General features: G+C 35.5%; 103 protein-coding genes, 2 tRNA genes, 3 pseudogenes and 1 other annotated feature (1 of these 109 running past the window's edge). Of the genes and pseudogenes, 15 read left to right on the top strand and 93 right to left on the bottom strand.

The window, feature by feature from the left end; translation table 11 throughout:
- Positions 1-304: 304 nt before the first annotated feature.
- The 8 genes from K8P03_RS00450 to K8P03_RS00480 all read right to left on the bottom strand — a co-directional run bounded on the left by K8P03_RS00450 (position 305) and on the right by K8P03_RS00480 (position 7,451).
- A complete protein-coding gene (locus tag K8P03_RS00450; protein ID WP_002416385.1) occupies positions 305-679 on the bottom strand; it encodes a hypothetical protein in 375 nt (124 codons plus the stop codon).
- Between the two features lie 120 nt (positions 680-799).
- A complete protein-coding gene (locus K8P03_RS11325) occupies positions 800-958 on the bottom strand; it encodes a hypothetical protein (RefSeq protein WP_449657920.1) in 159 nt (52 codons plus the stop codon).
- Positions 959-1,562: 604 nt separating this feature from the next.
- Positions 1,563-1,697 carry a hypothetical protein gene (locus tag K8P03_RS11185; RefSeq protein WP_263285007.1) on the bottom strand — a complete coding sequence of 45 codons (135 nt, stop codon included), beginning with the start codon at positions 1,695-1,697 and terminating at the stop codon, positions 1,563-1,565.
- Between the two features lie 87 nt (positions 1,698-1,784).
- Entirely contained in the window at positions 1,785-2,144 is a 360-nt protein-coding gene (locus tag K8P03_RS00460) for a nucleoside recognition domain-containing protein (RefSeq protein WP_223417556.1), read from the bottom strand.
- On the bottom strand, positions 2,128-3,729 hold the full coding sequence (feoB, locus tag K8P03_RS00465; protein WP_223417557.1) for a ferrous iron transport protein B: 1,602 nt from the start codon (positions 3,727-3,729) through the stop codon (positions 2,128-2,130). Before feoB ends, K8P03_RS00460 begins: the two co-directional genes overlap by 17 nt.
- A 3-nt stretch (positions 3,730-3,732) precedes the next feature.
- Positions 3,733-3,957 carry a FeoA family protein gene (locus K8P03_RS00470; RefSeq protein ID WP_002416391.1) on the bottom strand — a complete coding sequence of 75 codons (225 nt, stop codon included), beginning with the start codon at positions 3,955-3,957 and terminating at the stop codon, positions 3,733-3,735.
- A complete protein-coding gene (locus K8P03_RS00475) occupies positions 3,944-5,692 on the bottom strand; it encodes an ABC transporter ATP-binding protein (RefSeq protein WP_002416392.1) in 1,749 nt (582 codons plus the stop codon). The genes K8P03_RS00470 and K8P03_RS00475 overlap by 14 nt, the downstream gene beginning before the upstream one ends.
- Positions 5,685-7,451, bottom strand: a complete 1,767-nt coding sequence (locus K8P03_RS00480; RefSeq protein WP_002841661.1) for an ABC transporter ATP-binding protein — start codon at positions 7,449-7,451, stop codon at positions 5,685-5,687. The genes K8P03_RS00475 and K8P03_RS00480 overlap by 8 nt, the downstream gene beginning before the upstream one ends.
- A 216-nt stretch (positions 7,452-7,667) precedes the next feature.
- Here K8P03_RS00480 and K8P03_RS00485 point away from each other — a divergent pair, with 216 nt between their 5' ends.
- The gene (locus tag K8P03_RS00485; protein WP_002416394.1) at positions 7,668-8,639 is read left to right on the top strand and encodes a helix-turn-helix transcriptional regulator; all 972 of its coding nucleotides are present in this window, start codon (positions 7,668-7,670) and stop codon (positions 8,637-8,639) included.
- Between the two features lie 48 nt (positions 8,640-8,687).
- On the opposite strand, the gene K8P03_RS00490 is transcribed toward K8P03_RS00485, so the two are convergent.
- The 32 genes and pseudogenes from K8P03_RS00490 to K8P03_RS00645 form a co-directional block, all read right to left on the bottom strand.
- Positions 8,688-10,541, bottom strand: coding sequence for a recombinase family protein (locus tag K8P03_RS00490; protein WP_002841647.1), 1,854 nt, complete (start codon positions 10,539-10,541; stop codon positions 8,688-8,690).
- Between the two features lie 96 nt (positions 10,542-10,637).
- Positions 10,638-11,075: pseudogene (locus K8P03_RS00495) on the bottom strand (type IV secretory system conjugative DNA transfer family protein); the annotation flags it as partial.
- A 41-nt stretch (positions 11,076-11,116) separates the two neighbouring features.
- The gene (locus K8P03_RS00500) at positions 11,117-11,281 is read right to left on the bottom strand and encodes a transposon-encoded TnpW family protein (protein WP_223417560.1); all 165 of its coding nucleotides are present in this window, start codon (positions 11,279-11,281) and stop codon (positions 11,117-11,119) included.
- A 105-nt stretch (positions 11,282-11,386) separates the two neighbouring features.
- Positions 11,387-11,872, bottom strand: coding sequence for a GNAT family N-acetyltransferase (locus tag K8P03_RS00505; RefSeq protein WP_084230741.1), 486 nt, complete (start codon positions 11,870-11,872; stop codon positions 11,387-11,389).
- A 121-nt stretch (positions 11,873-11,993) separates the two neighbouring features.
- On the bottom strand, positions 11,994-13,634 hold the full coding sequence (gene mobQ, locus K8P03_RS00510; RefSeq protein ID WP_223417562.1) for a MobQ family relaxase: 1,641 nt from the start codon (positions 13,632-13,634) through the stop codon (positions 11,994-11,996).
- Positions 13,635-14,014: 380 nt separating this feature from the next.
- Positions 14,015-14,410 carry a hypothetical protein gene (locus tag K8P03_RS00515; RefSeq protein ID WP_223417563.1) on the bottom strand — a complete coding sequence of 132 codons (396 nt, stop codon included), beginning with the start codon at positions 14,408-14,410 and terminating at the stop codon, positions 14,015-14,017.
- Positions 14,411-14,492: 82 nt separating this feature from the next.
- Positions 14,493-14,906: a sigma factor-like helix-turn-helix DNA-binding protein gene (locus K8P03_RS00520; protein WP_223417564.1), complete on the bottom strand. Its 414-nt coding sequence runs from the start codon at positions 14,904-14,906 to the stop codon at positions 14,493-14,495.
- Between the two features lie 289 nt (positions 14,907-15,195).
- On the bottom strand, positions 15,196-16,548 hold the full coding sequence (locus K8P03_RS00525; protein WP_223417565.1) for an MATE family efflux transporter: 1,353 nt from the start codon (positions 16,546-16,548) through the stop codon (positions 15,196-15,198).
- A 500-nt stretch (positions 16,549-17,048) separates the two neighbouring features.
- Positions 17,049-18,707 carry a recombinase family protein gene (locus K8P03_RS00530; protein WP_000069113.1) on the bottom strand — a complete coding sequence of 553 codons (1,659 nt, stop codon included), beginning with the start codon at positions 18,705-18,707 and terminating at the stop codon, positions 17,049-17,051.
- 54 nt (positions 18,708-18,761) lie between these two features.
- Positions 18,762-19,001, bottom strand: a pseudogene (locus K8P03_RS00535) (type IV secretory system conjugative DNA transfer family protein); the annotation flags it as partial.
- A 115-nt stretch (positions 19,002-19,116) separates the two neighbouring features.
- Positions 19,117-19,560 (bottom strand): hypothetical protein, encoded by a 444-nt coding sequence (locus tag K8P03_RS00540; protein WP_223417566.1) that lies wholly within the window; start codon positions 19,558-19,560, stop codon positions 19,117-19,119.
- A gap of 1 nt (position 19,561) precedes the next feature.
- Positions 19,562-19,759, bottom strand: coding sequence for a helix-turn-helix transcriptional regulator (locus K8P03_RS00545; protein ID WP_223420668.1), 198 nt, complete (start codon positions 19,757-19,759; stop codon positions 19,562-19,564).
- 87 nt (positions 19,760-19,846) lie between these two features.
- Positions 19,847-21,307 carry a MobQ family relaxase gene (gene mobQ / locus K8P03_RS00550; RefSeq protein WP_223417567.1) on the bottom strand — a complete coding sequence of 487 codons (1,461 nt, stop codon included), beginning with the start codon at positions 21,305-21,307 and terminating at the stop codon, positions 19,847-19,849.
- 240 nt (positions 21,308-21,547) lie between these two features.
- The gene (locus K8P03_RS00555) at positions 21,548-21,868 is read right to left on the bottom strand and encodes a DUF3847 domain-containing protein (RefSeq protein WP_019107270.1); all 321 of its coding nucleotides are present in this window, start codon (positions 21,866-21,868) and stop codon (positions 21,548-21,550) included.
- A gap of 113 nt (positions 21,869-21,981) precedes the next feature.
- The gene (locus K8P03_RS00560) at positions 21,982-22,557 is read right to left on the bottom strand and encodes a hypothetical protein (protein ID WP_223417568.1); all 576 of its coding nucleotides are present in this window, start codon (positions 22,555-22,557) and stop codon (positions 21,982-21,984) included.
- A gap of 91 nt (positions 22,558-22,648) precedes the next feature.
- A complete protein-coding gene (locus K8P03_RS00565; protein WP_223417569.1) occupies positions 22,649-22,849 on the bottom strand; it encodes a transposon-encoded TnpW family protein in 201 nt (66 codons plus the stop codon).
- Positions 22,850-22,929: 80 nt separating this feature from the next.
- A complete protein-coding gene (locus tag K8P03_RS00570; RefSeq protein WP_223417570.1) occupies positions 22,930-24,771 on the bottom strand; it encodes a recombinase family protein in 1,842 nt (613 codons plus the stop codon).
- 60 nt (positions 24,772-24,831) lie between these two features.
- Positions 24,832-25,170 (bottom strand): annotated as a pseudogene (locus tag K8P03_RS00575) (VirD4-like conjugal transfer protein, CD1115 family); the annotation flags it as partial.
- A complete protein-coding gene (locus K8P03_RS00580; RefSeq protein WP_017644371.1) occupies positions 25,163-25,897 on the bottom strand; it encodes a phage antirepressor Ant in 735 nt (244 codons plus the stop codon). The pseudogene K8P03_RS00575 and the gene K8P03_RS00580, both read right to left, overlap by 8 nt.
- Complete coding sequence (locus K8P03_RS00585; protein WP_000606600.1) at positions 25,894-26,379, bottom strand: PcfB family protein; 486 nt, start codon at positions 26,377-26,379, stop codon at positions 25,894-25,896. The genes K8P03_RS00580 and K8P03_RS00585 overlap by 4 nt, the downstream gene beginning before the upstream one ends.
- On the bottom strand, positions 26,372-27,199 hold the full coding sequence (locus K8P03_RS00590; protein WP_223417571.1) for an ATP-binding protein: 828 nt from the start codon (positions 27,197-27,199) through the stop codon (positions 26,372-26,374). Before K8P03_RS00590 ends, K8P03_RS00585 begins: the two co-directional genes overlap by 8 nt.
- Positions 27,196-27,969: a replication initiator protein A gene (locus K8P03_RS00595; RefSeq protein ID WP_223417573.1), complete on the bottom strand. Its 774-nt coding sequence runs from the start codon at positions 27,967-27,969 to the stop codon at positions 27,196-27,198. The genes K8P03_RS00590 and K8P03_RS00595 overlap by 4 nt, the downstream gene beginning before the upstream one ends.
- An 83-nt stretch (positions 27,970-28,052) precedes the next feature.
- A complete protein-coding gene (locus K8P03_RS00600) occupies positions 28,053-28,334 on the bottom strand; it encodes a CD1845 family protein (RefSeq protein ID WP_072537753.1) in 282 nt (93 codons plus the stop codon).
- 63 nt (positions 28,335-28,397) lie between these two features.
- On the bottom strand, positions 28,398-30,311 hold the full coding sequence (lysS, locus tag K8P03_RS00605; RefSeq protein WP_223417574.1) for a lysine--tRNA ligase: 1,914 nt from the start codon (positions 30,309-30,311) through the stop codon (positions 28,398-28,400).
- A gap of 9 nt (positions 30,312-30,320) precedes the next feature.
- Positions 30,321-30,794, bottom strand: coding sequence for a transcription elongation factor GreA (gene greA, locus K8P03_RS00610; protein ID WP_223417575.1), 474 nt, complete (start codon positions 30,792-30,794; stop codon positions 30,321-30,323).
- Positions 30,787-31,761: a tRNA dihydrouridine synthase DusB gene (gene dusB / locus K8P03_RS00615; protein WP_223417576.1), complete on the bottom strand. Its 975-nt coding sequence runs from the start codon at positions 31,759-31,761 to the stop codon at positions 30,787-30,789. Before dusB ends, greA begins: the two co-directional genes overlap by 8 nt.
- The gene (locus K8P03_RS00620) at positions 31,739-32,530 is read right to left on the bottom strand and encodes a type III pantothenate kinase (RefSeq protein WP_223417577.1); all 792 of its coding nucleotides are present in this window, start codon (positions 32,528-32,530) and stop codon (positions 31,739-31,741) included. The genes dusB and K8P03_RS00620 overlap by 23 nt, the downstream gene beginning before the upstream one ends.
- Positions 32,531-32,592: 62 nt before the next feature.
- Positions 32,593-33,084: a DUF986 family protein gene (locus K8P03_RS00625; RefSeq protein ID WP_223417579.1), complete on the bottom strand. Its 492-nt coding sequence runs from the start codon at positions 33,082-33,084 to the stop codon at positions 32,593-32,595.
- 44 nt (positions 33,085-33,128) lie between these two features.
- Positions 33,129-33,698, bottom strand: coding sequence for a hypoxanthine phosphoribosyltransferase (gene hpt, locus K8P03_RS00630; RefSeq protein ID WP_223417580.1), 570 nt, complete (start codon positions 33,696-33,698; stop codon positions 33,129-33,131).
- Complete coding sequence (gene tilS / locus K8P03_RS00635) at positions 33,688-35,052, bottom strand: tRNA lysidine(34) synthetase TilS (RefSeq protein WP_223417581.1); 1,365 nt, start codon at positions 35,050-35,052, stop codon at positions 33,688-33,690. Before tilS ends, hpt begins: the two co-directional genes overlap by 11 nt.
- Positions 35,036-35,566: an FtsB family cell division protein gene (locus K8P03_RS00640; protein WP_223417582.1), complete on the bottom strand. Its 531-nt coding sequence runs from the start codon at positions 35,564-35,566 to the stop codon at positions 35,036-35,038. The genes tilS and K8P03_RS00640 overlap by 17 nt, the downstream gene beginning before the upstream one ends.
- The gene (locus tag K8P03_RS00645; RefSeq protein ID WP_223417583.1) at positions 35,559-35,804 is read right to left on the bottom strand and encodes an RNA-binding S4 domain-containing protein; all 246 of its coding nucleotides are present in this window, start codon (positions 35,802-35,804) and stop codon (positions 35,559-35,561) included. The genes K8P03_RS00640 and K8P03_RS00645 overlap by 8 nt, the downstream gene beginning before the upstream one ends.
- Positions 35,805-35,874: 70 nt before the next feature.
- Here K8P03_RS00645 and K8P03_RS00650 point away from each other — a divergent pair, with 70 nt between their 5' ends.
- Positions 35,875-36,909: a DNA polymerase IV gene (locus tag K8P03_RS00650; RefSeq protein ID WP_223417585.1), complete on the top strand. Its 1,035-nt coding sequence runs from the start codon at positions 35,875-35,877 to the stop codon at positions 36,907-36,909.
- Positions 36,910-36,957: 48 nt separating this feature from the next.
- Here K8P03_RS00650 and recA read toward each other — a convergent pair whose 3' ends face one another.
- The 15 genes from recA to K8P03_RS00725 form a co-directional block, all read right to left on the bottom strand.
- Positions 36,958-38,010 (bottom strand): recombinase RecA, encoded by a 1,053-nt coding sequence (gene recA / locus K8P03_RS00655; protein WP_223417586.1) that lies wholly within the window; start codon positions 38,008-38,010, stop codon positions 36,958-36,960.
- 58 nt (positions 38,011-38,068) lie between these two features.
- Entirely contained in the window at positions 38,069-38,482 is a 414-nt protein-coding gene (locus tag K8P03_RS00660; protein WP_223417588.1) for a hypothetical protein, read from the bottom strand.
- 18 nt (positions 38,483-38,500) lie between these two features.
- Positions 38,501-39,031 carry a CDP-diacylglycerol--glycerol-3-phosphate 3-phosphatidyltransferase gene (gene pgsA, locus K8P03_RS00665; RefSeq protein WP_223417589.1) on the bottom strand — a complete coding sequence of 177 codons (531 nt, stop codon included), beginning with the start codon at positions 39,029-39,031 and terminating at the stop codon, positions 38,501-38,503.
- A 9-nt stretch (positions 39,032-39,040) separates the two neighbouring features.
- On the bottom strand, positions 39,041-41,335 hold the full coding sequence (locus K8P03_RS00670) for a DNA translocase FtsK (protein ID WP_223417590.1): 2,295 nt from the start codon (positions 41,333-41,335) through the stop codon (positions 39,041-39,043).
- Positions 41,336-41,465: 130 nt separating this feature from the next.
- Entirely contained in the window at positions 41,466-42,833 is a 1,368-nt protein-coding gene (locus K8P03_RS00675; RefSeq protein ID WP_223417591.1) for a YjiH family protein, read from the bottom strand.
- A gap of 439 nt (positions 42,834-43,272) precedes the next feature.
- Positions 43,273-45,426, bottom strand: a complete 2,154-nt coding sequence (locus K8P03_RS00680; protein ID WP_223417593.1) for a polyribonucleotide nucleotidyltransferase — start codon at positions 45,424-45,426, stop codon at positions 43,273-43,275.
- A gap of 47 nt (positions 45,427-45,473) precedes the next feature.
- Entirely contained in the window at positions 45,474-45,740 is a 267-nt protein-coding gene (rpsO, locus tag K8P03_RS00685; RefSeq protein WP_308748808.1) for a 30S ribosomal protein S15, read from the bottom strand.
- A 106-nt stretch (positions 45,741-45,846) separates the two neighbouring features.
- On the bottom strand, positions 45,847-46,791 hold the full coding sequence (locus K8P03_RS00690) for a bifunctional riboflavin kinase/FAD synthetase (protein WP_223417596.1): 945 nt from the start codon (positions 46,789-46,791) through the stop codon (positions 45,847-45,849).
- Positions 46,766-47,662 carry a tRNA pseudouridine(55) synthase TruB gene (gene truB / locus K8P03_RS00695; RefSeq protein ID WP_223417597.1) on the bottom strand — a complete coding sequence of 299 codons (897 nt, stop codon included), beginning with the start codon at positions 47,660-47,662 and terminating at the stop codon, positions 46,766-46,768. Before truB ends, K8P03_RS00690 begins: the two co-directional genes overlap by 26 nt.
- Positions 47,655-48,626 carry a DHH family phosphoesterase gene (locus K8P03_RS00700; RefSeq protein WP_223417598.1) on the bottom strand — a complete coding sequence of 324 codons (972 nt, stop codon included), beginning with the start codon at positions 48,624-48,626 and terminating at the stop codon, positions 47,655-47,657. The genes truB and K8P03_RS00700 overlap by 8 nt, the downstream gene beginning before the upstream one ends.
- Positions 48,604-48,990 carry a 30S ribosome-binding factor RbfA gene (gene rbfA / locus K8P03_RS00705; RefSeq protein WP_223417599.1) on the bottom strand — a complete coding sequence of 129 codons (387 nt, stop codon included), beginning with the start codon at positions 48,988-48,990 and terminating at the stop codon, positions 48,604-48,606. Before rbfA ends, K8P03_RS00700 begins: the two co-directional genes overlap by 23 nt.
- Positions 48,990-51,131, bottom strand: coding sequence for a translation initiation factor IF-2 (gene infB / locus K8P03_RS00710; protein WP_223417602.1), 2,142 nt, complete (start codon positions 51,129-51,131; stop codon positions 48,990-48,992). The genes rbfA and infB overlap by 1 nt, the downstream gene beginning before the upstream one ends.
- Positions 51,132-51,140: 9 nt before the next feature.
- Complete coding sequence (gene rnpM, locus K8P03_RS00715) at positions 51,141-51,407, bottom strand: RNase P modulator RnpM (RefSeq protein ID WP_223417603.1); 267 nt, start codon at positions 51,405-51,407, stop codon at positions 51,141-51,143.
- 27 nt (positions 51,408-51,434) lie between these two features.
- Positions 51,435-52,646, bottom strand: a complete 1,212-nt coding sequence (nusA, locus tag K8P03_RS00720; RefSeq protein ID WP_223417604.1) for a transcription termination factor NusA — start codon at positions 52,644-52,646, stop codon at positions 51,435-51,437.
- An 11-nt stretch (positions 52,647-52,657) separates the two neighbouring features.
- Positions 52,658-53,101, bottom strand: a complete 444-nt coding sequence (locus K8P03_RS00725; protein ID WP_223417605.1) for a ribosome maturation factor RimP — start codon at positions 53,099-53,101, stop codon at positions 52,658-52,660.
- Positions 53,102-53,369: 268 nt separating this feature from the next.
- Here K8P03_RS00725 and K8P03_RS00730 point away from each other — a divergent pair, with 268 nt between their 5' ends.
- From K8P03_RS00730 to K8P03_RS00755, 6 genes are all read left to right on the top strand, one after another.
- Entirely contained in the window at positions 53,370-54,824 is a 1,455-nt protein-coding gene (locus K8P03_RS00730) for a carbon starvation CstA family protein (protein ID WP_223417606.1), read from the top strand.
- A 61-nt stretch (positions 54,825-54,885) separates the two neighbouring features.
- A complete protein-coding gene (locus K8P03_RS00735) occupies positions 54,886-55,200 on the top strand; it encodes a hypothetical protein (RefSeq protein WP_223417608.1) in 315 nt (104 codons plus the stop codon).
- A gap of 1 nt (position 55,201) precedes the next feature.
- On the top strand, positions 55,202-56,086 hold the full coding sequence (locus tag K8P03_RS00740; protein WP_223417610.1) for an AAA family ATPase: 885 nt from the start codon (positions 55,202-55,204) through the stop codon (positions 56,084-56,086).
- On the top strand, positions 56,079-57,770 hold the full coding sequence (locus K8P03_RS00745) for a vWA domain-containing protein (RefSeq protein WP_223417611.1): 1,692 nt from the start codon (positions 56,079-56,081) through the stop codon (positions 57,768-57,770). The genes K8P03_RS00740 and K8P03_RS00745 overlap by 8 nt, the downstream gene beginning before the upstream one ends.
- Positions 57,771-57,941: 171 nt before the next feature.
- Complete coding sequence (locus K8P03_RS00750) at positions 57,942-58,637, top strand: ABC transporter ATP-binding protein (RefSeq protein ID WP_223417612.1); 696 nt, start codon at positions 57,942-57,944, stop codon at positions 58,635-58,637.
- Entirely contained in the window at positions 58,637-60,874 is a 2,238-nt protein-coding gene (locus tag K8P03_RS00755) for an ABC transporter permease (protein ID WP_223417613.1), read from the top strand. Before K8P03_RS00750 ends, K8P03_RS00755 begins: the two co-directional genes overlap by 1 nt.
- A 47-nt stretch (positions 60,875-60,921) precedes the next feature.
- Here the strand turns inward: K8P03_RS00755 and K8P03_RS00760 are convergent, their stop codons facing one another.
- The 9 genes from K8P03_RS00760 to hpf form a co-directional block, all read right to left on the bottom strand.
- Complete coding sequence (locus K8P03_RS00760) at positions 60,922-65,364, bottom strand: PolC-type DNA polymerase III (protein ID WP_223417615.1); 4,443 nt, start codon at positions 65,362-65,364, stop codon at positions 60,922-60,924.
- Complete coding sequence (ispG, locus tag K8P03_RS00765; RefSeq protein ID WP_223417616.1) at positions 65,354-66,412, bottom strand: flavodoxin-dependent (E)-4-hydroxy-3-methylbut-2-enyl-diphosphate synthase; 1,059 nt, start codon at positions 66,410-66,412, stop codon at positions 65,354-65,356. Before ispG ends, K8P03_RS00760 begins: the two co-directional genes overlap by 11 nt.
- 10 nt (positions 66,413-66,422) lie before the next feature.
- Positions 66,423-67,436: an RIP metalloprotease RseP gene (rseP, locus tag K8P03_RS00770; RefSeq protein ID WP_223417617.1), complete on the bottom strand. Its 1,014-nt coding sequence runs from the start codon at positions 67,434-67,436 to the stop codon at positions 66,423-66,425.
- 9 nt (positions 67,437-67,445) lie between these two features.
- On the bottom strand, positions 67,446-68,225 hold the full coding sequence (locus K8P03_RS00775; RefSeq protein ID WP_223417618.1) for a phosphatidate cytidylyltransferase: 780 nt from the start codon (positions 68,223-68,225) through the stop codon (positions 67,446-67,448).
- A complete protein-coding gene (locus tag K8P03_RS00780) occupies positions 68,222-68,917 on the bottom strand; it encodes an isoprenyl transferase (protein WP_223417620.1) in 696 nt (231 codons plus the stop codon). Before K8P03_RS00780 ends, K8P03_RS00775 begins: the two co-directional genes overlap by 4 nt.
- 162 nt (positions 68,918-69,079) lie before the next feature.
- Positions 69,080-70,378, bottom strand: a complete 1,299-nt coding sequence (locus K8P03_RS00785; RefSeq protein WP_223417622.1) for a S41 family peptidase — start codon at positions 70,376-70,378, stop codon at positions 69,080-69,082.
- 9 nt (positions 70,379-70,387) lie between these two features.
- Positions 70,388-71,563, bottom strand: coding sequence for a GspE/PulE family protein (locus K8P03_RS00790; RefSeq protein WP_223417623.1), 1,176 nt, complete (start codon positions 71,561-71,563; stop codon positions 70,388-70,390).
- Entirely contained in the window at positions 71,563-73,092 is a 1,530-nt protein-coding gene (locus K8P03_RS00795; protein WP_223417624.1) for a YifB family Mg chelatase-like AAA ATPase, read from the bottom strand. The genes K8P03_RS00790 and K8P03_RS00795 overlap by 1 nt, the downstream gene beginning before the upstream one ends.
- 135 nt (positions 73,093-73,227) lie before the next feature.
- A complete protein-coding gene (gene hpf / locus K8P03_RS00800; RefSeq protein WP_223417625.1) occupies positions 73,228-73,767 on the bottom strand; it encodes a ribosome hibernation-promoting factor, HPF/YfiA family in 540 nt (179 codons plus the stop codon).
- A 467-nt stretch (positions 73,768-74,234) separates the two neighbouring features.
- Here hpf and K8P03_RS00805 point away from each other — a divergent pair, with 467 nt between their 5' ends.
- From K8P03_RS00805 to K8P03_RS00820, 4 genes are all read left to right on the top strand, one after another.
- Positions 74,235-76,154 carry an alpha/beta hydrolase family protein gene (locus K8P03_RS00805; protein WP_223417626.1) on the top strand — a complete coding sequence of 640 codons (1,920 nt, stop codon included), beginning with the start codon at positions 74,235-74,237 and terminating at the stop codon, positions 76,152-76,154.
- Positions 76,135-77,112, top strand: coding sequence for a YihY/virulence factor BrkB family protein (locus K8P03_RS00810; RefSeq protein ID WP_223417628.1), 978 nt, complete (start codon positions 76,135-76,137; stop codon positions 77,110-77,112). The genes K8P03_RS00805 and K8P03_RS00810 overlap by 20 nt, the downstream gene beginning before the upstream one ends.
- Positions 77,102-77,635, top strand: a complete 534-nt coding sequence (locus K8P03_RS00815; RefSeq protein WP_223417629.1) for a 5-formyltetrahydrofolate cyclo-ligase — start codon at positions 77,102-77,104, stop codon at positions 77,633-77,635. The genes K8P03_RS00810 and K8P03_RS00815 overlap by 11 nt, the downstream gene beginning before the upstream one ends.
- Before the next feature lie 101 nt (positions 77,636-77,736).
- Positions 77,737-77,971 (top strand) — a binding site (T-box leader).
- Between the two features lie 98 nt (positions 77,972-78,069).
- Complete coding sequence (locus K8P03_RS00820; protein ID WP_223417630.1) at positions 78,070-79,224, top strand: cobalamin-independent methionine synthase II family protein; 1,155 nt, start codon at positions 78,070-78,072, stop codon at positions 79,222-79,224.
- 510 nt (positions 79,225-79,734) lie between these two features.
- On the opposite strand, the gene K8P03_RS00825 is transcribed toward K8P03_RS00820, so the two are convergent.
- The 4 genes from K8P03_RS00825 to serS form a co-directional block, all read right to left on the bottom strand.
- Positions 79,735-80,025, bottom strand: a complete 291-nt coding sequence (locus tag K8P03_RS00825) for a GIY-YIG nuclease family protein (RefSeq protein WP_223417631.1) — start codon at positions 80,023-80,025, stop codon at positions 79,735-79,737.
- A 906-nt stretch (positions 80,026-80,931) separates the two neighbouring features.
- A complete protein-coding gene (locus K8P03_RS00830) occupies positions 80,932-81,222 on the bottom strand; it encodes a GIY-YIG nuclease family protein (protein WP_223417633.1) in 291 nt (96 codons plus the stop codon).
- A 512-nt stretch (positions 81,223-81,734) separates the two neighbouring features.
- Positions 81,735-86,177, bottom strand: coding sequence for an InlB B-repeat-containing protein (locus K8P03_RS00835; RefSeq protein ID WP_223417635.1), 4,443 nt, complete (start codon positions 86,175-86,177; stop codon positions 81,735-81,737).
- A gap of 560 nt (positions 86,178-86,737) precedes the next feature.
- Positions 86,738-88,027: a serine--tRNA ligase gene (gene serS, locus K8P03_RS00840; RefSeq protein ID WP_223417637.1), complete on the bottom strand. Its 1,290-nt coding sequence runs from the start codon at positions 88,025-88,027 to the stop codon at positions 86,738-86,740.
- A gap of 355 nt (positions 88,028-88,382) precedes the next feature.
- Here serS and K8P03_RS00845 point away from each other — a divergent pair, with 355 nt between their 5' ends.
- Positions 88,383-90,263 (top strand): acyltransferase family protein, encoded by a 1,881-nt coding sequence (locus K8P03_RS00845; RefSeq protein WP_223417640.1) that lies wholly within the window; start codon positions 88,383-88,385, stop codon positions 90,261-90,263.
- Between the two features lie 167 nt (positions 90,264-90,430).
- Here the strand turns inward: K8P03_RS00845 and K8P03_RS00850 are convergent.
- From K8P03_RS00850 to K8P03_RS00915, 14 genes are all read right to left on the bottom strand, one after another.
- Positions 90,431-90,506: transfer RNA gene (locus tag K8P03_RS00850), tRNA-Val, on the bottom strand.
- Positions 90,507-90,706: 200 nt separating this feature from the next.
- Positions 90,707-91,594, bottom strand: a complete 888-nt coding sequence (locus K8P03_RS00855; RefSeq protein WP_223417641.1) for a DUF4349 domain-containing protein — start codon at positions 91,592-91,594, stop codon at positions 90,707-90,709.
- A gap of 61 nt (positions 91,595-91,655) precedes the next feature.
- Entirely contained in the window at positions 91,656-92,327 is a 672-nt protein-coding gene (locus K8P03_RS00860; RefSeq protein WP_223417642.1) for an NAD(P)H-hydrate epimerase, read from the bottom strand.
- Complete coding sequence (locus tag K8P03_RS00865) at positions 92,314-93,294, bottom strand: ATP-binding protein (RefSeq protein WP_223417643.1); 981 nt, start codon at positions 93,292-93,294, stop codon at positions 92,314-92,316. The genes K8P03_RS00860 and K8P03_RS00865 overlap by 14 nt, the downstream gene beginning before the upstream one ends.
- Position 93,295: 1 nt before the next feature.
- Complete coding sequence (locus K8P03_RS00870; protein WP_223417644.1) at positions 93,296-94,036, bottom strand: DnaD domain-containing protein; 741 nt, start codon at positions 94,034-94,036, stop codon at positions 93,296-93,298.
- Positions 94,017-94,571 (bottom strand): GNAT family N-acetyltransferase, encoded by a 555-nt coding sequence (locus K8P03_RS00875; RefSeq protein WP_223417646.1) that lies wholly within the window; start codon positions 94,569-94,571, stop codon positions 94,017-94,019. The genes K8P03_RS00870 and K8P03_RS00875 overlap by 20 nt, the downstream gene beginning before the upstream one ends.
- Positions 94,564-95,895, bottom strand: coding sequence for a replicative DNA helicase (gene dnaB / locus K8P03_RS00880; RefSeq protein WP_223417648.1), 1,332 nt, complete (start codon positions 95,893-95,895; stop codon positions 94,564-94,566). Before dnaB ends, K8P03_RS00875 begins: the two co-directional genes overlap by 8 nt.
- Positions 95,895-96,344 carry a 50S ribosomal protein L9 gene (gene rplI, locus K8P03_RS00885; protein WP_223417650.1) on the bottom strand — a complete coding sequence of 150 codons (450 nt, stop codon included), beginning with the start codon at positions 96,342-96,344 and terminating at the stop codon, positions 95,895-95,897. The genes dnaB and rplI overlap by 1 nt, the downstream gene beginning before the upstream one ends.
- On the bottom strand, positions 96,322-98,331 hold the full coding sequence (locus tag K8P03_RS00890) for a DHH family phosphoesterase (RefSeq protein ID WP_223417652.1): 2,010 nt from the start codon (positions 98,329-98,331) through the stop codon (positions 96,322-96,324). The genes rplI and K8P03_RS00890 overlap by 23 nt, the downstream gene beginning before the upstream one ends.
- Entirely contained in the window at positions 98,321-99,220 is a 900-nt protein-coding gene (locus tag K8P03_RS00895) for a YybS family protein (protein ID WP_223417654.1), read from the bottom strand. The genes K8P03_RS00890 and K8P03_RS00895 overlap by 11 nt, the downstream gene beginning before the upstream one ends.
- 91 nt (positions 99,221-99,311) lie before the next feature.
- Complete coding sequence (locus tag K8P03_RS00900) at positions 99,312-99,863, bottom strand: hypothetical protein (RefSeq protein WP_223417656.1); 552 nt, start codon at positions 99,861-99,863, stop codon at positions 99,312-99,314.
- A 4-nt stretch (positions 99,864-99,867) separates the two neighbouring features.
- The gene (ccsB, locus tag K8P03_RS00905) at positions 99,868-100,689 is read right to left on the bottom strand and encodes a c-type cytochrome biogenesis protein CcsB (RefSeq protein WP_223417658.1); all 822 of its coding nucleotides are present in this window, start codon (positions 100,687-100,689) and stop codon (positions 99,868-99,870) included.
- Positions 100,689-101,957, bottom strand: coding sequence for a cytochrome c biogenesis protein ResB (locus tag K8P03_RS00910; protein ID WP_223417660.1), 1,269 nt, complete (start codon positions 101,955-101,957; stop codon positions 100,689-100,691). Before K8P03_RS00910 ends, ccsB begins: the two co-directional genes overlap by 1 nt.
- A gap of 48 nt (positions 101,958-102,005) precedes the next feature.
- On the bottom strand, positions 102,006-103,214 hold the full coding sequence (locus K8P03_RS00915) for an ammonia-forming cytochrome c nitrite reductase subunit c552 (protein WP_223417661.1): 1,209 nt from the start codon (positions 103,212-103,214) through the stop codon (positions 102,006-102,008).
- A 170-nt stretch (positions 103,215-103,384) separates the two neighbouring features.
- On the opposite strand from K8P03_RS00915, the gene K8P03_RS00920 reads away from it, so the two are divergent.
- Positions 103,385-105,511 (top strand): metallophosphoesterase family protein, encoded by a 2,127-nt coding sequence (locus tag K8P03_RS00920; protein WP_223417662.1) that lies wholly within the window; start codon positions 103,385-103,387, stop codon positions 105,509-105,511.
- A gap of 48 nt (positions 105,512-105,559) precedes the next feature.
- Here the strand turns inward: K8P03_RS00920 and K8P03_RS00925 are convergent, their stop codons facing one another.
- The 7 genes from K8P03_RS00925 to K8P03_RS00955 form a co-directional block, all read right to left on the bottom strand.
- Positions 105,560-107,032: a DUF1846 domain-containing protein gene (locus tag K8P03_RS00925; protein ID WP_317847221.1), complete on the bottom strand. Its 1,473-nt coding sequence runs from the start codon at positions 107,030-107,032 to the stop codon at positions 105,560-105,562.
- 75 nt (positions 107,033-107,107) lie between these two features.
- On the bottom strand, positions 107,108-107,761 hold the full coding sequence (locus tag K8P03_RS00930) for a sugar transferase (RefSeq protein WP_223417663.1): 654 nt from the start codon (positions 107,759-107,761) through the stop codon (positions 107,108-107,110).
- Positions 107,762-107,828: 67 nt separating this feature from the next.
- Positions 107,829-108,983, bottom strand: a complete 1,155-nt coding sequence (locus tag K8P03_RS00935; RefSeq protein WP_223417665.1) for an FAD:protein FMN transferase — start codon at positions 108,981-108,983, stop codon at positions 107,829-107,831.
- On the bottom strand, positions 108,980-109,447 hold the full coding sequence (locus K8P03_RS00940; protein ID WP_223417668.1) for an acyl carrier protein: 468 nt from the start codon (positions 109,445-109,447) through the stop codon (positions 108,980-108,982). The genes K8P03_RS00935 and K8P03_RS00940 overlap by 4 nt, the downstream gene beginning before the upstream one ends.
- Positions 109,444-111,249, bottom strand: coding sequence for a 1,4-alpha-glucan branching protein GlgB (gene glgB, locus K8P03_RS00945; protein ID WP_223417670.1), 1,806 nt, complete (start codon positions 111,247-111,249; stop codon positions 109,444-109,446). The genes K8P03_RS00940 and glgB overlap by 4 nt, the downstream gene beginning before the upstream one ends.
- A complete protein-coding gene (gene udk, locus K8P03_RS00950) occupies positions 111,239-111,868 on the bottom strand; it encodes a uridine kinase (RefSeq protein ID WP_223417671.1) in 630 nt (209 codons plus the stop codon). The genes glgB and udk overlap by 11 nt, the downstream gene beginning before the upstream one ends.
- Positions 111,865-112,812, bottom strand: a complete 948-nt coding sequence (locus tag K8P03_RS00955) for an NAD(P)-dependent oxidoreductase (protein ID WP_223417672.1) — start codon at positions 112,810-112,812, stop codon at positions 111,865-111,867. Before K8P03_RS00955 ends, udk begins: the two co-directional genes overlap by 4 nt.
- Before the next feature lie 148 nt (positions 112,813-112,960).
- On the opposite strand from K8P03_RS00955, the gene K8P03_RS00960 reads away from it, so the two are divergent.
- Positions 112,961-113,365, top strand: a complete 405-nt coding sequence (locus K8P03_RS00960) for a VOC family protein (protein WP_223417673.1) — start codon at positions 112,961-112,963, stop codon at positions 113,363-113,365.
- Positions 113,366-113,403: 38 nt separating this feature from the next.
- Here the strand turns inward: K8P03_RS00960 and K8P03_RS00965 are convergent, their stop codons facing one another.
- From K8P03_RS00965 to K8P03_RS00980, 4 genes are all read right to left on the bottom strand, one after another.
- Entirely contained in the window at positions 113,404-113,880 is a 477-nt protein-coding gene (locus tag K8P03_RS00965; RefSeq protein ID WP_223417676.1) for a nucleoside deaminase, read from the bottom strand.
- A gap of 12 nt (positions 113,881-113,892) precedes the next feature.
- Positions 113,893-113,969 (bottom strand) — tRNA-Arg (locus K8P03_RS00970).
- A gap of 22 nt (positions 113,970-113,991) precedes the next feature.
- Entirely contained in the window at positions 113,992-115,200 is a 1,209-nt protein-coding gene (locus K8P03_RS00975; RefSeq protein WP_223417678.1) for a D-alanyl-D-alanine carboxypeptidase family protein, read from the bottom strand.
- An 8-nt stretch (positions 115,201-115,208) separates the two neighbouring features.
- Positions 115,209-115,343: the end of an aminoglycoside 6-adenylyltransferase gene (locus K8P03_RS00980; protein ID WP_223417680.1), read on the bottom strand. It continues 696 nt past the right edge of the window; the window shows 135 of its 831 coding nt (coding positions 697-831); its start codon lies beyond the right edge, outside the window; it ends in the stop codon at positions 115,209-115,211.

Consider the following 115,343-nt stretch of genomic DNA (forward strand, 5'->3'; position numbering starts at 1 on the left):
CCTTTATCTGTTTTCAATTTTGGGATTTTACTATCCTAATGTTCAGGGTCGTATCTTCGCTCCCTTTTTCAAAGGGCGCAAGATACACCGTTTGACTACGTTGCTTTGCGTTCCTGCGGAAAGCTTATAGCTCCGCTAAGGAAACGAAAACGCTAAAGCATTTTTATTTGTTCAAGGGGGCTACTCCCCCTTAGACCCCTGTGAACTTTGTTTTTTGTAGATTTTTCAAATCCACAAAAAAGCAAAGTGTTAAAATGTTCTCCACTTTGCTCCATCTCAGTTTCTAATACATTTTCTGTTTTCCTTATTCTTCCTCTGTCAGTTCTTCAAAATCATCATTTGCATTTTCCTCTTTAAGATTTGGATTTTCTTCTAAAGAGATTTCTTTTTCTTTTAAATGAATTTCTGTAAGTTCTTTTAGCTTTTCTCTATTTCGATTATCGGAAAGTACATAATCTAAAAAGGCATAGATTAAATCATTGTCGGTACTTTCTTCTGCTCCGGTTATCTGTTTTTCAAATTTCTCAAACACGCCTCCTTTTTCTACTTTTCGTTTCGTGTCCGCCTTTCTTTTTAGCTGTGATTTCTTTTGTCTTAGTTGCTTAATTTTGTTTTCTACCTGTTCTTTTTTCTTAGTTTCTTTTTCCAACTGGCTCATTACATTTTCTAACTCTTTCATTTTTCATTCCTCCATTTCAATATTGTTGTGTTCCAAACAAAGAAAGGCTAAGCACCTTTCTTTGATACTTAACCTTTCATCATTTTTTAGATTTTATCTTCTAAAATCTTTCTTAGTTTTCTAAATTTGATCCCTCCTTTGTCCGATTGCCTGATGTGTAACTTTCTCTTTTCTGCTGATTGACCTAAGACTTTCTTCTCTGTAGAAGATGGCTTCCATTAACTCTCTTTCTTCTTTTGTCAGTGTAGCTAATGCCTTATGCAGTTCTTCAATTTGCATTTTGACTTCTACAATTTTTTCTAAGTCTATTTTTTCATCTATGATGTTATCTACAAAGTGTCCATCATGATCTAATGATGAAAATGGAATAACTCCATACTTGCAATCCTTTTTCTGAAGATATTTTTCATGCTCTGTTATCTTCCAATAGGCTTTGTAGACTTCTTCACTTATGGTATAGCTTCCCCTTTGACATAAAGGTAATATTCCTTATTAGGCATTGTGTTATCCTCCTTTTTAAGTTCTCTGTTTTGCTTTTTGAGAATAAAAAAGGAGGACTTCTACACTTTGACGTAAAAGTCCTCTCGGCTTAAAAACTAATATTTTATATGATTTTCTATTTTGTTGTTTCTGGTAAAGTGTTATTGCTACGTGTAAGCAATTCCAAGCATAAAAAATGATAAATATATCTTATGTGAATAACAAAATTTAGTGTTTTCATTATTTATCCCTCCATTGCTTAGCTACATTTTAACCTCCATTCTTTGATTCTGTACTTAACCAAACTACTCTTTTACAATCCAAATATCATCTTGATTAACAACACAATTCGAGCATCCCGAACATTGACTTTGGCATTTACTTGTTGCAGACCTTTTAGTTTTTACCAAATATCCATTATTTTCGAGATATTCAATTTCATTTTTACACTATCTAAATCCTCACCTGTCAGTTCAGCAAGTTCTTGCAAAGTGCAAGTCTTTTTCTTTTTCAATACTTCTAATAGTTGTATAAGCATACTTATCACACCTTAAAAAATCAGTAGTCCAATATGATATGCAACACAAGATATAATTAGAGCCGATAATATAATACAGTGCTATTTTTATCGTCCATTTTTTGAATGTGTTTCTTGTGCGGTAGCTGCAAGAGCCATCAAACAAGGCATATTGAAGAAAAAGGCAAAAGTAAATGCTAAGGCTTCCGGCTTTGAAATCATTGTCAACATATTATTGCTTAGAATAGCGGTATCTACTGTCCCTTTAACCTCAACTGCATGCCATATTCCTGAAGAAGTAAATAATGATGCCATTACTCCTAATGCCGATTCTTTTCCCATTGCAGAAGCAACAAAAGCCATAAATAATTGCCATGGTAACCCAAACAATTTTGTTACAGGCTCTATAAATGTTCCTACTTTATAAATAAGGCTGTTAGCTATATTTCCATCAGGGCGTATAGGCAAGAATCCAAAATATAACAGAAATAAGGATAATGATACTCAATGCCCTTTTCAGTACATTTCCCATCCTATTCATTACAGAAGAAAGTAAATTTTTCCAATGTGGCTTGTGATATGGTGGAAGTTCCATAATCATTCCAAAATGTTCACTTCCCTCATAAAGCGATTTTCTGAAAATCCTATATGTGATTAGTAAATGTAGAAAAGCAACTGCAAATAGGCTTAATATCACAAATACTGCCTGTTTTCCGAAGAATGTTCCTGTAACAAGCCCGACTACTCCCCATGTTGACCCGCAAGGGACTACCCAAGATAATGCAATCGTCATAACCCTCTGTCCCCATGAATCAATTACTCTCGTTCCTGTGATTCCACCTATATTACAGCCGAAACTTAACAAGAACGGCATAATTGCTTTTCCTTGCAATCCTAATTTCGACATAGTGTTGTCAAAGACATAGGAAACTCTTGCCATATATCCTACATCTTCCAAGAATCCAAATACTAAGCTAATTCCCAATACATAACTTGCCATTTGCAATGCAAAAGTAATTGCAGTCATTACGGCTCCACACAAAAGTGAAATCAGCCAATTTGATACTCCAATGGCGACAAGCCCCTTTGCCAACAATGTTGATATTTTAGGTATAACAAACCCAAATAACCCCATTAGCGGAAATCCGATGAGCATAGAAGCAACTAATCCTAAAATGATAACTCCGATAGCCATAGGTTTTCCGAAAGCTTTACTTGTGGCTATACGATCAAATTTGCTTCTCTTAAATACTCTCTTTTTCTGAATAACATTTGCATTGATAAGTTTATCTATCCATTCAAATTTACAATTACCGGTTATTAAATTGCCATTTTTTATGCTTTTTAATACGTTCTCTATTTCTTCAAATTCGACTTTTTCAACATTATCTTTTACTAACGCAATTACTTTTGCATCCTGATCTAATAATTTTCCGATAATCCACGACTTTGAAAATACACCTATACCTTTATCAGGGATATGTTTTTTTAATAGCTTATAGTTATCTCCAACAATATTTTCATATGCCCTTTCTAAATTTTCGTCAGATAAAATTTTTCCTCTATCTGAATGCTCCAGAAAAGCATAAAACTCTTTGTATTCCTTTTTATCTGCCGCAACGATAGGAATGACAGGTATATTCAAGGATTTTTGTAACCCCTTTATATTTATATTTTTCCCTTGACTTGTAGCAACATCCATCATGTTCATGATTAAGACAACCGGAATATTTATTCCAATGTAGTCAGAGAGCATAAATAGACTTCGATTTAATTGTGAAGCATCTGCCATAATAGCAATTAGGTCTGCGTTCCCGGTTTCTATATATTCTCTTGTTATAACTTCTTCCTCTGAATTTGCTGATAATCCGTAAGTTCCTGGTAAATCCACAATCGTATAATTGGTATCTTTATACGAAAATTCGCCTTCTTTTTTCTCAACGGTTTTACCCGGCCAATTTCCAACATGTTGATTTGAGCCTGTCAACCCATTAAACAAAGTCGATTTTCCAGAATTAGGCTGCCCCAGCAAAGCAATCGTTATTTTCTTCATATCTCAAAGTACCTCCATCATTATTTTCTCTGCCTCTATCTTATTGACAGCTATCATCGTATCTCTACAATAAATGAGAATAGGTTGCTTTTTATAATTCTGGATAACTTCAACATCGCTTCCGACAGTTATTCCGATAGATATTATTCTGCTTTGAAAATGTGTATCACCAATAATTTCAACAACTTTACCTTTTGTCTTTTCTTTCAAAGTACTAAGCCTCTCCATAACTATTCTCCTTTATCATCCACTTTTTCGCTCTTTCCTGTGTATTTACCATTTCATAGTAATGTCCTTTTTTTCCATAAAGTTCATTATGATTTCCTTGTTCTTCAATTCTTCCGTTATTTATCAAAATAATTTGATTAGCGTTTTTAATGGTATTCAATCTGTGAGCAATAACAAAAACTGTCTTTCCTTGCATTAAATGCTCCAAAGCATTATTGATTTTAGCTTCATTATCAGGATCAAGAGAAGCTGTAGATTCATCCAACAAAAGAATTGGTGCATCCTTCAGAATCGCTCTTGCAATAGCAATCCTTTGTCGTTCACCGCCGGATAATGTACTTCCTCCATCTTTTATTTCCGTTTCATATCCATCCTTCATTTTCAAAATAAATTCATGGCAACAAGCTAATTTTGCAGCTTGATAAACTTCTTCCTTTGTTGCATTAGGTTTTCCAACCCTGATATTGTTATAAACAGTATCGGTTAACAGTACATTATCTTGAAAAACCTGACTAACATATTTAAGCAACACATCAGGTTTTATGGATTTTATATTTTTTCCACCAATTATAATTTCTCCACTATTTACATCCCAAAATCTTGCAATCAAATTAGCGATTGTAGTTTTTCCTCCACCGGAAGGACCAATTAAAGCTGTAGAAGTTCCTTCTTTTGCTTCAAAAGAAATATTGTTCAGAATCGTTTTATTTCTATCATAAGAAAAATTTACATTCTTAAATTGAATATCAAAATTTTCTAATTCAACTTCATTTTCAGAATAAGGCAATGGCTTCGTTTCATAAGCTTTCTCAAGATTACTTGCAGCTAATTTCAAATCTTTCAATAGTCCATAGGAATGTTGAAAGGCAATAAGAAGTGCAGATAATGCTAAACTCATAAGCATAAAAGCCACAAACTGTTCAGTTCTAACACTACCATTTATAAGCAAATATCCTCCTATAAGAAGAACTATCGGAAGCAAAAAGTTAACTGTGATAAAGTACATACTTGTAGGTAACGCCATTTTCTTTTCTGCGTTTACGCTTGTCTTTCTAACATTTTCAAGTGTATTTATCATTCTTTCAAAATGTTCACTTGTCATATTAGCTGACTTAAACGCTTTCATACCTTGAATGTACTCTAAAATAATAGAAATCATCTTAGAATTTAAATTTCTTTTTCTTGCCCCGTATTTTTCTATCAATTTGTTGCCCCATATCAACATAGGATATGCGATAAGCAATACTAAACACTCTAATAATGCGAGCTTCCAATCGATAAAAAATGTGCCTAATAAAATCAATATTGCTGTAACTGCCGTTTTAATAACCGATGGTAAAGTGTGCGTTATGATCAGTTCAAAACTACTCAAATCCTTTGTAAGAGTTGATAATAGATAACCACTACTATTTTTTTGGAAATGACCAAGGCTCAAACTCCTATAATGATTTGCTAAATCCAAACGCATATCTCCACACATTTCAGCTCCTCTTGAAAAGCTCAAATAGTATGCATGCCTATAAATCAGTATCCTTGCAATCATACTGATGAAACATATTACCGTATATTCTATGATTAAGGTTTTAGTTAATGTATTTTGCAATATATTAACAACGGTAAAATAGAGCATTAAATACAAAACAATGCTTCCTATCGAATCAATAACCATTAGAAAAATCGGTAAATACAATTTTTCTTTTTTATCTTTCAGAAGTGTTCTAATAATCTTAAGCATTTGCACTTACCCCCTCTCCAAAGTAATCTTTTGTGTATGTGTTCCACATACTTTCATAGACCCCTTTTCTTTCTAAAAGAGTTTTATGTGTTCCAACCTCTACGACTTCCCCTTCATCAAATACAACAATTTGATCTGCATTCTTAATAGTATGCAAACGATGAGCAATCATAATGATTGTTTTATTTTTCAACAAGTTTTGAAGTGCTAACTGTATCTGGTACTCATTTTCTATATCTGAATAGGAAGTTGCTTCATCAAAAATAATAATTGGAGAATCTTTGAGTATTGCTCTAGCGATTGAGATTCTTTGTTGCTGTCCACCTGACAATTTCACCCCTTGATCCCCGATTCTTGTCTGATATCCATTCGGTAAACTCATAATAAAGTCATGAATTTGTGCTGCTTTTGCAGCCTCAATAATCTTATTTTCATCTGTATCTGTTCCCATACGAATATTCTCATAGAGAGTGTCCTCCAAAAGAAATACATCTTGAAAAACAAATGATGTAATGTCCATCAAATTATCTATTTTTAATTCATTGATCGGTATGTCGTTAATTTTAATTGCTCCACTTGTTACATCCCAGTACCTCCCAATCAATTGTGCAGCAGTTGTCTTGCCTGCACCGGAAGGTCCCACAAAAGCATTTATTGTATTCGGTTTTAAGGATAAATTTATATGTTGTAATGCTTTATTTTTTGTTTCTTCATCGTCATAGCTGAAAGTAACGTCTTTAAAATCTATTTTCATACACTCATTCTTGTTTATGATTTTTGTTCCGTCTTTCAATTCATCCATATCCATTATTTTTTTTATGTTATCCAATCCGCTTCCAAGCTCCATAGATTGCATAAAGATTGTTACCATATTTAAGAACGAAACAAAAAAGCACATTGTAAGCATAATAAATAGCAAATAGGATGTTGCTGATAAAGAATTTCTCAAAAAGAAATATCCTCCGAACGGCAATGTAAATAAGATTGCTGAATCCAAAACCACTAAGGTTATTGATAAAGGATAGCAAGAGCTCATACACATCTTTTTCCAACAAGTAATATACGCATTCAATGAGCTTCTATATTGTTCAAATTTTTCTGCTGTTAAATGATACATTTTTATTACAGGCATAGCCTTTATAAATTCGTTTGCCGAAGCATTTAAATCAGCAATATCTTCGGATAGCTCCGTTGACATATCCGGATAATTTTTCATTAGCATCATAGGAATTCCTAATCCCAAAATCATAGGAATAAGCATAACAAGTGCCATCATCCAATTTAATTTCAACATGAAAATGAACATAATAACCGGAACAACTGCTGCCTGAGCTAATTCCAAAGTGCTATGAGCCAAAAAATTTTCAACTCTATCTACATCATCAAACAACAATGTTTTAATTTCTCCGGGGGCATGCTCTTGAAAGAATCCCAAATTAAATTTTGAAATATGATTTACAACTTTCAGCTTAATTCTGTGTATTGTGTTAAAAGCTGCTGTATGAGATAAAATGCCCGCAAAGGACATTAGTATTGCTTGCAAAACAGCACTTATAATTCCTATACCTGCCCACATTAAAATTTCTGTATACGAAATATTCTTCTGGAATATCATTAGTAATATCTTATAAACTACAAAATAAGGAACTAATGATAAAGCCGCAGAAATGACAGATAAAAACATTCCTAAATGTAGCTTTTTTCTCTCATCTTTTGCTAATTGGAATACATAAGATATCCCTGTCTTCTTTTTTTCCATTAGTTATTCCATCTCCTTTCATAATTGTTAGCCGTATCTAACTAACTACATTCATTATAAAGCTAATTTTTTATAACTCAAAATCTAACTATGAATTTTGATATTCCTTGTAATCCCTTTATTTATAAGCTTTTTATCAGTATTTCTATTTACATTTTTATAAATTTGTGATATAATAAAATAAATTTGTGATATTAAAAGAGGTGAGTAGAATTGATGGATAGAACAGTTATTGATTATTTAACAAACTTAGTACATGACGCTCCTTTTATTCCTGTTCCAACTTTATCAACTGAAAACAAACAAATCTTTAAAATAGATCCCCATTTTGGCAAAGGTACTTTTCGCATACTAAAATTTGACAGCCGTTTAATTCTAATTTTAATTGCTAACTTTACTCCAAATGAAACAATGGAGAAAATAACCGAAGTATCTGAAAAGTATTTAGAGATTAGCCAATTTGAAACAGAAAGCAGTTCATTTAAAGTCGGTGGCAGAAAGTTAAATAATGTAGAAAAAGGTATATATTGTTACTTAAATACAGAAAAGAAAACTTATACCTATTGTGAGGCAAATAAGCCTGTAAAGTTTACGAAAATAATCCTAACCAAAGAATACTTTGATACTTTCTTAAAATTAAAATATGATGATTTTGAATATGAAAAAGCAAAGATTCTTAATTCTTATTTGTTAAAAACTCAAAATTCTCCGCAGTTGAATTTTATATTTCAACAGATAAGAGAATCCCAAGCTGAAGGAAAGATTTTGCCTTTATATTTGGAAAGCAAAGTTATGGAACTATTATCTATCATAATTACAGAGTTAGAAGAAAAGGAAAAAAATATATCCGTTGTCTTAACTAAAAAAGATAAGCAAAATCTGAAAAGGGCTGTATCAGCTATGAAAAAAGATTTATCGGTTCATATTGACGGACTTGAACTCTCTAAAATTGCTTTAATGAGTCCTGCACGATTTCAATTAGCTTTTCGCAAATACTACGGTGTTCCTCCCTACGAGTACTTAAAAGAACTAAGGCTTAATAGGGCATTATTATTGCTGAAAAATCCCGAGTATAAAATATCTACGATAGCAGAAAAAGTTGGCTATACACACACAGGACATTTTGCTAAAATATTCAAATCAACTTATGGTATCACACCAAGTAAATATAGAAGTATGCTTAACTAAAGAAATTTATCCCAATATTATAAAACATAAATTTAGAGCGTGTAATTTTTACACGCTCTCTTTAAATGATTCCTTGTTTTTATAATCCTTCATCAGTATACCTGCCCTTTTCAAAACCTTTAACTTCTCCTGTTTTTTCTGTTCTCTCCTTTCCTTATACCTTTCCTCATACTCCTGTTGTTTTCCATTTGCTTTACGCTTTAGATAATTTTGATGAAGTCTGTCTCTTCTCTCATTAATTTTTCGTTCTTCTTCCTCAAGTTTTGATCGTTCTTCTTCGCTTAACTCTTCTTTTGGCACTTCATAATTTCCTATGAAGTTAAAATATATTTCTATCTTTTGCTTTGATGTTTGACTGCCTTTCCTATCTCTTTCATGAATGATTATCTTCTTTACAAACTCATTTATCATTGTGTTTGTGAGATTATCAAAGTTTTCATAACGACTAATAAGGGATATGAATTTTCTTGCCTTATCTGTTTCCTTTTCATATCTTGATATTACAAGCTCTAAGTCTTTAATCTCTTTACTTAACGTGAGTTGCTCAGTTTCATATTGGTTATTTAAAATTTCATAGCGATTATTCGGTATCTTATTTAAAATCATATCTTCATAAATTCTGCACATCAATCGTTCCAGCTCTTGAAGCCTGTTTTGGCTTTCTGTTAATCTTATCTTTTTCTTTTCTATATGTGCCTTTTCCTTTTCTTCCATTTCATTTTGAATGGAATGAATAAATGCTTCATTATCTTCATCAAGATAATTTTTTATATCTTTTAATGTTTCTTGGATAAGGTTTAAGACTACTTCTGCTTTTATCCTATGAGCTGATGGACATAGCGTTCCGCAAGGTACTTTCTTATAATTACTGCAAACATAATAAGGAATATTCTTATAGTTATTTGTCCTATGAACATACATCTTGCTTCCACAATCTGCACAATACATCAGTCCTGTTAGTGGGTGATATTCGCCCCAACCATCAGGATACCTTTTTACATTTCCTCTTATCCTTTGCACATTATCAAAGGTTTCTTGGTCTATGATGGCTTCGTGAGTATTTTCAAAGATGAGCCAATTATCTTCGGATACATATTTACTTTTCTTATCCTTGAAATGCTTTCTTGTTTTAAAGTTAACTGTATGCCCTAAGTATTCTTTTTTCTTTAAGATACTTGCAATTGTGGAGCTACACCAACGATAAGGATATTCAAAGTTTTTGCTTTGATGTAATCCATATCCCAATTTTTTCTGATGATAAGCGGGTATATCTATCTTATCCGCTTCCAGTATCTTTGCTATTTTGTATGGTCCTGCTCCGTCCATTGTAAGATTAAATATTCGTCTTACTATCTCGGCTGCTTTTTCATCTACAACCCACTTATCTTTGTCTTTTTCATCTTTGATGTAGCCATAAGGTGGAGTGCTTGCCGTATGCTTTCCGCTTTCTCCTTTTGATCTAAATGTAGATTGTATTTTTCTTGAAGTATCTCTTGCATACCATTCATTCATAATATTTCTAAAAGGGGTAAAATCATCTTCTCTGTAAAAGCTGTCTACATTGTCATTGATAGCAATCAATCTTACGCCCTTTTGTCTTAATATCTCCATACATTGACCGACTTTGAGATAATCTCTGCCGAGTCTACTCATATCCTTTACGATGATACAACCGATATTTCCAGTATTTACTCCATTCATCATTTCCATAAAGCCTGGTCTATCAAACTGTGTCCCGCTTATTCCGTCATCTGTAAAATGGATGATGTTGGTTAAATTATTCTTACTTGCATATTCTTCAAGGATTTTCTTTTGATTAACGATTGAGTTACTCTCTCCTTCAAGTTCATCATCTCGACTTAATCTCTCATAGAGTGCTGTTATCTTTTCAACATTCCTCACTTTTTCCTCCTTCCTCTTAATTTCTTAAATAAAAAAGAATTAAGAAGTACATGTTTCACTAAAACAGTGATTAAGTGTTCTCCTTAATTCTATTACTCCTGCTGCAAGCTTATATTTCTTATATTGCTTAACCGCAAAATGACTTGGGTCTTTCTTTTCTAGAGCTTCAAAGAGCCTATCAATTGGGTTCATATAGGTTTCGTCATCTTCTCTAACTTCACTTGCGTCAATCATATCTAAAAGTGTCTTAAAGTTCTTTTCTTCTTCTGGTGCTTCATAATAGATATAACCGATAAGGGCAGTGTAATATAACTTTTCAGCCTTTACCCAGAAATCTTCTCCTGCCTTTTCTCCATCTCCCTTGGTGTTGGCAATAATTGTTTGAACAAGCTTTAAAATATCTTTTTCACTTCTCAAGTATGCAAAGGGATTGTATTTCATAGATTTTTTAAAGTTTATTGTATTTAAAATCTTTATGTCATATCCATTTTCATAAAGCATTTTTCCGCACTCTAACACAAGCGTGCCTTTTGGGAAGATTTGTCAAGGACATAAACAAAATTTCTTTGATAAATTTATATCTTTTCCGCTTCCCTATTAATTAGTTTTAGTATTTTATCTTTGTATGTTTCGCCTGTTCCTTGCTTGAAATGTAGGTTTACAGTGTATTTTGTCTTTCCAATATCCATAATTAACTGTTTATTAGGTGGTGCTTTTATTTCTCTTTTTTCTTCTTCCATAAGTCCTCCTTTCCGTTTTTTAGGCAAAGAAAAAACAGTAAACCTTTTTTGATTTACTGTTCCTGTGTTAGTTATTATTAAATTATTCAATTTACAAAATTGGATTTACCTATTTTCAATCATCAATTCTTTACATTCCCATTCTTTTCCCAAAACATTATATTTTTCTGTTTTATCAAGAATTACATCATCAAAACCAACTGCTTTATAACATAAATATGCTGGTTCATTATTTTCAAAAACGCTTAATGAAACCTTTTTTGCTCCATAGATTTCAAATGCAAACTTTAAACCTAACTGAAGCATTACCTTCCCATATCCTTTGCCACGATGTGAAGGGTCAACAACTATGAAACCAAACCTCAATTCATCAAAGTTTTCTAAAGGTCTTCTCATTGTAAAAAAACCTATTATATTATCATCTTCAATAGCTGTAAAAGCCATTAGATTATTAACAAAATCAAATTTTTCTTTTGTTATTGGATATTCTCCCAAAACACCAGCAGACCATTTGTAAAAAGACATTTCATCTTTACTCCAAGAAAGAATTGTATCTGCATCATTTATATTATAAGGTCTTAATCTCAACATTACTTACCTCCGTAACTGCAATTTATTTGTTAACATTAACTAATATTATACCATTTTTACGCCTTTTTTTCTATATTAGCTTTATATGCCACTTGACAGTTACCTATAAAGTTAAAATATCCTACCTTTCCTCATTTCTATAATAATCTTTTGTTTTTTCTTTTTTCTTTTCGTATTTTTCCTGTTGCTCTTGGTACTTTTTAATCTGTGCAATTACGCTTGGTTTCTCTCCACGCTTAATTGCCTTGTCTATCTCTATAGATGAATCTATTCCATAATCATCATTGACTATCTTTACCGCATATTTGATATGGTTAATATTTTCGTATTCTTCTTTGATAGCTTGAGAGTCTTTATTGAGCTTAGTAATTTCATCTTCAAGGCTTTTCATTTCTTTTTGCCAATCTTTGCTCTTAATCGCAGATGAGCCTGTTATTTTTTCAAGGATTGCCCTTGCTCTTTTGTATTTGTCTATTTCCTCTTTATGGGAATTGTAAAAGCTATCTTTGAATAGAGTTTTATTGTTCCATTCATCGTAGGTTGCCTTGTTGTCTTTGATAATATCTGCATAAGTAAAACACTTATTTAAGTTTTCTATTCTTTTGCTTTTAACTTTAACTTCTTGATGGATGTTCTTATTTTCTGATTGAAGAGTGCCTATTTTTTCTTGCAAGTCTGCTATGGTTTGTAGCTTATTATCTCTAAGATAATAGATTGCTTTTGAAAATCTTCTAAGGTCAGCAGCCATCTTTTTATTGCTTGCATAAGGCTTTAATTCTTTGGCTTTTTCTCCCTGTAAGTCGTGATAGATAGAAATGTATTCATAGAGATTAAAGAGTTCTGCTTTGTTCTCCAGTTCGTCTTTTTTCTCTTGCTTATATTCATCATACTTGGATTGAAGTTTTCCAACTAATGATCCTATCCAAAAAGTAAGTTTTGATAGTTCTTCTTTTAATTTCTTAAACTCCAAATTAAAAGCTATGATTTTTCGGTTGTGATTTCCTCTTTCGGTTTTAATTCCTTTTTTCTCCATCTGATAGCTTGCTGTTCCTAAATGTATTTGTGGAAGTTCTTCTCTTCCCTGTTCTTCAAAGGTGCGTGGATCTATTCTTTTGTCAATTCCGTTTTTCTCTAAATATTCATTAGCCTTTTTAGAAAAATCTTCTCTCCACTTTTTTGCCTTGTCAGGTTCATTCCAATCATTTAAATTTACTTTTCTTGATTTATAGTTTCCACTTTTTAGTTTTATCTTTTCTCCGTTTTCATCAAGGATATATTCTTTTCTGCATTTGGGTTTCCATTTTCCCTCACTATCAATTTCTCTAAGAGTAAGTAGGATATGGGCATGTGGTTGTTCTTCGTTATCGCTTGCTAAGGGATTATGGATATTACAGTCCGCTATCATTCCTTTAGAAGTAAAATTTTCTTCAATAAATTCACTGATGAGTTTTATCCTATCTTCTTGATTTAATTCTCTTGGAAGTGTAAAAAGTAAATTTCTTGCAAGCTGTGAATTTTTGCTTTTCTCTATTTTCTCTACACTGTTCCATAGATATTCCCTGTTTGAAAATTTTTTAGGGATATGTTCAGGCAGAAATATTTTTGAAAATACAAGGTCTTCTTTTTTAGAATAGTCATGAACTTTTCCATAGTGTTCATCATTCAATTTATCTCTTGCGTTATATGCAGCTTTCGCAATTACGCTTGCTCCTTTTGACCTTGTAACTATATCTACATGGGTATGCAAACTTTTTGCTTCCATTTATGGTATGCTCCTTTCTGCTTTAATATTTTTAGAATTAGCAGATAGGTTATCTTACTTTCATCTGCTCATTTGCTTTCTTTCGATATTTTATTTAACTGTTTTCTTATCTCTATATGTCGGAAGTATCTTCGCTCCCTTTTTCAAAGGGCGCAAAGATACACCGACTACATTCGGTGCTTTGCGTTCTTTCAGAAAGCTATACGCTCCGCTAAGGAAACAAAAACGCTAAAGCATTTTTATTTGTTCAATGGGGCTACTCCCCCTTAACCCCTGTGGACTTTGTTTTTTGTAGATTTTTCAAATCAACAAAAAAACAAAGTGTTAAAATGATTTCACTCTGCTATGCTCTAATTTTCTTATTTAATTTTTCCGATTGCTTATATCTCATCTTCAAATTCTTCCAAGTCCTTTTCAGTTTCTTCATCGTCTATCCCATTGTTTTCATTTTCAGTATTTGAAGTTTCTTCTAAAGATATTCCCTTTTCGCTTAAATGCTTTTCAGTTAGTTCCTTTAATTTTTCTCTATATCTGTTATCTGAAAATACATAGTCTAAAAAGGCATAGATTAAATCATTATCTGTATTTTCTTCTGCACCTGTTATTTGTCTTTCAAACTTTTCAAATACTCCACCTTTCTCTACTTTTCTTTTTGTATCTGCACTTCTTTTCAGTTTGCTTTTTTTCTGTTTTAATAACTTAATCTTATTTTCTGCTTGTTCTTTTTTCTTAGTTTCTTTTTCTAATTGGCTGATTACATTATCTAATTCTTTCATTGTCATTTCCTCCGTTCTAATGTTTTGTATTGAAAAAGGCTAAATACCTTTTTATGGGTAAATAGCCTTTCTCTTTCTACTCTTAGATTTTATCTTTTAAAATCTTTCTCAGTTTTTCTAAAATTTTATCCCTCCTTTTTCCAATTGTTTGATAGCTTACTTTTTCTTTTTTACCGATTGACCTTAGACTTTCTTCTCTGTAGAAGATGGCTTCCATTAACTCTTGTTCTTCTTTTGTTAGAGTATTTAATGCTCTATGAAGTTCTTCAATTTGCATTTTTACTTCTACAATTTTTTCTAAGTCTATTTTTTCATCTATGATGTTATCTACAAAGTGTCCGTCATAATCCAGTACCGAAAATGATATAACATTATACTTCCAATCTTTTCTTTGGAGATACTTTTCATGCTCTGTTATCTTCCAGTAGGCTTTGTAGACTTCTTCGCTTACAGGTACGGCTTTGCCTTTCACATAAAGGTAATATTCTTTAGCCACTTAGTTATCCTCCTTTTTTAAGTTCTCTGTTTTGCTTTTTGAGAATAAAAAAGGAGGACTTCTACACTTTGACGTAAAAAGTCCTCCGAAAATAACAATTAAATTAACTCTTATTGTTATTAGATTATTTAATTGTTCAAGAAAATATTCATATAAAAACGAACCAAAAAGGCATTATCAACCATAATCTATTTAAAAAATATGAATATACGCTCATTCACATTACCTCCTTAGCTATTTCTACACTTAGATGCCTCCTTATTTTTTAATCAACAGATGTAATTCCTAATTACAAATTGTTTTTTATTGCTAATCTTAATTTTTTATGAATGCTAATAGCAAAAGGAATTGTGATGATTGTTGTTATCAAATCTGAAATTGTTTGAGCATATATAACACCATTTAATCCCATAAGTTTAGGCAACAATAAAATGATAGGGATAAACACAATTCCTTGTCGCAATGAGTTTAGAAATACTCCCCCTAACGCCTTTCCTGTAGACAAATACAAGGTAGAGTAAGTAAACTGAAAACCAAATGTTATAAACATAATTACGGCTGCTCGTAATGCCAGCACTGCTATATTTAATACATTTTCATCAGTCCCAAATATAGATAATATACTTGGTGCAAATATATAAACCATCACAGTCCACACTACACAAAATACATTTGTCCATTTAACACTTGCCTTTATAGCTTCTCTCACTCTTTCATAATTCTTAGCTCCGTAATTAAATCCAGCTAACGGTTGAAGTCCTTTCATATATCCGAATACAACATTTGTTCCTAATGTTACAATCCTAAGAACAATACCCATTGCAGCTATTGCTTCTTCTCCATAAAAGGACGCTGCATAAGATATTTTGCTGATAGATATTGTTTGTAGAATTTGAAGTATTAACATGGATATACCTATCTTTAATATCTCCTTGTAAATTGCAACTGTTGGTTTAAAGTTAGGTAACTTTATCTCAATTAAATTTTTATCTCCTACAAAGTAAATGAGATACATTAGACTGGTTATCACTCTGGCTATGAGTGTCGCAATAGCTGCACCTCTCACTCCTAAATTAAGTCCGAATATGAATATCGGATCTAAAATCATATTTGATATAGAGCCTAAAATCATGGCTTTCAAAGAAATTTTAGCAGCCCCTTGTGCAACAGCTAAGTTACCAACCGTTACATTTATTGCACCCAAAATGCCACCTACTATGAATATCCCTGTATAAGACTTAGAGATTTCAATAATAGATGGTATGGCTCCCATAAATTTCAAAACGCCATCTAAATAGCAAAACAATACAATAGCTGTAACTATCCCTAAAATTGCACTTGTTAGTAGAGCAACTGTCGCTACAATACTTGCTTCTTTTTTATTATTTCCTCCAAGTAGCCTTGATATATAAGAGCCTGCTCCTGCACCAAATGTTAATCCTATCCCTAAAAAAATAAGTTGAATCGGAAAGGCAACGGAAACAGCAGCTACTGCTTCTTTACCAAGTCCGGACACAAAATATGTGTCCACAACATTGTATAAGGCAGCTACCAACAAACTGATAACCTTAGGCATACCTAATTTAAAAAGTGCTGTATTAATATTTTCTTCCTTCAAAATTTTTATTCTGCTTTCGTTCATTTAAAATTTCTCCACTTCTCAATATTTTATTTTCTGTATTTATGCAACAAAAAAAGGCATAAATACAAAATAGTATCTGCCTTTTGTTCAATAATTTATAAAACAAAAGGCTACAGACAAAACATTGCCTATAGCCTTTTACATTCTATTTATATATCGAGAAATGCACACAAAAACAAAGCCAACTAAATGACCTAATTTTTTGTATTTCCCGATGAAATCTTAAATGTAATTTATTTGCTATACTCTGTACAATGTTTCATCGGTTTCATTTGTACAGAGTTAAGTTTGTTCTTAGGATGATTTCTTAAATAAATTCTCATAACAATTCCCTTTCCATATATTATAATATTTTATCATATTCTTCAAAAATCGTCAAAAATCCATCATTACATACTACCAATTTTCGTCTTTTCTTTTACCTCTTCCAATTATATATAATTGTATTCGTGTTTCTTTTTTCGTTGCCCATCTATTTCATCAAGTTCTTCCTGTATAAGTTATTTAGGTTCTTCTTGTGACACTTCAAACTTGCCAATAAAATTAAAGTACACATCAACTTGTTGTTTTCTGTCTTTTCCTTTTCTTCCCCCTGTGGCTTCATGGACTACAACTTTTTCTATATACTCATTTATCATTGGTACTGTCAGTTCCTCAATGTCTGTATATTTCTCTATCATTTTTAGGAACTTATCTGTGTCAATTTTTCTCTGATGATAGCTTTCTATTTCTTGCTCAAAATACTGTATTTGTTTTTCTAAATCTTGTTGCTCAGTATCATAAACATTAAATAATCTATCAAAGTGTTTTACAGGAATTTTTCCAAGTGCATGGTCTTCATATAGTTTTGTAATAAGGGTTGTTAGTTCTGCATTTCTTGATGATAGTTTTTCTAATTTCTCTTTATCTCCTTGATACTTTTCTTCTCTTTTTTCATCAGATAACTTATTCATCACTTTTAGAAACTCTTGCTTATCTTCTTTTGCAAAATTGGTTATTTCTTTAATTGATTTTAAGAGAATTTCATTCACTGTTTTTAATTTGATGTAGTGGATACTGCAAGTTCCTTTTCTGTGTCTATAATGTTGACATACAAAGCAATAATCACAATCGTATTTCTTTTCTTTATGTTCTGCCGGCTCTCTGTAACTTAATTTACCACCGCAATCTGCACAGATTAAAAGTCCTGTAAGTGGATTTGATGTTGTTCCATACTTTGGACTTCTTCTCACTGTTTTTCTTAACCTTTGAGCATTATTCCATGTTTCTTCATCAATAATGGCTTCGTGAGTGTTCTTGAAGATAATTAGTTCATCTTCTTTCGCCTTTCTGCGTTTCTTGGTTTTGTAATCAAGGCATATTGTTTTACCAAGAACAGTGTGTCCCATGTATTCTCTTTTTTCCAAAATGTAGCCAACTGTTGTCGGCGTCCAAAAATATGGATCGTCTATTCCTCTTTTCTTGGAACTATGATTATTTTCAGGATAATGTATTTCTGCATAGGCTGACGGAATAAGGACTTTATCTTTGGTTAGTATCTCTGCTATCTGTGTTACTCCATATCCCTCTATAACAAGCCTGTAAATGCGTTTTACGACCTTTGAACTCTCTTTATCGACAAGTAGCTCCTGTTTGTTCTTAGGGTTTCTGTAATAGCCGTATGGAACGCTTGGTGATACTCTTTTACCCTCTTCCATTCTTGCTCTAAATATGGATTGTATTTTTCTTGAGGTATCTCTTGCATACCATTCGTTCATAATGTTTAGAAATGGTGTAAAGTCGCTTTCTGCTTGTTTCTCACTATCTATTCCGTTATTGATAGCAATAAACCTTACTCCCTTTTCTTTGAACAGTATTTCGGTATAAAAACCTACTTTGAGGTAATCTCTGCCAAACCTACTCATATCTTTTACTATCACAGTAGAAATTTTATTTTCTTCTACTGCTTTTATCATCTTTTGAAATCCATCTCTATCAAAGGTTGTTCCACTCACTCCATCATCGGTATAGTGATAGATATTTACAAAGCCATTTCTTTTAGCATAATTTTCAAGTAGCTGCTTCTGATTTGTGATGGAATTGCTTTCTCCTTGCATTTCATCATCACGACTTAAACGCTCATAAAGGGCTGTTTGTCCTGTTCTATTCATATTTGACATGAGAATTACCTCCTTTCCAAGTTTTTATTATTTTCTCTGTCCCTAAGAGGTTAATCCTTTAGGGTCTGTTACTACATAAGAAGAGTGCATTTGCATTAGATTTGGCTTTACATAAAATCTTGTCTTACCTGATCCAGAACCACCTATTACTAATACATTTTTATTTCTAGCATATTTAGGGTTTTTAGGTCTTGAGTTCATTGTTAGTCTTTCGGTATTAGTTATTAGTACATTGTTTTCAAACTTAGGGTCAATATATGGAGCAATATCCTTGCTTTCTCCCCAGGAAGCGTTTTGTCAAGTACCTTTTTATATTTATGGACGCTTTTTCTATAGGATATTTTAACTTTTGGGCAAAGAAAAACAGTAAACCTATAATTTACCGTTTTCTAAAAATATTTTTTATTATCTATTCTACTTTTCGTAAATATAAATTATAAATCCATGACACTATACCACTTATCAAAATAACTCCGATTATAGAAAATCCTGAAGCTTTATTTAAATATCCCATAAAAGTTAATAGAAAAAAAACTATTCCCAATAAAACTGTTTGAATAAAATATCCTGCCATATGAGCCTTAGCAGTAATTAGTAACTCCCTTTCATCAGTTTCATTTATCCATTCTTGCTTTTTCCCAGAAATTGAAAATAAACATACCCCACTAACACATAGAATAAAAGCAACAACAGAAAATCCAATCCAAGCAATATCCATTCTTGGAAATATCTGTAAAATATCTTTCTTAGCAAATAGTATTCCGCCAAGTAAGGCAAATAACACACCAATACAAATAAATAGAATAGCTACTTTCTTACCAATCTTCATTTCATATTCAATTTTATTGTCCATCTTATTCCTCCTCATAAATAAAAATATCTTCAATGGTCAAACCGAAATACTTAGCAATTTTAAAAGCTAAAATAATTGAAGGATTATATCTTCCATTTTCTAAAGAACCAATCGTCTGCCTTGATACCTCCAGAATAGAAGCTAACTCCTCTTGCGTTATTCCATTTTCTTTTCTTATTTCTTCAAGTCTGTTCTTCAGATTAAACCACCTTCTTCAAATGACAAGCTAACTTTACATGTATTATAATCATTATTTTCAAAAATGTCAAGTATACTTTCCTTTTTTCTAAAGTTGAAAATCTTTATTCTTGCTCTGTTTTAGTTCCTTTAAATTTTCCTGTAGCTGCTCTATACATGTTTTAACTTTTTCTGCTTGTTCTACTTCTTCTCTTATCTCTAATATTTGATTGTAAAGGCTCTTTTTCTCTTTCTTCAAAGTGGTAACTTCTGTTTCCCATTTACTGATGGCTAAGGTCTTGCTATCTCCTAAATGTTCTTTCAGATATTTCTTTGCACTTTCAAATAAAATAATCTCTGCGGTATGTTCATTGTAGAAAGTATCTTGTTTGTTTTTCTTTAGCTTGGTATAGGCTTTATAGGTATCTTTATGTTTCAAATATTTCTCAGCTTGGTCAATAAGCTGTACTTTACCATCTATTTTCTTTTCAGTATCTTTAATGGCTCTTGTGGTCTTGTAATTCTTATCACTTAAAGTAACTATACTTTCTTTCAGTTCAGATAAGAAAATAATGTTTTTCTCTTTTAAGAATTGATAGCTTTCAATATATTTTTCTAAGTCTGCATTATTCTTATCTGCATTTTTACGGATAAGATTTTCAAAAACGGACAGCAAATTTTCTTTGGGTGGGAGGGTGGATTTTGTATTTTCGTTTTCTGTTTTTTCTTCTTTTCCAATTCCCCTTATCCAATTTAGTAATGCTTTTATTCGTCTTGATATTTCTCTTAAAATCATGTTTTGATGTTTGATTTCTCGGTTGATATTTCCTCTGTCTGTTGCTATTCCTTTTTTCTCCATTTGGGTGGCAGATACGCCTAAATGAATGGTCGGTATTTGTTCTATGCCCTGTCTTTGATAAGAACGGTGATCTACTTTTTCCTGTATGCTGTTTTCTTCAAGATATTTGTTTGTAATATCTGCCCATGCTTTTCGCCAATGCTCTGCTTTATCTTGCTCATTCCAATCCACTGTATTGATTTTTCTTGTTTTGTAATTTCCATTTTTCAGCTTTACTTTTTCTCCGTTTTCATCAAGGATATATTCCTTTTTCGATTTTGCTCCCCATGTTTTATCTTCGTTTAACGGTCGCATAGTTAATAGAATATGTGCGTGTGGGTTTCCGTCATTTTTATCGTGTATAGCAATGTCGGCACACATACCGACATCTACAAAATTTTCTTTCACATAGTTCCTTACAAGTTCAATCTGTTTTTCCATGTCTAATTCTTTAGGCAATGCAATTTCTATTTCTCTTGCAAGCTGTGAGTTTTTACTTTTTTCTATTTTCTCGACACTGTTCCATAAGACAGAACGGTTTGCAAATTCCTGTGCTGCATTTTGTGGTAATAGAATTTCAGTATGGGCTATTCCGCCTTTTCTTGTAAAGTCATGGACTATTCCGTCATATTCGTTTTTTATCTTTTCGCCACTACGATAGGCGGAAGCTGCTACTGCACTTTTGCCTTTTCCTCTTGAAATAATCTTTATACTAAGATGATATATCGCCATAAGAAAAAACCTCCTCTCTTTTTTAATGTGGGGACGATGGCGATGATAAAGACTTACTAAAAAAAATCGGATTGCTTTTTATCCGATTTCTTTTGGGAAGTACACAAGTGGTAGGAAATTTATTTCCGTAGGGGAGTGTAGCTCCCCAGTATCAGCGTTAGCTGATATGCTCTCTGCAAGAGCCTTCGGAGAACGCACACACCCTTTAGGGTGTATAAGTGCGCCCTTGTAAACAAGGGACTATTCCTCTATCCCCGTTTCTTCATCTTCTTTTTCTATATTTTCAACTTCGCTTTCTTCTCTGCTTTCTATAATTTTTTGTATTTTGAGATTGGCTTCCTCTTTACGAATTAAAGATGTGATTAACTGATAAAATTCATCTTTGGTTAGATTTTTGCTTTCTGTAAAGATACTTTCAAAGACTGCTCCTTTTTCATATATTCTTTTATCTCTCTTTTTTCTTTCTTCCTGTTTCTGCTGACTGATGAGCTTTTTCCTTTTGTTTTGTAACTGCTTAATTTCTTCATCTGCCATTAATATTTTTTCTTCTATGTTTTTCATTTTGTCTTTTCCTCTCTTTCTAATTTTGAGCAAAGAAAAAACAGTAAACCTTTTTTGATTTACTGTTTCTGTGTTAGTTTTTATTAAGTTGTTAGTTCAACAAACTGGGGCGGTTAATTTCGTTGTTCAATAATTTTGGCGATAAACATCTCTAAAAATTCTTTTGAATTTCTCCATCCAGCACCATCATTTTCCTCAGAGAAATCAAACCCAGATATTTCAGTTAATACTTTACTACAAACCCATTCATACATTCCAGCCTTTTCACTTTTATATATTATTAGAAACAATGGTTTCATCGCCTTTTTACCCAATGATACGACATTATTATATTGTTTTGAATTCATCACATCGTCATACCATTGTCCTGTCAGCCAATAATTTTTATCCTTTTGCCCCTTTTCATCGATTTCTTTACATACATCTTGTAATTGTTGAGCTATATATGTGAGAGTCTCTTCATCTATGTTTTTTATCAGCAAATCTTCATTCACGTCATTTTTATTCACTTCTACCCAAACAACCTCTTCTTGTTCTTCTGAGTTTTTTTCAAAACTAATGGAATTATGATTTTCCGTTTTAGTTTCATCCTTATTATTGTTTGAGGTATTAAAATTATTACAAGCTGAAAGAAACATCACAAAACAAACTATTACAATCATAAAAGTATAATGTTTAATGTGAATCATCTATATCCTCCACAAACTCTAATTCTGTTTGTTAATATTAACTTATATTATAGCCTTTTTAAGGCTTTTTTTCTACTGCCAGATTTCCTACTCACTCGCTACTATTCCCTTTAGAATGTATTACCTTAAACAGCTTATCTTGAAATGTTTCCTTGCTCTTTTTGTCAAAATATATCTCTGTTACAAAGGTCTTTCCATTTATCTTTTTTGTAAGAATGCCATCAGGCTTTTGGGATTCTTCTTGTTCTTCTTCGTGTGTTTCGTTTACTTGAGTGTTCGTATTTTCTGCCATTTAGTTCCTCCTTTCGACTTGCACAAAAAAAGATTTCCTGTGATTAGGAAATCTATTTTGCGATTGGTTGATATTTAGTTTTAAGTTGTTGCCTGTAGTAACTTCTTTTTTGCTCTGTATTCTCTTGCTTTTAATTTCTCATACTCTCGACATTTTTCAAGATTTTTCGCCCTGTATGCTTTTGAATATTCTCTATGATAGGCTCGTGATTTTTCTTTCTTTGCTTCTTCTATTTCTTCCCTCATTTGTAGCATTTCCTGTTCTGTCGGCTCTATCTGTTTTGTGAGTTCATTTTCAAATTTGCCGATATAGTTAAAATACACCTCTATTCGCTGAACAACATATTTTGCTCTTTTTACATCTCTTTCATGGACTACGATTTTACTGATAAACTCATTGATGATGGTAGGAGTAAGTTCTTCAAAGTTTGAATAGCTTTCTGCAAGTCTGATAAATTTCTTTGCTCTTTGGTTTGCATTTTCACATTCGGATAAGCGTTCTTTGATTTCTTCTTTTTCTGCTTTTAAGGTGTAGTATTCTTCTGCATACTTTCTTGATAACTGCTCATAGCGTTCTGTATCCATATTTCCAAGTGCATTATCTTCATAGAGTTTATTCATCACTCTTTCTATCTGTTCCATTCGATCTGTGATTTGTGGCATACGCTTTTGATTTTTCTTTACTTCTTCGGTCTGCTCTTTATACAGACTCTCTTTTACAAGTTTTTCAAACTCTACTTTATTTTCTAAGGAATACTGTGCTATCTTTCGCAATACTTCTGCGATATTTTCCATAACTTCGTCTACATCAATGCGATGTGGGGAGTTGCATTTAGGGTGCTTTGCTTTTCCTTTGGCATATTCACTGCAATAGGTTACATGTTGTGTGTTTTTGCCTTTGTGTATGGTTCGAATGTGCATTTTTGTTCCGCAATCTTTACAGTACATCAAGCCTGAAAGTGCGTGAATTTCTCCATCTCCGTTTGGTCTTTTTACAGGTGCATTTTTTAACATACGCTCTACATTTTCAAAGGTAGTTCTATCTATTATAGGCTCATGCACATTTTCTGTTATTTGCCATTTGCTTTTATCTACATAATGGTTTCTCTTATCTCTGTAATGCTTTTCGGTTTTGAAGTTGACTACATCGCCACAATACTCTTGTCTTTTCAGTATTCGTGTTATGGTTGCTTTGTTCCAGTTGTATCTGTTTTCTTCATTGAGAGGTTTGCTTTTGGCTGTTCCTCTGTCTTGCTGTTTCATATAAAAGGTTGGAGTTAGTATTTCTTTTTCTTTCAGATAAATGGCTATCTGATTTCTGTTTTTTCCCTCCATAAATAGCCTAAAAATGAGTTTTACGACTTCGGCAGCTTCTTTATCGACTATCCAATAATCTTTGTTCTCAGGGTCTTTTATATAGCCGTATGGGGCTTCTGTTGCGACAGGCTTTCCGTCTGCTCCTTTGGTCTTTATTCCTGTTTTTACTTTCTTGCTGATGTCTCTTGCATACCACTCTGACATGATGTTGATAAAGGGAGCAAATTCCAATGTATTTTGGTCAATGCTATCTATTCCATTATTGATAGCGATAAAGCGTACATTGTTTCTTCTAAATATCTCCATCGCATTTCCTACTTGAAGATAATCTCTTCCCCATCTTGTCATATCTTTCATGATGACAATACCGATTTTACCTTGTTCTACATCGCTTATCATCTGTGTATAAGCCGAACGGTCAAAGAACCTACCGCTTTCATCATCGTCTATATAGTGGCGAATGTTTATCAGCTTTTTTTCTCTTGCATACCTTTCTAAAAAGGCTTTTTGATTTACAATACTATTACTCTCGCCGCCGTCTCTATCTTCATCACCAACTGAAAGGCGGGAGTATAGTGCAGTGATTTTGTTATGATATTCTATCATGGCATTATCCTCCTTTTCTCGTGTCTATATATCACTCCTGTTCAGTTAATATTATGCAACCCATCTTGCAGAACCATATTCCTTACCTTGCCTATATTTCTTTTTATTTTTACCTTTAATATAAACAATTAGCTTAACAAGAGCAGCAACTGAAACACCTACTAACAAGTCCCTTGGATTAAGGCTTGGTATATAAGATAAAGTTCCTATATCAGAAATTCCCACCATTATTCTATCAACAATATCTCCTCCAACATAAGAATTGATGTGCTTAGAAAAGATATTTCCAATGTAAAAAAATGATAAATAAGGAATGTTTGATAATATAAATTTCTTTGGGTTGTCTATTTTAATTAAGTTTTTAATATCAGAAAGAATGGCTTCTAATATCTTATTCATCGTAGAAACCTTCACTATCTAATAAAATTAGTAGGTAGTGTCTTCCCTTTGGTGTTATAAATGTTTGTATTCCTACAAGTGTACCTAATGGATCAACCCATTCCTTTACTTCAAAATATCCCTTATTCTTATCTGCATAAGGTAAGAGTTTCTTTTTCTTATCTCTGTAAATTAATCCTTTATCCATTAAAAAACTTATAAACTGATTTTGTGGTATTCCTAATTCTTTGGCAGTATTTCTAAAGTTTGTAAGTAGGTTAAAATCAACTAATTTGTCATAATAGTCTGCCTTTGGTCTTAATTCTTCAATCTCTTCTTCTCTTTCGGCAATAATTCTATTGGCTACCAGAATTGCATCTGCAAGTAGCTCTTCATTTGTTTTCTTTTCTTGTCCTGCTATATATCCTCCATTTTTTCTAATACTTGGTAAAACTTCTCTAGTTACCCAAGCTTTGAATATTTTTGCTTGTGGTAGTTTTGATGAAAGAATAAGCGAATACAATCCTGATTCGTTAATTATTGAAATATTCTGTATTCCTCCAGGGGTGTTCCATTTCGTTACACCCTTATCTTCTTCATCTACATGGTCATAAACAGCTTTTCTTGGATTGACATATCCTAACATCGTTGCTACTTCATTAGCTATAAAGAAAAACTCACCGTCTTTTTCTATAACAGTGAGTTTCCCAAAATTCTTATTTTCAAATGTTTTTAGATTACTTATCATAAGCTTTGCTCCTTATGTTTATTTTTAACTTTATCTTTACTAATGGTGTCCTTAGCCATATCTTTAAACTTATTTATAGTCTTCGTTATTGAATCTTTTCTATCGGCCTTTCTTTCAGAAGCCTTAACTGCTTTTTTAAAGGCGTGTTCCATTACCTTTATATCCTTAGATTGAAAAAACACAGAGTGGTTGCCAGTTTCCTTATCTTTCATAACAGAAAACTTCACTCCGTGTTTATTTAAAATTTTCTTTAGTTCTTTTAACTCAGGATCTTTTAGATTAATTTCTTCTAACTGTCCCTTTTTAACCATATCTTTTAGTTTTACTTCTTCTCCGTTATTTTTTATTACATTTTTCAAGCCTCCTTGTTCTTCTATTTGCTTGTGGACTTTCTTTAAGGCATCGAGAATTGCTTTACTTGTTGCTTTTGCAAGTCTCACTTCAAGATTAAGACTTGACCTAGATACTTCTTCATTAATCATCTATTCCACCTCCATATAAAAGTAACTCTTTGTATTTTCTTAACTTCTCCTGATGTATTTTTCTTCTAAAATCTTCTCCCGTAACTTTAACTGGTATTGTCATTTCAAGTATTCTTGAATATATCCTCTGATACTCAAGTTCAATATTAGGATTTTGAATAATTTCCAATGATAAGTTTGTAGTAAAAATTGTCGGCCTGCCTTTTAAGTATCTTGAGTTTATAATGTTATATACTTGTTCTCTTGCATAAGATGTATCCCTTTCAATTCCAAGGTCATCTAATATTAACAAGGGAATATTTGATAGGTTATTTATAATTTCATTTGAATCTAGCTTAAATGCTGATTTTTGTATTTGGTTTATAACCTGAGATAAATTCATAATCTTAACTTTAACTTGTTCTCTTTCAATTAATTCATTTGCAATAGAACAAGCAAGATAAGTCTTTCCACTGCCAACATCTCCGTAAAATAAAAGTCCAACATTGTCTTCCTTCATTTGTTCAAAGCTTTTAGCATAGTTGTAAGCAACCTTATAGGCTTGACTTTTTTCATTTAAAAATCTCTCAAAAGTATATTGGTGTTGGTTTGGCGATGAAAAACAATCTTTTTTTAGCGATGATATTCTCGTTAATATTTCTCTTTCTGCATTTTCCTTATCTCTTTTTATTTCACATTCACATTTAATTCTTGGAATAAACTTTGTAAATCCAAGGTCAAGTAATTCTCCATCGACTCTTTTACCACATAATTTACAATAGATATGTCCATTTTTTTCAATATCATTTTCTCTTAATACAAAATCTTTTAAGTTTTTCATAAACTCTCTCCTATATCGTAATTCATTTTTCTTGTTGATTTGTCATTAATGCTTTTCGCCTGATCATTAAGATACCAATTGATTATCGTTGCCTTGTGATCTTGATAAACTCTGTTATTTGCTTTCATGTAAGATGACAACCTATCAATATATTCACTAATTCTACTTCCTAACTCATTTGTTAAGTCCTTGTATTCTTCATCAGTCAAAAATATATTTTTATATATTCCATAAGGCTTTTGACCTTTACTAAAATCATTATTTCTTAACTCATTATTATTAATATTGTTATAGTTACCTTCCGATTTTCGAAAATCTTGACTTTCGATATTCGAATCTCTTGAATTTCGATTATCGAACTTCTGGAATTTTGTTTTTCGAACTTCTTGATTTTTTAATTCCATATTAGTAAATATGCTCATAAAGTCTTTAACATAGATTCTATTAGGCTTTCCAAGTCCTTGTCTTTTCTTTTCAATCAGTCCTATCCCTGATTTAATATCAAGTTCAGCTATTAATTTATTTGCTTTTTCACTCGCACAATTAAATTGCTCTTTTATACTTTCAATTGTGTAGTAAATAAAGACTTTTCCATCTTCATCTATCCAGCCATTTTTATATGACAGACCCATTCGATTAAGCATATATGAATACAAAACTTTAGCTTCAGTAGAAATGCTCTCAAAAATCTCATCTTCCATTAATACCATAGGTAACCTAATGAAGTTATACATCTCAGATTGCCTATTATAAAAATAATCAAAATTCATTCCTACCTCCTCTCTTTAAAATAAAAAAAGACGACAGAATTATTGCTTTCTATCGTCTACGGTTGTCTTATATTTATTTTTCTTCAAATTGATTTTATTGTATAGTTTAATAATTCTAATAATCCAATAACATATATACCTAATTTAGATAATCCAAATGGACTAAATAAAAATGCTAATATTAGTGCTTCAATTACAATTTGCTTGTCTCCTTGAAAAATGCTAGCTATTCCAATTATAAAAATCAAAGTAGAAACTACGCTTAACAACGCAGTGCTCAAACTTAATATGAAGGTTAAAAAAGCTATGAGCAAACTCAACACTAATCTTATCGGTAATAAAATTATTCTAATTATCCATCTCATACATACTCCTAAAAATTAAACTGGGATTCATAACAAACCCCAGTTTCATAATTAGCGTGTCCTTTAATATAATTTTGATCCTGCTGGAATATTATCATCCAGCATTATTAAGTTAAGTTTTTCTTCACCGTCATACTCACAAATTGCAGATATAATCATACCTTCTGAGTCGATTCCCATCATCTTACGAGGAGGAAGATTACAAATTGCAAGTAGTGTCTTTCCAATTAAGCTCTCTGCGCTGTAATATTCCTTAATACCAGATAAAATAACTCTTTCTTTTTCAGAACCATCATCTAATGTAAATTTCAAAAGTTTTTTTGACTTAGGAACTTCTTCGCAGTTTTTAACCTTTACAACTCTAAAATCAGATTTTGAGAAAGTTTCAAAGTCTACCATATCTTCAAATAATGGTTCAACTTTCACTTTTGAAAGGTCAATTTCTTCTGTCGTAAGTTTGTCGTAAGTTTCGTAAGTTTCTTTTGACAAACCCCCATTTTCTGCCTTTTCTAAGCCTATTGGCTTCATTGTTGGGAATAGTAGGACATCTCTAATTGAGTGTTGGCCTGTTAGGATCATTATTAGTCTGTCGATACCAATTCCAAGTCCACCTGTTGGAGGAAGACCTACTTCTAGGGCATTTACAAAGTCATAATCCATCATTTGTGCTTCATCATCGCCTGATTCTCTTTTTCTAACTTGGTCTTCAAATCTTGCTCTTTGGTCTTCAGCATCGTTTAATTCTGAGAAGGCATTGCCGATTTCTGCTCCAGATATAAAGGCTTCAAACCTGTATGTTAGTGACCTATCGTCGTTCTTTCTCTTTGCAAGTGGTGAGATTTCTACTGGATAATCAGTTATGAAGGTTGGTTGGATTAGCTTATCTTCAACAAATTCATCAAAGAATTCTGCGATGATTTCGCCTCTTGTTTCCTTAACTTCAACACCTTTTTCCTTGGCGATAGCTTTCGCTTCTTCGTCAGTTTTTATTTCGTTAAAGTCAACACCAGAATATTCCTTTACAGCTTCAATCATTGGAATTCTCTTCCATGGAGCCTTAAGCTCGATTTCCTCACCGTCAAATTCAACAACAGTTGTACCTTTTACCTTTTTAGCAACGTGCTCAACCATGTTTTCAGTGATTTCCATCATGTCTTCATAGTCGCCGTAGGCTTGGTATAATTCCATAGCGGTGTATTCTGGGTTGTGAGTTGCGTCCATTCCTTCGTTTCTAAACATCCTACCGATTTCATATACCCTGTCAAAACCACCCACGATTAGTCTTTTTAGGTAAAGTTCGTTGGCAATTCTTAAGTACATATCAATATCTAGGGTATTGTGGTGGGTAATAAATGGACGAGCTGTCGCACCACCTGCAATTGTATTTAGGATTGGAGTTTCAACTTCAAGGAATCCTCTATTGTCCAAAAATTCTCTGATTGCAGAAATGATTCTTGATCTTTGTACAAAAACTTCTTTTACTTGAGGATTTACAATTAAATCTATATATCTTTGTCTATATCTAAGGTCTGGGTCTTTTAGGCCGTGCCATTTTTCTGGAAGCATTTGAAGGGCCTTGGTTAAAAGATTTGACTCAGCTACTTCTATAGAAATTTCACCTTGGTTGGTCTTAAAAACTTTTCCTTCAACACCGATGATATCACCAATGTCGTATTTTTTGATATATTTAAAGTCGTCGCCGATAACATTTTTACGGTTTACAACTTGGATTTGGCCAAGATCATCTTGGACATCCATAAAGCTCATGTTACCATGACCTCTCTTAGCAAGGATTCTTCCGGCTACCCTTACAGTTTGGTCTTCGTATTTTTCAAAGTTATCCTTGATTTCTTTTGAACTAATTCTGTTTTTAAAATTAACTATGCGGTGTGGGTCTTTGCCCTCTTCCTTAAGTTCGTGAAGTTTTTCCCTTCTGATCTTAAGCATTTCATTTAAATCTTGAATATTATCAGCCATTTTTTCTCCTTACTTAATATTTTTTATAACAAAATACATCTTGCCATTAGGTGTGTCTACTTCTACCCTGTCCTTAACCTTATGGCCTATAATCGCTTCTCCAACTGGAGATTCATTAGAAATATACCCTTCAAGTGGATTTGATTCAGCTGTTCCTACGATTTTGTATTCAACATCTTCTTCAAATTCTTCATCATAAAGAGTAACAGTATTACCAACACCAACTACGTCCGCATTTTCGTTAACCTCGATAGTCTTGGCGTTTCTAATCATGTCTTCAATTTTCATGATTCTTGATTCTACTTCACCTTGTTCGTTCTTTGCCTCATCGTAATCAGCATTTTCAGAAAGGTCGCCAAAGCTTCTTGCTATCTTGATTTTTTCTGCCATTTCTGGACGTTTCTTGGTTTTTAAATACTCTAATTCATCTTCTAATTTTTCTAATTTTTCCTTAGTTAATATTACTTCTTTTTTCTCAGTCATTATAATCACCTAAAATTTTTCTATATTCATCTAGCAGGTCAAAAATTTCCTTGCTAGTATGGATCTTATTTACCCTGTCCCTGTATTCGCTAGACATATAAAGACCCTTGATGTACCATCCAACATGTTTGCGCATTTGATTTATAACTAGCCTTTCGTCCTTAAACTTTAGGGCAAGTTCGTAATGCTCTTTTATTTGAGAAATTATTTCATCAAATGAAACTTTTTCATAGGAGCCTTTTTCTAGGTATTCCTTGATATAGCGAAAGATGAAGGGATTTCCCATAGCACCTCTGGCAATCATCGCCCCATCAGCTCCTGTTATCTCCATTACTTTTATAAAATCTTCCGGAGTGAAAATATCTCCGTTTGCAATTACTGGTATATTTACAGCATCCTTTAATTTTTTAATAGCCTGCCAGTCAGCATGGCCCGAATACATGGCCTTTCTGGTCCTTGCGTGGAGGATTAAATAATCCGCACCTCCCTCTTCCATGGCCTGGCCGTTTTCAATATAATTTATAGAATCATCATCAACACCAAGTCGATATTTGATATTAATGATTTTGTCAGTTGACTCCCTCAAGGCCTTGGTAATCTTATAAACCTGATGGGGATTTTTGAGTAGAGCAGATCCTTCTCCATTATTGAAAATCTTTGGAGCAGGGCAACCCATATTAAAGGATATTTCTTTGATATTGGTAAGAGGATTTATCTTTTCCTCTACTACTTTTTTTATCTTGTCTATATCTGAGCCAAAAATTTGGATATTGGCGTTTTTTTCTAGGTCAGATATAAACATGATATCAGCAGTGGCCCTGTTATCAAAAGCTAGGGCATTAACTGAAACCATCTCTGTGAAGGTCTTATCACAGCCATTTTTCTCACAAACAATCCTAAAGGCAGTATCTGTCACACCCGCCAGGGGTGCAAGCATAATTTTCTTACCTGTCAAGGTTTCGCTCATAGATTATCCTTAGGCCTTCAAGCATGAGATCAGGCTCAATGGTGTTGATATACTTGCTAGATTGGGAAATCAACTCCGAAAAACCACCTGTTGCTATGACATTGATTTGGCTTTTGTCCACACCCACTCTTTCTACGATTTCATCTTCGATTGTTTCAATGAGTTTATCTATCATACCGATATAGCCAATTACAATTCCGGCATTAATGGCATCTGAGGTTGATTCTGTGATGGCTGTAGTAGGTTGTTTTAACTCGATTTTTGGAAGCTTTGCAGTTTTCCCAAAAAGTCCATCCTGGGCAATTTTTATACCAGGAGCAATGACTCCACCAAGATATCTACCATCAGATGTGACTACATCAACGGTTATGGCTGTACCCATGTCAACAACTACAGAAGGACCTCCGTATTTTTCGTAGGCTGCAACTGCATCTACAATCCTATCGGCACCAACCTCACTTGGATTTTCATAATCGATTGTTATTCCTGTGTAGGTATCAGAAGTTACAATCTTAGCTTCCTTGCATAGAAGTTTCCTATTAGCTGATTCCCAATTATATAAAACATCTGGTACAACGCATGAAATCATTGTATCTTCAATATCTTTGATATCTATATTGTGGATCATAAACATATTAAATAAAGTAGCAACCAATTGATCGCTGGTGCTTTTCAAGTCAGTTGCCACTCTAAATCTAGCCTTTAAATTTTCTTTTTCATAAACACCTATAACGGTGGTTGTATTTCCAATATCTATAACCAGTAACATATATTCATCCTTTGCTTAATTTAACTCTTATATGATACGGTTAAAGGGCTGTTTTTTCAAGCTTATTTGCCTAGTTTATACTTTCTTATAAGCTCGTTTATCTCTTCTATGTCTTCTTTTCTAACTTTTACAGTCTCACGAGTAGTGTTTTTGTCTTTTTTTATGGCCATAACTAGCTCGCCCCTATTGGTATCAAAGCCCCATTTTTTGAGTTCTTTGAAGCTTACAAAGCCAGAATTTAAAAGCATGCCTTCTTCAGCTATATATAATTTGCTGAGGGAAAAAATCATAAAAACAAAAGCCAAAACTACCATAACAACAGCTGTCATCATGGAATTTTTGTCGTTTAATTTATAACCATTAAAAAAGTTTACTCCGCCAACTACCAAAAGAATTGAAAATAAAATCATTTCCATAGATGAAATTGGTTTTTTAAAGCTTAGAGCATTTTCTCCTAACAATTTCTTATCTTTGGCTTGTTTAAAGAGCCTATAGATAAAGAATACTGTAATTGCCCCATATAAAATAAGTATAATTTTGTCAAATCCTTGCATTTTTCTCTCCCTTTTATCTTAGCAAATAAAATAGGTCTACTGACCTATTTCATCTCTTCTATATCTTCATAAACTGATCTTTTTACTACACCTATATAATTGAGGTTCCTATATAATTGATTGTAGTCAAGACCAAAACCTACCACATATTCATTTGGAATTTTAAAACCTGTAAAGTCTGGTTTGATTTCAACTTCACGTCTTTCTGGTTTATCAAGAAGGGTAATTATCTTGAGGTCTTTTGGTTCTCTTTTTAGAAGAGTTTCCTTAATTTTCTTTAGGGTAAAACCAGTATCAATGATGTCTTCTACAATCAAAACTTCCTTATCTTTTATATCTATATCAAGGTCCATTAAGATTTTTACATTACCTGAAGAATAGGTATTATCTTCATAAGATGAAACTGACATAAACTCCATCTTTGTTTCAACATTCAAATACTTAGCAAGTTCTGCCATAAACATCACAGAACCCTTGAGGATGCAAACTAAAATTAGTTCGTCCTTGTCGGCATAGTAGTTGTTTAAAGTCTTTGCTAATTGTTTAATCTTTAGATTAAGACTTTCTTCATCTATTAAGACTTTTTCAATAAGATTATCTTTGTCAATTTTCATCATAAACCTCGATTTTTAGTATTTTTTTTGTGCCAGAGCTGACCTTAAATTCATCGCTCATCCTTAAAGGAGCTAGCCAAATTATCTTATCCTTTGACAAGATCAAGGGAAGATTATCTCGCCTTTTTCTGTCAATTTTTTGGTCGGATAAAAAATCTTTGAGCTTTTTTTCGCTCTTATGGCCCAGGGGCACAATTCTGTCACCAGGACGTCTTGTCCTCACTTTTAGAGGAAAATCCAACAGGTCATAGTCAAAATACCCTACATTTTTATCTTTTTCGTATTTATCACTATTAATTATACTTGTTTTTATATAAAATCCATTATAAAAAACGGTCTCTTGGTCTCCTAAATATTTTTCAGTTAGATTTTTTTCCTTCTTTGTAATTTCTTCTAAGATATAGGAATCATAAGATTTTCTTAGGCTTAGGTCATCTTTTATAAGGACCTTACCGGTCTCTAAATCTTTTATTTTTAAAAAATCAACAAGATTTTCTTTTGACAAGTCTTTGATTTGTCCCTTTAGGATTTCCACAGATTTTCTTAGGATTCTTCTTAAAATGGCAGGATCTTCTTGGTCAAACTTTTCCTTATCAAAAGATATTTCGCCCTGGCTTATTCTTGCCATTTCCTTAAATTTTTCATCTACTATTTTATCTAATATTTTTAGGTCATCCTTGGCCAAGGCTGACAAAGAAAAAACCGAATCAATCACGTTTGGATTTATTTCTTCAAGGATTGGGATTATATCTAGTCTTACCTTATTTCTTGTATAATCGTTTTCAAAATTTGTATGGTCTATGGCATAGGCAATATTATTTTCATCTAAATATTCTAAAATTTCTTTCTTTTTTATATCTAAAATAGGCCTAATAATATTTCCTGTCCTATAATCCATAGCCCTAAGACCATCAAGACCAGTTCCTCTGATTATCCTCATAAGGACAGTTTCAGCCTGGTCGTCCTTGTTGTGGGCCACAGCAATTTTACTTGTAGGGTATTTTTTCGCTAAATCACCAAAAAACTCATAGCGAAGGCGGCGACCTGCATCTTCTGGTGATATTTTTAGCTTACTTGCTAAATCATCCATGGACCTGGACCTTGAAAAAAAATCCAAGCCGAGTTTTTCCGCAGTTTTCCTAACCAGTTCTTCATCCTTATTTGCTTCTCGCCTGTGAAGATGGTTTAGGTGGGCAAGGACCATTTCAAAACCCAGTTCTTTTCTAAATTTTTCTAGGATATAAATCATAAACTGGCTATCAGGTCCACCACTGGCGCCAACAATTACAGTATCCCCCCTGCTAATTAATTTATTTTCAACAAGGGTCTTGTAAATCCTATCTTCCATTTTCATTTCTCTCTGGATTTTCTCCTTGGTTTGCATTTGGATTTGACTGGTTGTTTTGATTATCATTTGGATTTGGGTTTTGATTATCATTTGGATTTGCCTGATCATTTTCGTTAGTGGCCTGGTTGGCACCGCTATCAGGATTTTCTTGGTCTGTTTGCTTAGGATTTACAGGCTTAATTACAGAATTTTCTTCTTTTTCACCCTTATCTTCCTCGCCCTTTTTCACCATGCCAAGTTTTTCTTTTGCAACTTTTTCCTTAAATTCATCAGTGTTTCTCATCTCATAATCATTCTTAAGCTCGTCTATCTCAGTTTTGATGTCCTCAAGCTTTTTTTGACCTGAAATGATATCCTTATTCATATCTGCATGTTCCTTATTCATAGCAGAATTAAGGTAGAAAAAGCCCAAGCTTACTATAATTACAAGTCCTGCAGCAACCCTTAAAAATCTTTTATTTTTTTGTTTTCTCTTAGAAAGGTAAGAATCTTTCCTCGCCCTTCTTCTATTTTTAGCCATCTATTACCTCATACATTCCGTCTGCTGTAGTTTTTTTGGCGCCTTCGATTAGGTCAAGGACCCTGACTTTTAGGACTGATTTACCAAAGGTAATCTCGATAATATCACCTTTTTCAACCTCAGATCCTGGCTTGGCGACCTTGTCATTTATCTTTACACGCTCGTTTTCACAAGCTTCCTTGGCAACTTGTCGTCTTTTTATAATTCTTGAATTTTTTAAAAATTTATCTACTCTCATACTCTAACTTTACTTTTATTGGCCTATTATGCAATTTAGCCAAATTTACGATTATTAGTATAGTAGTCTTATGAAATACATCCTCCACATCGACTGCGATGCCTTTTATGCATCCTGCGAAGAAATCAGAAATCCAAAACTTAAGAAAAGACCCATGGCTGTGGGTGGGCTTACTAATAAGTCAATTATTACAACAGCTAATTACGAGGCAAGAAAATTCGGAATTCATTCTGCCATGCCTGTTTTCATTGCAAGGGACCTGTGTCCAAACCTAATCCTCGTTAAGGTTGACCATCCCTATTATAAGGAAAAATCTCAAGAGGTTTTTGATCTGGTAAAGACCCACGCTAGACTTTTCGAACAGGTTTCAATAGATGAGGCCTACATAGAAGCAGACCTTGACGATCCTTTGACTTTTGCCAAGAATCTCCAAGAAGAAATCCTAGCTAAGACACAAATTCCAATTTCAATCGGGATTTCCTACAATAAATTTCTTGCAAAACTCGCATCAGATTGGAATAAGCCATTTGGGATTAAATACATAGGAGAAGATGATGTTGATGAAATTCTCCCAGACCTACCTGTTTATAAGGTCCACGGCATAGGTAGGCGTGCCACCGAAAAGCTAAACAGGATCGGAATTTATAAGGTTTCTGACCTTTTGAAGCTAGATAGGATATTTTTAGAAAGCCTTTTTGGCAAGGGTGGAGATTATATATACGATGTAATTAGAGGAATTGACCATAGGCCAGTAAACCCAACTAGGGACAGGAAATCTATTGGCAAGGAAAGGACTTTTAGGCAAAATACTAACGACGCTAAGGTCTTAAAAGAATATTTGAGAAGAATTTCTGACCTTATTGAAATTGAAATGATAAAAAAAGACATCCAAGCCAAGACAGTTTCCATAAAATTAAAAGATGAATATTTTAAAAACCAAACCAGATCCATTACCCTCCAAGAACCTATTTACCTAGCCGATGATATCTATGAAGAAGCAGTAAATCTCTTAGATGAAGCCTTTAAGGGCGAGTACATCAGGCTTATAGGCATTTCCCTATCAAACCTATCGGCTAGGGATGTAAACCAACTGACTTTTTTGTAAAAAAATAACCCGCAAGTATAAATTATTCTAATACTTACGGGTTTTGTTTTATTCTTGATCTAAGATTGATTCTTGTGTAGCTTCTTCGCTATCTTCTTCCTCGATTGGTGCGAGGTCTTTTTTGAAGGCTGCCCTAACTTTTTCGTCAATTTGTCTAGCAAGTTCTGCATCTTCCTCAAGCATAGTCTTTACATTTTCCCTACCTTGGCCAAGTTTTTCATCGCCGTAGGAATACCAAGATCCTGCTTTTTCAACAATATCAAGGTCAACAGCTGTATCTAAAAGTACACCTGCCTTTGAGATTCCCTTTCCATACATGATGTCAAATTCAACTATCTTAAATGGTGGGGCTACCTTATTTTTAACTATTTTAACCCTAGTCCTTGAACCAATTGAGTTATCACCTTCGGTAATGGTCTTAATCCTTCTAATATCAAGTCTTACTGAAGAATAGAATTTAAGGGCACGTCCACCAGTAGTTGTCTCTGGATTTCCAAACATAACCCCGATTTTTTCCCTTAATTGGTTGATAAAGATAACTGTTGTATTTGACTTGGCAATTATACCTGTAAGTCTCCTAAGGGCTTGGCTCATAAGTCTGGCTTGTAGACCCATGTGGCTATCTCCCATCTCCCCTTCAATTTCAGCCTTTGGTACAAGGGCTGCAACAGAGTCGATTACGATAAGACCAACAGCCCCACTTCTTACAAGGCTTTCTGCAATATCAAGTCCTGCCTCACCAGTGTCTGGTTGGGAAAGAATTAATTCGTCGATATTAACTCCAAGGTTACCTGCATACTCTGCATCAAGAGCGTGTTCAGCGTCCACAAAGGCACATGTATCCCCCAGTTTTTGGGCTTCTGCTATAACGTGGAGGGCTAGAGTTGTCTTACCAGATGATTCTGGTCCATAAATCTCAATGACCCTACCCCTTGGAAGTCCACCTATACCTAGGGCAATATCAAGGTTGACTGCTCCTGTAGGAATAGCATCTATAGCCACCCTTGGGGCCTCACCCATCTTCATAATTGAACCTTTGCCATACTTCTTTTCTATCTGCTTAAAAGCCTGGTCAAGGGCCTTTTTCTTATTTGCGTCCATATACACTCCTTATACACTTAATGTCTTACTACTATTATATACCTTTTTTTAATAAAGTCTAATTTCTTGTCCTAACCATATTCATGGCAAAGATTACAAATTGTACTACCACCATCAGGATAAGTCCAAGATTAATCTGTTGGACATTTATCATAAGGGGCACCATCAAAAACAAGAGGCCACCAAAGATAACTATGTTGGAACTTAACTTATCTTCCATATAGGCAGCTTTCCTGTGGGCTTTTAGCATGATTATCCCCGCCACTAGGATGGAAGCTAAAAACAAAACAGGAAAGAAATTCCCATAGCCCCAAGTCATTGGTGACACGAAATTAAATCTTTTTATGGTAATAGTCGCACCATCAGACATAAATCTCTGGTGGATAAAATCACCAAAAAAAGCAGCAATGGCTTGAAATACCAACAGAATTAGCTCTATTGTTATTAATTTCTTGCCTTTTTCATCTGTCATATTTTCTCCAAAATTTTTTTAAATATTTTCTAAATCCAAAACTTTTTTATTTTTAATAATATAATCAAGTCCTGAAATTACTGTCAAAATAACTGCTACATAGAAAACATAGATACCAAACTTATTTAAGACGTCGTTGTGAAGTAGGAGCAAAACTAGGGAAATCATCTGACTTGTAGTTTTTGCCTTGCCCCACATAGATGCTGCTATAGTAATACCCATGTCAGCTGCGAGTGTCCTAAAACCAGTAATAATAAATTCTCTTGAAATAATTATTATAACTGCCCAAGCTGGAATTACATTTGCTTCAACTAGGACAATAAAGGCTGCCATAGTAAGGACCTTATCCACAAGCGGGTCTACAAATTTTCCAAAATTTGTAATTAAATTCCTGCTCCTAGCAAGGTGACCGTCAAGAGCATCTGTAAGAGATGCAACCATAAAAAGAATTGCTGCTATATTGTAGCTTGTGCCATAGATATAAAAAGCTATGACAAAGATTGGAATCATGACAAGTCTTACCATTGTAACTTTATTAGCTATATTCATCTTTATCTCCTATAAATCTTCAAAATATGTCCTATCAACAAGGACCTTACGAGGTTTGCTGCCCTCATAGCCGCCGACTAGGCCCTTTTGCTCTAGCTGGTCAATTATCCTACCAGCCCTGGCATAGCCGATTTTTAATTTTCTTTGAAGCATAGATACAGAAGCTGTTTGGTCAGCTACTATCACCTTTATTGCCTCATCCAACAATTCGTCCTCATCTTCAAGGTCTGCTGTAACATTTTCTTCGACCTTTTCGATGGCTTCTTCGTTGTAATTTGTTTCGCTATTTCCTTTTATATATTCTACTACACTTAAAACTTCTTCATCTGAGACAAAGGCCCCTTGGATTCTCACAGGTTTCATAGAATCTGATGAAGCATAGAGCATGTCGCCCTTGCCAAGGAGTTTCTCTGCACCCTGCATATCCAAAATTGTCCTTGAATCTATCTGGCTTGTTACAGCAAAGGAAATCCTTGATGGGATGTTTGCCTTAATTGTACCAGTAATTACGTCTACAGTTGGTCTTTGAGTTGCAATTATCAAGTGGATACCGCAGGCCCTAGATTTTTGAGCAAGCCTTGTGATATAGTCTTCTACTTCACTTGCTGCAGTCATCATTAGGTCTGATAACTCGTCTACGATTACCACGATGTATGGTAGGTTTTCCATAGAATCATCAGTTTCAGCCGCTTTTTTATATCCCTTGATGTCCCTAACATGGTTTTCTTCAAAGAGTTTATACCTTTTTTCCATCTCAGAGATCGCCCAAAATAGTGAAGACGATGCCTTTTTAGGATCGGTTATAACAGGCATTATCAAATGTGGAATCCCATTATAAACCGAAAGCTCAACGACTTTTGGGTCTATCAGTAGGAGTTTAACCTCATCTGGGCTATGCTTGTATAAAATCGACATGATAATTGTGTTGATACAAACTGACTTACCAGAACCTGTCGCTCCAGATACCAATAGGTGGGGCATCTTTTCTATAGCTGAAATAATTGGTTCACCAGAAATTGACTTACCCATAGCGAATGGAATGGCGTATCTTGTCTTGATAAACTTAGTTGATGAAATAATTTCCTTAAAGCCTACGACTTCTTTTTTATCGTTGGCAACTTCTATACCAACGTGGGATTTTCCCGGAATTGGCGCTTCTATCCTGATCCCTGATGTGGCAAGGCTTAGGGATAGGTCATCAGCAAGGTTTACAATCTTTGATACCTTAACACCCCTAGCTGGTTTTAGCTCATAGCAGGTGACAGTTGGTCCCACGTCTATTTGAACGATTTTGCCTTCGATTCCGAAAGATTCTAAGGTTTCCTCAATGATTTCTGCCTTCTCTCTTATTTCGTCATTATCAATCCCCCCGTCAGCATTTATGTCCTTTAGAAGGCTCACTGGCGGATAAGAATAGTTAGCAAATTCTCTTTTTAAATCTTCGTTAAGGTCAGAAAACTCAACTTGTTTTGACTTGTAGTCCCTGATAACTTTTTCGTCTTGCTTATCTTTATCATTTCCAATCAAATCCTCGTCTGCCTCTATTTTTGCAGGTCTTTTCTTTACTGCCCTTCGAGGAGAATTTTCAGATTTAGGATTGTTTATCTTAAGGCTTGGAATTTTTTCGGATTTTCTATCCTTTTCTAACTTTCTAGCCTTAGATTCCTCTAATTTTTTACTTATTTTTGCCATGGCCTTTTGGCTTAAGTGCTTAATCCCAAGACCCGTAATTATCAGTCCATCCCTTAATTTTAGGAAAAATTCCTTATAGGTATAAGGACTTACATTTATAATAAAGGAACCAATCAAAGTGGCATAAAGGATATAAAGGCCGACGTGTCCGATGAAATTTAGGACATAAAAGCCAACTAGACCTCCAAACCAACCTCCACCAAGACTTCCCTTAAAGGCTGAATATTCAACCGACCAGGCAAGTTCATTTCTGATATAGTCCTTGGACAAAATAGCCAAAGTCAAAAAATAAATTCCATAAATTAAAAGCATTCGGCTTAGGTTTTCCCTGAACTTTTCCCTATAAACTAAATAAAAACTTGCAAATAAAATGATTGGAAAAGCCAAGTTTAACTTGCCGAAAAGACCTTCAAAAAATCTCGCCAAGGCATCGCCGATAAGGCCAGTGCTTGATGATAAAATAAAAATAAATATTAGGACAGATGCGACCATGACCACCATAGAAAAAGTCTTGATGTCAAAGGATCTTTCCCTAAATTTTTTTTGCTTACTTTTGTTGGGAGACTTCGTGTTAGACTTTTTTCTAATTCTCCCAGAATTCCTGTTTGTCATATACACCTCTCCCATATATTATATGATAAAAAACTTAAAAATAAACCATTTAAATTTTATTAGGATAAAAGCTTTTAAAGGAATTTTTCCATAAAAAAATGCACCAGCTAGGCTGGCGCATAAATTTATTTTAGAATAATAAGTGAGTTAGAATTACTATTACTGGAAGAGTAATTAGAGTTCTTTCTAGGAAAAGGATGAAGATATCTTTTAGGTCAACTGGGATTGTAGATCCTAGGATAACTGCTCCTGTTTCTGACATGTAGATAAGCTGGGTTACAGATACTGCAGCTACTACAAATTGGGTAAATTCTGAAGTAATTCTGTCTGCTGCTAGTATTGATGGAACAACCATGTCCGCAAAACCAACTACCATTGTTTTACTAGCTTCAGCTGCCTCTGGCACTTGAAGTAGCTTTAGGATTGGTAAAAATGGCATACCAAGCCATGTGAAGATTGGAGTTGATTCAGATAATACAAGGGCAAGGGTACCTGCTGCCATGATTACTGGAGTTACACCTAACCATAGGCTTAGGACAGTGTCACGACCATTTATTAGGAAGTTTTTAACATCTAAGTTCTTTTCTGCCTTTAAAACGGCTAATTGAGTTGCCCATTCAACTCTTGTGAAGTTTTCTGGAACAATTTCTTCGTGTGGATTTTCAGGTTCTTTTAATCTCACATCTTTTTTACGAGATAGAGGTGGGATTCTTGGCACGATTAGAGCTGCAACGATTCCTGAAATACCAACGATTAAGTAGAAAGTTCCGAATCTGTCAACCATATTTACATTTGATAAAACAACCATACAGAAAGTAATTGATACTGCTGAGAAGGTTGTAGATATGATTGAAGCTTCTTTTTCTGTATAGTTTCCTTCTTCATATTGTTTAGCTGTAAGAGCAACACCAATGGTACCGTCACCTATCCATGAAGCTAAACAGTCAACTGCAGAACGTCCTGGAAGTTTAAATACTGGTCTCATAACCTTTGATAAAAATATTCCGACAAATTCTAGGATACCAAACTCTGTTAGGAATGGTAGGATGAAACCTGCTACTAAGAATATTGTCAAAAGTCCACCGATAAGGTCGTATAAGATTAGTCCACCTGTATTTTCTGACCAAATCATTTCTGGACCAAGTTTAAAGGCTGTCATATAGCCAATTATAAGACCTGCAATCCTTGCAAATAGCCAGAAAGGAGTGATGTTTGATACTTCCTTAAGGATTGGTGATTTTTCAATAAAGTCTGGTTTTGAAATTGTGTATAAAATTGCAAGTAGAGTTGAAATTGTAATACAAGCCAAAGCTATTATGTGAATTGGTATAACTGAGTTAATAGCTTGGTTTAAAAATTTTGATATTACTGAAACTGCTACAGTTGATCCGCCATCAGCTGTTTTAAAAGGTGTCATAAGTAAGAGAACACCGATAGCTGATGGGATTACAAACTTCATAACCCTTGCCGCTGTGATTTTTTCTTTTTTTACTGTCATTTTTAACCTCTTAATTTAACTAGCGCTCAATTTTTTTGAGCATTTGTTCGATTAACTATATCAGAATTTTACCCAACGATTAATGAAGACTTTTAAAATTGTATAAGGTTGGTCCGATTCTGATCTTAAGCAAAGTTTTTAGCTTGTAAAAACAAATTAATTTTTAAGTAAAATAAAATTTATCAATACAAAACTATGTCTACCTTTTCCCAATCTTCTCCTTTGCCTAAAAAGATATGGATTTTCCCTCCTTCTCCTTATTTCGTCAAATAAAATAACGATTTCTTATACATTTTATATTATCATATCTTTGATATTTTTGCAACAATAATTACATGGTTTCTAGCGTAATATATTATAAAAAATAACTAGAAAAGTCATTTGGGGAAATTCACCCACAAAAAAACTGCCACAGTTTCCTATGACAGTTTTAAAATTTTTATTTATCTTTTCTATATGGAGACTCATCTACTGGCCATGCTTCAGCCTTTTCTGGTCTTTGCTCTTTTTCAGGTTTTTCTAGTAGGGCCTTTCTTGAAAGGTTTATCCTTCCTTGTCTGTCAATTTCAGTTACTTGGACCTTAACCTTATCGCCAACTTTTAGCTCATCTTCAACCTTGTTTACCCTGTGGTGAGCGATTTGGCTAATATGAAGGAGACCTTCCTTTCCGATTGCAATTTCAACAAAGGCACCAAAGTTCATGAGTCTTACAACTGTACCTTCAAAAACATCGCCTGGTTTTGGATCAGTAACAATTGCCCTAATCATTTCAATAGCTTTCTTTCCGCTAGCACCGTCATTAGATGCAACTGTGATGTGGCCGTCGTCTTCTGTTTCGATTTTAACACCTGTGGCGTCAATAATCTTGTTGATGTTCTTTCCACCAGAACCAATTACATCTCTTACCTTTTCTGGGTCAATGTCGATTGTATAAAGTCTTGGTGCATAGTCAGATAATTCTTCTCTTGGTGCATCAATTGCAGATTCAATTACATCTAAGATTCTAAATCTAGCGTCTTTAGCATCTGCAAGAGATTGTCTTAGGACTTCTTCTGTAATACCTGATATTTTCATATCCATTTGTAGGGCTGTTATACCATCACGAGTACCTGCTACCTTAAAGTCCATATCTCCTAGGTGGTCTTCAAGACCTTGGATATCTGTTAGGATAGAAATTGAGTCGTCTTCCTTGATTAGACCCATAGCTATACCTGCAACTGGTTTTTTAATTGGAACACCTGCATCCATTAAAGATAGGGTTGAACCACAAATTGAAGCTTGAGAGCTTGAACCATTTGAAGATAAAACTTCAGATACGACTCTGATTGTGTATGGGAAGTCTTTTTCATCTGGAAGTACTGGTACAAGGGCTCTTTCAGCAAGGTGGCCGTGGCCGATTTCACGTCTGCCTGGTCCTCTTAATGGTCTAACATCTCCTACACAGAATGGTGGGAAATTGTATTGGTGCATATATCTTTTTTCTACATCTTCGATATTAAGTCCGTCAATTAATTGGCTATCAGCAGGAGAACCAAGAGTTACAATTGATAATACTTGGGTTTGTCCTCTTTGGAATAGACCTGAACCGTGAACTCTTGAAAGAACGCCAGCTTCAGCAGAAAGTGGTCTTATTTCTGTCATAGCCCTACCATCAGGTCTGATTTTATCAATAGAAATCATCCTTCTGACTTCTTTTTTCATGATGTCGTCAATTCTTCTGTGGATTTCATCTTCTGTTTCTGGGAAATCAGTTAGGAATTTTTCCTTGGCTTCTTCTTCAATTCTAAAGATGTTATCTTCTCTTTCAGTCTTGTCTGTTGTCCTAATTGAAGATTTGATTTCTTCTTCAAAAGATTCTGAAATTAGCCTATCAAGCTCAGTTTCTTCGTGAGCTTCAACTTCTTTTTTAGGAAGGCCAATATCATCTATAATTGTTTGTATAAAGTCAGAAATATCACCTATTTCATCAAGGGCAAGTAGCATAGCTTCTAGCATTTCGCTTTCATCAAGCTCATTTGCTCCAGCTTCTACCATGTTAATAGCGCCCTTCTTACCTGCTACAGTAAGGTGAAGGTCTGATTTTTTCCTGTCTTCTTCGTTTGGATTTATAACAAGTTTGCCGTCAACCTTACCTACCATACAAGCTCCAACAGGACCATTGAATGGGATGTCAGAAATACCTAGGGCTATTGATGCACCTATAGTTGTTAGTGGGTCTGGAAGGTGGTCGTGATCCATTGATAAGACTGTTGCTATAACTTGCACATCATTGTAATAATTTTCTGGGAAAAGCGGTCTAAGAGGTCTATCCATTTGTCTAGAAATAAGGGTTGCTTCGTCGCTTGCCTTGCCTTCTCTTCTTAGGAATCCTCCTGGAATCTTACCAACTGCATAAAGTTTTTCTTGGAAATCGCAAATAAGTGGGAAGAAATCTATTCCCTCTCTTGGCTTTTCGCTAGCAACTGCAGTTACTAATAGGCTTGTGTCCCCACTTTGAATAAAGCAGGCACCGTTGGCTTGCTCAGCATACTTGCCGATAGTTACCTCAAAGTCATATCCGTTTTTTGAAGTGTATTTGTAATTTTTGATCATTATCTCTCCTATATATAAAATAAGGCGGGAAAATCCCCGCCAAAAAATTAACCTCTTAGTCCAAGTCTTTCGATAATTGATCTATATCTATCAATATCATTATCTCTTAGATAGTTAAGCATACCTCTTCTACGTCTGATCATCTTGTATAATCCACGTCTAGAAGAGTGGTCTTTTGTATTTGATTTTAAGTGTTCAGTTAAGTCAGCTATTCTCTTTGAAAGGATAGCGATTTGTACTTCTGGTGAACCAGAATCTTTCTCATCTAATTGGTATTCTTTGATTATTTCTTGTTTTTCTACTTTGTTCATAATTTCCTCCGTAATAATTTATTCAGCTTTTGCCATGTATTAGTCGAGGTTTCATATACCTAGCAAAGCTACCTCATTTATTATACACCCCAAATATTGTTTTGCCAAATCATTTAAGGTTATTTTCAATATATTTAAGACCATTTTCCTTATCCTTATCCATCTGGGCAATTAATTCTTCTGCCGAATTGAATTTATAGTCTGGTCTTAAAAACTCAATGTATTCTACACTTATATTTTCATCATAAATTGACTGGTTGAAGTCAAAGATAAAAGTCTCGATTTTCTTATCATCGCCTTCTTCGAAAGTTGGGTTAGAACCAATATTTGTAAGGCCGTAATGATTTTCGCCCCTGACATTTGTAATGGTCAAATAAACCCCATCCCTAGGCATAACATAAGGAAAGCTTGGCTCAAGGTTGGCTGTAGGAAAATTAAGTAGTCTTCCCCTTTGTTTCCCATGAATAACCTTGCCACGCATTTTATAAGGCCTGCCAAGGTATTTATTAGCCCTGGCAATTTCTCCGTCTCTTACCATATCCCTTATATGGCCTGAGGAAATTTTTTCGTGGTCATCTTCCATTTCAAAGTCAACAACATCAGTTTTATAGGCAAAAATGTCTTCATATTCTCTGAGTGTATCTACATTTCCGCTTGCCTTGTATCCAAATCGATAGTCGTCACCAACTATAATTATCTTTGCATTTAATTTTTCAGCAATTATTGTCTTTATAAAGTCCTTTGGGGATAGCTTCATAAAGTTTTCGTCAAAATTAACCAGACAAAAAGTCTTAATTCCAAGCTGGGATAGGATTTCAACCTTGTCCTCAAGGCTTGATAAGTAGCGCTTTTCATCCTTTACAGTTGTGGAAGTATTTTCCTTAAAAAGTAGGATTGATGGAGTGAGTCCGTATTTTTTAGATAAGTCTACATTTCTTTTCATTAACTTTTGGTGACCTAGGTGGACTCCATCAAAATATCCCAAAGTCACTACCTTTTTTTCCAAATCTGGTAGGTCGCTATTCAAATCATATATTCTTATCTGATCTTTCATAAAACACTTTCTCCATTTTTAAGAAATTTTTGCCATCTTGACTAAAATTATTTCCTAGTCCGATAAAATCATCTCCGGCATAAACTCTTATAATTTTACCATAATTTTTATCTACTTCTACAATCTGGCCATTTACTAAATTGTCCAAATATTTTCTATCAAGGATAATCTTGTCAAAATCCTTAATGGCAGTGTCAATTGGGTAGAGTTTTTTAATTAAGTCTTCCTTTGGAATTTCTAAAAGGTCTTCGCTTTTTATAGCGTCTTTTATATCAAAATCCCCAACTCTCACCCTTGCTAACTCATTTACATAAGCTAGAGTCCCGAGTTTTTCACCTATATCGTCAACTAAGGTTCTGATATAAGTTCCCTTAGAGCAAGTGACCCTAATTGTGGCTTTTGGAAAGGCAAAGTCTAAAAGCTCTATGTCATAGATATTGACCTTTCGTTTTTTTCTCTCGATTTCTACTCCTTCGCGGGCAAGGTCATAGAGTTTTTTGCCATTAACCTTAAGGGCAGAATACATGGGAGGGATTTGGTCAATCTCTCCCTTAAAAGTCTTCATAGCTTGAAGAAATTCTTCTTTAGTGACAACTTTGTCAGATTTTTCAATAATCTCTCCTGCTGCGTCAAGAGTATCTGTCTTTGCCCCAAGTATTAATTCAGTTTCATAGACCTTATCCTTGGTCATCATGTAGTCGGAAACCCTGGTGGCCTTGCCAATAACAATTGGCAAAACTCCACTTGCTTCAAGGTCAAGAGTCCCAGTATGACCGACTTTTTTCATATTAAGAGCACGCCTTACAAGACTGACTACCCTGGCTGATGATATTCCTTTTTCTTTATTTACGTTAAGGATTCCCTTAAGCATCTATTTCCTTTAGGACAGCAAGGGCCTTCTCGCATGCAGCTTCTAGGCTGTCATCAAAAATTGAATAACCACTCGCCTTGATGTGGCCACCACCGCCATTTGCTCTAGCAACTGCAGATACGTCTGCTGTTTTACTTCTCATAGAAACCTTGTATTCGCCGTCGTCATATTCTTTTACAATCATAGACACGTTTACTTCCCTAAGGTCCCTAAGTTTATTTACAATAGACTCAGCATCGCCCATTTGTACGCCGTATTTTGCTACTTGGTCTTTGCTTGCAACTGCAAAGGCCTTTTTGTCAAAAAATTCAGCCTTAGATATGATTTCGTTGTGAAACTTCATTACAGCTACTGGTTGAGATTGGTAGAGGTTTTTGTAAATATCTTCATAATCTATGCCGCTTGAAATAAGTTTTCCAGCAGCTCTAAATGTGTATTCTGACACATTTGAATACATAAACCTACCTGTGTCTGTGCATAGGCCTGTAAATAAAAGGGTGCCGATTGTCTTATCCATTGGTAGGTTGAGCCTATCAATTATTTCATAAACAAGTTCACAGGTTGCAGGAGATGTTTCATAAATCATGTTCAAGTCGCAGTTAATCTTACCCCCAACATGGTGGTCGATAACTATAGTTTTATCAGACCTTCTCGCAATTTCTGTTGCCTTGCCTATCCTATCAAATTCTGAACAATCTACGATTATAAACAAATCGTACTTTTCAAGGCTTGCTTCCTTGTAGTGGTCAAGTTCTGGCAAAAATTGTAAATAATCATCAATTGTGTCAATGGCGATTACTTCAACTTTTTTGCCATATTTTTCTAATGACCTTCTTAATCCAAGGGATGAACCAATATTGTCCCCATCTGGATTTACGTGGCTGGCTATGGCGATGGTTTCTGCCTCATCAACCATTGCTAAAAACTTATCTAAGTGTTCTTTACTGATTTTCTCTAGACTCATTTGCTTTTTTATCCTTTGCAATTGTTTCTGCTATTAACTTGTCCATGTAGGCACCGTGTTCGATTGAATTATCGAATTTAAAGCGAAATTCTGGCATGGACCTAAGTCTCATTCTCTCACCAATTAGGATTTTGATATAACCCTTGGCTTGGTTTAGTGCTTCCATTACTCCATCCTTGGTTTTATTGTCTCCAAGAACTGATATATAGATATCAGCGTAAGATAAGTCGTTGGTAACTTCTACATCTGTAACTGATACCATGGCTTCTGAGGTTAATCTTGGGTCATTTAGGTCGTCCATGATTATCTTGGATATTTCCCTTTTAACCTCAGATGATATCCTCGCTGTTCTTTTTTTATTCATTATAAACTTCTTTCTGTTTCAACCATTTCGTAGGCCTCCATTACGTCGCCTACCTTAATGTCATTGTATCTTTCAAGTCCGATTCCGCCTTCGAAACCTGCTTGAAGTTTTGAAGCGTCATCTTTAAATCTCTTCATTGATGAAATTTCACCATCAAAAATAACTACGTTATCCCTTAGAAGTCTGATTTTTGCTTTTCTTGTTACAAGACCTGTTGTTACCATAACACCTGCGATTGTGCCTGCACCTGGAATCTTGAAGGTATCTCTAACTTCTGCCCTACCTAGGACATTTTCCTTAAATTCTGGATCAAGCATACCTACTATAGCCTTTGATACATCTTCGATTGCTTCGTAGATGACACTATAGGTCCTGATTTCTATATTATTATCCTTGGCTCTTTCCATAGCTCCTTGGGTAGGTCTTACATTAAAGCCGATAATAATGGCATTTGATGCTTGGGCTAAAAGAACGTCTGATTCTGTGATACCACCAACAGCACCAGCAATTACTGATACCTTAACTTCTTCGTTAGATAATTTTGTAAGTGAAGTGCTTACAGCATCAACAGTTCCCTTAACGTCAGTCTTAACAATGATGTTAAGTTCTTTTAATTCACCTTCTTGGATGTCTGAATACATATCTTCAAGATTTGTATTAGCCTTGGCAATTAATCTTTCTTCACGTTTGAATTCTGCTGCCCTGTCTGCATAGTCACGTGCAACTTTTTCATCCTTAACAGCATAAATCTTATCACCAGCTTCTGCAACGTCTGATAGACCTAGGATTTGAGCTGGGATAGAAGGACCTGCCTTTTTGATTGGCTTACCCTTTGAGTCAAACATAGCCCTAATCCTACCTGAAGCTGAACCTGTAACTACATAATCCCCTTGACGAAGGGTACCCTTTTGTACAAGTACAGTCGCAACTGGACCTCTTGACTTATCAAGCTGAGCTTCAATTATTAGACCAACTGCATCTCTATTTGGATTTGCCTTAAGTTCCCTAACTTCTGCAACCAAAAGTACCATTTCAAGTAGGTCTTGGATGCCATTTCCTGTGTGGGCTGACACTGGCACCATTATGGTATCTCCACCCCACTCTTCTGGGACAAGACCATATTCCATAAGGCCTTGCATTACTCTATTTTTATCGGCTGTTTCCTTATCCATCTTGTTTATCGCTACAATTATTGGAATGCCTGCTGCCTTAGCGTGGTTAATTGCCTCAACTGTTTGTGGCATAACACCGTCATCTGCAGCTACAACAAGGATTGCAATATCAGTTGATTGAGCTCCCCTCATTCTCATTTCTGTGAAGGCTTCGTGGCCTGGTGTATCTAGGAAAGATATGGTCTTTCCATTGACATTTACAGTATAAGCACCGATATGTTGGGTAATACCGCCAGCTTCTCCACGTGTTACAGAAGTATTTCTTATAGCATCTAGTATACTTGTCTTACCATGGTCAACGTGACCCATTACTGATACAACAGGAGGTCTTTCAATTAAGTTTTCTTCCTTATCTTCGTAGTCTAGGTCATATGATTGCTCTTCAAGGGCATCATAAGCTTCTTCTGGGAAGATTTCCTTGCCAAAATCCATTGCTACTAGATTTGCTGTATCAAAATCTATTTGGTCATTGAGTCCTGCCATTGTGCCAAGACCTATTAGTTTTCCTATTACTGAATTTGGGCTTTCTCCAAGTTTGTCTGCAAATGCCTTAACACTTACAGTTTCTGGTATTTCTATTCTTGATTCTTTATTAGCTTTCATATTTTTCTCTTGCCTATTGCTCTTCTTTGATTTTCTCTTCTTGTTCTTCTTTTTTCTATTCTTCTTAACTGGTTTTTCTTCTTCTTCGTCGTCAAAAGTTTTTAAATCAACTTTCTTCTCTCTTTTTTTCTCTTGTTTTGCTTTTGCTTTAGGCTTTTCTACTATTTCTTCTTCGCTAACTTCTTTACTAGAATCATCATTTAATTCGCTTAAGAATTCATTGATTAATTTGCGATTTTCACCGCTTATCATAGACATATGAGACTTAATACCTAGGTTAAATTCGTCATTAAGAATTTTGATCATTTCCTTAGATTCTAAGCCATTTTCTTTTGCTAATTCGTATACTCTTATTTTATCAGCCATCTAATCACCTCATTTTACTTCATAAGCTTCTAACTCCTCATAAATTTCGTCATCTATCTTCATTTTAAAGGCTTGGTTTAGCTTATTTGATTTCTTAAGGCCCTTGATACAAGATTCATCCTTGCATACATAGGCGCCTCTTCCGTTTAACTTTCCACTTTCATCTATTAGGATTCCCTCTTCTTTGTTTTTGACAATTCTTAGAAGGTCTCCCTTATCTTTTAACGAACCACACACAATACATTTTCTTTGTGGTATTTTGCGAGTTTTCTTCATTTTTTATTCCTTGCTGAAAGCTTGCTCCTACTTATCAACTTCTTCTGAAACTTCTTCGTCATTTTCAGAAATTTCTTCACTTACTTGATCTTTATCTTCATCTGCATCTTCTATTACAGAATTTTCTTCAATTTCACTTACTTCTTCAACTGGAAGTTCTTCTTCGTTTATTGAAAGAATTTCGTCTATATCTTCCTGGCTTAGGTTATCAAATTCTAATTTTGATTTGATGTCGATTTTCCAGCCTGTTAGTCTTGCTGCAAGCCTTGCGTTTTGACCTTCCTTACCAATGGCAAGTGATAATTGGTCATCTTCTACAACTACAAGTGATTGCTTGTTTCTTTCATTGACATAAACTTCAATTATATCTGCAGGAGATAGGGCATTTGATATAAAAGCTTCTATATCTTTAGAATAATTGATTATATCAATCTTTTCACCTTGTAATGAGTCAACTATAGAATTAACTCTAGCTCCCTTATATCCAATACAAGCTCCAACAGCATCTATGGTGTCATCATTAGAGAAAACAGCCATTTTTGTCCTTGATCCTGCTTCTCTAGCTATAGAATAAATTTCTATAACCCCATCAGTTATTTCTGGCACTTCTAGTTCAAAAAGCCTGGTTACAAGATTTTCTGAAGACCTTGATAGGACAATTTGTGGGTCCTTGCCAGAATTTCTTACTTCCTTGATTAAAAATTTCATTCTTTCATTTGGAACATAGGATTCTGTTGGAACTTGTTCCTTAAGAGGAACAATGCCCTCAATCTTATCTAGGTTTACATAAACATTGTATTTATCAACTCTTTGGATAGAGCCAGTTATAAGTTCATTTTCCCTGTCTAGATAATCTCCAAATAAAGATTCTCTTTGAGCATCTCTTATCTTTTGGATTACGATATTTCTAGCAGTTTGAGCTGCCACCCTGCCGAAGTTTTTTGGTACAAGTTTAATCCTTGCAGTATCGCCAACAGCTAGAGATGAGTCAACATCCTTAGCATCTTTTAGACTAATTTGATTAATTGGATCTTCAACTTGTTCTACAACATCCTTGAGGGCAAAAACCCCAATTTCTCCTGTTTCATGGTCGATTACTACATCAACATTTTCTTGGTTGTCATAATTTTTTTGGTAACTTTTTACAAGGGCCTTTTCTAGAGCGTCAAGGATTACGTCTTTTTCTACATTCTTATCCTTGCATAGCTCATCAAGGGCCAACATAAAGTCTTTGTTCATAATATCTCCTTTTAGAACACTATCTCTATTTTTATTTCCTTGATATCTGATTTTTCTATTTCAATATCTTCGCCATCTTCTTTAGCAAAAATTATGGAATTTTCTTTGATATCTTTCAACTTAGCTAGGATAAGGTCTCCGTTTTTAAGCTTAATCTTAAGAAGCTCGTTTTTATTTCTAAGCAGGTCCTTATCAGTCTTAAGTGGTCTTGATAGGTCTTGAGAGGATACTTCTAGGTAGTAGGATGTATTGATAAGGTCTAATTCATCTAGCCTTGTATCAAGAAATCCGCTAACCCTCTCACAGTCATCAATTGTAATACCTTGTTCATTATAAATATAGAAAACCAATCTGTGGCCGTCTTTGCCGCCTATAAATTCAAGGTCAACAAGCTCGTAGCCTAGATTTTCTATCTCGCCTTCTAAGGCATCTTTTAATTTTTCTATTAAATCCATCTCAATTCTCCCCTAACATTAAAAAAAAGTGGAATTTGCGCCCCACTCTTACTGACTCCATTATACTTTCTTATCATTAAATATCAATCTTTTTAAAAATTTATAGTTTTTAATTCTTCTCCTATTTTTTGTATTATATTTTAATTATAACTAATATATATGAAAATGATTGCAGTATTGAAATTTACATACAATTTACAAATAATCCTTGCCTTATTTTTAGAATTATTTTATAATAGAGATAAGATAATAAATAAAGGAGGATAAAATGACACTATTTATTATTGGACTTATAATTTTGTTAGGCGGAGGATTTTTCTATTCTAAATATGTTGAAAGTCAACTAGAACCAGACGATAGAGAAACTCCAGCAGTCAAAAAAGCCGACGGTGTCGACTTCGTTGTCATGAGCAAGACCAAAAACTGGCTTATAAACCTACTTAATATAGCAGGTACAGGACCAATCCTAGGCCCTATCCAAGGTATCCTATTTGGCCCTATCGCATTTATCGCCATTCCAATTGGTTGCGTAATTGCCGGTGCTGTTCACGACTTTATGACAGGATTTATTTCTATGAGAAACGGTGGTAGCCAAGTACCAAAACTTGTTGGTAAGTATCTTGGTGGCGGCGTTAGAGTATTTTATAACGTTGTTATCGCAATATTACTTCTATTAACAGGTGTTGTATTCGTTTATACACCTGGAGATTTAATCGCTAAATTCGTTTTAGGAAAAGACCCAGAAGGTGCAGTTATTTGGATTATCTATGCTGTAATTTTTGCTTACTACATACTTTCTACTGTAATGCCTATTGATAAGGTAATCGGTAGGATCTATCCTATCTTTGGAGCATTCTTAATTATTTCAGCTATAGGCGTTTTAATCGGTATCTTCACAAAAGGTGCTGGTCACCTAGCATTTGAAGGTCAAGGACTTCTTGCCCAACATCCAAAGGGACAAAAATTCATCCCAGCCTTCTTCATTACAGTTGCCTGTGGTATCTTATCAGGTTTCCACGGATCTCAAGTAACTCTAGTTTCTAGAACAGTTAAATCTGAAAGAGAAGCAAGGATGACTTTCTACTCTACAATGATAGCTGAAGGTTTTATAGCTATGATTTGGGCAGCAGGTGCTATGGTCCTATTCTCTTCTGGAGAAAGTGCTCTTGACACTCCTGGTACAATCATGGTTGGTAATATTTCTAAATACTTTATGGGTAATGTTGGAGGACTTCTTGCCATTATTGGTGTAATAGCCCTTCCTATCACATCAGGTGATACAGCATTCAGATCTTTAAGACTAATAATCTCTGAAGAAATGAATATAGACCAAAGAAACCCAGGTAAAAGGGCTATGCTTGCTGCAGTATTATTTATACCAGCAGGTTTCATCCTTTACTTTGCAAAAACTAACCCAGGTGGATTCAACCTACTTTGGAGATACTTCGGATTTACAAACCAATTCGTAGCTATCTTTGCTCTTGCAGTTGCTAGTGTTTACCTAATCTACAACAACAAAAACTACTTAATTACCCTAATACCAGGCGCATTCTACTGCTTCGTAGTATTCTCATTTATTATAAATGCAGACCCAATTGGACTTAGACAACCATATACAATTGCCTATCCAGTTGCAGCAGTAATCACAGTTTTATATATAGTTTGTGTATTACAACTAGGTAAGAAAAACAAGGCAAGAATTGAATCAATAATTCTAGACTAAGATTTTTAAAAAGGGTGGCTTAGGCCACTCTTTTTAAATATAATAAATCCTAGGAGGACCTATGAAATTTATACTAAGTAAAAAAGCAAAAGACTATATCATAAAGAAAAATATTAAGGAAATCTTTATAAATCCAGACCTTGATAGCAAGGAAACCTGCTGCACAATAGGGACTGTGGATTTTGATGTTTCTACAAAACTTCTTGGAAATAAGGAAGCCTACAAAAAATTTACAGATGAAGGCATTGATATCTACGTCAATCCTAATTTCTTTTCCTTTGTAAAAGACCATACAGAAATAGAAATTTCTGCCTTTGGCATTGGTTCTTTTAAAAAACTATATATAGTAAATGAAATAAACACAATCGAGCGATAAAATGAGAAACTTTCATAAAAAAATCGAAGAATTTAAAAATAAATATCCACTCGACAAGGACCTAGAAGACAGGATTCCCAATCCCAAATTTTTATACATGGGAAATACCATCTTGGAAGAGGCAATTGCAGCCATCCTTGCCGGCAAAAATATACTTTTGGTTGGAGATAAGTCCACAGGAAAAAACGTCCTTGCAGAAAATTTGGCCTATCTTTTTGCCAGACCTATGTGGAATATTTCTTTCCATGTAAGCGTTGATGCCTCAAGCCTAATTGGCGATGACACATTAAAATCGGGATCTGTTACCTTTAGGGAAGGACCAATTTCTCTTGCCAGTCGATATGGTGGTTTTGCTGTTCTAGATGAAATAAATATGGCAAAAAACGAAGCCATGGCCGTCCTCCACTCTGTCCTTGACTACAGGAGAAGGATTGATGTACCTGGCTACAAACTAATTAACGTCCACCCTGCCACCCGCTTTATAGGGACTATGAACTACGGCTACGAGGGCACTCGTGACCTAAACGAAGCCCTTTTATCTAGGTTTGCCATTATCAAAATGCCAAGGATTTTAGATAATGATTTAAAATACCTTATAAAAACCCATCACCCAGACCTTAAGGAAGCTTATATAAACGACCTTGCAAACTTTTTTCACGACCTAAAAGACAAGGCATCAGCTCACGAGATTTCCGACTCTGCCCCAGATTTAAGGGGGATTTTTGACGGACTCGACCTAATCAAGGAAGGCCTAGAATTTAAGGAAGCAATGAGACTTTGTCTGGTAAATAAGATTTTCGATGACTATGAGGCCGACCTCGTTGAAGACTTACTAAAAGCTCGCTTCCCAGAAAACATCTACCAAAAAGACATGACAAATGACTAGGGATCAAGACCAAATTAATGAAAATAGAATATATAACCTCCAATGGGCAGGGGCATCTAATTACGACTTTGAAAATTTTATCATAGGAGAAAATATTGACGGCAATCCCGATTTTTACCTCAATTTGATAATTGGCCTATCTATAAAATATCTGGGCCAAGAAGAAATTCAAAATCTTTTTGATGCCTGGGCCTATAACCCAAGACGTGATAGGTACGACCTCGCCTTAATCTATATCCTAGAAGACTTTGCCTACAATAAAGAAATCGAGCAAAGACCAGTTTTAGAGTCTTTAAGAAGGACCTATGCCCAAAAATTCCTTGACGACAAGTACGACCTCCAAAGGAGAAACCTTGCCCTTAGGCAAAATCAAATTTACAGGCTAGAAGTTCTTAGAATGAAGGAAATTTTAGGAGAAAATCCTGGGAAAGTTTCCAAAAAAGATTCAGCACTTTATAAAAATCTTAAATTGCCAGATGATACTGACAGGTCAAATTTAGAAAAAAGAGTCATAGATCTTTTTAAATCCTACCTAGGATATAGTGAAAATAATATCCTGAAAAATTTACCATCCTTAAATCTTTCTCTCTTTGAAAGTGCAGGCATGGTTAGCCTTGAAAGGTCAAATATGCCAGCAAACTTTGCTGGTAAAGCTCAAAAATCGAGAGGTCTTGGAACTTTCATCCTTGATTTTAAAATCAAAAAAAGAAAAGAAAGCCTAGCTTACATAGAAAAAACCTTTGGCAAAGGACTTTTTGATGAAAAAATTAGGCTGGGAATTGAAAGAGATCTCTGCACTGGCGGTCACAAAAAATCTAGACTTTTTTATACTAGGGGTATTTCAGAAAATGATAGGGACCTTGACCAAGATCTTAATAAAAAGGCTATCCAAAGGCATCTCTTAAAATTTAAGGAAAATAAATCCGCCTACACAAGGGCCATTGCAGTCTTATCCAAAGAGATAAAGCTTAAATTAAATCTCACTTCATCTTTTGATGAAGACATTTCTCAAAGAGGAAAACTCGTCTCCCACCTTGCCTACAAGGCCGAAATTACCGACAGAGCAAGGATTTTTAAGAAGAAAAACTTGGTGACCGACCCATCAATGAAGGTAGACCTTTTAGTTGACGGATCAGCCTCCCTCCTTGATAAGGAATCAGAAGTCGCTATCGAAGCCTATATCCTGGCCAAATCTCTTGAAAACAACTCTATCTTAGTTAGGGTGATTTCCTTTCAAACAGTGGGCGATTTTACAATCCTAACCATCCTCAAAGACTACGACGAAAAGGCCGAAATCAAGAAAATTTTTCGTTTTAAGGCCATGGGCTGGAACAGGGACGGGCTTGTATTTCGTGCCTATAGGGCGATTTTGGATAAAAATATCAAAGACACCCTATCCATAATCCTCACAGATGCCAATCCCCAAGACCTAAAGCCTCTAATTACTGACGGTTTTAAATTTAATAGGCCCTACCAAGACCAGGTTGGCCTTGAAGATGCCAAGAAAAACCTCAATATCCTCAGGAAAAAAGGCCTGAAAATTGCTGCTATCATAAGTGGCGACCATGTTGAAAATGCCAGGGAAATTTACAGATCAAACTTCATAAAAATCGACAAGGCAAGCGCCATAGCTAATGCCTGCGGGAAATTTATAAAAAAACAAATATCGTCCATAGACAAATAAGCTGGGAAAGAAAAAAACTAAGCAGATAAAAAAATTATCTAACTTAGCACTTATAATTTCCCAGCTTTTAAAATTTTAATTTTTTCTTTCAAAACAGCTTCCTTACTATTGTGGGTAATTTTCAATCGTGATATAATAATGATATAGATTATCAATTTCAAAGGAGCTTTTATGATCAAAATTGAAAACTTATATAAAAGTTACGGTCAAGGCCAAGCAAAGGTTGAAGTCTTGAAAAATATTGACCTTGACATAGAAAAAGGCAAAATCATCTGCATTTTAGGACCTTCTGGATCTGGCAAGTCCACCCTACTTAATATTATCGGAGGTATTGAATCTATCGATTCTGGCGAGGTCCATGTTTTAGGAGAAGACCTTGCTAAGATGAGCAAAAAAGCCTTAGAAAACTATAGACGAGAAAAATTAGGTTTTGTATTTCAGTTTTACAATCTAATTAGTGACCTTAATGTCTTTGAAAATATAGAAGTCGGAAAGTATCTGGCAAAAAATCCCCTAGATATAAATAAACTTGTGGAAGATTTGGGAATAAAAGACCAGGTTAATAAATTTCCTAATGAAATATCTGGCGGTCAGGCTCAGAGAACCTCAATTGCTAGGGCCCTTATAAAAAGACCAGAAATCCTTATTTGTGACGAACCAACAGGTGCTCTTGATTACGAAAGTGCCAAGGAAGTCCTTGACTTGCTTGAAAAAATGAACCAGGACTATGGTTCAACAATCCTTATTGCCAGCCACAACATACAAATAAGCAAGATGTGTGACTATATCCTAAACCTACACGATGGCAAGGTAAAATCATACATAAAAAACGAAAGAAAAATTTTAGCAAAGGAAGTAACTTGGTAATGAAAAACCCAATTTATAAGAGAGCTTACAGGCAAGTTTACTTTCATCCTTCCAGGGTCTTGCCGATTTTCCTCGCTCTTTGTTTCATAATTATTTTTTCTTCATCATTTTTTATAGCCCAAGATTCTACAAAAAAACTCTACTACGACCTAATTGACCAGGGCAAGGTTGAAGATGGAAATTTTACCTGCCTAGATAAATTAGATGACAATGTAAAGAAAGACTTAGAAGATAAGAAGATAAGCCTGTACGAGAATTTTTATGTAAAAGCAAAGGCTGGCGGCAATAAAACCCTAAGAGTATTTGAAAATAGGGACGAAATCAATCTTCCATCAATCCTAGAAGGAAGACTTGCTAAGACCAAGGGCGAAATCGCTATTTCTGCAAACTACGCCAGAGCCAATAGCCTAAAAATCGGAGATTTGCTTAGCCTAGAAGGAAAAGATTATAAGATTGTTGGTCTCATCGCCCTTCCAGACTACTCTACCCTCCTAAAAAACAACAGTGACCTTGTCATGGATCCAGGATTTTTTGGGGTGGGGCTTGTGGCAAAAGGTAAGTTAAAAGATATTTCAGACCAAATCACCTACCAATATTCCTATAAAGACAAGGAAGATTTGTCAAAGTCTAAGGCAAGAGAAAAGCAAAAGGACTTATTAAAAATCATAAACCAGAAAAATATGGTCACTGATTCAATCTTAAAGTATGACAACCAATGCATGAGGTATTTTATAGAAGATATGGGTGGTGACGTGCCAATGATGACAGCCCTTATGGTAGTCTTAGTCCTTGCTATCGCCTTTATCAGCGCCATCCAAGTCAAAAGCCTGATTGAAGAAGAGGCACCAATTATCGGCACCCTCCTCGCTTCAGGTTACAAAAAAAGTGAACTAAGAAAATCCTATATGGTCATGCCTATCTTTATCACTTTGCTTGCCTGTCTTATCGGCAATATCATTTCCTACACCTATGCCTACAAGACCTACACAAGCCTTTACTACAAGTCCTACGACCTACCAAAATTCGTAGTTTCCTTTAATCTAAGGTCTTTCATCCTCACAAGCCTAATACCTCTTGTGATATATTTAATAATAAACTTCCTTGTTATAAATAAGGCTCTTAATTACAAAACCATTGATTTTTTAAGAAATACCTTAAAAACTCCAAAATCAAGGAAGAGGATAAACTTATCTAGTTTTAAATTTTTAAATAAATTCAGACTTAGGGTTATCTTTGCCAACAGGGCAAATATAATCAGCTTAATTTTTGGAATAGGTCTTGCCAATATTCTTTTGATTTATTCCCTAGGAGTAAAGCCAATTTTTACAGACTATGCACAAAAAGTTAAAGATTCGATGAAATATGACCACACCTATATAGTAAAAGCTCCAGACCCTAAAATCAATGCTGATAAAATTACTATGATGAATTTTGAATTAGTAGATTTCAATAACAAAAAAATCCAGTGCCTAGGAGTAGATGCCGATTCAAAATATAAGGATTTAAACATTGAAGATTTGTATAATAATGATGTTATAGTTTCAAATGGTCTTGCCAAGGTTTATAAATTAAAAGCAGGCGATGAGATTAATGCCCTAGAAAATTTCAATTATAGCGAGGTTAAGCTAAAGATAAAATCAATAGATAAAACTAACAACCAGTTTCAAATCCTCGGCAAAAGGGAAAATATAAATAAAATTCTGGATCAAAATAAGGAATATTTCAATGCCTACGGATCTAACCACAAAGAAGATATTGACAAAAATCTCCTAGTAAACGAAATTGACAAGGAAGAGATGAATAAGTTTATGGCTCATTTCCTAGATTCCTTTGGTGGAGTCTTCGATAGTCTTTTGCTAGTAACCCTCGCCTTTTACCTCATCATTTCCTATTTGGTAACCAGCCTAATCATAGATAAGTCAAAGACAAATATTTCCTATCTAAAGGTATTTGGACTAAGGGATGGGGAAAGTACAGCGATTTATACTAGTCCTATCTTGCTAATCCTATTAGCCTTTGAAATCATAATGATTCCTGCCTTGGACTTTCTTATTAAGTTAATGACAAGATTTGCCATCACAAAATTAGATGCCTATGTAGAAATTAGTATTCCACTTACAAGTTTTCTTGGGGCCATTGGCTTAAGTTTAGGGATTTTTATCATAGTCCAAATATTGGAAAAGAGAAAAATTTCAAAAATAGATATGGTCAAGGAATTAAAAATTATAAATGGATAAAAAAAGCTGTTGGAAGAAGCAAAAACTTCTCTCCAACAGTTTTTTTCTTAGAACAAGCCATCAAATAGGCTCATTTGATTTTCTTCTTGGATTCCTTCTATGATTCCCAAATCTTTTAGGCTCTTTAACGCGTTTTTATTGACCGAAGTCCTTGATGTGAGGTCCTCAATCGAGATGAAATCTCCCTTGGCCCTTTCCGCAACAATATCTTTTGCCATAGCTTCGCTGACATCATCAACTGCAGCGAGAGGTGGGAGAATTTCCCCATCCTTGATCAAAAACTTGGTCGCATCAGATTCGTATATATCAGCCTTCCTGATTTTTATTTCTCTGGCGTGCATCTCTTCTGCAACTTCAAAGACAGTTCTCAAATCCTGATCTCTCTTGCTTATGTTAAACATTTCCTTGTAGGCGTTTAAGGCCATCTGGACAGATTCAAGACCAGATAGAATTGTAGAATAGGTGAAGTCCCCAAGTTTGCTTGAGAAATATGAGGCGTAGAAGGCTTCAGGATAGTAAACCTTGTAGTAGGCAATCCTGTAGGACATCAAACAATAGGCAACAGCGTGGGCCTTTGGGAAAAGATAGGCAATCTTAAGGCAAGAATCTATATACCAATCCTTAACCCCATTTTCCCTCATGTATTCAATCTCTTCTTCGCTTAAGCCCTTGCCCTTACGAACTTTTTCCATAATCATAAAGGACTTTTTCTTATCAAGGCCTTCCTGGATAAGGGCATTCATAATGTCATCCCTAGTTGAAATAATCTCATTAAAGCCAGCTGTATTTGACTTGATTATATCCTGGGCGTTGTTTAGCCAAACGTTGGTTCCGTGAGAAAGTCCAGAAATCCTAGCCATTTCAGAAAACTTCTTAGGATAGGTATCCTTAAGCATGCCACGGACAAAGTTTGTTCCAAATTCTGGGATTCCGAGGGTACCTATATCATTATTTGAAAAATCGTGCTTGATTTTTAGCGGCTCTGTAGATGAGAAAATCTTCATTACATCTTGGTCATCCATCTTTATCTTTAGAGGATCTGTCCCTGTCAAGTCTTGGAGATTTCTGATTACAGAAGGCACATCGTGACCCAAAAGGTCAAGCTTAAGTAAGGTTTCTTCCATAACCCTGTATGGGAAATGGGTGGTCCTATTGCCACTTGCTGGGTCATCTGCCGGATATTGGATTGGGCAAATATCAAAAACTTCTATATCGTTAGGCACAACTATAAGTCCGCCTGGGTGCTGGCCTGTTGACCTTTTTACTTCACTAAGACCTCTTTGTAGCTTTCTAATTTGAGCGTTTGTGAGGTCTAGGTTGTTTTCTTCCATGTATTTTTTGATATAACCAAAGGCTGTGTTATCCTTGATTGTACCGATGGTTCCTGCCCTAAATACCTTGCCTTCTCCGAAGAGTTCCTCAGTGTATTTATGAATAGTAGGTTGGTATTCACCAGCAAAGTTTAAATCTATATCAGGTTCTTTGTCACCTTCAAATCCCAAAAATACTTCAAATGGTATATTATGGCCATCCTTGTGCATTGGTGTCCCGCATTCTGGACAATCTTTGTCTGGATAATCTATACCTGAACCTAACAAATCCTCTTCAAAAAATTCCGAATGTTTACAAGATGGGCAAACATAGTGAGGTGAAAGTGGGTTAACTTCAGTAATGTCAGCCATGGTCGCCGCAAAGGAAGAACCTACAGAACCCCTAGAACCTACTAAATAACCATCTTCGTTGGATTTTTTTACAAGTTTTTGGGCAATGATATATAAAACTGCATAGCCATTTGAAATAATCGAATGTAGCTCCCTATCGAGCCTGTCTTGGACAATTTTTGGAAGAGGATCACCGTAAATTTCGTGGGCCTTTTTGAAACAAGTTTCCCTGAGCATTTCCTCTGAACCTTCGATTTTTGGTGGGAAGGTCCCATGAGGAATCGGCCTAATATCTTCAAGAGTCGCCACAATTTTCTTTGGATTTCTAATAACAAGCTCGTAGGCCTTTGAATCGCCGAGATAGGCAAAATCTTTTAGCATCTCATCTGTGGTCCTCAAATAGTAAAGCGGTCTGTTTTCCTTGTAGAAAAAGAAAGAACCTTTTTTAAGGACGTTTCTTAGTTTGTAATCGCCAGGTTCAAGGTATCTAACACCACCTGTTGCTGCGACTAATTTATTATTAGCTTCCCCAAAGTCAATTATCTTTTGGTTTATCTCCTTGACTTGGGCAAGAGAGTCGATTTTTCCGGACTCAACCTTGTCTAAGAACATAGAAACTGGCTCTACTTGATAAAAGTCAAAGGTATCGAGAACTCTTTTTATATCCCTGTCATTTCTTTCATTTAGAAGATATTCAAAGAGCATTCCTTCCGCACCACCAGCTCCGAGAACAAGGCCTTCTCTATATTTTTCAAGGACTGATAGAGGCGTTCTTGCTTCGCCATTTGCTATGTGATTCATCCTAGATTCTGAAACTAGCTTGTAAAGATTCTTTAGCCCTGTCTTATCCTTGGCAAAAGCTAGAGCTGAAAAAGTCTGGTGTTTAGCCTTTGGATAAACTGTATTAAGACTATTAATCTTTGAAATATCAAGGCCTTCTTCTTCCATAATCATCTTATACATCTTGATGAAAATTTGGGCAGTAGCCCTTGCATCATCGCTTGCCCTGTGGTGGTTAAAGGCTGGTATATCAAGCTTTCTTGCGATTTTATCTAGGGAAAATTTTCCCATATCATCAAAAAGAGCACGGGCCATTGGGAGGGTATCTAGGTAAATTGGATCAAATTTCAAACCCAATCTCTTAGCATTTTCTCTAATAAAACCAACGTCGAAGTCAGTATTTTGGCCAACTAAAAGACTATCGCCACAAAAATCTAGAAATCCTGGCAAAACCTCGTCGATTTTTGGCTTATCAGCAAGCATGGCGTCTGTGATTCCTGTTATCTCAACGATTTTTTCAGGCAAAATTCTTTCCGGGTTTATTAATTGGTTATAAGTTTCAGTTATTTCTCCATTTTCCACCCTCACAGCACCGATTTCTGTGATGGCGTCCCTGTATTTTAAAAGCCCTGTAGTTTCTATATCGAAGACCACAAAAGACCCATCTTCAAGATTTTTGAAATTTGGTAAATCTTTGTCAGAAAGATTGGTCAATATCCTCAAATCATCTTCCACAAGGAGGAGTTCCACCCCATTTAAGACCCTGATTCCGTTTTTCTTGTAGGAATCATAAACGTAAGGCAAAACTTGGAGGTTTTCTGTATCGGTGATACCAATTGTATCCCAGCCCCATTCCTTAAGGACTTTTAGCAAAACTCCATCGTCCACAAAACCATCTAGGTTTGTATATTTTGAGTGAAGCTCGAGTTCAAATCTCTTATCTGCCGCCAAGTCTACTTTCTTTGAAATCAAGGCATTTGTTATAGAATTAACTGTAAAGACATCTTCCTTAGCATAGTCATCGAAGTTTAAAACTCCCTCAACTTGGACATCCATACCATCCTTAAGATCTTCAAGTTTAAAATTATTTTTCTTATTGGCAAAAAGTTTGCAGGAAATTGCATCAGTTTTATCTTCCAAATCGAAGGTATAAATAAAATAACCAGATTTTGTTTCAAGGCAACTAAGGCCGTAAATAGTCCCAATTAGAGAATTTGTCATGCCCTTTTTATCATAAATATCTTCGATTTGTATAGGGTCAGACTTGATTTTTCTGCCAAAATTTAGGCCGTCAGTATTTTTCTTGGCCTCTTCCTTTTCCTTTTGCTTGTTTTGATAGTTTAAAGCCTGGGCAATTTGCCTTTGAAGTTGGGCTTCCTTGGCCCTTTTTAAATCGTCAAAAGATGAAGATTTATCTATTTGTTGGCTTTCTTCGATTTTAGAAGATTCCTCATCTTTAAGACTTTCATCATCCCCGGAATCTTCGTCTTCGTCTTCTAATTCTCTTTCTTCAAGGTCTTGGTCAAGTTCTTCTTCATCGCAATCTCTATTTTCAAAGCTATTTTCTATGGAGACTGGGCTTTCTTCCTTAAGTTCCGCTTCTTCTTTTAAAAGCTCATCTTGATTTACACTGTCTTCTTCAAAAGGATTTTCGTTTAAATTTTCATCAATATCTATGATTTCATCTTCATCTTGCCCAAAATTTCCCTTAGCTGAATGATAAGCTGAATTTTCTATTGGCCTAGACTCTGGAATATTCTCATCCCTAAAAACTATATCATTTAAATCATCAGGCACATCTTCGTATTCGACTTCGCCCTCATATTCTGGGATATAATCGTCAAAGTCTTTTACAATAATTTTTTCATAGGAAATCTTAAGGTCAACAAAATCAAAATATTCCCTCAAATCCTCTTCGAGAGCAGAATCCAAAGGATTTTCTGATTTTATTTTGATCTCAAGGAGGTTTTCCTTTTGGTAATAAATCGCGCTAATTATAGTATATAAATTTTCTTTAACTTTTATTAATTTAGCCAGGTCAATTTGCATTTTTCTCTTCTTTTAAAACTTCAATTAGGGTATCAACTATCTCTTCTTCTTTTACCTTCTTAACAGTCTTACCATTTTTAAACAAAAAGCCCATGCCATTAGCTGCAGAAATCCCATAGTCTGCCTCTTTTGATTCGCCAGGCCCATTTACAGGACAACCCATGATGGCAACCTTGGCATTGACATCAAGGCCTTTTGATTTTTCCTCAACCTCTCCAACTATCCTTGGAAGATCAACTGTTGTCCTAGAACAAGTCGGACAAGAAACTATATCAAGACCATCTCGTCTAAGGCCAAGAGCCTTAAGTATTGCCTTTCCAGCCCTCACTTCCTCGACAATATCACCAGTGATAGAAACTCTCAAAGTATCACCAATCCCGTCCTTAAGAAGGGAGCCGATTCCTATTGAGGACTTGACAAGGGCTTGGTAAAGTGGGCCTGCTTCTGTCACTCCCAAATGCAAAGGATAATCTACCTTAGATGACAAAAGCCTATAGGCATCAATCATGGTATTTACATCAGAAGACTTTACAGAAATTTTTATGTCGTAAAAGTCCATATCTTCAAGTATTTTCACCTCTTCTATGGCACTTGCCACAAGAGAATCCTTATTAACTCCACCAAATCGATCAACTATCTCTCTTGAAACAGATCCAGAATTAACCCCAATCCTTATTGGAATTTGCCTTTTTTTGCATTCTTCAACAAGAAGGGCTACCTTATCCTTGCCGCCAATGTTCCCTGGATTATATCTCAAACAGTCACAGCCATTTTCTACTGCAGCAAGAGCTAATTTATAGTCAAATTGAATGTCAGCCACAAAAGGGATATTTGTAAGGCTTTTTATCTTAGGAATAGCCTTGGCATCCTCGATTGTATTTACTGCCGACCTTGAAATATCACAACCTTCAGCCTCTAAAGCTTTAATTTGTTTAACTACAGCTTCCACATCTGAAGTCTTCGCAGTTGTCATTGATTGGATAGAAATAGGAGAGCCGCCACCAACAGCAACATCTCCTACAAAAATTTTTCGTGTTTCTTTACGCATATTTCCCTTCTTATCTAAATAAATTTACTATATCTTTTATAGAAACCACCAAGATTAGACCTAGTAATATAAAAAATCCAACCATGGTAATTTTTTCTTCAAGTTTTTTATTAATTTTTTTGCCAGTAATAATTTCAATTCCACTTGTCAAAAGCTTTGACCCATCAAGGGCAGGTATTGGCAAGAGATTAAAAACTGCAAGGTTTACTGAGATATAAGCCAAAAAGTAAAGCAAATTTGCAAGACCATTTTGGGCTTGGTTTCCTAATTCCTTAAGAACTCCAACAGGACCTGAAAGAGCTCCAAAGGCAAGTTTGCCAGTAAAAAGCCTGCCTAAGATTGTAAAAATCATCTTGACATTGCGACCTGTTTCCTTAAAACCAAGGCCAATAGCCTCAAAAAATCCAGGTGTACGTCTAGCAGGGATTATTCCAATATAGGTATTTTCTCCATCCACCTTTGGCTTAAAGGCAAAATCAAGATCTTTACCATTTCTTTTTGCAAGAACTGTGATTTCCTTATCAAAATCCTTATCCTTATAAAAATCATTTACGACCTTAGAAATGTCATTAAAATCATCAATGACTTGGTCGTTGATTTTTAAAATCTCATCACCTTTTTCAATTCCAGCAGCCTTGGCTGGGGAATCTTCGATAAAGTCAGAAACTTCTGTTGTCACAACTCCGCCGATTACTCCAACTATTGTAAATACAAGGACTGCTATAATTAAGTTTGCCACAGGTCCTGCAAGGATTGTCAAAAATCTCTTAGAGGCAGGGGCATTATCAAAGGACCTTGGATCAGATGATTCGTCATCTTCGCCCTCCATAGCACAATAACCACCAATAGGAATTGCCCTAAAGGAATAGGTAGTTTCCCCCTTTTCCATTGAATAAATAAGGGGACCCATGCCCACAGCAAACTCATTTACCTTTATTCCCGATTTTTTAGCCACAATAAAATGGCCAAATTCGTGAAAAACAATCAGTAGCAAAAATAAAACTACCGCTAAAACTATTCTCATTTATTCTCCTTAAACCCTAGAAAAAAGATAAAGAACAGGGGCAATAAACATGATAGAATCAAACCTATCAAGGATGCCACCGTGGCCTGGTATCAAATTACCAAAATCTTTAATTCCAGTTTGTCTTTTGATATAAGATGCGATGAGATCCCCAATTTGAGACATAATCGCAGCTATAATTGTAAAAATAACTATCTCCCTGATATAATTATCAAGGCCAAATTCGTGGCAATAGACAATATTTAAAATTGTCGCCCCAACAATACCTCCAATAGAACCTTCTATGGTCTTATTTGGGCTTATGTGGGCCATCCACTCCATCTTGTGCTTGCCAAAAAGGCTACCAATGATATAAGCAAAGGTGTCTGATCCCCAAGCAGTAATATAAAGCATCCATACGTAGGAAACATTTTTTATCCTAAGAATATGGGAAATCAGAAATGACACGTAAAGCATGACAAAAGCCGCAGCAAAGCCATCATATAGACTGTAATGCCCAGTCAAAATAATATACATAAATAAATATAAAACCGAAACCACAATTGATGCTATATAAATATCAGAATTATTTATAAAAGCTGCTGCCATGATAATTCCATTGATGAAATATAGGCACTTCATAGGCAAATGTAGGTCAATCTTCTTTAAAGCCTTATCCATCTCATGAAGGGCAATATAAGAAAAAGCCGCCACACCAAGGGCAAGAGGAATCCTACCTAAATAGGTGATTAATATTAAAAGTGTCAAAATAACTATGCCACCAAAGGCCCTATTTAAAAGTTTAATCATAAGCCACCATATCTTCTGTCTCTTTTGGTGAAAGCAAGGATTGCTTCCCTTAGGTCATCTTCTGTAAAATCCGGCCACAAAACATCTGTAAAATATAGTTCTGTATAGGCAAGCTGGTAGATTAGGAAATTTGAAAGTCTTATTTCCCCACCAGGTCTGATTAATAAGTCTGGGTCAGGAAGACCTGCCGTATATAAATTTTCAGAAATTAATTCTTCTGTAATCTCGTCTGGCACGTAGCCTTTTTCCATAATTTCCTTAAAGGCATGAACAATTTCATCCCTACCCCCGTAATTAAGGGCAATATTTATAACAAGCGACTTGTTATCTTTTGTCTTATCAAGGGCAAGATCACAAGCGTCTTTTGTCTTAGCCGGAAGTTTTGAAATATCTCCCAAAAAATTTATCTTACAATCCTCAGCCATTAATTGTTCTAGCTTAGAATTTACAAATTTAATAAGTAAATCCATCAAAAAACCAACCTCAGTAGCTGGTCTCTTCCAATTTTCTGTGGAAAATGCATAAAGAGTCAAGGTCTTAACCCCAAACTTCTTGCAAGACTTGGCTATCCTAATCACATTTTCCGCACCTTCCTTATGGCCAAAGGTCCTAGGCCTATTTTGTTTTTTTGCCCACCTACCATTGCCATCAAGGATAATCGCAATGTGGTCAGGTATTTTTAATTCAGTCATAATCCCTCTCTATATCCTAACCACTATACCCAAAATCCCTGATTTTTTCTATAAAAAACTAGACTTATAACCAGGCTTTAGATTTTAATTTCCATTTAAAATCGCTAACTTAAATTGTTCACAGCAAAAAAGCGATATTTTAAATATACCGCTTATTTTAATTTATTTACTTTGACCTTCTAGTTCTATTACTTTCTTCACACACCCATCATTAGAAGGGATTTGAGATTGGTCTTTTCTTGGGATTTCTATGTCTGGAATTGTGTAGGTTGATTCTTCCATTGATTCTGTTTCCCTAAGGCCTAATTCGTGGGAAAATCTTAGGATATATTTTGTATTAGGAAGTTTTACCATGGCCGGTGTGGTCCCAATCCCATCGCCACCTGTCTTTTCCCCTATGATTGTGCCTAAGTCATTGTCCCTAAAAAAGTGGGCTGCAATTTGGCCTGATGAATAGACATCCTCATCGATTAAAAGATAGAGATTGCCATTAAATTTATAGTCATCGCCAAATTCACCAGGATTTTCAAGACCTGGATTAAAGATGATGTGGGTGTAGTTTTTTCTAATATCATCCATCATATTCTTATCTTTTTTAAGGAAAGGAATATTTTCTTCCAAGTATTTAAAATCCGAATCCTTGATTTTCTTTATAGAATCCCTCAACTCTGGATACTGGGGATCATATTTAAAGACCTCATCTGACCTAAATAAAATATATTCGTGGGTATCTTTAAAATCCTTTTTGCCCAAAATCATCGGATAGAGATAGAAATTTGTGTAGGCAGAATTGCCCCCACCATTGCCTCTGAGGTCAATAATTAAGGCTTTTTTATTTTTTGATTTTTTTAGATAAGTCTTTAGAAGGTCTAAATCTTCTTCAAAATCAGGAGTTCCTGGGTCAATCATTGCCCTGATTTTTAAGTAGGCTATATCATTATTTATATCTTGGGTTATCAAATTTTTGGTAGCTGCCCTAGATTCTTTAAAAATTTTATTTATGATTTCATTACTAGAAATTTTTGTACCAAATAAATAATTTATCAAATCAACATTTACCAGACCTTTTTCTTCCTTATTTGAAAGGACAAAGGTCTCTTTCATATCATAAGACTCATTATTATCAAGAAGATTGGTGTGACCATCGCCCAAATCTTCTAAAATCCTATTCATCTTATCAAAAAATTCTTTATCGGTCTTTAGATTTTTGATTTCTTTCTTATAATTTTCTCGATTTTTCAAAAAATCATAGGTCCCATTCCTATAAAAAAGGGCATAATATTTTTCTAAAGTATCAAAAGCGTAGTCAAAGTCATTTTCAAAAGAACTTCGGTTTTCGGAATAATATTTTGGATCAATTTCGTAGTCAAAATGACTATTATCCTGTCTAAATAAATAGGACATCGAAAGACCAATTATTAAAGAAACCACAAGACCTAAAAATATTTTCAATTTTTTCATAATTCACCTTCAATAATCAAGGGCGGATAAAATTTCTTCGAAGGAGGTTTCTCCTTCTAATACTTGGACTAGGCCGTTTACTATCATCGGTCTAAAGCTGTCTTTGTTTAGTTTTTCGTCTATTTTTTCACTTTCTAGACCGTAAATTCTAAGTATATCCTTAAATTCATTATCTATTGGCATTACTTCTTCTACTGCCTGACGGCCCTTGTAGCCTCCGTTGCAATGTGGACATCCTACTGGGCGGTAGATTAGAGCTTCCCTGTCCACGTCTATGTAGGTTGACATTAGTTCATATTCAGAATCTGTCATGACGTCTGCTTTTTTGCAGTCGCAAAGTTTTCTCACTAGCCTTTGGCCGGCAAGGAGGTTTACAGCTGACCTTATGAGATAATCTTCCACTCCTAAATCCTTTAGCCTAATTAGGCCCGCAAAGGCATTTCGGGTGTGAGCAGTAGAAAGAATCAAGTGGCCTGTAATTGCCGCTCTAATTGCTATTTCTGCTGTTTCCTTATCTCTAATTTCACCAATCATTATTATATCTGGGTCTTGTCGTAGGATAGATTTTAAGATTACTGGATAGGTTAGGCCGATTTTTTCGTTGATTGAAATCTGATTTATATTTTCAATCTTGTATTCGACCGGGTCTTCGATTGTGATTATATTGACATCTTCCCTATTGAGTTTTTCTAAAAGTGCATATAGAGAAGTTGTCTTTCCTGATCCTGTCGGGCCAGTCATCAAAATTATGCCAGATTTTTTCCTGATGGCTTTGGTAAGTTTGTCCTTGCTGTCATCAGAAAAACCCAAAAGCCTTGCCTTTTCCATAAAAATATCTACAGAAAGAATCCTTATTACGATTTTTTCGCCGAGGATTGTAGGCACAGACGATACCCTAAAGTCAATTCCAGGAAAAACCTCATATTGCATAGACCTATCTTGGGGCATTCTTTTTTGGGAAATATCCATTCCACAGGAAAGTTTGATTTTTGAAGATAACATATCAAAATATTCCCTGCGAATTTTCATAATATCAACAAGAGACCCGTCTATCCTTAGCCTAATTTTTCCAAAATCTTCCTCAGGTTGGAGGTGGATGTCAGATGCATAAAGGCCGACAGCTTCTCCTATTAAATTTTCTATAAAGCCGTCAATATCAACAGCAATTTGCCTTTGATCAAGCATTATACACTCCAATATTTATCGTCAAGTGACCTGTACCTCACAGCTTCCAAAAGATGTTTGCTTGTAATTTCCTCACTTGCCTCAAGGTCAGCAATGGTCCTTGCCATCTTTAGGATTTTGTTATAACTCCTTACAGAAAAGTTGTATTTATTAAAAGCCATCTGGCCGATTTTCTCTACTTCTGGACTTAATTTTATATATTTTTTCATCTGCCTAGTTGAAAGTAAGGCATTGGTCTTGATTTTTTCGTCCTTGTATCTTGCCGCTTGGATTTCTCTCGCCCTTACCACTTCGCTTTTCAGTTCCGCTGATGATTTTGACTTGGTATCGTCATTCAAATCGTCATATTTTACTGGTTTTATCTCTATGTGGATATCAATCCTGTCTAAAATTGGTGAAGAAATCTTGTTTAGATACCTTCTAATTTCATTTATCGAACAAGTACATTCCTTAAGAGGATTGCCGTAATTGCCACATGGACAAGGGTTCATGGCCGCAATCAAAATAAAATCTGAAGGATATTTGACACTGGCCTGGGCACGGGCCACATTTATTTCCTTATTTTCAAGAGGCTCTCTCAAGGCCTCGATGACATTTTTTTGGTATTCTGGAAATTCATCCAAAAATAATACTCCCCTGTGGGCAAGGGTTATCTCACCAGGTTTTGGCACAGAATGCCCACCACCGATGAGGGCAACCTGGCTTGATGAGTGGTGTGGAGCCCTAAAAGGCCTTGCACTTACCAAGTGGCCACTATCAAGAAGACCCATTATAGAATAAATTTTTGTTACTTCTACTCTTTCCTCAAAACTCATATCTGGGAGGATGGTTGGCAAGTGTTTGGCAGAAAAAGTCTTGCCAGATCCAGGAGGGCCCACCATTAGCAAATTATGGCCACCAGCCGCTGCAATTTGAAGGGCACGCTTGAGATTTTCCTGGCCCTTTAGGTCTTTGAAATCCAAATCATAAGAAATTTCTTCCTTCAAAAGGGCTGGATTTATCTTATAAAAATCCTTTTTCAAGTCCCCATTCAAAAAGGCAACAACATCGTTTAGTTTATTGAAGGGGTAGACCTCAATGTCGGAAATAATAGCACATTCTTCCTTGTTTTCTTCTGAAATGATAAATTTCCTAAAGCCTTGTTCACGCATGGAAATTACCATAGCAAGGGCACCTCTTATTGGCAAAATCCTTCCATCTAGGGAAAGTTCTCCCAAAAATATGTAGTCATCGTAGGCCCTATCTATAACCCCCATAGAGCTTAGAAGAGAAATTGCAATTGGCAAATCTAGCTGAGTGCCCTCTTTTTTTAGGTCGGCTGGAGAAAGATTGATAGTAATCCTTCCTGCAGGAAATTTATAGGATGAATTTACAAGGGCCACCCTCACCCTATCCTTAGATTCTTTTATAGATGAATCAGGTAGACCAACTATATTAAAGGCAGGCATCCCTGATGTGATATCGCTTTCAACTTCCACTAATTTGCCCTCAAGGCCAATTAGGGAGGTGGTATTAGTTTTAGAATACATAAGTCCTCACTTTCTTATAATAATTATAACATAAAATAAAAATTCTGGCTTTATGGGCAAAATAAAACTCCCACCGCTGGGGTGGGAGAAAGGAGAAAAACACCTTGAATAATATAAGGGTGTCGTATGTTAACTTTATCTGGTTGGAACAATTAGGCCGTAGTCGCCTTTTTTCCTCTTATATACAACCCTAACTTCCATGTCTTCTGCGTCTTGGAATACAAAGAAGTTGTGGTTTAACAATTCCATTTGTAGGATAGCCTCTTCTGCACTCATAGGTTTAACCGGAATAGTTTTTTCTCTGGCTATCTTGATTTCTTCTTCTTTTTCATCAGCTTTTGCTTCAGAATCGAAGGCTTCAAACTTGATACTATCGCCAGTTTGTCTGTCTCTTTGGAGTCTGGTCTTATGCTTTCTAATTTGTCTAACAAGAGCATCTATAACCCTGTCGATAGCATTCTCATAAGTTTCTTCGTAGGCTTCAGCCCTCAAGATTGTGCCACCATCTAAAAACATAGTAGCTTCAAGCTCGTAGCCTATGCCCTCCTTAGCAAACTTAAGGTCCATACTTTCTTCATCATGGAAATACTTATCTAACCTATCAAATTTCTTTTCAGATTCTCTTACAATGTCATCTGTCAATGTGAAATTTTTAGCTTTGATATTTAGTTTCATAATTCCCTCCTATATTTAGTTAGCAGGCTGCTAACTTTTATATTATTTATATACCCAAAAACCTTTTCCCTAATCTTAATTAATAAAAAATTTATTTCTATGATATAATAAAATTATCCCCACATTAGAAAGGGGGTGATGTCCCATGGGGAAAAACTTGTTAGATATAATTTTTATAATTGTATCAAGTTTTGTATTACCCTTGTTATCTAATATTCTTTTCGAATTATGGAAAGAAAAAAGAAACAAGGACTAATGAAAAAAGAGGAGCCTGGCCGCTCCTCTTTTTCAATGTCCCGATGGGAAATACTTGTTGTTTTGTATCACAAAGTTTGCGCTTTGCGGCTTTTTTGATGGATAAGAGGTGGCTTCTCTTAAGGTTATTATATGACTATTTACAGATTTATTCAAGTTTATCCCTCAGCTCAAAAGGGTATAGTGATATTATTAATATATAAGGAGAAAATATGACTAAAATCAACGACTTATTTAACTATGAATTTCTATCCGGAATATTAGTTTCTAAAGATGACAATAAAATTGCCTACAAAAAGACCCAGGCAAATCTAAAAGACAATAAATACGACACAGACCTTTATATTTACCAAAAAAATCTCGGCAAATCTTATAGGATTACAGACAAAAAAACAGCCAGCCTTTATACCTTTGACGGTGAATCTAACTTGATTTATAAGTATGACTCTGACGATTCTTTTGATTATTTTTATAAAAATAACGGCCACGGCCTAGGTGATTTAGCCTTTAAACTTGATAAGGACATTAAATCTATCAAATACCTAAAAGGTGATATTTACCTAATCTCAGCAAGTCTAAAGAAAACCGAAGAAGAGAAAAAGAACGAAAAAGAAAATGAGGCCTATGAAGAAGTCACCACCCTTCCTTTTTGGCTAAATGGCGCTGGCTTCCTCAAGGAAGAAACAATTTATTATTACCTTTACGATTTAAAGGCTGACAAGCTTACAGAAATCCTAAAATCAGACAAGGACAATGAAGTCCATGGCCTAGATATTAACGAAACTCTAGATAAAATTGCCTATGTAAAGGGCCATTCTGACTCAAATGGCGTTATGGAATTTCTAGAATCTATAATTCTAAAAGACATAAAGACAGGAGAAGAAAAAGTACTTCTAGAAAAAGCTTATTCAATCTACACCCTTAATTTCATCGAAGATAGGATAATTTTTGTTGGCACAGACATGAAAAAAGGCGGGATCAACGAGGACGCTTTTATTTACCAAGTTGACTTTGATGGCAATGTAAAAATGGTAAATGACTCTGATTTTGACAAGTCCTTTGGTAATTCAATCGGAACAGATGCTAGGGCTGAAGGAAACAGGACCTTCCAAGTCCACGATAAGAGACTATATTTTCTAGTGACAGAATTTGAAGAATCCAAGCTTTACTCAATCAACCTTAAGGGGGATTTAAGACTTGAAATTTCTGGCTGTGTGGAAGATTTCTTTGTAACAGATGCGGACATCTATTACCTAGAAATGGGTAGAGACCACCTTTCTGAACTTAAAAACAAATCACAAGATAAAAGCTTAATTGCTAACAAAATCGGAAATGTCCTCCCTATTGAGGAATTTAATTTCCATTCAAATGGTGACGACCTAAGGGGCTATGTTCTTTTACCAAAAGATTTCGACCCAGACAAAAAATACCCAACAATCCTTTCTGTTCATGGTGGCCCAAAGACAGAGCTCTCTGACATCTTCCACCACGAGCACCAAATGCTTGCATCAGATGGTTATATAATTATTTATACAAATCCACACGGATCAAGCGGAAGAGGTGTGAAATATTCTGACATCAGGGGCTCCTATGGGGAGATTGACTTTGATGATTTGATGAATTTTGTAGACGAAGCTATCAAAAAATATCCACAAATTGATGCCGACAAGATGGGAGTCTATGGCGGATCCTACGGTGGTTTTATGACAAATTGGACAATCGGCCACACTGACAGATTTAAGGCAGCTGTAAGCCAAAGGTCAATTTCAAATTGGACAAGTTTTTACGGTGTATCTGACATTGGCTACTACTTTGCAACAGACCAAACTGCGGCAGATCCTTGGGAAAGCCTAGATAAAATGTGGGACCAATCCCCAATTAAATATGCCAACAAGGCCAAAACCCCTACCCTCTTCATCCACGCAGACTGTGACTACCGCTGCCCACTAGAACAGGGTATCCAAATGTATAACAAACTAAAACTAAACGGAGTTGACACAAGAATGGTAATATTCCATGGAGAAAACCACGAACTATCAAGATCGGGCAAGCCAAAAGCTAGGATAAAAAGGCTAACCGAGATCAAAAATTGGTTTGATAAATATCTAAAAAATGAAAATAAAGAAGCATAAATTTAAGGATTTTCTAAAAAATTTCATAAATAGGCTAAAAACCCAGGACATAATGACCTATTCATCTGCCCTATCTTTCTACTTTCTCCAGGCCTCAATCCCTTTAATGATGGTCCTGGTGTCTGTAGTATCAAGAGTTCTAAAAGGCAATGAAACCATTATTTATGAGTTTTTAAACCTAGTGCCAAAGACAACTGCAAATTTAATAATCAAGGCCCTAGACATCATGTTTGCCTCGAGCCAATCTGCAACTGTCACAACAGTCACAATCCTCTTTGCCCTCTGGTCTGCGACAAGTGGTGTAGATAAGCTAATTGCAGCTATAAACCACGCCTACGGCCTAGGTCACCAATCTAAGGCCATCAAGCAAAGATTGATGAGTATCGTCTACACCATTATCTTTATAGTTTTTATCATGTTTTTGCTAATTTTTCAGATTTATGGACCGACCATCCTAAAAATCCTAGATAGCAAAATCCTTGATATAACAGGGAAATTTTTGGGGAAAAATTTGGAATACATCGTCGACTTCATATCTTCTCCAATCTTTACCATCCTAACTACAGCCATACCGCTTCTTATAATGTCAGCAGCCCTGGGCATCTTTTATAAGTATGCCCCAGGCAATTCGGCAAATAGGATTCCTTTCAAACAGGCCCTCACAGGTGGGATTTTCACAACCTTTACCATCTATGTGACAAGTTTTGTTTATTCATATTTTATAAACAACTTCTCAAACAAATCCCTAATTTACGGTGCCCTTGCCGGTATCCTTGCCCTTTTCATCTGGCTTTTGATAGTCTCATCCCTACTAATAATAGGAGCTGAAGTCATAGCCGCCTTTAGAGAAGGCTATAGGGATGAGTATTTTGACAAGGATATTAAGCCTGATAATAATGGTGAAAATCCTATGAATAAAATCGTTTCAAAAATAAAAGGAAAAATAAATGAAAAGTGAATTTAGGAGATTTTTCCTAAATCTCAGACGAGAAATGGACCAATCTCTAATAAAAGAAAAATCAGGAAAAATCATAGAAAACTTATTAACAAGTGATTTTTACAAAAATTCCCAAAATATCTTTGTCTATGTATCAAAAAATATGGAAGTTGAAACTCATGATTTTATAAAAAAAGCAATGGCTGATGGGAAAAAAATCTATGTGCCAAAAATCATAGACCATAAAATGATTGCTGCAAAATTAGATGACATTTCAGACCTAGAGGCTGGAGCCTTTGATATTCCAACATCTAATAGCCTTGAATTTATAAAAGATCCCGACCTTACCATCTGCCCAGGACTCACTTTTGATGATGAGAAAAATAGACTGGGCTATGGTGGTGGATTTTATGATAAATTCTTAGTAGAAAATGAAACCACAAAAATCGGTCTTATGATTTCAGATTTTAGGTCAATAAAAATTCCTGCCGATCCTTGGGATATAAAAATGGACTTTATTATCACAGAATATAAAATATTTTAAGTTTTAATCCTTATTTTATAGCCATTTATGCAGAAATTTACGAATAATTATTAAAAATTATTTGACAGGAAAATTTTTCCTGTGTATAATCGAACTATAGAAAATAAACTATGAGAAGAAAAGTAGATTTAATCGACCTACTCAGAGAAGCTATGTTTGGTGAAAATAGCCTAGTGAGATTAGATTGAAAATGGCCTTTGAGTTTCTTATCCGATATTTAAGATAAGACGGGATCGCCCGTTACAGCGATAGGGTATGTTGGTACCCGATGAGTTATTAATTGTGAAATTAATTTGAAATTAAGGTGGTAACACGTGGCAAAGCCTCGTCCTTTATAGGACGGGGCTTTTTTTATACTTTACTACATAGAATATTTTCTAAGGCGCCTAATGTTAGAATGTTGAAAAAATTAGAAAAATATAATAGGTATAAAAATGACAGAAAGATTTTTAACAGTTGGATCATTACTTAGAAACGAAGAATTATTAAAATACAAAAGAGAAATTGAAAAAAGAGACGATATTGTCTATCCATTTTACGACGACTTTGCTGGCTACAAAGAATGCGAAGATAAGGCAGTAGCAGATGTGGTTGAAAGACAAATCGCAGCCGGTCTTCCAGAAATTACAGACGGAGAATATTCAAAATCCCTCTGGCACCTCGACTTTGTTTGGGGACTAGCAGGGGTAGAAAGATATATCAGAGAAAGCGGATATTTCTTTGAAGACAAAGATTGTTGTGGCAAATTTGAGACCAGACGTGATATAGGACTAAGACTTGTAGACAGACTTTCAGGCAAGAACCACCCATTCATAGACCATTTCAAAAGACTTAAAAAACTTGTAAATGGCAGGGCAGCCATCAAACAATGCATCCCTTCCCCATCCCATATTTTTGGTGAAATCATTAGTTTTGGTTTCCTAGAAGATTCTTACTACAAAAACGAAGCCGACTTTGAAAAAGACCTAATCCGTTCTTATAAGGAATTTTTAGACGATTTTAAAAATGCTGGTGGGGAAATAATCCAATTTGACGATTGCCTATGGGAACAATTTGCAGACGAAGGTGATAGCAGCCAATTTGATGGCCAAGCCAGGGATAATAAAAACCTTGCCCTAGCTGAAAAATATATAGCCATCAACAACGAAGTCATCGACTACGGTCATGACCTAGGCCTAAAAGTCTACACACACAACTGCAGGGGCAACTACGCATCCCGTCACTTTGGAGCAGGCACCTACGACTCAATCGCTGATCTTTTCCTAGAAAAACAGCACTACGACAGGTTCTACCTAGAATGGGACGACGAAAGAGCAGGATCCCTAAATTCATTAAAAGCCTTTGAGAAAAACAAAGACGCAGAAATCGTCCTAGGCTTCTTATCATCAAAAACTCCTGACCTAGATGATGAGAAAAGAGCCCTAGAATTATTAGACCAAGCAAGCAAAATCATAGACAAAGACAGACTCTACCTCTCCCACCAATGTGGCTTTGCCTCATGCGACAACGGAAACGAACTAAGCCAAGACCAGCAATGGACCAAAATCACCCAAGGCCAAAAAATTGCAGAGAAATTCTGGAATAATTAAAAAAACAAATCTCTCCTAGTATATAGAAAAAGCACCCCAAAAAAGGGTGCTTTTATTGTGGGGAATTAATTTATTAAGAATTTGTGATTAAATGTAAGGAGTTAAGTACATTTCAAACTCCCACCCCTCTTCTCGAGCGAGCGCAGTGAGTCGAGAGATCTCTTGCCACATTCATAAAACCAATATGGTATAGGTGTCAAGGTAATTTAAAAATCAAGAACATTTTTACAAACAAAAATTCAAGTCCACTACCAGAGCCAGTCCTTGCTTGGTCCAGAGACTTCTGTCTCCCAGAGCCGACGGGCTTGTCTACGGTCGAAGCGAGGGTGTAGATTTGTTCCAAACCTCAATGAATCTAGATAATTTTATTATAAAGATTAATGTAAAACTTTAGAAAAAATGTTGGGACTTACGTCCCCCCCTCGTCTCGAGCTAAGTCGAGAGACCTCTTGCCATTTTTATAAAACCAATATATGGTAAAGGTGTCAAGTATATCGACAAATCAAGTCCCTACCCCAATAATCCCCAATATAAATCTATCCATTTTAGGTTCATTTTACTTATAATTTTGTCTTTCTTTTTTCTAGACCATTTGCCAACCTGGCGTTCCCTTGCTCTTGCACTTTGAATATCATCATAACATTCATTATATATCAATCTTGTTACATTATATATATCGGTAAAGCTACCTTCATATAGGTGTTCTTTATGCTCATATGTGCGCCTTATTAAGTCAGTAGTAGATCCTTTGTATAATACTTCGTTTGTTTCATTTGCTAGTATATAGAAATAAGCTGCCATAACTTCTCCTTCATATTTATTACTATTTATATACACTATATTTTGTTTGTCAAAATTTTAAATTTAATTACAAAAAATCCCATATCCCGACCAGAGCCAATCCCGATTTGGTCCAGAGATTTCTCCGTGCGTTCGTTTCACTCACTTAGTCGAAACAAGGGTGGCGGATTCGTACTATATTTCAAATTATTATATGATTTTATTATAAAGATAATATTAAAACTTGGAAAAAAGTCGGGGCTTCAGTCCCTCGCTTCGACCGAGCGCAGCGAGCGGAGAAGTCTCTGGCCACATTCATATTATTAATATGGTCTAGGTGTCAGGACCATCTCAAAATCTCCCCCCTCGTCTCGAGCGAAAAAGCTTGCCTCGAGCATGGTCGAGAGGAGAGACCTTTTGCTATTTTCATATTATTAATATGGTAAAGGTGTCAAAGTCGCCTAAAAATCAAGAATCATTTTACAGACAAAATCCCAAATCCATACCAGAGCCAATCCTTGTCTGGTCCAGAGATTTCTCCATGCGTTCGTTTCACTCACTTAGTCTGCCTCTGCATCAGACCTACCATCCATCCCTTTCAGGAATGGGGTTAGGGCTTCAGAAACGAGGTGAGGGCTCGGATATTGTTTCGAAGGATATAGATACCTTGCCTTTTAGGTTTCTTCACATTCGGTAAGGTCTACAAATTTCCCAAACGCACCCCCCTCGCTTCGACCGAGCAAAAACTAGCCCGTCGGCTCAGGGAGACCGGAGAAGTCTCTGGCCAAATTCATATTATTAATATGGTCTAGGTGTCAGGACCACCTCAACCCTACAACCCTCGTCTCGAGCGGAGTCGAGAGACCTCTTGTCACATTTATATAATTAATATGGTCAAGGTATCAATGTCGCCTCAAAGTCAAGTTCCTAACCCAATAACCCCCAGTATAAATCTATCCATTTTGGGTTCATTTTACTTATTATTTTATCTTTATTTTTTCTAGACCATTTACCAACCTGGCGTTCCCTAGCCCTTGCGCTTTGAATATCATCATAACATTCATAATATATCAATCTTGTTATATTATATATATCGGTAAAGCTACCTTCATATAGGTGTTCTTTATGCTCATATGTGCGCCTTATTAAGTCAGTAGTAGATCCTTTGTATAATACTTCGTTTGTTTCATTTGCTAGTATATAAAAATAAGCTGCCATAATATCTCCTTTCTAATTATTATTTATATACCCCATATTTTATTTATCAATAATATATATTAAATTTCTATAATATCCCAAGTCCCGACCAGAGCCAGTCCTAATTTGGTCCAGAGATTTCTCCGTGCGTTCTCTTCGCTCACTTAGTCGAAACGAGGCGTTGGTTTGGGTTGAGTTCCGGGGTAATTACAGAATTTGTTATACAAATATAGTTCTAAAACTGTGAGAAATAGTCCGAAGCTCATCCTCCCCTCGCTTCGACCGAGCAAAATGGCAAGCCCGTCGGCTCTGGGAGACTGGAGAAGCCTCTTGCCATTTTAAAATAATTAATATGTCTAGGTGTCAAAGTTCTCTCAAATCTCACACCCTCGTCTCGAGCGAAGTCGAGAGATCTCTAGCTACATTTATATTGTCAATATGGTCTAGGTGTCAAGCTCATCTCAAAATCAAGTCCCCTCTCACAATTTTCCCAAAAGAAAAACCCGAGTCTTACTCGAGTTTTCCTTTAATTATTAATCTTCTTTTTTTCTACCAATATATAGGGCGCCAGTTGAAGCAATTAGGGTGCAAACTACACCTGCTACTGATTCGATACCGGTTTTAGGATTTGAACGACTTGCTTTTGTTCCTATTTTTTCCCATTGGGCAACGAACATGTGGTCGTCTACTACAGTGTACTTATCTCCTGGTTGGTAAGCTGAGCCTTTCCAATATAAGAACCTATATCCTTCCCTGGTAGGTGGGTTGATAAGGGTAATGATATTGCCTCTGTCGTAGTAGTAAGTTATGATATCAGTTGAATTATCATTCCAATGTCCACCATTAGGATTATATCTAATCCTTAACCTATCCTCTACTCCAGGTTTCTTACCTTCCTCATTCTTGTCCTTTTCCTTTCCAGGTTCTTTTTCTCCTGGTTTTTCTGGATTCTTTTCGCTAGGAGTATTTGGTTTTTCTTCACCTGGTTTGTTTGGATCAACTGGTTTTTCATCTCCAGGTTTTTTATCTTCTGGTTTTTTGTCTGGTTTAGATGGAGTAAATATACTTCCTCCACCACCAGGAGTGTATCCTCCAGAGTTTCCGCCTGGATTTGATGGCTTATCTTCCCAGACTGCTGTTAGGGTTACGTCGCCTGAGATATCTATTTTTTCTTTGGCTTGTTTTAATTCTGTGCTATCTCCGACTTTCCAGCCCGCAAATTTTTTGCCTTCTTCTGGTGTGAATGTAGGTGTTGGAAGTTCATATTTGCTGCCTTTGTTGACAATTTTATCTCCCATAGTGCCGGTTGCGCCGTCACCATGTTTGAAGCTTACTTTTACTTCTTCTTTTTTGTCTTTCCAGACTGCTGTTAGGGTTACGTCGCCTGAGATGTCTATTTCCGCTCCGACTTGCTTTAATTCTGTGCCATCTCCGACTTTCCAGCCTGCAAATTCTTTGCCTTCTTCCGGTGTGAATTCAGGTTTTGGAAGTTCATATTTGCTGCCTTTGTTGACAATTTTATCTCCCATAGTGCCGGTTGCGCCGTCACCATGTTTGAAGCTTACTTTTACTTCTTCTTTTTTGTCTTTCCAGACTGCTGTTAGGGTTACGTCGCCTGAGATGTCTATTTCCGCTCCGACTTGCTTTAATTCTGTGCCATCTCCGACTTTCCAGCCTGCAAATTCTTTGCCTTCTTCCGGTGTGAATTCAGGTTTTGGAAGTTCATATTTGCTGCCTTTGTTGACAATTTTATCTCCCATAGTGCCGGTTGCGCCGTCACCATGTTTGAAGCTTACTTTTACTTCTTCTTTTTTGTCTTTCCAGACTGCTGTTAGGGTTACGTCGCCTGAGATGTCTATTTCCGCTCCGACTTGCTTTAATTCTGTGCCATCTCCGACTTTCCAGCCTGCAAATTCTTTGCCTTCTTCCGGTGTGAATTCAGGTTTTGGAAGTTCATATTTGCTGCCTTTGTTGACAATTTTATCTCCCATAGTGCCGGTTGCGCCGTCACCATGTTTGAAGCTTACTTTTACTTCTTCTTTTTTGTCTTTCCAGACTGCTGTTAGGGTAACATTTCCTGTGATGTCTATTTCACTTCCTACAGCCTTAAGCTCTGTTCCTTCTCCGACTTTCCAACCAGCAAATTCTTTGCCTTCTTCTGGTTTGAATGTAGGTGTTGGAAGTTCATATTTGCTGCCTTTGTTGACAGTTTTATCTTCCATTGTTCCACTTGCACCGGCTTCTGTTTGGAATTTCACCTTGAGTTCGATTGGTTTCCAGATAGCTTTTACTATTGTATCACCAGTAATTTTTATTTTTGCTCCTGGTTGTTTTAATGTAGAGTCTTCTCCAATTTGCCAACCTGAAAATTGTTTGTTTTCTGGAGCTGTGAACGTATTTGCTGCAGGTAATTCATACTCTGTATTTACTTTTTGAGTTACCTTATCTTTCGATCCACCACCTTTATTTGCATCAAAAGTTATGTCACATGTCTTTGTTGCTTTTGCTGTAAATACTTTATTTGTTTCAGTTATAACAAAGTTTTCTGTAACCGAACCATTTTCCCCATTCCAAACTGGTTCTGTATATTTATCTATAGCTTTTACTTTTGTATTTATTAAATTGTAATAAGTTTCATTCAAAGTTTGGTTTTTATAAGTTTTTAAATCCGTATTCGGTTTAACCTTATATTTTTGATAGCTTACAGGATTATCTTTATTTCCTTCAATTGCTCCAGATCCAGTATTGTCAACTTTTGTACCTTCGCCTAATTTAAATTCAACCACTAAAGCATCATCAGGAGTGTTTTCTCTTTTTCCTGATGTTACAAGATTACTAACGTATAGCATTTGTTTTTCAACTACAAGTTCTGACTTATCATCAAAAGTAATTTTAATTTTACCTTTGAAGTCACCTTCTTTAGAAGTGCTTCTCTTTTCTTCAGTTACATCTTCAAATTTTGCATCTTTTAATAGTTCTTCAACTTCAGATTTTTTTGCATCGTCTTTAGCTTTTACGCCTTTCTTCCAGTCAAGTTCATCTCCAACCCATTTTTTCATAACTACTGGGTCAAGACCACCAAGGGCTTCAACTTTATCAGCTTTTGTTTCTTCTACAGTTAAAGTTCCAGGATCTGATGTAAGTGGATCTTTATCGTCATCCGCTACTCCACCCTTGTCTGTTACTTTAGCTGTTACTGTTGTATTGCCTTTTACTTTGTTCTTAGGAAGAGTTATAACTCCATTTTGAGCGACGGAACCTTCACCTTTAGTAATAGACCAAGTTCCATCATCAGCTTTTGTAGCTGTAGTTGTTTGATCCTTATCGTTTTTATCTTTATAAGAAACAGTAATAATCTTCGCATCTGTATCTTTTTCATTTGGAGTGATTTTGATGTTATCACCACTTAAGGCAAGAGTTGGTGCGTCTGGTTTAATATTTTTTAAAAGGTCTTTGGCCGCAATTGTTATTTTTGGTTCAGCTCCATCTATTAACTTATAAGAACCATCTTCATTTTTTTCTGGAGTAAATTTATAATCATTGTTAGGATCCCAATCACCTTTTATATCATTAGGACTAAATATCTTTGCGTTGCCACTGTCATCAATCTGTATGACTGCTGGAAGTCCATCCCTGTCTGGATTTCCTTCTGGTAGTTTAGATTCTCCATTTACTGTATATGCTGTTCTTATAGCAGCATCAATTGCTGTTTTTTCATCAGCGGTTAATTTTTTAGGGTCTTTAACTTCTGTCTTTTCTGGTGTTACTGGTTTTACAATTGCTACATTACAATTTTTAAATTTACCAATTTCTTTTATAGATATACCAACTGTTTTATCTATTTCTAGGTTATCAGTACTTTTTAAAGTATAGGAAAAGCTTCCATCAGGGTTAACTGGGACTACGACTGAGTTTCCAGCATTTTTATCTATTGCACATTTACCCGGTTCTGGAAATTTATCCTTTGATGGAACATTTAGGTAAATCTCCACTTTCATCCCATCAAATGGGCCTTCCCCAGCTAGTTGACCCTTAATCTCTGTATCAGTTACTATAATTTCTTTTACATTAGCATCTCTTGAGGTTTCTGTAACTTGTTTTATTTTCAAATCAGTAGCTTTAATTTTACCTGATGTTGAACCATCAGTATAAGTTACTTCATAATAAGCATTTTCAGTGCCATCAATAGAAAACACAGCAGATTTAATATCATTAGCTATATCTGGATTTGCTTTTTTTAGCAATTCAAAAGCTTCTGCTTGTTCATCTTTATTAACTATATTGGATGAAGTTTGTTCTATCCAAATTTCGCCTGTTGGCATTGTGAGCGTTGTCTTATTTGCTATTGATGGCTCTGCGTTTGCAGTTACCTTTGGAGAGCTTTGTCCATCAAACTCTTGATATGCTGTTACCACATCACCTTCTGCAATAGACACCCCTTCTGGTAATTTATATGTCCATGTTGTACCTGTAGGGTTTATAACAGAACTAGCTTTTACTGTATCACCATTTTTTAATGTTACATGTATCGTACCTCTTACGGTTTTACCACTAACTCTAGCTCTGTGTACGCCAGCACCAGAAATTGTCGTAGCATCATAAAACACCTTGTTAATTGTCGGTGCTGGTATAGCCGCTGTTACTGGATCGCCTACTATTTCAGGACCAATCTCTAATCCATCTGCGCTTTGAGTTTCTAATCCACTAAGACCTTCTTGTGTGGTCTCGTCTTTTTCTAATGGGACTGGTGTATCATTATCCTCTACACCACCATCTGCTGGCTCACTAGCTTCCTTCGCAGGTTGGAGTTTGATAAGTTCGGTTTCTTCCGCACGGACCACAGGTGTTGCCATGACCAAACCAAGCATACAAGACACTAGGCCTATGGATAGTTTCCTAGTGGCGTAGATTGGTTTTTTCTCTTTTCTATTTGCCTTAGTTTCTAAAAGCTCTTTGGCCTTTTCATATTTTTTCATGATACTTTCTTGCCTTTCTTTTTTAAGTACATATTTTATACACATTTCTACACTTATTATATAGTTTTTGTTACTATATAGCAAGTGTTTTCAGCGAATTTTGCTCTTTAATTTTTACTTCCCTTCACTATATATTATAGCACTTTTTTATTAAATTTGAGTTGAATTTTATTTTAAAATCATGAAGCATTTTACAATGGAAATCCCAAGTCCTGACCAGAGTCAGTCCTAAATTGGTCCAGAGATTTCTCCAGTCTCCATGAACCGACGGGCTTTCTATTCGTTTCACTCACTTAGTCTGCCTCTGCACGCTCTCTGCCGCTGGGTAATTTTGTCCTCCCATCCGTTTTTTTCAAAAACGGGGATAGGGCTTCAGAAACGAGGGGGTGGATTGGGCTTTGTTTCAAGGTATATAGGTGTCCCGACTTTGTGAGATCTCTCCTCCGCCTTTGGCGTCGTCGAGAGGGCGCTGTGGGGTTTTTCATACTTTTAATAAAGTAATTTAACATTTTTTAATATTCAAAAGCACCCGGGCTAGGGGTGCTTTCTTTTGCAAAAGTTTATTTAACTGTTGGTACGATTTTTTCTTTGCCGCCCATGTACATTTGTAGTGGGGCTGGGATTTTAACTGATCCGTCGGCTTGGAGTAGGTTTTCTAGGAAGGCTATTAGCATTCTTGGTGGAGCTACTACTGTGTTGTTTAGGGTATGGGCAAAGTAGTTGCCGTCTTCTCCCCTTAGTCTGATGCCAAGTCTTCTTGCTTGGGCGTCGCCAAGGTTTGAGCATGATCCTACTTCAAAGTATTTGCCTTGGCGTGGGCTCCATGCTTCTACGTCGCAAGATTTTACCTTAAGGTCTGCTAGGTCTCCTGAACAGCATTCGAGTGTTCTTACTGGGATTTCAAGGGACCTAAAGAATTCTACTGTATTTTGCCATAATTCGTCATAGAATTTCTTAGAATCTTCTGGCTTGCAGATGATTACCATTTCTTGTTTTTCAAATTGGTGGATACGGTAAACTCCACGTTCCTCGATGCCGTGTGCTCCTACTTCTTTTCTAAAGCATGGAGAATATGAGGTCATCTTTAGTGGCATCTTGTCTTCTTCGTTGATAGTGTTGATGAATTTACCAATCATTGAGTGCTCAGATGTACCGATTAGGTAGAGGTCTTCGCCTTCGATTTTATACATCATATCTTGCATTTCAGCAAAAGACATAACGCCAGTTACTACATCAGATCTAATCATAAATGGTGGGACAAAATAGGTGTAGCCCTTATCAATCATAAAGTCTCTCGCATAAGAAAGGATTGCTGAGTGGAGTCTTGCTATATCGCCTTTTAGGTAATAGAAACCTGCACCTGAGGTATTTCTTGATGAATCAAGGTCGATTCCGTCAAAACTTTCCATGATGTCTATGTGGTAAGGCACTTCAAAGTCAGGAACAAGAGGCTCTCCAAATCTCTCAATTTCGACGTTTTCAGTGTCGTCCTTGCCTAGAGGTACTGTTTCGTCTATGATTTGTGGGATGACTTGCATCCTTTTTTTGACTTCTTCGTTTAGTCTAGCTGTTTCTTCTTCGATGTGGACAAGTTCGTCGTTGATTTCAACTACATGAGCCTTAGCGGCTTCGGCTTCGTCTTTTTTGCCTTGACCCATAAGAGCGCCGATTTCCTTAGAAGTCTTGTTTCTTTCGCTTCTTAGCTTGTCGCCGTCGGTCTTATATTGACGGAGTTTTTCGTCAAGTTCTAATACTTCGTCTACTAGGACAAGTTTTTCATCTTGGAATTTTTTCTTAATATTTTCCTTAACAAAGTCTGGGTTTTCTCTTAGTAATTTAATATCAATCATGTTTTCTCCTTAAAAATATGCATAAAAAAAGCCTCCCCCAAATTGGGACGAAGGTCTCGTGGTGCCACCCAAATTACGCAAGCAGGGCTTGCCTTAATTTCGTATTTGCTCAAAGACGGATTCACTACTGCCGACAGAGAATTTCCACCAACCATTCCCTCTCTAGGTGCCTTTCATAGCTACTACTTCTTTTCATCGCAATATTTCATTAGTACTAATATACAGCATTTCGAAAAAAAATGCAAATATCTTTATCTGAATTTAATAATGGGAACATTTTTAACCCATATTCTTGGGATAAAATTATTTTAAATCAACTTAATAAGAGTATAATGGTTATGTTATGGAGAAGAATGTGAAAAGATTAACTAAAAGAAAAGTGAATTTCCGCTACCTAAACATCCTAAGGGGTTTTTGCCTTTTGACTGTGTCTACCTACCACCTTTTTGGCCACGCTTTGCCGGGTGGTTTTTTAGCCGTAATAGGATTTTTAGTTATGTCCGGATTTTTGATGGAAAAAGCGAACTTTAATAGGGACCTAACACTTCAAGATATATCAGAAAGCCTGAAAAGAAAGGCCAAGAAGATCCTGCCACCTATTATTTTTATAGCCTTTATAAGCCTTGTTGTGGCTTTGATATTTGCCAGGGAAATCTTTGACGACTCAGCGAGGTCGAGCCTAGCGGTGATTTTTGGTTTTGAAAATATCAGGCAAATTATTGCCGGCGCTTCATATTTTGATAGGAATGGCAATTTTAACCTCTTTGTCCACCTCTGGTACATATCCCTCTACATCCAATTTATAGTAATTTTTTACCTTGTGAAATACCTTGGAGGGAAAATCAGAAATATTTCCGCCAGAATATGGGGACTTATAATTTTAAGTCTAATAAGTTTTGGACTTTCCTTATATTTTGCCATCAACAATAGTCCAATAATTAGGATTTATTATGGTACAGATACAAGGATTTACGCCTTTTTCCTAGGCATGGCCTTCTACCTCCTATATTTAAAATACAAGGATAGACTAGAAGTAAGCCAAAAAAGCCTCAGAATTTCGATTGGGCTTTTGAGCCTCTGCCTTTTTGTACCAATGTTTTTTATAAATGGTGAGGATATTTGGATTTATAAGTCATTTTTTCTAGTTTATACATTGGCATTTGCCCTTATGGTCCTCATCCTTTACAGGTATGAAATCGAATATGGGGCAAAATTTTCTCAAAATATTTTGGGAGGGATTTTGGAATACCTTGGCAGGAGGAGTTTCTACCTCTACATCCTCCAATATGTAGTCCAAGTGTTTTTCTCATATTTCTTGATAAATTTATTAGAAAACAAATTTTTATACTATGGTCTACAATTTGCTTGGATAATATTTTTAGGAGAGATTTGCCACATCATTTTTGATAGGAAGAGGATTAATAAATACCTAATCCTAATTCCTCTTGCAGGCCTTATAATCCTAAACATTGTTTCCCTTGCAATCGGAAACCAAAAAGAAAAAGATATGGCCGAGCTTAAGGCGAGATTTGAACAAAGCGAAGAAGAAATCAAGAAAAATAACGAATCTGTCCAGAAAAAGAATGCTTCGGTAGATAAAAAAGAAAAAGAAGAAGAAAAAGATAAAGAAGTAAGCTCAGCAGAAAAGGAAGATTCTTATCAAAAAAACCTTGAAAAGGCCAAAGAAGATAAAAATTTCAAGGAAAAACCTTATGACGACTTCAATTTCACAGAAAATGAGCTTAACTATGTAAAGGACATCCACATCACAGCTGTGGGCGATTCAGTCCTTATCAATATTGATAAATACCTAAGAAAATACATTCCAAACCTCTACCTAGACGGAGTAGTCGGTAGGGATATGGTTGATGGGCCAAATGTCCTAGCAAATATCAAAAACAACGTCGGCCTTGGAGATATTATCCTAATCTCCCTTGGATCAAATGGGTCTGCCAACCACAACGACATGCAGACAATTATGGACCTTGCTGAAGGCAGGGATGTGTATTTTGTAAATACTTCCCACCTCCAATCCTATATGGATAAGGTCAATGCCGATATGAAGGAATTTGTGGACAAAAATCCAAAAGCCCACCTAATTAACTGGCGTGCCTACGTCAAAGATAGGCCAGAACTCTTGGCAGTCGACAGGACCCACCCAAATGTGGAAGGCAGCCAAGCCTATGCTGACCTAGTTGTAAGAAAAATCTTGAATGTAAATAAGGTTAACGATTAAAAATAAAATTTAAAAAGCCCCTTGGTTTTAAAAGTAAAATGCTTTTAAAAATCAAAGGGCTTTTGTTTTTGATAATTTTATATCTTTCATAGAATCAAATAAATAGGATGTGGTTAATTTGTAGTTACACAATAAAAAACCTTTAAAATCAGAAATCTTAAAGGCTATGGTGGGAAGTACTGGGCTTGAACCAGCGACCTCCACGATGTCAACGTGGCGCTCTTCCAGCTGAGCTAACTCCCCAAGTTTATCTAATCATATCAGGAAAATATTATCTTGTCAAATGGAAGGGATTTAATTTGTGAAGGCTTCCCCCCTCGTCTCGAGCGCAGTCGAGAGACCTATTGCCATGTTTATAAAACCAATATGGTATGGGCATCGAAGTTTATCTCAAAATCATAAATCATTTTACAAAAAATTCCACAAAAATAAGGACTGATCAATCAGTCCCTGTTTTTCTTGAATTTTTTCCTTACCCTATAGAGGGTAAAAAGAATTATTAAAATTATTAAGATAAATGGCCAGTAGAGGAAAAATCCTACTATGACTTGGGAGAAAAATTCCTTTACTATGCCCAAAGATTCCCCCATAGCTTCCTTAATTCTTTCTCCTAGGTCTGGATTATTTGCCCTTCGGTCGTAGGAATATACTTGGTTTAGGGAAATATTGTAGGTGTCATAGGTCACCCTGTCCTTTAGGTCGGCCTTGGCTTTTTTTATGGCATCAATATCACCCTGGGTCTCAATAATTTTGGCATTGATGACTAGGGTGTCTTCAATATTTGTGGTTTGATCAAGGAGTTCGTTGAATTTATCAAGCTGTTTTTCCTTGATTTCTAGGTCCTTATCCACATCTCTGAAGGCAGTCCTTAAGTTATTTGAGTTTTTATTTATACTCATGGTCTTGCCGATGTCAGCAAGGACTTGGTCGAATTTATCTACCTTATCTCTTGGGATTTTTATGGTAAATTCTGTAGTCTTTAGGTCCCTACTTCCATCATAAGAATTATAATATGTGGATTCATTTTCTATTAGACCCTCAAGGTCTTTAGCAGATTTCTTGATAGCCTCAAAGTCCTTATCATAGTTTGTTGTTTCAAGGTCTAAATAGACAAATCTCTCTATATAAGAATCTGGATCTTCTATTTCGTTTGGGCTTTCTCCTTCGGATACAGACTCGTCTTTGGTCAATTCAGCTTCAGATGAGGCTTGATTTTGACCATCGCTCGCATAGTCACGGGCTTCCTTAGCTTCTTCTTTGACATGATTTCCAGCCCCACAAGAAGCTAGGGCAAAGATGCTTAGTAGAATTAATAAAAATTTCTTTTTCATAAGGCCCTCCTCTTTTCTCTTATTATATTGCTATGGTAAACGATTGCAAGGAGGGAAAATCCTAATTAAATAAGCCATATAAAACTGAATCTATTGCCTTTTGTGGGATACCAATATCTTCTATCACGCATTTTCTCTTGTAGGCTTCTCTTTCATAGAGACCTGTTTTCATAAGCTGCATGGTGACAATGAGGTCAGCATCCACAACTTCTCCCAAATCCTGGCCTGTTGATGCATCAAGGCCTGAAGGAATATCTATTGAAATTTTATATTTCATAACATTATTTATGATAGAAATTACTGTGGCGTAGATGCCTGTAACTGGCCTATTTAGTCCTGTGCCGAAAATGGCATCAACAATCAGGTTGACATTGCAAAGTCTTTTTTCCATGTTTTCCAAGTCTTCGATTGATTCTACATAATAAATTTCTTCGCAAAGCATCTCGCAGGATTCAAGGTTTAGCTTAAATTCAGGGCTAGCCTTTTCGACATCGCCTATAATAAAAATTTCCACATCCTTGTATCTGGCAAGTAGATTTCTTGCGAGTGCTAGGCCGTCTGCACCATTGTTGCCAACACCTACAACCACACCAAAGTAGCCAAATTTGTTGAGATTTATATGTTTAAGCACAGCCATGCTTGCCCTTTCAACAAGGCTTAAAGCTGGCACTTTCAAGACTTCTATGGCGTAGCGGTCGATAGCTTGCATTTGAACTCTGTCAACTAAAATCATAATCTGTCCCCTTTAATCTTAAATCTTCACCAAATATTTCATAGGTCTTAGAATTATTACCCAAAATCCTGGAAAATACCCTCGGTCCATAAATTTCTCCTATCAAATCTTCATCTAGGTTGGAAGATAGAATAATAGGTAAACCCTTGTTCATCCTCTCATTTACAACATCAAAAAGGTTTGATTGATCGGTTGACCTGTGGGTTTCGGCCCCAAGATCATCTATAATTAGCAAATCACAATCAAAAATCATCTCATACTGGCTTTCAAGGTTAGCACGTCTATCCTCAAAGGCCCAATGGTAGTCATTTAGGAACTTAAAAAGCTTGGTTGAAGTCATATAAACAACCGAATAATTCCTGTCTAAAAGTTCCTTAGCAATTGAATTTATAAGGAAGGTCTTTCCCCTGCCGACTTCTCCTTGAATGTATATATTGCCGCTTTGTCTATCAAAATTATTTATATATTCCTTTATTTCTCTAACAATTTTCACAATATTTTCGTAAGGACTTACAGATAAACCCATGTAAAGATTTTTGGAAAATAAATTGTAATTAAAAGTTGAGAAATTTTCTCTGTTTATGACGGCCCTTAGTCCTGACTTTTCGTAATTATCTTGAATAATTAAATTTAGCCTACATGAACAAGGCTCTGTGCCAACAAAACCAGTGTCCTTGCAAAGGTCGTGGTGGTATTTTAGGTCCATGTAATTTGTCTCATAGCCATTGGCCAAAAGAAGTTTATCCTTTTCTTTTTTTAGGGTTTTTATTTTCTCCTCAGCTGGCCTTGTGTCCATATCCTGTGCGGCAAGCTCTAAACTTTTAAAACCAGTTTCCTTTATGAGCTGGTCAATTGCCTTGATTTGAGGGATTTTTTTATAAATTTCTTCTATGCGTTCTTCTTGCAAGACCTTATTTATCCTGCGTCTTTCAGCTAGGATTAGGGATGCTTTTTCGTTGGCTTTCATACTATTTCTCCGTCTTGTTTAATCTCTCAAGTCTCTTACGTCTGGCTTGTTCTGCTATGGACATGCCGTCATTTGGCTTTGCTGAATCAGATTTTCTCCTGTAGGTCCTTACTCCAGTCGCTTTTTTAAGCTTGTCCCTTTCTTCCTTCATCCTTAGCTCATTTAGGCTATTTATGCCCATATCTCGCCAAGATTTAAGGTAGCCCATGACGTATTTTACATCCACATTTCCAGATTCCTTAGCCTGTCTAAAGGCTTCTGTGACAAGCTCTGGTTCCTGGTCATATTCACCGAGGGTTTCGTGGATTCTTGTAATGTCTGCCGGAGTTAATTTTCTCGCAATAATTCTTTCGACATTTTCAAACATCATTGACTTTCTTTGGGCCTTATCGAAATTAATTTCGTTGGATGGAGTCTCGTCGCTTTCGCCAAAATACATTTGTCTTAGGGATACAATTTCTATATAGGTCTGGCCGTCAGAATCCTTTTTTTCCCTAAAAATCCCCATATTTATCCAAAATTTAACAGCTTCTTCAAATCTTTGGTCATCAAAATTTAGCTGGCGTTTAATCTTTCCCTCATCTACGAATTTGTTATTGTAAATTTCCTTATAGATTAGTAGATAAACCTTGATAGCATCACCATCAGCCATCTGAAGATAGGTATTTAAAAACATATTTTCAAATGGAGTTGTACCCATATCTAATTTTAATTCCTGCATTTCAAAGTTCATTATAATCATCCTTACTTAATTTCATATTAATAATTTTCGAATAAACTAGGCCATGGGAAAGTTCAAAATTTTCTCCATCGACTTCTACATCTTGGTTTTCAAAAACTTCCCTTGTATAGGAAGTAATTTTAAAACCGCATTTTTTGTATAGATTTAGGGCCCTTTCATTAAAGGTATTCACATCAAGAGTCAAAGTCCTATAGGACATTTCCACAAAAAACACCCTCATTATGGCCATCACAGCTTCGTAGCCGTAGCCTTCCGATACAAAATTAGGGTCAAAAACTATACCCAGCTTGGCCCTTCTTAGGAGGGGATTGATATTTTTAAGTCCTATAAAACCTATAAAACGATCATCGGTCACCCTTCTTACTGCAAAATATTTTTTATTTGGCATCGAAATAGACCCCTGCCAGAGTTTGATTTCAAAATCTGTGAGGTTGCCATAGTTATATCCAATAAGCTTTGGGTCGTCAAAAATAGCCCAGTCTTGAAGTTCAAAGGCGGCTTTGACGTCTATTTTATCTAAATATATCCTAGACATTTTCATCCCTTAGGGATAGGTCTGTAAAGGTTGTACATTGTTTATTGAAAAATAGGTCTACAGTACCAGTTGCACCATTCCTGTGCTTGGCAAAGATTACCTTGGCCTGGTTTGGTTCGACTTCTTCATCGTAATAATCTTCCCTATATAAGAGCATAACAACGTCTGCGTCCTGCTCGATAGCACCTGACTCTCTAAGGTCAGAAAGGATTGGCCTGTGGTCGGCCCTCTTGTCAGCCTCTCTTGATAATTGGGCAAGGGAAAGAATCGGACAATTTAATTCCTTTGATAGGGATTTTAGGCCTCTAGAAATAGAGGCAATTTCATTTTGCCTATTTTCCTGCCTACCATCTGCCTGCATCAACTGCAAATAGTCAATTACAACTAGGTCTAGGCCCTTTTCTGCCTTAAGCCTTTTTAATTTAGACTTCATTTCTGAAAGCCTGATACCAGGAGTTTCGTCAACATAAAGATCGGTTTTGACAATTTTTTTGGTTGCATCTATCAAAAGTGTCCAATCGTCATCTCTGATTGATCCATTTATGATAGATTCAAGGCTTACCAAACTAACCATTGACAAAAGTCTTTGGTTTAATTGGTAAATTGACATCTCAAGGGAGAAAAAAGCAACTGACTTGCCATTTTTTGCTGCATTCCAAGCCATAGTTAGGCCTAGGGCGGTCTTACCCATGGCAGGTCTTGCTGCGAGTAATATTAACTGAGAGTTTTGCAATCCTGAAAGCTTATTGTCAACTACATCAAGGCCTGTTGCAACTCCAGTGATTTTCCCATCTGCTAAGGTTAGCTCGTTTATCTGCCTTAGGGTGTCATCCATTGTGTCAGCGACCCTTACAAGGCCTTGGTTGTGGCTATCTTGGGATATTTCAAATATTCTATTTTCTGCGATCGCAAGGATGTCAGTGACGTCGTCAGTTTGCTTGTATGACGAATCGATTATATCCTCACTTGCCCCTATCAGACTCCTTAGTAGCGACTTTTCCTTGACTGTCTTACAATAAGTTTCAATATTTGGAGTATAAAATGAGGAGAGGGTAATCTCAGTGATAAACTCCTCCCCTCCAACTTCTTGTAATATATTTTCACTCGATAGCTGACTTACAAGCGATACATAGTCTACCTTGATGTCTTTTTCAAACATCCCTACTATGGACTTGTAAATCCTCTGTGTTCTCGAGTCGTAAAAGTCTACAGGTTTTATAATTTGATTTGCACTATCAAAGGTCTCATTTTTTGCTAAAATACAACCTATGATAGCCTGTTCTGATAAGAAGTCATAAGGTAGTGGCCTTAGGCCATCTGTCATTATTCTACCTCAGCAACTACGATAACTTTAAGGTCTGCGTTAACTCCTTCATATAGTCTAGCGTTGATAACAAATTCACCGACTCCGTCGATTTTTTCAACTTCTTCGATTCTCTTTCTGTCAAGTTCGATACCTTGTCCTGCTAGAGCTTCAGCGATGTCTTTGTTTGTTACAGAACCAAATAGTTTGCCGTCTTCGCCAACTCTTACCTTTTGTTCTACGCTAAGAGCTTCGATTTTTTCCTTAAGAGCTTCAGCTGCTTTTCTGTTTTCAGCTTCTTCTTTCTTAAGTTCTTCTCTCATTTTTTCTAGTTCTTCCATGTTTTCTTTGGTTGCTTTTACAGCAAGTCCTTGTGGGTCAAGATAGTTTCTAAAATATCCTGGTTTTACATCTACAAGGTCTCCCTTAACTCCAACTCTTACAATATTATCTGTTAGTATTACTTTCATTTTCTTCTTCCTCTCTTATATATTCAATAATAGCTTTTCTTAACATTTTTTCGGCATTTTCCATGCTCATATCTAATTGGGTGGCTGCGGCTGTTAAGTGTCCGCCACCTCCAATGCGCTCTAGTATTAATTGTACCGATATATCGCCCAAGCTTCTACCTGAGATATGAATTTTATTATTAGCCCTTGTTAGGACAAAGCTTGCGAGAACTCCCTTTATATTTAAAAGGTCGTCTGCAGCCTGGCTTGCAATCAGGGTTGATCCATCAATTTCCCTATTAAAATGGGCTACGGCAATGAAATCATTGACCATAAATGAATCTGCTATTACCTCTGATTTATATTTTACAATCTCAAAGTCATCCTTAAACATCCTCTTGATGTAGACTGAATCGGCTCCCCATCTCTTAAGGACGGAGGCTGCTTCGAAGGTCCTGACTCCAGTTTGGTAGACAAAATTTTTGGTATCAACTGTTATACCCGCCAAGAGCGATTCTGCAACAGGTGTTCTTGCCTTAAAGTTTTCATCCAAATAGGATAAAATCTCTGTCACAAGTTCTGATGCGGACGAAGCGTATGGCTCTATATAGGAGATGGTGGCCTTTTTGATGTAGTCCTTGCCCCTCCTATGGTGGTCGATTATAAAGATATTATCCGTCCTATCAAGTAAGGCCGGTCCTTCAGTTGAATTTTTCCTGTGGTTATCTGTGACGATTACCAAAGACTGTGGACTAATTCTAGCAAGGGCCTCTTCTTCGGTTAGGATATTATCAGTTAATTCTTCTAATTCTTCAGTAACCCTAGCATACATATTTTCAATAGGCTTGGTCACTTCATTTAGGATAATGTAAGCTTGTTTACCCATTGATTTTGCGCCTTCGTAGATACCTAGGGCAGATCCAAAGGAATCCATATCTGGGTTGTTGTGGCCCATGACATATATGTCTGGGCTTGTTTGCATCATTCTCTTTAGGGCTTGGGAAATTACCCTAGACCTTACCTTAGAAGTTTTTTCTATGGCCTTGGTCTTGCCGCCAAAGTATTCGTAATTATCTTCAAGTTTGATGACAGTTTGGTCTCCTCCACGTGAAAGTGCAATGTTAATCGCATCTCTAGAATCAGAATATATTTCAGAAGGGTTTGCCCCAGCTATACCAACACCTATGGATAGGGTTGGTGGAAGGGCATTTCCCTTATCAATATCCCTTACCTTATCAAGGATAGAAAACTTATCTTCGTGAATATTTTTATAATCTTGGTATTCACTTAAGATCATAAATCTGTCATTTTCGTATTTTCTTATTAGGCAATTGTATTTTTTGAAATACTCATTTATCACCCTGTCGATTTCACCTAAGACTTGTGGTCTTACATCAGAGGCGGATGAATTTCTAATATCTTCATAGTTGTCTATAAAGACAGAATAAAATACCAATCTCTTATCCTTGAATAGTTTTTTGATTGATTCATCATAGGTATTATCAATCCCATACAAGAAGGTCTGGCCCTTTGAATGGTCATCAGCAAAAATAGTTGAGTAATAAAACTGTATTACCTTATCGGAAATATTTACATTTTTTGATGTCCTTATCTCTTCATTGTCAAATTCAATCTCTGATAAATCTGGAATAAGATGGTCAATTTCTTCTCCGATTAGGGTCCTATTGGGAAAAAGCTCCCTAAAAAATGAGTTGTGCCACTTTATCTTCCTGTCATCTTCAACTATAGCTATAGGAAATGGCATTTCAAAAACTACATTTTTGGTAATGGAGTCAAAAGAATATGAAACATCATCCACATACTTCTGAAGCTCCTTGGCCTTGGTCGTATTGATGCTTTTCAAAAATAAGAATAATATTATTGATATAGCAATACCAACAGCACCCAAGGTTGGATTGTAGTAGAAAACTACAAGTGAAGCAAGTAAGGGAAAGGCCATAATTAAAACAATATTAGCAGTGCTAATAAATTTTTCGTCATTCTTCATTTTTCCTCCTTGCTCTAAAATCTATAAATATGTCTGCAATCCCTATTATAAGTAAAGGGATTATAAAAACTTGTATTAATATCAGCATAAAAAACCACTGAAAACCCCTGCTTAAAGGTAACTTTGAATTTTTTAGTATATAGTCAAAAAGACTCGCTCCATTTATGGCAAAAAACATCAAGGCTAATAGGATTAAATTGCCCAAAAGGTAAAGATCTTTGATGGCAAAAAATTTCCCCAAAAAGTAAATAGCGACTTCAATTATAAACAAAATCACCAAATCTTTTGGATTCATCCTTAGCTCATCTAGATTTTTTACGTCTGTAAAACCCTCATCTTTTATTGACAAATAATTTCTAATAATCTTAACCGATAAAATTGCATAAAACATTGATACCCATGCAAGAATTGCAGGATATAGGCTAGTTGTTAGCCTATAAATATCAAAATCTAACCTATAAGCATAAAGATCTTCAAAATTTTCCTTTAAATTTATAGCTAATTTATCGATAGAAAGTCCCTTTTCTAGCATCTGATACTTATACAAGAAAATAAAAATCAGACTAGTTATAACAAAGGTTCCTATAATCTGGACTCTAGCAGTAAATTTAAGGCCAATAAGAACTATTAAACTTAGACTAATAAGTAGCAAGGCAATAAGGCTCATGGATAGAGCATCCTTGTCTACAAAAATCAGGCCTAAAAGATATGTGCCAAAAGCTCCTAGTAAAAAGCTTAAAATTCCTTCATTAAAGTAAAAAATAGTAAATAGTATTGGAACCATACCAATAAATACCAAGCTCTTTTCTGAAAAAAATAAGCACAGTAAAGTCAAAGCTATGACAAAAATAGGCTCCATAATCCTATTTGTATTTTTTGTTAAAGTCATATAATCTCCATATAAAAATCGAATAATTTTTATCTATATTATTCTACTTTAAAAAGGAATTTTAACAATATTCGCAAATCAAAAGTGTCCTTCATTCCCTAAAACTGTGGGTTTTCTTATCCAATAGCTTTCTTGAATCAAAAAGCCTTATTGTAGCCTTAGATACATAGTAGGCTATAAAATATAAAATTATCGATACAAGTAAGACCACTATTGCATTTCCCATTATAAAACTTGAATTTTCAATGAACAATGAAATTATCAAATAAGATGTCCATATAGAATAGAAGCTATGAAAGGCTAGGGTTTTGTAGATTGACTTGTAGTCACTATAGGATCTGATAAGAATTAATGTTGTTATGTCAGTTAAAACTCCAGCAAGGCCCACAGCTAAGGCTCCAAAAAGTGTAAGCCTTAATAAAATCAGGGCCAAAAGGCCCATGATTATTGATATAGTTCCAATTTTCTTTGTCTTAAGAACTGCTGCTGTTAAGACAAAGGTAAAAAGTGGCGTAGTAAAAATGACCCTCGAGCCTGGTATTGGAAAAAACCTGCTCATTAAATAGAGAACTTTTCCGAATACATACATCAACGCAATTGATACGGCCATAAAGCTTAAATCTTTAATCTTGAATTTTTTCATTTTATTATGCATAGGAATGAAGAGATGGCAATAGGGTATTTACGCCAACATAGGTAAATATTACGCATATAAAGCCAACGATTGCAAAAATTGCCGCTCTTTTTCCTTCCCAACCTCTGGACCTTCTTAGGTGGAGGTAGATTGAATAGATTATCCAGGTTATAAAGGACCAAGTTTCCTTTGGATCCCAAGCCCAGTACCTGCCCCAGGCTGATTCTGCCCAGATAGCACCTGTAATCATTACAAGGGATAGGAAAATATAACCAAAGGCTATAATCCTGTAGGCAATAAGGTCTAATTGGTCTTTTTCTGCCATAGATTTTGATAAAAATGAATCGCTATTAAATTTATCCCTCATTAGATACATGCCTGAAATCCCTGCCGCTACTGCAAAGGCGCCGTAGGATAAAATAGCAAGCGAAACGTGGACTGCAAGCCACTTAGAATCAAGGGCTGGCATTAAAGGCCTAACTGTCCTATCACGCATAGCAGCGTAGCCTATTATTAAAAATAGGATTGGGGTGACGAAGGTACCCATGGCTAAAAGATTGTATTTTCTTTCGAAAATCAAATAGCAAAGGGCGACTCCCCAGGCAAAGGCTGTGGCAAATTCATATTGGTTTGAAAGTGGAATCCTACCTGCATTTACCCACCTAACTCCAAGGGCTAGGGTGTGGGCAGCAAAGGCTAGGATTAAAACATTTTTGCCCCTAAGACCCCATTTTTCGGTCTTGTTTACAAATAGTGCTATGAATAGCAGCATGGATATTAAATATCCAAAAAGGCTTATATAAAATAAAATATTTTCTACTTTTAGTAAGTTCATTATAGTTTAATCTCTCCAATTATTTTTTCATATTTTTTGGTGTGAAGCTTATCGTGTTTGGCCTGCTTGATATGAAGGTAGTCAAATCCCTCATCCCTAAGAAGGATCACTTCTCTAGGATTTACATAAAAGGCTAAAAATAGTCCGACCATTAAAAGTACCGCTCCAAAAAGAGCAATCGGTGTTGCAGGATCTCTTGCAACTTGGACTAGGGTGAACATCTGTGGGTCTTTGATTACAAAACTGTAATTTTCCCAAGTTATAGGCTCTCCCGGATGGTTAAGTCCCATATCAACCCTAAAGCCATCATAAAATAAAGCATAAAGAGTTACAGGATGGTTCAAAAATGGGGATTTGGTCCTAGGTTTCATCATAGATTTTTCATCAAAATCTGGATAAAAATCTACAAATTGGAGGGCTATTTTTTTACCATCCGACACAAAAAAGTCGCCCTTATACATAATTTTATCTTCAACTAATTTTTTATCCTTAAATAACAGTGCATCAAAGGCCCAGCCTGTTGAGTTTTGATAGACGTTAAAGTCTTTGAACCTAAAAGGCTTGTTTACCATAGTTATGCCCTTATCAATAACTTTATCATCCTTATCAAGTATAGATAGGCTTGTGATATATTGGTCAACAGTGTAGTCTTCCCTAAACATCACGTCATATTGGTCGACCTTGATTTTATAATCAGAATTTTCAAGATTCATAACTGTGCCAGGCACGCCGTGGACAAATTCCTCAAAGCCTTGGTATCTGCCATAGGCAAAAGCTAGGATAATTATAATTAGAGAAAGGTGGGTAAGCCAAGATCCTAGATAACCAATCTTGCCATCAAAGGCATAGTAGACTTCCTTGCCATCAACTTCTGTTTTTTTATAAGACCTAATATTAAGTTTTTTAAATATGGCTAGGTCGTCGTCCTTAACCTTGGTCCAAGACTTGTAATTTTTTAGCTTTGGCTCTATTGCTGGGTCCTTGAAAGACTTTTCAAAAATTACCCCAAAGCGGTTTATGCTGCATAAAAATAAATTTATCAAAAGTAAAACTGTAATTAAGATATACCACCAGGCTGAATATACCTTGTCAAAGTCGCAGGCAAGGATGATTTTCGCCCAAAAATCGCTGTAGGATTCTTGATAAAAGGCGGCTTGGTTTCCCTGAGGAATCACAGTTCCTATTATCGATAAAAGCGCAATTATAACCAGGAGGATAATCCCAGTTTTCATTGAGTAAAAACTTTTAAATATTTTATTATTTTTCATAATCTCCCTTAAAAGCAAAAGGACTCCGGCGGAGTCCATCTTAGCTTTTTATTCATACTTCTTTAAGATTTCTAGGCCTTGTTTTACCAATTCTTCGGCTTCGTCTAGGTTTTGGTGGGCTTTCTTTGAATTGTGGAAGCCTTCACCATTTTCTACCCAAACAAAGTCCCATTTGAATTGTGCATGTCTGTGAATTTTTTGAAGCTCAGCCTTATCTTCATCTGATAAGTCGCCTGCCTTAACATGTTTAGCTAAAAGGTCTATAAATGCCTTAAGTTCGTCACTTACTTCGTTTGTTCTTTCATAGACACCTTGTTGAACTTCTTCAACCCAAGCAATCATTTCATCTTCGCTCTTTCCTGCGTGGCAAGATAGGCAAGAATTTTTGATGCCTTCTTTTGACTTAAGTGGGCTTGTCCAGTGGTGAGATTTAAATTTCTCGCCCTTTTCATTTTCAACTACTGGCATATGGCAGTCTATACAAGAAAGTCCTGCAGAATCGTGAACTGAACCCATCATGGTTTCAAACTCAGGGTGTTGGGCCTTAAGGAGCTTAGCACCTGTTTGAGGGTGTTCCCAATCAGCAAAGTCAATTTCATCGTAATATTTTAACATATCGTCAGTTTCAAAACCGTATTTATATGGTAAAATTACTTCCTTGGTCTCTGGATCTAGGTAATATTCAACGTGGCATTGGGCACAAGATAGGCTATCTACCTTGGCGTTGTTAGCATTTACATTGCCCGCATCGATTTGTTTTCTAAAGTGGTCTCTTGTTACTTGAACAGTGCCGATATCGTTCATATGGCAATCGTAACATGAAATTGTGTCCATACCTGGATGGTCAGCAACAAATTGGTCAAAGTCCATGGAATTTACATCCACCCCATCCTTTTCAAGGGCAGCTACAAAGTCAGCTGTCTTACAAGCAAGACAAGATGCGCCTGGCTTTGGTCTTTCTGTATTAATAACATCTTCAAGAGCATAAACGTGGCCCCTAGCCCTGTCATATTGTTTGGCAAAGCCGTAACCCTCGTAATAAGTCCTTAAGTTTGGATGAGCTTCGAGGTAGTCAACTTGGACTGACCCACCAAATTTTGTTTCGCTCATATCTTCATTTGCTTTATATGTCGCATAAATATCTGGGTATGTATCTTTATATTCTTCTGCAGATTTGATTTCAGAATCATTGCTGCAGGAGCTTAGAGATATGGCCAAAACAAAGGCTGATAAGACACTTATAATCTTCTTATTCATCTTCTCCTCCTAAAATTTATGTTCATGGGCAAAAATCCCATATTCTTCATACTTACTGTTATAAACTATTATCTACAAATTATCAAGCAAAGCTTTTCCTTACAAGCCTCTCCTACTTATCATTAGGTCCTATATCTGGTATAATTAGTGTAAGAAAAGGCGAGGAAGATATGGATATTTTAAAAAATTCAGATATGTCAATCATTTCAGACCCTCATGTTTTGGATGAGTCCTTGATTGCTGATACTGAAAGTCTGAGAAAAGAATTAAAAGTCGAAAGAAAATTAGTTGTTGAAAGTGAGTCTCTTTTTAGGAAGGCTCTTGATCTTGTGGATGAGGCTGGATCAAAGTATCTGATTATTTCAGGCGATATTAGCAAGGAAGGCGAACTTGTTAGCCACAAAAAATCGGCTTCTCTTCTAAAAAATTGGCAAGAAAAAGATTCTGATAGAAAAATTTTTATAATTCCAGGCAATCACGACATAAATTCTAAGCGTGCCTATGATTATAAAAATGACACCAAAACTCCTGCCACTAGCCCTAAGGAATTTTACGAAACTTACGATTTTATCTACAAAAACCCATCTATCCTTGAATTTTACAAGGATTCTGATATTTTTAAGACCTATCTTGAAAGGGTCAACGAAAAATATAAGAGGGATGAAAAATATTCCTACTATGCCAATGGCTATTTGACTTATGTAGCAAGGATAAAAAAAGATTATAAATACACTAATGGTCTTACAATAATTATGATTGATTCTTCAATCTATGCCGCAGATATGGAACAAGGCCACAGGGATGGAGTTAATAACGTAATCGGCTCAGTTTCTACAGAACAATTAAGGTGGATAGCAGATAAGATTGACGAGGCCAAGGCCAGAAATGATATGGTAATAGCTGTGGGTCACCACGCTTTTATCCCAAATTTTAGAAACCAAGAGCTAGTATTTTCGCCTTTTATAATCAAAGAATACAAGACTAGGATTAAAGATCCCGATCAAAGACTAAATAATAAAACACCTATAGAAGTCCTTGCTGACAATGGGGTTAAGTTTATCTTCACTGGCCACCTCCACGAAAATGGAACAGCCAAATACGTCTCTGAAGAGGGAAACGAAATCTTCGACATCCAGACAGGTTCAACCATTACCTATCCCCTTCCAATCAGACATTTAAAAATAGAAAACAAGTCGGGAACCATTAGCGGTTTTGAAGTTGAAATAAAAACCCAACTGATAAGTGAATTTACCTACACAGATGAAAATAAAAATACCATCCACATTGAAGATGCTTCCTTGCATACCTTGGAAAATCAACTTTCTCTTAAGGAAGTAATTTCAAACTATATAAGGATTCAGGCTAATAATCCTAAGCTTGAAAATTTGGATGTGAAAACAGAACTTATTAATCAAATCAACGCCAACACCAAGTTTAATCTACCTTACAATACTTACATGGACCAGGTCGTCTTTCCAATGATAAAAGACAAATTTCCAATGATTAAGCCTATGATTGGAAATATTAACCTAATAGAGGAAAATGGGTCCTATCATATCCTGGTTAAGGCTATTGGCAATAGGATAATAATCAAATCTAAAGATATAGAAGAAGCCTTGGATGTGATTTTTAAACAGGTTGAAAGGGACATTATCTATCCACCCCTAATCATTTATTTTATAGAAAAAATTTTAAATAAGATATTTAAGATGCCTATTGATGATGAGGGCCATACTTTCTATGACTTTGCAAACTTTATTTATCAGTACAGATCAAATGACATAGAAAGACCAAAATATGTTACAGATATGATTGATAAGCTCAATGACAAATCTTATGACATAATAAATTCAACCTTGGACTACGCAACAGATGAGATAAATGAAGCCTTTGATTATGTAACTAGCAATATTAAATTCATTAAATACGGGTCTAAGAAAAGATTTTTTGACGATTTAATTAAGACTAGCGGGTTTACTTCAAACCTCACCTACAAGTATATCAGACTTCGAGTCGACACCCTAAGAGATCTTTTAAATTTCTTTTCTAGATTTATTACAAGAAAGTCTCATATAAGTGGTGTTGACCTTGCTAAAAAAATCGCCCATTCAAGATCAATTAGAAAGTTTAAGATGAATATGTCAGATAAGATGTTTGGCCAAAAATCTTTGAGGAAATTTATCGTAGACATGATTGGGGAAATGAACGAAGATATGGCAAAAATTTACCAAAACGATACTGATAATGATATAGATTTTTACTTCAACTATATAGAATTTCACGATAGTGACAATTAAAACAAAAACAAGAGCCATCGCAAAATTTGCAATAGCTCTTGTTTTTTCTTACCTATAATCTTCTTCTGAAAATTCTGGATCTTGGGTGAAGTTTAATCCGAGTTTTCTAAGCATGGATTTTTGTGAATCATTTAAAATAACTGTTGAATGAGCATCAAGGCCCTTTAATTTGCCCAATTGTTTAATAGCCATATGGGTTAGCGGGTTGGTTGTCGCTGATATTGATAGAGCTATGAGCATTTCATTTACTGACAAACTTGTCTCATTGCCGCCTAAATCCTTGGTTTTAAGGTCTGATACCGGCTCAATTATGTGAGGAGAAATTAGTAAAATTTCTTCATCCAGCTTGCCAAGTTTTTTGAGGACATTTAATATACAAGCTGCAGGTGCACTTAAAAGATTGCTCTTTTTGCCTGTAATAATTTCTCCGTCTTGGGTTTCTATGGCGAAGGATTCTGTGCCAGCATTTTTTGCTCTCTCCCTTGCTCCTAGGGCAACAAGCCTGTCATCTGCGGATATTTCAAGCTGACTCATGAGCATTTGAATTTTTTCTAAGGTGTGGAAAGATTCCTTGGCCATCCTGTAGTCAACTAGGGTATTGTAATATCTTCTTATGATTTCTGCCTTGGAAGCATCTTTGGCGGCCTTATCATCTACGATGCAGAAACCTGACATATTTACACCCATATCTGTAGGTGACATATAAGGAGATTTGCCCATAATTTTTTCAAACATCTTTTTAAGGATAGGAAAGGCCTCCACATCCCTGTTGTAGGAAACTGCGGACTTGCCGTAGGCTTCAAGATGGTATGGGTCAATCATATTTACATCATCAAGGTCAGCTGTGGCTGCTTCGTAGGCCATATTAACAGGATGTTTTAGTGGTAAATTCCAAATTGGAAAAGTTTCAAATTTGGCATAACCAGCATTAACTCCATTTTCATGGTCGAGATACATTTGAGATAAGCAAGTTGCCATTTTACCTGAACCTGGACCAGGACCTGTAACTACTACTAGGGGTCTAGTAGTTTTAACATGGTCATTTTTGCCAAAACCTTGGTCTGAAATAATTTTTTCAAGCTTATTTGGATAACCATCAATGTCGTAAGTCTTGTAATTTTTAATGCCTAGGTTATCTAAGTATTGGCAATACTTAAGGACTTTTTCCTGATAGTCAAACTGAGTAATTACTATAGCAGATACCAAAAATCCAAAGTCTTCAAGGGCAGATTTTAACCTGATGGCTTCAGTATCATAGGAAATACCGTTATCTCCCCTAATCTTTGTTTTTTCAATATCCTTAGCATTTATTGTAATAATTATTTCGGTTTTTTCTTTAATATTTAAGAGCATCCTCAACTTAGAATCTGGTAAAAATCCTGGCAAGACCCTTGATGCGTGGGCATCGTCAAAGAGTTTACCACCAAATTCTAGGTACAACTTATCAAAGTGACTGATTCTTTCAACAATCTTTGCCGATTGTTCCTTAATATATTTATCGTTATCAAAAGCTAGTTTCACAATTTCCTCCTATTATACCTATTAATTATACCAAGAATTTCTCAAAAAAAAAATAAGACGTAAAAAATATACGCCTTATTTTGTGATAATTGTTTTAGCTGTCTTAAAAAGTATTGAAATATCAGTCTTTATTGACAGATTTTCTATATATTTTAACTTAAGATCTATTTTTATTGGGAGGATTTTTTCTAGGTAAATCTTCTCACTATCCTCAATTGAATTATAATATTCAGATTCATTCCTAAATTCTATGGATGCATAGTCAGTAATCCCAGGCCTTACAGCAAAAATTACGTCGTAGTAATTTGGATATAAATTTACCATCTTTGGTGTTTCTGGCCTTGGTCCCACAAGTGACATATCGCCCTTTAGGACATTTATAAATTGAGGGAGTTCGTCAATCTTCCATTTTCTCAAAAATTCCCCAGTTTTTGTAATCCTTGGGTCGTTTTTGACTGTTAGGTTATCAAGGTTTTTGTCGGCGCCCACTCTCATTGTCCTAAATTTAATGATATAAAAAGGTCTTTTGCCCTTGGCAAGCCTTTCTTGCTTGTAAAAAACAGGTCCTTTTGAATCAAGCTTAATAAAAATTGCCACAATTATCATTGGAATAGCAATTATTATCAAGACTATGAGCGATACAAGAATATCAAAAAATCTCTTGAAAAACAAAGACACTTTTTTCTTATTTAATTTTTCATAAATTAAATCTTCGTTTACCTTATTCACATTAATCCTCTGTTTTAATAATCATTAGACTATTAAACTTCAAATTTATAAATAGTCTAGTAAAATCTTATTCTACTTCAGGCCAGCCTTCTGTAGAATAAGAATTATAATCTTCATCTATCCACAAAACTTCAGCCCCAACTTTTTTCGCAAACTCACGACCTTCTTCAAGATCTATGATGAAAAGATAGGTAGAAATTGTATCTGCCTCTGCTATATCATCTAAAATTACAGAAACTGATCTCCATCTTGTTGATGGATACATAGTTTCTGGGTCAATTATGTGGTGGTATCTCTTGCCATCTACCATGAAAAATCTTTGGTAGTCCCCACTTGTTACTACAGATGTATTTTTAAGGCTAACTACAGATGAATATGGATTTTCCTTATCTTCTAGGTCTGGGTTTTGGATGGCTATCTTATAATAAGAATTTTCACTAGCTGGATTATCTCCAATTAGAACATCATCCCCACCTACAGATAGGATTCCGTGTTTTAGACCTTCTTCTTGTAGCTTATTTGCGATTATTTTTGTTGCATAGCCCTTGCCGATAGCTCCAATATCTATCCTAACTTCTGGATCTTTGATAAATACAGTACCTGCCTTTTCATCAACTACTATAGAATCAATATCCTTGTGGGCACTGGCCTTAACAAGCATACTTTCTTCTGGAATTGCAGCCTTTTCTAGATTATCTAGGGACATTTCCCTATAATCGTGCCAAAGGCCTAAGAGAGAACCCATAGCTATGTTTATTTTTCCATCTGTAAGGTCATACATTTTTTTAGAATATTCTACAAGTTCTATGATCTTTGGGTCAACCTTAACTGGCTCTTTACCTGCATTTTCATTGATGGTCCTAAAGTTATTGACCCCTTCAAAAGCATCGTAGGAGTTATATAGTTCATGATAGGTCTTAAGTTCATCTCTTAAAACTTTTACGTATTTATCAAACTCTTCTTGATCCTTTGTGTAGGCTAAGAAAGTTGTGACTGTATCAAAGTATTCGTAAACATTTTCTGTGTGTTTTTCTAGTTGGGTATTTTCTTCTGAATCACTTTGAACTTTTTCCTCATCACTTGAGCTAGCATCTACATCTTCCTTTGAAGAATCTTCGTTCACTGCTTCTAGTTTTGGTTTTTCTACATTTTCTTTTTCATTAATATTGGCACAAGCTGTAAGACTTGCAGCGAGTGCCAAAACCATAAGTATTTTTTTCATATTTTATTTATATTAATTGTCTCCATATCTTTGTTGACAGAAAGCCCCTCGTCTTCTGCCCAACTTAGTAACAAACCTGCCGCGACCTTATCTCTAAAGTCGTTCCATCTGCCTTCTAGGCCAAGTTCATAAACTGTATCCATAAACTCAGCGCTTGGTGCTATAAACTCAGCGTTTTCCACAAAGGCATCCCTTTCTCTCCTATCTAAGGTAGAGATAAAGGCATCCCTAATGTCGGAATTATCTACTTCGCTTGTACCTGGCATAAGGATATATTTTTCTACATCCTGGTCTATATCTATATAGGACGCTTCAATGTCTTCATTGGTTTGAATCTCCTTATTGATCCTGATAAAATCAAGGGATTCAGTGTTTAACCACATATTTTTTAAGTATGTGTCCTCATCTATCAAAGTCCATTTTTCAACTAACCATGATAGGTTGATTGGTTTTCTGTCTTTCATATTTCTCTTATCTTAAAGATTACAGCTTCGTATTGCCAAAGCTCTAATCCCAGATTATTTCCTTTCTTAACTTCTATTCTTCTCTTATTATTTCTATACTCGCCGTATTTTTCATCTAAGGAATTAAATACTTCCTCAAAAACTAAATCTTCGTCATAATATATTTCGTAGTATGGTTGGTAGACATTGGCCATATTTAAGATAACCAAATACCTATCCCCGTCTGCTATCCTCTCATAGGCAAAGACAGAGTTGGTATTATCGTCTACTACTCTCCACACAAAGCCATCTTGATCATAATCATACTTGTAAAAGGCCTTTTCGTCCTTATATAATTTGTTCAAATCTTTTACAAAACGATTATATCCATCGTGGATTGGATAATCAAGATATTCCCACCTAATTCCTACATTTTCGTTCCACTCTTCAAAGGTCGCAATTTCATTGCCCATAAAGTTTAACATCTTGCCTGGATGGGTCATTTGGTAGGTCATTAGGACCTTTAATTGTTTGAATTTATCTTCATAGGACCCATTCATTTTGTCAATCATAGATTTTTTGAGGTGGACAACCTCATCGTGGCTTAGTGGAAGCAGGAATTTCTCATTGTAAAAATAATACATGGAGAAATTGATATTGGTTTGGTAGTCCCTTCTATTCATAGAATCGACTTTGAAATACCTCAAGGTATCATTCATCCAACCCATATCCCACTTATAATCAAAACCAAGTCCACCTTCAGAAACCGGATGGGTTACCTTTGGATAATCAGAAGAATCTTCTGCAATCCTCATCACATCTGGGTGGAGGTTCTCTAAAGTTTCATTTAAGTTTTTTATAAAGAAGATGTTATCGTGGTGGACGCCCCTATTTGAATTTCCATTATAAAATACCATATAAGACACAGCGTCAATCCTAATTCCATCTAGGTGAAATTCTTCGATTAAATATGCCATAGAAGACTTCATAAAGCTTCTCACATGGCCCTTTGAATAGTCAAAGTTATTTGAACCCCATTCAGAATATTTTAAGTCCATATATTGGGACTCGTACATGGCTGTTCCATCAAAATGGTCAAGACCATAAAAATCTGAAGCGTAGTGAACTGCGACCACATCAAGGATGACCCCGATGCCGTTTTGGTGGAGGATGTCTACAAACTTTTTAAAATCAAGACCTGTCCCATACCTGTGGCTAATTGCAAAAAATCCTGTCGATTGGTAGCCCCAAGATGGGTAAAAAGGATATTCTGTAACTGGCATAATTTCAACATGAGTGTATCCCATTTCCTTAACATGCTTAACAAGACTATCAACTATGTCTAGGAAATTTACCTTGCCAGTAAATCTCATAAAAGATCCTATGTGGAGTTCATATATATTTAGGGGCTTGTCAAAATTTTTATCCCTAGTTTTTATAAAGTCATCATCATTAAATACATAGTCATCTTCTGCTGTGATTCTAGCTGCAAAGTCGCCTTCTCCGTCCATTGCATGGGCAAAAGGATCAGTTTTTTCCATCCAATTCCCATCCTTGACCACTATATATTTGTAATAGTCATTGACCTTTGCTTTATAAAAGCCATAAAAATATCCAAACTCGTCGTTTTTTACAAGTTTTTCGTTTTGCCAACCAGTAAAGTCTCCTTTGATATAAACTTCATCTGCATTTGGTGCATAGACTCTAAATATATAGCCATCTTCATGAGGGATTGCTCCCCAAATCTTATGGCCAATGGTGGAATTGCCGTCTATATAATCTTTAATTTCCTGGTAATTTGTTGGTAAAATATTAACTTTCATTAGTATTTCCTATCATATTTTCTATATGTTTAGACAAAATTTCTATACCCTTGATATTCTTAGCTCCCCTTGGGATAATGATGTCGGCGTATTTTTTGCTTGGTTCTACGTACTTTTCGTGCATTGGTTTGACCTGCTCAATATATTGGGTGAGGCAAGATTCCACTGACCTTCCCCTTTCTACCGTATCCCTTAGGATTCTTCTTTTTAGTCTAATATCACTATCAGCATCCACAAAGACCTTAGTGTCTGTAAGGTCTCTTATTCTTTTATCATATAGGACCAAAATCCCCTCTATGAGGATGATCTTTTTGGCCTTAACTTTGATTGTCTCTTTGCTCCTGGTGTGGATGGTGTAGTCGTAGACAGGCATATCAATTTCTTCGCCTGCTACCAATCTTTCAAGGTCGTCGCAAAACAAATCAGTATCAAAGGCCTTTGGATGGTCATAATTTAAAAGCTTTCTTTCTTCAAAATCTAGGTCGTCATGGGCCCTGTAATAATTATCGTGGCCCACAACTATCAAATCATCTTTGAAAGTTTCTGCAATTATCTTTACTATCGTAGATTTGCCAGAGGCAGAACCTCCAGCAACTGCTACGATTTTGGGTCTTATCATAATTTAATCTCGTTTTTTATTTTCCCATCTAGGTAGGAGTAAAGGTTGTCAAATACAATGTCTGCCCTAATTTGCATGGCTTCTTCTGTATAAAAAGCAACGTGGTTTGTTAGTAGGACATTTTTAGCATTTCTTAGTGGATAATCAGCTGGAAGTGGTGGTTCCATATCAAAAACATCAATACCAGCCCTTAGCTTATCTTCATTTAATAATTTGGCCAGGTAGTCATTATCAACTACAGCTCCCCTTGCACAGTTAATTAGAACAGCACCTTCCTTCATTAGGTCAAGTTCCTCTTTTCCTAAGAAGTGCTTGGTTTCTTTGTTGTTTGGTATATGAAGGGATACTATGTCAGCTTCCTTAAGAAGGGTCTTAAGGTCAACATATTCTACTCCTAGAGCCTTGATGTCGTCTTTTTCTGTCCTAGAGAAAGCAATAATCTTACATCCAAAAACTTGGAGAAGTTCGATGAGTTTTTTACCTATATGGCCTGTCCCTATAACACCAAAAGTTTTGCCTTTGATAAGGGAACCTAAAAGTGGATTTGATTTTCCTTCAAAAATATTTTCATTATTTTTGTCAAATTTTCTTAAAACTCCAATTGTTAGACCGATTACAAGCTCAGCTACAGAATCATCTGAATAACCAGATGCGTTTAGAACTTTTATGCCTTTTTCCTTACAAGCTTCAAGGTCAACGTGGTCAACCCCTGTAAAGGCAACGTCAATTAGGTCTAGATTGGTATTTTCTATTACCTTTCTAGATACAGGTTTATTGGTAATAATAGCTATATCAGCATCTTTTAGCCTTGCTATTTTTTCTTCCTCATCCTTGGCACTTTCCTTATAGTAGGTAAAATCATGGCCAAGTTTTTCAAGTTTTTCCTTTTGTTCTTCTATATAAGATTCTTTAACTTCTAATGGATCAATAAGACTAATTTTCATCTATATACTCCTTTATATAAAAAACTTCTTTTAAACATTATACTCTAAATGTAGGTTTTGTAATAATTAAAAATTCTTTAACAAAGTGAGGAGTTGAAATAATTATTTAAAAAGGATAAATTAAATAGAAGAATAGAAAGGAATTAAAATGGCAGTAGCTTTAACTTTTAAAAACGGATTGTGTGATGAGGCAATAAACTATTATTGCAATGTTTTTGACCTTGCCTATCCAGAAGATATTATTAGATATAGGGATTTTGCAAAATTCAACCACCCTCCAAAAATTAGGGATAGGATTTATAATTCCCACCTAGATATTTATGGCAATAGGATATACCTCTATGATGTCACAAATGATGACACCTATGTCAAGGGCAACAATGTAAAAATAGTGATAGAAACAGATTCAGATAAGCTTTATAGGGCCTATATAAATTTCAAAAAAGATTCAAACGTAACCAGCGAGCCACAAAAATTAGACAATAAATTATTTACAAGTTTTGTGGACAAATACGATATAAGCTGGCAATTTATAGCGGAAATTATAGATTAAAAAAAGCTAGGATTTACTTAAGTCAACTTAAGTTTATCTTAGCTTTTTTTCTTTGCTCTTAAGGCCCTAAAAAAACTTTGGAGTTCTCTTAGGGATTCTTCTTCCATGAGACCATAAGAAATGTCGGGCACATTTAGGTGGGGGCTATCTTTATCTATAAAAGATGTGGAAAATCCGCCCCTCTTTGGGTCTTTGCAGGCGATTACGAGTCTTTTTATCCTAGAGTGCATAATTGCTCCAGCACACATAATACAAGGCTCAAGAGTGACATACATTGTACATTCTTCAAGCCTAAAATCTCCGATATTTTTGCCTGCTTCTTTGAGGGCATAGATTTCGGCATGGTTTAGGGCAGACTTGCCTTTGTAGGTAAAATTGTGTCCCCTGCCAACTATTCTTTCTCCGCAAACAACAACGGCCCCTATCGGGACCTCGTCAATTGATTTTGCAAGTTTGGCTTCATTTATAGCTTCTGTCATAAAAAATTCATCAGCTTTTGTAAATAAATCTTGCATAATATTTCCTTTTGGTGTACCGAAGAGGATTCGAACCTCCGACACCTGCCTTAGGAGGGCAGTGCTCTATCCAGCTGAGCTACCGATACATATAAGGCAAAAAATTTGCCTTTATCTTGCTATTACTGTCTTTAATAAAAAGTCACAAGAATCTTTTATAGTTCTTACAACCCTTGTAAAAAGACTAGCCTTATCAAGAGCCTTCTTTGAAAACAAGCCGACATTGTGGCTTTCATCCTTATAGGAAATCTCCACTTCTCCCATATCTTGGTTTTCTTTTATAGGCGCTTTTACATCGTCTTTTATATTATACTTTATTGTAGGATTTTCGCCTTCTTTTACGATCATTTTTATATCTTCTTTTGGATAAAGGTCTATATATCCCTGTTTAACAGTCACATCTTTTATAGATTTAATAGGTACATTTGAATCTAGGACTGTTTTTGTAGAAAAATATTTTGATACGTAATAAATAAGGTCACTCATAACCTTGTCCCTGGTGTCTTTTTGGTCTGCACCCATAACAACACCTATGGACCTAAAATCATCCTTATCGTCAAGTTCTTTCATGTCGATTGTTGAAACTAGGCAATATCCAGCATCATTGGTTGTACCAGTCTTTAGACCATCAACTCCCTTGATTTCATCCATAAGAGGAATAGTTGATTTCTTGTCTATATCTCTGGCGGGATCTTTTATTTCCCTAATTGCCGAATAATCTAAGATTTCAGGATGGTTTTTAAGTATATATTGGGTCAACTTAAATAAGTCTCTAGCAGAAGAAGTATTTTGATAACCATCTTCTGTTTCTATCCCACTAGAATTATAATACACTTGGCTTTCTAGGTCAAGTTCTTTTGCTTTTTCATTCATTTCCCTTGCAAAGGCTGGCTCTGAGACTGATACAGTGTTAGCCAAAAGATATGCACAGTCATTACCAGATACAGCTATTAGGCCTTTTAAGAGCTCATCAACTGTATAGGTCTCGCCTTCTTTTACACCTAGGGCAGAATATTCCCATGTGGTTAATTTTTCTGCTTCCTTATCAGCCTTAACTTTTGTATCTAAGGAAATGTCACCCCTATCAATAGCTTCCTTGGTCACAAGAAAAGTCATGAGTTTACTCAAAGATGCCATTGGTCTTGGCTCATCTGCATTTTTTTCGTAATAAACTTCGCCATTTTCTTCATTTCCTATAAGGTAGGCTTTGACATTCTCATCAAGACCTACTATTTTATTTTGGCTAGTTGCAAGGCTTACAGGCATAAAAAACATAAAAATTGCCAAAGCTAGACTTGCTATCTTGTATTTGTATTTCATATTTACTCCTAGTTTAGAAAGGATTCAAGCTTTTTGTAATTATTTCTTAAAAGCTTCAATGTCTTTACATCAGTTTGTCTATCGTATTCAAAACCCAAATCTTCTGCCTCAGCCATTCCCACTTTTCTAAAAAGTATGCAGGC

Origin of the sequence: Anaerococcus murdochii, from assembly GCF_019957155.1 — a bacterium.
Lineage (GTDB): Bacteria > Bacillota > Clostridia > Tissierellales > Peptoniphilaceae > Anaerococcus > Anaerococcus murdochii.

Excerpts from the sequence above, each read along its gene's own strand:
- dusB (WP_223417576.1), bottom strand. The coding sequence starts at position 31,761 with ATGAGCGAAACCTTGACAGGTAAGAAAATTATGCTTGCACCCCTGGCG.
- K8P03_RS00755 (WP_223417613.1), top strand. The coding sequence starts at position 58,637 with ATGAAAAACCCAATTTATAAGAGAGCTTACAGGCAAGTTTACTTTCAT.
- dnaB (WP_223417648.1), bottom strand. The coding sequence starts at position 95,895 with ATGACAGATGGCCTAAGGCCACTACCTTATGACTTCTTATCAGAACAG.
- K8P03_RS00775 (WP_223417618.1), bottom strand. The coding sequence starts at position 68,225 with ATGATTAAACTTTTAAATAGGGCCTTTGGTGGCATAGTTATTTTGACA.
- K8P03_RS00580 (WP_017644371.1), bottom strand. The coding sequence starts at position 25,897 with ATGATAAGTAATCTAAAAACATTTGAAAATAAGAATTTTGGGAAACTC.
- K8P03_RS00855 (WP_223417641.1), bottom strand. The coding sequence starts at position 91,594 with ATGAAAAAGAAATTTTTATTAATTCTACTAAGCATCTTTGCCCTAGCT.
- glgB (WP_223417670.1), bottom strand. The coding sequence starts at position 111,249 with ATGAAAGTTAATATTTTACCAACAAATTACCAGGAAATTAAAGATTAT.
- K8P03_RS00585 (WP_000606600.1), bottom strand. The coding sequence starts at position 26,379 with ATGATTAATGAAGAAGTATCTAGGTCAAGTCTTAATCTTGAAGTGAGA.
- rbfA (WP_223417599.1), bottom strand. The coding sequence starts at position 48,990 with ATGAATAAAAAAAGAACAGCGAGGATATCATCTGAGGTTAAAAGGGAA.
- mobQ (WP_223417562.1), bottom strand. The coding sequence starts at position 13,634 with ATGGAAGCAAAAAGTTTGCATACCCATGTAGATATAGTTACAAGGTCA.
- K8P03_RS00675 (WP_223417591.1), bottom strand. The coding sequence starts at position 42,833 with ATGACAGTAAAAAAAGAAAAAATCACAGCGGCAAGGGTTATGAAGTTT.
- K8P03_RS00565 (WP_223417569.1), bottom strand. The coding sequence starts at position 22,849 with ATGGCAGAAAATACGAACACTCAAGTAAACGAAACACACGAAGAAGAA.
- K8P03_RS00470 (WP_002416391.1), bottom strand. The coding sequence starts at position 3,957 with ATGGAGAGGCTTAGTACTTTGAAAGAAAAGACAAAAGGTAAAGTTGTT.
- K8P03_RS00870 (WP_223417644.1), bottom strand. The coding sequence starts at position 94,036 with ATGATTATAATGAACTTTGAAATGCAGGAATTAAAATTAGATATGGGT.
- K8P03_RS00900 (WP_223417656.1), bottom strand. The coding sequence starts at position 99,863 with ATGAAAAAATTCAAGATTAAAGATTTAAGCTTTATGGCCGTATCAATT.
- K8P03_RS00450 (WP_002416385.1), bottom strand. The coding sequence starts at position 679 with ATGAAAGAGTTAGAAAATGTAATGAGCCAGTTGGAAAAAGAAACTAAG.
- K8P03_RS00820 (WP_223417630.1), top strand. The coding sequence starts at position 78,070 with ATGACAGAAAGATTTTTAACAGTTGGATCATTACTTAGAAACGAAGAA.
- K8P03_RS00485 (WP_002416394.1), top strand. The coding sequence starts at position 7,668 with ATGGATAGAACAGTTATTGATTATTTAACAAACTTAGTACATGACGCT.
- K8P03_RS00645 (WP_223417583.1), bottom strand. The coding sequence starts at position 35,804 with ATGAGAGTAGATAAATTTTTAAAAAATTCAAGAATTATAAAAAGACGA.
- lysS (WP_223417574.1), bottom strand. The coding sequence starts at position 30,311 with ATGGCTGATAATATTCAAGATTTAAATGAAATGCTTAAGATCAGAAGG.
- K8P03_RS11185 (WP_263285007.1), bottom strand. The coding sequence starts at position 1,697 with ATGCTTATACAACTATTAGAAGTATTGAAAAAGAAAAAGACTTGCACT.
- K8P03_RS00805 (WP_223417626.1), top strand. The coding sequence starts at position 74,235 with ATGACTAAAATCAACGACTTATTTAACTATGAATTTCTATCCGGAATA.
- K8P03_RS00700 (WP_223417598.1), bottom strand. The coding sequence starts at position 48,626 with ATGAGTCTAGAGAAAATCAGTAAAGAACACTTAGATAAGTTTTTAGCA.
- K8P03_RS00650 (WP_223417585.1), top strand. The coding sequence starts at position 35,875 with ATGAAATACATCCTCCACATCGACTGCGATGCCTTTTATGCATCCTGC.
- K8P03_RS11325 (WP_449657920.1), bottom strand. The coding sequence starts at position 958 with ATGCAAATTGAAGAACTGCATAAGGCATTAGCTACACTGACAAAAGAA.
- tilS (WP_223417581.1), bottom strand. The coding sequence starts at position 35,052 with ATGAAAATGGAAGATAGGATTTACAAGACCCTTGTTGAAAATAAATTA.
- K8P03_RS00515 (WP_223417563.1), bottom strand. The coding sequence starts at position 14,410 with ATGAAAGAATTAGATAATGTAATCAGCCAATTAGAAAAAGAAACTAAG.
- K8P03_RS00960 (WP_223417673.1), top strand. The coding sequence starts at position 112,961 with ATGGCAGTAGCTTTAACTTTTAAAAACGGATTGTGTGATGAGGCAATA.
- K8P03_RS00955 (WP_223417672.1), bottom strand. The coding sequence starts at position 112,812 with ATGAAAATTAGTCTTATTGATCCATTAGAAGTTAAAGAATCTTATATA.
- ispG (WP_223417616.1), bottom strand. The coding sequence starts at position 66,412 with ATGCGTAAAGAAACACGAAAAATTTTTGTAGGAGATGTTGCTGTTGGT.
- K8P03_RS00640 (WP_223417582.1), bottom strand. The coding sequence starts at position 35,566 with ATGGCTAAAAATAGAAGAAGGGCGAGGAAAGATTCTTACCTTTCTAAG.
- K8P03_RS00690 (WP_223417596.1), bottom strand. The coding sequence starts at position 46,791 with ATGAAAGATCAGATAAGAATATATGATTTGAATAGCGACCTACCAGAT.
- K8P03_RS00830 (WP_223417633.1), bottom strand. The coding sequence starts at position 81,222 with ATGGCAGCTTATTTTTATATACTAGCAAATGAAACAAACGAAGTATTA.
- hpt (WP_223417580.1), bottom strand. The coding sequence starts at position 33,698 with ATGAAAATTGACAAAGATAATCTTATTGAAAAAGTCTTAATAGATGAA.
- K8P03_RS00860 (WP_223417642.1), bottom strand. The coding sequence starts at position 92,327 with ATGATTTTAGTTGACAGAGTTCAAATGCAAGCTATCGACCGCTACGCC.
- hpf (WP_223417625.1), bottom strand. The coding sequence starts at position 73,767 with ATGAAACTAAATATCAAAGCTAAAAATTTCACATTGACAGATGACATT.
- K8P03_RS00965 (WP_223417676.1), bottom strand. The coding sequence starts at position 113,880 with ATGCAAGATTTATTTACAAAAGCTGATGAATTTTTTATGACAGAAGCT.
- K8P03_RS00505 (WP_084230741.1), bottom strand. The coding sequence starts at position 11,872 with ATGTTGAGATTAAGACCTTATAATATAAATGATGCAGATACAATTCTT.
- K8P03_RS00730 (WP_223417606.1), top strand. The coding sequence starts at position 53,370 with ATGACACTATTTATTATTGGACTTATAATTTTGTTAGGCGGAGGATTT.
- K8P03_RS00745 (WP_223417611.1), top strand. The coding sequence starts at position 56,079 with ATGACTAGGGATCAAGACCAAATTAATGAAAATAGAATATATAACCTC.
- K8P03_RS00725 (WP_223417605.1), bottom strand. The coding sequence starts at position 53,101 with ATGGATTTAATAGAAAAATTAAAAGATGCCTTAGAAGGCGAGATAGAA.
- K8P03_RS00785 (WP_223417622.1), bottom strand. The coding sequence starts at position 70,378 with ATGAAAAAATTGAAAATATTTTTAGGTCTTGTGGTTTCTTTAATAATT.
- K8P03_RS00790 (WP_223417623.1), bottom strand. The coding sequence starts at position 71,563 with ATGCTTGATCAAAGGCAAATTGCTGTTGATATTGACGGCTTTATAGAA.
- rseP (WP_223417617.1), bottom strand. The coding sequence starts at position 67,436 with ATGAGAATAGTTTTAGCGGTAGTTTTATTTTTGCTACTGATTGTTTTT.
- K8P03_RS00890 (WP_223417652.1), bottom strand. The coding sequence starts at position 98,331 with ATGAAGAATGACGAAAAATTTATTAGCACTGCTAATATTGTTTTAATT.
- K8P03_RS00625 (WP_223417579.1), bottom strand. The coding sequence starts at position 33,084 with ATGCAAGGATTTGACAAAATTATACTTATTTTATATGGGGCAATTACA.
- greA (WP_223417575.1), bottom strand. The coding sequence starts at position 30,794 with ATGACTGAGAAAAAAGAAGTAATATTAACTAAGGAAAAATTAGAAAAA.
- infB (WP_223417602.1), bottom strand. The coding sequence starts at position 51,131 with ATGGCTGATAAAATAAGAGTATACGAATTAGCAAAAGAAAATGGCTTA.
- K8P03_RS00600 (WP_072537753.1), bottom strand. The coding sequence starts at position 28,334 with ATGAGATGGATAATTAGAATAATTTTATTACCGATAAGATTAGTGTTG.
- K8P03_RS00500 (WP_223417560.1), bottom strand. The coding sequence starts at position 11,281 with ATGGAAGAAGAAAAAAGAGAAATAAAAGCACCACCTAATAAACAGTTA.
- pgsA (WP_223417589.1), bottom strand. The coding sequence starts at position 39,031 with ATGAATATAGCTAATAAAGTTACAATGGTAAGACTTGTCATGATTCCA.
- K8P03_RS00915 (WP_223417661.1), bottom strand. The coding sequence starts at position 103,214 with ATGAATAAGAAGATTATAAGTGTCTTATCAGCCTTTGTTTTGGCCATA.
- K8P03_RS00595 (WP_223417573.1), bottom strand. The coding sequence starts at position 27,969 with ATGAATTTTGATTATTTTTATAATAGGCAATCTGAGATGTATAACTTC.
- K8P03_RS00525 (WP_223417565.1), bottom strand. The coding sequence starts at position 16,548 with ATGAACGAAAGCAGAATAAAAATTTTGAAGGAAGAAAATATTAATACA.
- K8P03_RS00940 (WP_223417668.1), bottom strand. The coding sequence starts at position 109,447 with ATGAAAGACAGAAAACCAATCAACCTATCATGGTTAGTTGAAAAATGG.
- K8P03_RS00735 (WP_223417608.1), top strand. The coding sequence starts at position 54,886 with ATGAAATTTATACTAAGTAAAAAAGCAAAAGACTATATCATAAAGAAA.
- K8P03_RS00740 (WP_223417610.1), top strand. The coding sequence starts at position 55,202 with ATGAGAAACTTTCATAAAAAAATCGAAGAATTTAAAAATAAATATCCA.
- K8P03_RS00780 (WP_223417620.1), bottom strand. The coding sequence starts at position 68,917 with ATGACTGAATTAAAAATACCTGACCACATTGCGATTATCCTTGATGGC.
- K8P03_RS00975 (WP_223417678.1), bottom strand. The coding sequence starts at position 115,200 with ATGAAATACAAATACAAGATAGCAAGTCTAGCTTTGGCAATTTTTATG.
- K8P03_RS00530 (WP_000069113.1), bottom strand. The coding sequence starts at position 18,707 with ATGTCAAATATGAATAGAACAGGACAAACAGCCCTTTATGAGCGTTTA.
- nusA (WP_223417604.1), bottom strand. The coding sequence starts at position 52,646 with ATGAACAAAGACTTTATGTTGGCCCTTGATGAGCTATGCAAGGATAAG.
- K8P03_RS00570 (WP_223417570.1), bottom strand. The coding sequence starts at position 24,771 with ATGATAGAATATCATAACAAAATCACTGCACTATACTCCCGCCTTTCA.
- K8P03_RS00825 (WP_223417631.1), bottom strand. The coding sequence starts at position 80,025 with ATGGCAGCTTATTTCTATATACTAGCAAATGAAACAAACGAAGTATTA.
- rplI (WP_223417650.1), bottom strand. The coding sequence starts at position 96,344 with ATGAAAGTAATACTAACAGATAATATTGTAAGAGTTGGAGTTAAGGGA.
- K8P03_RS00555 (WP_019107270.1), bottom strand. The coding sequence starts at position 21,868 with ATGAAAAACATAGAAGAAAAAATATTAATGGCAGATGAAGAAATTAAG.
- K8P03_RS00480 (WP_002841661.1), bottom strand. The coding sequence starts at position 7,451 with ATGGAAAAAAAGAAGACAGGGATATCTTATGTATTCCAATTAGCAAAA.
- K8P03_RS00895 (WP_223417654.1), bottom strand. The coding sequence starts at position 99,220 with ATGACTTTAACAAAAAATACAAATAGGATTATGGAGCCTATTTTTGTC.
- K8P03_RS00560 (WP_223417568.1), bottom strand. The coding sequence starts at position 22,557 with ATGATTCACATTAAACATTATACTTTTATGATTGTAATAGTTTGTTTT.
- K8P03_RS00920 (WP_223417662.1), top strand. The coding sequence starts at position 103,385 with ATGGATATTTTAAAAAATTCAGATATGTCAATCATTTCAGACCCTCAT.
- K8P03_RS00475 (WP_002416392.1), bottom strand. The coding sequence starts at position 5,692 with ATGCTTAAGATTATTAGAACACTTCTGAAAGATAAAAAAGAAAAATTG.
- K8P03_RS00760 (WP_223417615.1), bottom strand. The coding sequence starts at position 65,364 with ATGCAAATTGACCTGGCTAAATTAATAAAAGTTAAAGAAAATTTATAT.
- K8P03_RS00750 (WP_223417612.1), top strand. The coding sequence starts at position 57,942 with ATGATCAAAATTGAAAACTTATATAAAAGTTACGGTCAAGGCCAAGCA.
- recA (WP_223417586.1), bottom strand. The coding sequence starts at position 38,010 with ATGGACGCAAATAAGAAAAAGGCCCTTGACCAGGCTTTTAAGCAGATA.
- K8P03_RS00795 (WP_223417624.1), bottom strand. The coding sequence starts at position 73,092 with ATGTATTCTAAAACTAATACCACCTCCCTAATTGGCCTTGAGGGCAAA.
- rnpM (WP_223417603.1), bottom strand. The coding sequence starts at position 51,407 with ATGAAGAAAACTCGCAAAATACCACAAAGAAAATGTATTGTGTGTGGT.
- K8P03_RS00660 (WP_223417588.1), bottom strand. The coding sequence starts at position 38,482 with ATGACAGATGAAAAAGGCAAGAAATTAATAACAATAGAGCTAATTCTG.
- K8P03_RS00865 (WP_223417643.1), bottom strand. The coding sequence starts at position 93,294 with ATGAAAGCCAACGAAAAAGCATCCCTAATCCTAGCTGAAAGACGCAGG.
- ccsB (WP_223417658.1), bottom strand. The coding sequence starts at position 100,689 with ATGAACTTACTAAAAGTAGAAAATATTTTATTTTATATAAGCCTTTTT.
- truB (WP_223417597.1), bottom strand. The coding sequence starts at position 47,662 with ATGCTTAAGGGAATCCTTAACGTAAATAAAGAAAAAGGAATATCATCA.
- feoB (WP_223417557.1), bottom strand. The coding sequence starts at position 3,729 with ATGAAGAAAATAACGATTGCTTTGCTGGGGCAGCCTAATTCTGGAAAA.
- K8P03_RS00540 (WP_223417566.1), bottom strand. The coding sequence starts at position 19,560 with ATGGACAATAAAATTGAATATGAAATGAAGATTGGTAAGAAAGTAGCT.
- K8P03_RS00935 (WP_223417665.1), bottom strand. The coding sequence starts at position 108,983 with ATGAAAAAAATACTTATGGTTTTGGCACTCGCTGCAAGTCTTACAGCT.
- udk (WP_223417671.1), bottom strand. The coding sequence starts at position 111,868 with ATGATAAGACCCAAAATCGTAGCAGTTGCTGGAGGTTCTGCCTCTGGC.
- K8P03_RS00835 (WP_223417635.1), bottom strand. The coding sequence starts at position 86,177 with ATGAAAAAATATGAAAAGGCCAAAGAGCTTTTAGAAACTAAGGCAAAT.
- mobQ (WP_223417567.1), bottom strand. The coding sequence starts at position 21,307 with ATGGCGATATATCATCTTAGTATAAAGATTATTTCAAGAGGAAAAGGC.
- K8P03_RS00590 (WP_223417571.1), bottom strand. The coding sequence starts at position 27,199 with ATGAAAAACTTAAAAGATTTTGTATTAAGAGAAAATGATATTGAAAAA.
- K8P03_RS00620 (WP_223417577.1), bottom strand. The coding sequence starts at position 32,530 with ATGTTACTGGTTATAGATATTGGAAATACAACCACCGTTATAGGTGTT.
- K8P03_RS00910 (WP_223417660.1), bottom strand. The coding sequence starts at position 101,957 with ATGAAAAATAATAAAATATTTAAAAGTTTTTACTCAATGAAAACTGGG.
- K8P03_RS00670 (WP_223417590.1), bottom strand. The coding sequence starts at position 41,335 with ATGACAAACAGGAATTCTGGGAGAATTAGAAAAAAGTCTAACACGAAG.
- serS (WP_223417637.1), bottom strand. The coding sequence starts at position 88,027 with ATGATTGATATTAAATTACTAAGAGAAAACCCAGACTTTGTTAAGGAA.
- K8P03_RS00815 (WP_223417629.1), top strand. The coding sequence starts at position 77,102 with ATGAAAAGTGAATTTAGGAGATTTTTCCTAAATCTCAGACGAGAAATG.
- K8P03_RS00875 (WP_223417646.1), bottom strand. The coding sequence starts at position 94,571 with ATGTCTAGGATATATTTAGATAAAATAGACGTCAAAGCCGCCTTTGAA.
- K8P03_RS00810 (WP_223417628.1), top strand. The coding sequence starts at position 76,135 with ATGAAAATAAAGAAGCATAAATTTAAGGATTTTCTAAAAAATTTCATA.
- K8P03_RS00680 (WP_223417593.1), bottom strand. The coding sequence starts at position 45,426 with ATGATCAAAAATTACAAATACACTTCAAAAAACGGATATGACTTTGAG.